The sequence below is a fragment of the Nocardia ninae NBRC 108245 genome, assembly GCF_007990755.1.
Taxonomy (GTDB): domain Bacteria; phylum Actinomycetota; class Actinomycetes; order Mycobacteriales; family Mycobacteriaceae; genus Nocardia; species Nocardia ninae.
Genome location: NZ_BJXA01000014.1, coordinates 1 through 113,116 on the forward strand (window position 1 = coordinate 1; position 113,116 = coordinate 113,116).

Here is a 113,116-nt window from a genome sequence, read left to right on the forward strand (position 1 = left end):
CGATCGCCGCGGCCGCCGCGGCGGACCCACGCGATGTGCCCGTCGGCGCCGTCGTATTCGACTCCACCGGAAGGGAACTCGCGCGCGCGGCAAACGCGCGCGAGGCCCTCGGTGACCCCACCGCCCACGCCGAGATCCTCGCCCTGCGCCGCGCCGCCGAACGCCACGGCGACGGCTGGCGCCTGGAGGGTGCCACCCTCGCCGTCACCCTTGAGCCCTGCACCATGTGCGCAGGCGCCCTAGTCCTGGCCCGCGTCGCCCGCCTCGTCTTCGGCGCCTGGGAACCCAAAACCGGCGCAGTAGGCTCCCTCTGGGACGTAGTCCGCGACCGCCGCCTCAACCACCGCCCCCAAGTCCACGGCGGCATCCTCGAACCCGACTGCGCCGCCCTCCTCAACACCTTCTTCCAAACCCAGCGCTGAGCCCACCTGACGCACCGTCCGCGCTCGTGACGCAGGGTGCAGCTTGCGTCACGAGCGCCTTCCGTGCGTCAAGTCACACCGGCCCGGGTAGGTGTGCTGGCGATTTAGCGATCCGGAGGCATTCCGGTATGGTTGTCGGCGGTGGCGTGTCCGAGCGGCCTAAGGAGCACGCCTCGAAAGCGTGTGAGGGGTAACCCCCCTCCGAGGGTTCAAATCCCTCCGCCACCGCCAAAAGCCCTTCACTTGTGCACACAGGTGAGGGGCTTTTTCTTCCGGCAACGGCCGTATGGCTCCGGTCAGGTTTCCTTCATTGGCTCCTCGAACAGCAGTGTCGGCTCAGCGAGGATGTCTCGCCCTGTTTCGCTCTTGTAGACCTCGTCCACGCTGCCGAACCTGGCTTCGGTGTAGTCCAGACCCAGGCGTGTGGCTGCGAGACGCACGGCAGACTCGCTCGGACCCTCGATCTCCAGGAATGTCGGTAAACCGGGCCAGGTGTCCAGGTCGAACACCATGTCGCCGAGTTGCCACTCCTCGCGGTAGTTCTCCTGGTATCGGACCTGCCGCAGGCCGAGATTGACCAGGATTTCTGCCATGGCGTGCAGGTCTCCCACGGCGGTTTCGATTTCAGTGGTGCCGTCGATGGTGGTGGCGTCGGTGACCTGCTTGAGTGTCAGCGTGGAGCGTGACCCCTCGTCACGCAGGCGGACCCATGCACCACGAGTCAGTGAGTCGTTCTCGAATATCTTGCGGGTCAACAGCGTTCGTGAGAACGACTGGATCGCGCCGAGCCCGGTGAGCTTCGCGCGCAGACCTTCGACGTCTACCGCCAGGAACTTCGCCTCGTACTCATGTTTCATTGCTGCTGTATCCGCCTTCGAGTTGGTCCTCCGGGGTCTCGCCTTGCGATAAGCAATCCCATGCGGTGGGTGTGGTCGTCCAACTGGCCCACATGGGCACGCTCGGTGAACCAGTCGGTGTGCAACGTCAATTGCACCTCCCAATCGTTCGTGAAGTAGCGGGACAGTCGGTCGGGTGCGGTGTAGTGCTCGATCGAGTGGTGACGTGGTTCGACCGGCATCATGAACTCCGCACCGAACAGTCCTCCCCGTCGAACGAGCCGCTGCATCCGGCCGACGAACTCACTCAGAGGTCTTCGGTGGTTCACGCTGTAGTGCCACGAGCAGCTGGTCCATACCGCGTCAACGGTGGTCTCCGCGGATTCGACTTCGAGGAAGTCCGCGCACACGATACGAACTCGATGATGGAGATTGGCCTCTTTCAGCCGCTCCACCAAACCAGGGACGTAGGTAATCCCCGACACCGGAAGCAGCGCTTCGCCGCCGTTCAGCGCAAGCGGGTCCTTCTCGATGGCGACAACGCGGTACCCGGCTGCGGCTAGGGGCAGTACGAACTTGCCGTCGCTGGCACCGATCACGGCTACGGTCGCGCCCGGCCGGCACTCTTCATTGAGAGCGCGCACGAACTGAGGAAAGAAGGTCAGGGTCTGTTCCCACAGGCTATCGGTAGGCACGGTCGCCCCCAATCGCGTTCAGGTCCAGGATCGCTCTGACGACCTGCTCGGGTCGTCGTCCGCTGGTCTCGATCTGGTGGACGGGAAGCTGGAGGTAGGCGTCGGCAAGGCGCTCGGCATTCTGCTCGCCGATGGTGTCCCATCTCGTAGCTGGTTTAGCGCGCGCAGCCATACGCTTCCGCCGTTCGTGTGGCTCGCACACCAACTGGTACATGACTGGTTGGGGCAGGTTGCGCGGGAGGATCACGTCGACGTCAGCTCCATAGACCCGGTGGGTGGTCAGGCAGCGGGCGAAATAGCTTTCGACCACGACGGGAATTCCGGCGTCGAGATACCGGCGGATCTGGTCGACTGCGGTGAAGAGCGCGGATAGGAAGAGGCACATCCGCGCATTCGCGTTCTCGTACATGTCGAGTTCCCGGCGAAGTGGTTGATAGAACGCTGGAACTGTCGGCACCAGGACTGCCTCGCGAGCTTCGGCAAGCAATGGGGCGACAGTCGATTTTCCAGTGCCAGGTAAGCCTTCGATACTCTCGAAGAGGTACCTACGCATGGCTGTACACCACATCCGGGATACCCAGTGTCACTTCGTCTTTAGCCGACGGCCGGTGGACGATGCGATCTGTGTCCTTGTCGTACCAAAAGGCATGCGAGTCCTTGCCCACGGCCTTGCACGACATCGTGAGGGCGCCCCGTGGGTCGGATTCGATTCGGTCGATTTCATCGCGCGGGCCTGGCATGGCGCACGGTAAAGCGCCGTCTTCGGACAGGTCTTCATCCAAGACCACTTCTATTCGTAGCGGTGCGCTCCGCAGCTGGTCGCGCATCACCGAGTAGTCAGCGGGATCGGTGACCAGTAGTTCAGGATGGAGCGCAGCGTTTCCGACAGGGCGCAGCTGATGCAGTTTGAGCTGCGAGACTCCTAGCGCTTGCAGCGTGTAGGCAAGGTCGACTACTTCGCTGATGTTGTGTCGGTTCACAGTCAGTGTCGCCCCGGTTCGCACGCCCAGGCCCCGCGCGAGGGCGATCGAATCGAGTGCCGCCGTGTAGCTTCCATCGCGGCGAATGGCGTCGTTGGTGTTGCCGATGCCTTCTAGCGAGATTCGAAGCAGGTCAATACACGGTGCGATTTCGCGCAAACGTGGACCGATTCGGTAGCCGTTGGTGCAAATCTCCACTACCTGACCGAGGGTGTGCTTCGCGTAGCGAACAACGGGTGCCAGATCCTTGTAGACGAACGGCTCGCCGCCAAGCAACGTCACTGCCTCCGTGCCGTGTTGCTGCTGCATGAGTCGCATCAGATTGCATGCCTGCTCGGCGGTGTAGGCATCTGCGTATTTCAGCCGCTCACCGTGGAAGCAATGACCACAGGCGAAATTGCAGCGGTACAGCAGTTGGAGATACAGCATCCGAATCTTGCGCACACCGGTGACTTCTTCAATCACGTTGTCCCCCTGAGGTTTCGTGGGTGGGAAGTCATCGTGTCCGAGAACAGCAGGACCGCGTAACCGCGTATAGGGCTGGGCGATAGACGTCCTGGGACGTTTTCGGCGTCCCGCCGCGATGTCCTTGCTGATGCCAGGCTCGTCGGCTTCCATAGAGACTGTGAACGTCCGACTACAGAGCGTGCTGCTCCAGCGTGGCGTCAGGCCCGAGTCGCTGGCCGAAGCGTGCCAGGTTGACCCGAAGACAGTCGGACGATGGCTTGGCGGCAGGGTGCCACACCCGAAACATCGTCACCGCGTCGCGCACCACCTTCGTGTTGAAGAAGAGTTTCTGTGGCCGCCCGCGCCGGAGACTCCGCCGGTTCCGAAGAACCTCGAGTTGGTTGCCACCTATCCGAACCGCGCCGAGGTACCACGAGAAGTCTGGTTGTCGCTGCTCCGCGACGCCACCGAACAGGTAGACGTACTGGTCTTCTCCGGGACGTTCTTCGTCCAGACGAACCCCCAAGTCGTGAAGATGCTTGCCGAGCGGGCTGTCCAGGGAGCAAAGGTCCGGCTGTGCTTCGGAAATCCCACTGGCGAAGCCGTTGCCGCTCGCGGTCTAGAGGAAGGCATCGGCGATACCTTGTCGGCGAAAGTCCGTGCGTCACTGACCTATTACCGGACGTTGCTGTCCGAGGATGGGTGCGAGGTCCGCCTACACGACACGACGCTGTACAACTCTCTCTTCCGCTACGACGAAAACCTACTGGTGAACCCACATATCTGGGGACAACCCGCCAGCGCAAACCCGGTTGTCCAACTCAAGCGCGTCGACGACTCCGGATGGTTCGACAACTACACCGAAAGCTTCGATGCCATCTGGGCAGACGCGAAACCTTGGACACCCTGACGAAAGGCTGATCATGGGCAGAATCGAGTACTACTTCGACCCGAAGGCACCCAAGCCCAATTCGCTTGTGGTGGCATGCAATCTGCTCGTCACCGACGAGTCCGGGGCAATTCTGTTGCAGCGGCGTCGTGATACGGGTCAGTGGGCGTTGCCTGGTGGCGCAATGGATATGGGCGAAACGCCCGCCGAGTGTGCCATCAGAGAATGTCAGGAAGAAACCGGTATCACGGCTGAAATAACAGGCTTCCTAGGCGTTTACAGCAACCCGAATCACATCGTCGCCTATACCGATGGCGAAATTCGTCAGCAGTACGAGAACACTTACATCGGCCGACCAGTCGGCGGGGAGCCCACCATCAACGACGAAGCTGACGGCGTAACCTTCGTGCTCCCTACAGATTTGGACCAGTACGATATCCACCCGAGTATGCGCCAACAGATCGGTGACTATCTGTCGGGCAACTACCCCTACCTCGGATGAGTCAATAGCGCTTGCTCGATCCGCGCCACTGTCGCAAAGATATCCGGTGTAGCACGCTGAATGAACCGACCCACCAAGGTATCTGGACCGTAGCGGCTTATGATTTCTGCTACCCGGTCGCCCGCCGTGGTTCGTGTGCCATCCGGTGTTGTTGTTATGTCGCAGTAGGTCAAGGCATCCACCAGCAGTGGATTATCCAGGATAGGAAACTCTGACTCCAGTTCGTCACGCAAACCGCGCTCGTCCGCTTCCAGCAAAGCGAAGGTGTGGTTCGCGACCAGACGGACAAGCCGCTCATCGGCGCGATGCTCGTCCCGCAAGAAGCGGGCACCGTCCAGCGGATGAAACCCGGTCATCGCAAGCCTGGGCGCGTATCCGACGTCATGGAGGATGGCGGACGCTTCGAGCAATTCCTGATCGCAGCTGAGTTGTGCCGCAAGCTCAACCGCGGCTTCCGCCACTCCCTTCGAGTGCTCCCAACGTCGATGTAGCGGTATCTCCAACTCGCTCTGAGCCAGACGCCAAGCCCAAGACGGCTCGTAGACGGTCATCGTCCAACGCTAACTGTTGCTGGGTGCGCTTGGTGGTGATTGTGCGGCACCTGGTGGCCCTCTCACCCCGGCGCCTATCGAAGCGTTCCGTATAGCAGGAACGAGGCTGTACGGGTTGCGCGGGCGGTGGGCTCATTGGCCCGCAAATATCTGTGGCAGGTCATATGCTGGTTCGACTCCATACCACTGTCGGCGGACCGAGGTAGCTATGCCGGAAAACGAGCAATCCGAGGACGTCACGGTTGCAGTTCCAGCCGCCGATGCGATTGCGTTCACGGAACTTGCGAACGTAACAGTCCGTGAGAGCTTGACCGCGCAGCATCTCTGGGCTGCACTGCATTTTGCACGACTGTGCGACGAACGCGAAGCCGAGGTCACGCAGGCGGCATCCGGCAAAGTAGATTTTCCGCATCGTTCGTATGCGATGGCTAGCGTAAAATTCGCAGCCTCATTCCTCGAATCACTCGTGAACGAGCTGTTCAGTGACGCCGCAGACCAGTACATGTCTACGAACACCGCACGCATGAGAGTGTTTACGCCTCAAGTCATCACGACGCTGGCAACCCTATGGGATGAGACCGAGGTTCGGAAGAAGAAGCAATATCTCCAACTGTTCGAAAAGTATCAGCAGGCTCTCGGTATCGCTGGCGTAGCCTTGTTTGCCAAAGCTGATCCAATTTACAGTTCTGCTCAATCCATGATCTACCTGCGGAACCAACTCGTCCACTTCAAGGTTGGTTGGCAGAAGGTGGGCGTGCCGCAGAACCAGGCGAGTGAGATCGAGAGGCGTCTAAAACCCGAGTTCTTGGGCAACCGACAGCCAATCGGCATGCCGTGGTTCCCAAACAAATGTTTGGGCGCAGGGTGCGCGCAATGGGCCTGCACCACGGCCACGGTATTCGCAGACGAGTGGCTCGCCCGGATGGCCCTTCCGCAAGACTACAAACAGACGTTATGCGACTTCGGTGCTCCGTAAGGGATTGTCTTGAGCGTCAGATGTCATGTAAATAAGCCGCTTACGGCGCAGTTAGCGGTAGAGGGTGCTCTGCGGCCAGAACGCCCGCGCAAGTCGAATTCAGGATGATTTCTGGTTGGGTCCTGTTGCTGACCGGCGACAGGGGGCACTCGATGCGGCACCAGGCCCTTGGTTGTCACATCAGCAGGTTTCCCGACGATCTATATATCAACATCAGTTTTCTCGGATGGTTCAGGCCGGGTATCGAGCACAGGAGGAATTGTGTCCGTTCATGAAGTTAGATTGTCGACCGATGGACTTCTGCTAAATCGGGTCGATCTGAGTTTTAACGTGAAGATCGACGGCAAGGTGCTGGGCGACCTGCTGGTGTCCGAAGGCCGCTTGGACTGGCGGCCGAAGTACGGTCGCGCAGTCATCCCGATCAAATGGAGCGAGTTCGCTCGGTGGGCGACAGAACAGCAGGGCTGAGCCCAGACGTCGTTCCGTCGATCCATAAAACCGTGTCTTGCCGTGAAGATCGCGCCAACTGTGGTCGTTCGCCTCATCGCGAGGGCGGCGACCGGAAGCGGTCCCCTCCCCGGTTGCCGTTTTTGAGGAAGAGCAAGGTGGGCGTGACCGGAACGTCCGATGCCGTCTGCTGCGCGGTCGCGAATGTCGGCATCTGCCGCAAGTCATGAGCTGGGGTGGCGGCACCCTCCTTCCCTCCCGGTTCACGGCCCATCCTCAGGCATACGGGCCAAACCTCCACCGACCAGGGGGGAGGGGGGTCGGAGGCAACTATTGGCCTGCCCTCAGGCATACAGGCCGGTATCCCCCCGCGCGGACTTCTGTTGAAGAGAGATGGGCGACTGTGCCGGAGGATGCGTCAGCAATGGCACGGAGGGGTTGTATGCCCGGTGTGTCTTACACCCCTTGGAACCCGTACTTGGAGAAGACAACAGAGCGGTGCGGGGGCGAGTAGGCATGCGGGGGAGGGGTCCCTAGCCTGGGGTGTTTCCAGCAGGCGACGAGGTGTTGGTGACAAGAATCTGACAAAGAATGCCGGTCGAACGCAGTCTTCGGCCGGGAATGCGAGTGAATGAAAGTTCTGTGCTACCAGAGGGTTTGCGCGAAATCGCCTGATCGTGGTAGTGGGGTGACGGAGCGTTCAAATCCCTCCGCCACCGCCAAAAAGCCCTTCATCTGCACGAGCAGGTGAAGGGCTTTTTTTATACCGGTCGACTACGTCTTATGGCGACGATTCCGACTGGAACTGCACTATGGCTTCGGCGTTGACGCTGACCCAGGACAGTAGGCCGTGTAATTGTTCGGCCACTTCCTTGCCCATGGGGGTGAGGGCGTAGGTGACCTGGGGTGGGGCGGTGGGTTCTACGGTGCGGTCGACGAGGCCGTAATGGGTGAAGGTGCGCAGGTTTTGGGAGAGCATCTTTTCGCTGATGCCACCGATGTTGTCGCGCAGGGCATGGAAGCGCATGGGTCCGCAGCGCAGAGCCGAGAGGATGAGGACTCCCCAGCGGCTGGTCAGTTTGTCGAGGACGGTGCGGGCGGGGCAGTCGCTGTCGAATACGTCACGCTGCGGAGCGGGTGGCAGCTTGCTGTTCTGGAAACCTACGTCCACGGTATGAGCTTACTTCTAGGTAGGGCCTTATCTGAAGTTAGCTTCCTTCGTATCGTGAGCGCATGGCTCAACCGAACAGAATTCTGGTGATCGGCGCGACCGGTCACGTTGGCGGACAAGTTGTTTCGCAGCTGGCGAAGACCGGGGTGGCGGTGCGCGCACTGGTTCGCCGACCTGATGCGGCGTCGTTGCCTGCCGATGTCGAGCTCGCGCCCGGCGACCTGGCCGCGCCGGAGACGCTGGCTCGCGCGCTCGACGGCGTGGATGCGGTGTACCTGACTTGGCCCACTTTGCCTGCCGCCGTGGCGAACTCGGTGGTTCGGGTGATCGCCGAGCACGCGGATCGCATTGTCCTGCTGTCCTCCGGCGCGGTCCGTGACGACGTCGACGAGCAGGACAACCCGATCGGCGCGGCGCACGCGGCGGTCGAACGGCCGATCGTCGAGTCCGGACTGGAGTGGACTTTCCTGCGCCCGCACGGTTTCGCGACGAACACCCTGGAATGGGCACCGCAGATCCGCGCGGGCAACGTCGTGCGCGGGGCCTACGGTGCGGCATCGATGACGCTGCTGCACGAGGCGGATATCGCCGCGGTGGCTGTTCGTGCGCTGACCACCGATGGGCACGCGGGTGCGAAATACGAACTGACCGGGCCGATTTCGTTGAGCAGAGTCGAACAGGTAGCCGCTATCGGCGCGGCACTGGGCCGCCCACTGGAATGGGAGGAACTCCCACCGGAGCAGGCCGCACAGCACATGACCTGGCTCCCAGCGGAATACGCCGACTTCGTGCTGGCCGGGCTCGCCGCAATGGTCGACGCACCAGGACAGCCGACATCGACGGTTCAGGAGATCACGGGTTCACCGGCCCGCGGCTACCGGCGGTGGGCCGCCGACCACGCCGCGGACTTCGCCTGACGAACGGCTAACCGATCCGCACGCAGGAACTGCCGGTGTCGAGCCCGCTGCCGACGACCTCGACGGTGATGAACTTCGTCGAGGTGTACTTGCCCGGTTCACTCTGGATGCCGATCAGATTCTGCGAACCGACCCTAGTCGGCGTCCAGGTGGCGGTGACGGTGTTGTTCTCCGGATGGTGCACGACCTCGCCGGGGATCCGTTCACCGTTACCGGGGATCACCCCGCCGGCGAGCATGAAGAACACCGAGCCGGGCGGGATCACCGCATCGGTGACGGCGGCCGTCACGGTGTAGCGGCAGCCGGTCAGCAGCCCCTCGGCCCCGACGGCGGCGCTAACGGAGACCACGTCGGCGTTGGCCGGCGGACCGACGGTGGCGGCGGTGGCGGTGAGGGCGGCGAAGACCGCGGCACTCACGATGGTTCGGGGTAAGGACCTGCTCATCGTGCTACCTCCTGGACAGGTGGGGTATGCCGGGCGAGCTGCAAGGGTCAAGTGCCGCGTGACAAGAGCGTAATCGGTGGCGGCATCCGGTAACCGAAACTCTTGATGAATCGTGCGCCGACCTTGGCTTCTTCGGGCTCCAGCGGGCCGGCGCCGACCATGTTCATCATGCGGGTGGTCACGCCGAAGGTGGTACCCACCCATACGGCCTCCTCGAATGCTTCGGCGGAGACGCCCGCTTGCCGCACCTTGTCCGCGTCGCCGGGGATGAGCCCGTCGGGGTCGCGGGCCAGCTTCTCCAGGAATTCGAGCATCGCCCGTGCCTCGGGGCGCAGCGGCGAGTCGTCGCCGGCGGCCAAGGCGAGGCGCACGACATTGCTGTCCACGTAGGCGCTGGCGATCGCGTGATGGGCCGACGCGCAGAAGGGGCACTCGTTGGTCTGCGCCGTGCCGGTGGCAAAGATCTCGCGTTCGCCCTCGGTCCAGAACGAGGGTCCGCGCATGGCCTGGTGGGTGAGGTCGGACAGGGGTGTCCCGAGAAAGCGATGCCGGTAGCACATCACCTTCAGTACGGCGGGCACGTCCCCTCTGGTGAAACGCCGCATCGTGGCGAACATCAACCGGGTCACCCGATCATGTCCGGATTCGACTGCCGTGAGCCACATTTCAGAGTCCTTCCCAGGCACGGCGGGCAGCCCGCAGGCGCCGGTCGGCCGCCCCGTACGCCGCGAGGGCGGCCGCCTCGAAGATCTCGTCGTCGCTGTGGCCCGCCGCCGTCAGCCCGGCGACGGTCGCCGCGGTAACCCGGGAGGAACGCTGCGCGACCAGATCGATGAAGGCGGCGAGCTCGGCGGGAACGCCGTCCCCCTCCGCCGAATCGGTTGCGCGCCTGCGGATCTGCCGACGCACCTCGCCCGGTAGCCGTCCGGGCACGGACTCGAGATGTTCGCCTAACCGCTGCCACTGCTCGTCCATCGACCGCTCCATCGGCCCATCATCCCTCGCTGGGTGCTCCGACGCGCCACTATCGGAAGGCTGCGCGGGACAAGCTCATTCGCCCTTCGTGACCCTCGGGTCGCAGCACCGCGGTGCACCGGTCCAGGTCGTCGCCGCCGAAGGGGGCACACCTTCCGCGTCGTCGTCGCGCGGCAGCGCCACCGATTCGCGGTCGCGCGCCAGCGACACCGTTCGCGGTGGTCCAGCTCCATTCGTTGGTCGGGTACAAGTGCCGCACCGCTGCCTGCAACCCCCTGACCAGCGACGACACGCCGACACTCACGCCGACGAGCAATAGTTCACCCGCAACGGATATTTCGCGCGAACCGGGGTATACGCCGGATAGCTAAACGCGGGAAGGACGTGGTGGCCCATGCGCCGTCGAACAGTCCGCTCGAGACCGATGAGCGAGAGAAACATGAGAATCGGAAGCATTATTGTCCTGGTCTGGTTGCTGATCGGCGTTATCGCCGCAGCCCAGCGCGACTACTTCGACAGTGGTCCGGTGAACTGTGCCGGTACCGGCACCATCATCGTCACTGTGATCGCCGGCCCGCTCAACTACATGGGTGTGAACCCCAAGGTCGACGATTGCAACGTCCCGCAACCGAGTCCGTAGTCGACAGGCCCGGTGATCGCGGATAGCGCACCGGCCCAACCCATTCGGTGACCTCGCGCCCGGCAGCGGGCGCGAGGCCCGCCGCGTGCGGGCGCGCAGAGGTTTCTGCCGCGTCGGCGGCGCGCAGGTGGTCCTGCGCATCGCGGCGGCGCGCAGGGTCCCTCGCCGGGTTCGGCGCGTCGCGTTCGGCACCACATAATGAGCTTGCTCAAAGGACGCCGACGAACGAGGCAGCGATGCGACTTGGCAGCTTGATTGTCGTGCTCTGGCTGGTGGTCGGCGTGATCGCCGCGGGCCAGCGCGACTACTTCGACAGCGGTCCGATCAATTGCGCCGGATTCGGCAATACCGCCCTCACCGTCCTCGCCGGCCCCCTCAATTACGTGGGCGTGAACCCGAAGGTCGCCGACTGCAACGTGCCGCAGCCGAGCCCGTAGGGGATAAACCGTGCTCAGACGGGTATTCCCAGGTGGGGAGCACGGAAAGGGAGCGACGACATGCGCGACCACGAGATTCGCGACCGCGGTGTGCGCGGTCGAGCAGTGCGCCATACAGGTACCCGGTTCTTCAGCTTTCTGTTGCTGATCTGGTTGGCCGTCGGCTTGCTCGCCGCCGGTCAGCGTCACTATTTCGACAGCAGTCCGACCAATTGCGCGGGCTGGGGCACGATCGCCGTCACGGCGATCGCGGGCCCGCTCAACTACATGGGTGTGAACCCGAAGGTCGACGACTGCACGTTGCCGCAGCCGAGCCAATAAACGACCTCGCCCCCACCGTGCGGTGGGGGCGAGTGTCATCAACCGACGTCAGCGGATTGCCGCGCCTCGCCCGGCGTCGGCTGTCCACGCAATGCGAACAGCTTGGCACCCTCCACGTCGATATCCGGCACGATCTTGTCCAGCCACCGTGGCATCCACCATGCCCACTTGCCCATCAGCGCGAGCAGCGACGGGATCAGCAGCATGCGCACCAGGAAGGCGTCGAACAGCACGCCCGCCGCCAGCGCGAAACCCATCATCTTCGCGGTGACATCGGACTCCAGCAGGAACGAGCCGAACACCGAGATCATGATGATGGCCGCGGAGGTGACCACCCGGGCGCCGTGGTGATAACCGCTGATCATCGCCTCCTTCGGCGGTTTACCGTGCACGTATTCCTCGCGCATGCGGGTCACCAGGAACACCTGGTAGTCCATCGCGAGCCCGAACACCAAGCCGATCAACATGATCGGCAGGAAGCTGACGATGGCCCGCGGATCCTGGATCAACCCGAGCTTGCCCTCCTGGAAGATCAGCACCGTCGCGCCGAAGGTCGCCGCCATGGAGAGCAGAAACCCGAGCGCGCCGGTGAGCGGCACCAGGATGGACCGGAAGACCAGGATCAGCAGGATGAATGCCGCGCCCGCGACGATGGCCATGTACGGCACGATCTTGCTGAGCAGCACATGGTCGATGTCGGCGTAGATCGCGGTGGTGCCGGTGATGCCGTACTCCATCCCGTACTCCGCTTCGAGCCGCCCCTCGGCGTCGCGGGCGTCGCGGACCAGATCCTTGGTGGATTGATCGTTCGGGCCTGATTTCGGCACACCGTTGATGACGGCGCCGAGCCCGTCCTGACTCAGGCGCGGCTCGGTCACGTAGTCCATGTCCGGGTAGGACGCCAGCTCGTCCCGCAGTGAGTTCAGAGCCGCGGTGCGTTTCTCGGCCGGTACGGCGGTGAGATCCACGGCTACTTGCAGGACACCGTTGCTACCCTCCCCGAAACCCGCTGTGCGCAGCTCATAGGCCTTCCGGACGGTGGAGGTCTTGGGCATGCTGTCCTCACCGGGCAGCCCGAGGTTCATATTGACCGCGGGCAGGGCGACCAAGCCGAGCACGACAACGCTGAGGACCAGCGCGACCGCAGGCGCCTTGCCGATGGCCTGGGCGACCCGCATGCCGTTGGTGACCGAGCTGTCGTCCTCCGGATCGTGCTGGGCGATGACCGGCAGTTTCGGCTTGAACAGGAACCGTCCGAACGCACCGAGCAGCGCGGGCATGAGTGTGATCGCGGTGAGCACCGCGAACGCCGCGGCGACCGCGCCACCGAGACCCATGAAGGTGAGGAATCGAACGCCGACGATGCTGAGCCCGACCAGCGCGATGATCACGGTGAGACCGGCGAACACCACTGCGGACCCGGCGGTGCCGAGTGCCGTACCGGCTGCTTCTTCCGGCGAATCCTGTACTGCCAGTTCATGTTTGTAGCGCGAGACGATGAACAGCGCGTAGTCGATGGACAACGCGATGCCGATCATCGAGGCGAGGAAGGTGGTGAAGCTGGGGATGGACAGGAACGAGGTGCCGAGGAAGATCAGCGAGTTGGCCGCACTCAACCCGACGATCGCGGTGATGATCGGCACGAACGCGGCAACGATCGCGCCGAACGCCACGATCATCACGATCAGCGCGACGGCCATGCCGATCAGCTCGGACTTGCCGCTGGGCGCCTGCTGCTCCATCGCGATGGTGCCGCTCAGCTCGACCGACAGTCCCGCGCCGCGCGCCTGGTCGGCCGCGTCGTAGGCGGCCTTGCGATTGTCGGCGGTGACGTCGGTGAAGTTCTTGATGCCGAACGGCACGCTGAAGAACGCGACGGTGTCGCGCTCGGTCTTGTTGAGCACGTTCAACGGTGCGCCGCTGCACTTCGAGGCGTCCGGGTCGGGCACGAGGCAGCCCATCTCCTCGGTCGCGGTGATCGGGTTGGGGATCGGCTTGCTGTGATCGACGATGTCGAGCTGGTTCAGCTTCTCGATCAGCGCATCGATCGCCTGCCGGTTGACCGGATCGGTGAGCTTCTGGCCCGCGGGCGCGCCGAGCACATAGGTGCCAGTCACGGCGTCGAATTTGAACGCCTCCGACATGCCGGGGAAGTGCTTGTCCAGGATCTGCGTCGCGCGCTCCGACGGCAGGTTGGGCATGCTGAAGTCGTCGCTCATCGGCTCTTTCAGCTGGGTTCCCAGCGCACCGAGAACCAGGAAGCCGACGATCCAGATGGGCAGCACTATCCACTTGTGGCGGAAGGCGAATTTTCCCCATCGGTACAGGTACACGGACACAGGGTTCTCCTCGCGGTGATCGAGTCGTGCCGGATCGAGCGACAAAACGCGCGCGGGCCGACTGCACCCGCCGGGGAACTACCGAGCTGGAGGCCGAACTGCTACTGAGTCTGCTGCGGACGGCGCACAAGATCAAGAACCGACCCCGGATACGACTCGGCCCCGCACCCGAGAACGGGTGCGGGGCCGAGAGGCACTACCGGGGATCAGCTGACGCCGACCGGCTCCTTCACCGTGTCCGCCGAGCGCTGCTGCAGTTCACGCAGCTTCGCGCCCTCGACGTCGATGTCGGGCAGGATCCGGTCCAGCCACTGCGGAATCCACCAGGACCACTTGCCCATCAGGATCAGCAGTGACGGGATCAGCACCATCCGGACGATGAACGCGTCGAACAGCACACCGGCCGCCAGCGCGAAGCCGAACGACTTCGCCGTCACGTCGGTCTCCATCAGGAACGAGCCGAACACCGAGATCATGATGATGGCCGCGGAGGTCACCACGCGGGCGCCGTGGTGATAACCGGCGACGACCGCGTCTTTGGGTGATTTGCCGTTGACGAACTCCTCGCGCATCCGGGTCACCAGGAACACCTGGTAGTCCATCGCGAGGCCGAACACCAAGCCGATCAACATGATCGGCAGGAAGCTGACCAGCGGGTGTGGGTCCTCGATCAACCCGAACTTGCCCTCCTGGAAGATCAGCACGGTCGCGCCGAACGTCGCCGCCATGGAGAGCAGGAAGCCCAAGGCCGCGGTCAGCGGCACCAGGATCGAGCGGAACACCAGGATCAGCAGGACGAACGCGGCACCGGCGACGATCGCCAGGTACGGCACGATCTTGCCGAGCAGCACGTTGTCCACGTCGGCGTAGATGGCCGTCGTGCCGGTGATGCCGTATTCCATGCCGAACTCGGCCTTCAGCTGGCCTTCCGCGTCGCGGGCGTCGCTGACCAGGTCCTTGGTGGCCTGGTTGTTCGGGCCGGACTTCGGCACGCCGTCGAGCAGCACGCCCTGCTTGTCCTTGCTCCACTGCGGCTCGGTCACGTAGTCCATGCCGGGGTAGGCGGACAGCTTGTCGCGCAAGGCCTTGACCGCGTTGTCCCGGTTCTCCTCGGGCACCTTCGACAGGTCGGCCACCACGTTCAGCACGCCGTTGCTGCCCTCACCGAACCCCTCGGTGCGCAGCTCGTAGGCCTTGCGAATGGTGGAGGTCTTCGGCTGGCTGTCGTCGCCGGGCAGGCCGAGGTTCAGACCGGCCGCGGGCGCGGCCAGCGCGCCGAGCACCACGACGCTGAGGATCAGCGCGACCCACGGCGCCTTGCCGATCAGCTTGCCGAAGCGCATGCCGTTGGTGACCGAGTTGTCGTCCTCGGGGTCGTGCTTGGCGACCAGCGGCAGTTTCGGCTTGAACAGGAACCGTCCGAACGCGCCGAGCAGCGCGGGCATGAGTGTGATCGCGGTGAGCACCGCGAACCCGGCGGCGATCGCGCCGCCCAGACCCATGAAGGTCATGAACTGCACGCCGACGATGCTGAGCCCGCCGAGCGCGATGATCACGGTGAGACCGGCGAACACCACTGCGGACCCGGCGGTGCCGAGTGCGGTACCGGCTGCTTCCTCCGGCGAATCCTGTACGGCCAGTTCATGTTTGTAGCGCGAGACGATGAACAGTGCGTAGTCGATGGACAGCGCGATGCCGATCATCGAGGCGAGGAAGGTGGTGAAGCTCGGCACCTCGATCACCGAGGTACCCAGCATGATCAGCGAGGTGGCCGCACCGAGGCCGACGATCGCGGTGACGATCGGCACGAAGGCGGCGACGATCGCGCCGAACGCCACGATCATCACGACCAGCGCGACGCCCATACCGATCAGCTCGGACTTGCCGCTCGGCGCCTCCTGCTTCATCGCGATCGAGCCGCTCATCTCGACGGTCAGCCCGGCGTTGCGCGCGTCGGCGGCGACCGCGTAGGCCGCGTCGCGCTGCTCGTCGGTGACGTCGGTGAACTTCTTGATGGCGAACGGCACGTTCAGCACCGCGACCGAGTCGGGCACGGTCTTGCTCAGCACGTTCAGTGGCGCACCACTGCACTGGGCCGGATCAGGGTTGGCCAGACAGCCCATCTTGTCGGCGGCCTCGACCGGGTTAACAATCGGCTTGCTGTGGTCGACGATGTCGAGCGCGCCGAGCTTGGCGATGAAGGCGTCCAGGGCCGTCCGGTTCACCTGGTCGGTGAGCTTCTGGCCGGCCGGCGCGCCGATCACATAGGTGCCGGTGACAGCGTCGAACTTGAACGCCTCGGAGGCGCCGGGAAAGTGCTGGTCGAGAATGTCGTTGGCGCGGGCCGACGGCAGGTCCGGCATGCTGAAGTCGTTGGTCATCGGCTTGCTGAGCTGTGCGCCGAGGCCGCCGAGGAGCAGGAACAGCACGAGCCAGGCGGGCAGTACTATCCACTTTCTTCGGAAAGCGAACTTTCCCCATCTGTACAGATAAACGGACACGAAGGATCTCCTAGCGATAGCTGGGTGCGTGCTGATTAGCCGTAGACAGCACTCGCGGGATGCCCTGCATGCCCCCGCCTCCACTGGCGCTTTCTGCCTACCGTGCGGTAGGTAGACTATCGAGGTCTAAGCGGAGGCACAACCTCAATTTCGCGGGCATCGTTAGCTCGGCGCACGAATGGTGAGAGGATCACTTGATGGCCGCTCGTTCCGTCCCCGCCACCGTTGCCGCTGGTCGGGGCACTAAATCCGCGATACGCGACGCCGCGGTGAAGCTGTTCGGTGACAAAGGATTCGAGCAGACCAGCCTGCGCGAGGTCGCCGATGCGGTGGGAATCACAAAGGCGTCGCTCTACTATCACTACGCCTCGAAGCTCGATCTGCTGCACGCGATCATCGATCCGATCATCGATCATCTGCGTTCGGTGGTCGTCGATCTGGACCGGACGCCGCGCGACGCGGACGGCATTCGCTACGTGCTGCGCAGCTACCTGCGCGGCATGGTGCACCACCGCGACGCGGGGGCGCTGGTGCTGCGCGACACCGTGACGATCGTCAACGCGGTGGCCGACCGACATCCCGATCTCGTCGACGACGACCAGACCTTGCGCGAATGGCTGGCCGGCCCGGACGCCACCGATGAAGCGAAGCTGCGCGCCAGCGCCGCGCTCGCGATGCTCGGCGTCGCGCTGATGTCGAAGGAGTTCGCACCCGGCGCCGACGACGCGCTGGTGGAAGCCACGCTGCTCGATGCGGCGACCTGCGTGCTGACACCGCTGCGTAGCGCGTAGATTGCAGCTACTCGTCGGACCACCGCAAACGCCAGGAGACGCTGTGCACATCACCGCGAAGGTCGACTACGCGGTGCGGACGCTGCTCGAAATCGCCCGCGCACCGCGGTTGAATCAGGTCCCGAGCGGCCCGGTTGTGCAGGCGGCGCCGGTCGTCAAGGCCGACGCCATCGCGACCGCTCAGCGCATCCCGCCGAAGGTGCTCGAGACCGTGCTCGGCGATCTGCGCCGCGCCGAGCTGGTGATCAGCAGGCGTGGCCCCGACGGTGGTTACTGGCTGGCCCGCCCGGCGTCGGAGATCTCCATCGCCGATGTGATCAGGGCGATCGAGGGCCCGCTCGCCTCGGTGCGCGGCGAGCGCCCCGAGGACGTGACGTATTCGGGTGCGGCCGAATCGTTGCAACGGGTCTGGATCGCCTTGCGGGTGAATATCCGTGCGGTACTGGAGAACGTGTCGATCGATGAGGTCGCCGACAATCGGCTGCCCGAGTTCGTCGATGCGCTCACTAACGACCCGGGTGCGTGGGCGCGCAGAGAGCATCCGCTGAATTAGGTTCAACCGCCAGGGCTGCGCGATTGGTGGGTATGCGCCTCGACTGGAGGGTATTGATGCTGGTCAGAAATGTTTACGACGACCGTCACCGGTTGCCGGTAGCCTGCGATCCATCATGCTGATTCGACTACTGCGCACCTATCTGCACCCCTACCGCGCCCAGCTGGCCGGGGTCGTTGTGCTGCAGTTGATCTCGGTGATCGCCATGTTGTATCTGCCGAGTCTCAACGCCGACCTCATCGACAACGGCGTCACCAAGGGCGATATCGGATACATCTGGAGCACCGGCCTGTGGATGCTCGCGGTCACCGGCGTGCAGATCGTCGCCTCGGGCTGCTCGGTGTACCTCGGAGCGCAGGCGGCCATGGGCGCGGGCCGCGATATGCGCGGCGCACTGCTGCACCGGGTCGGCACGTTCTCCGCTCGCGAGGTCGGCATGTTCGGCGCACCCTCGCTGATCACCCGCAACACCAACGACATTCAGCAGGTGCAGCTGCTCATCGCGATGTCGGCGACCATCCTGGTGATGGCGCCGATCATGTGCGTCGGCGGCATCGTCATGGCGTTGCGCGAAGACCTCGGCCTGTCCTGGTTGCTGTTGATCGCGGTGCCCGCGCTCGGCCTGTCGATGGCTTTCATCATCAGCAAGATGGTGCCCGGCTTCCGGGACATGCAGACCAGGATCGACGAGGTGAACCGGGTGCTGCGCGAGCAGATCACCGGTATCCGCGTCGTGCGGGCCTTCGTCCGGGAACGCCAGGAGACCTGGCGCTTCGGCGTCGCTAATACGGAGCTGACCGATACCGCGCTGCGCGTCGGCAGGCTGATGGCGCTGATGTTCCCGCTGGTCATGCTGATCAGCAATGTCACCGCCGTCGCGGTGATCTGGTTCGGCGGGCACGCCGTCGACGCGGGCACCATGCAGATCGGCTCGCTCACCGCGTTGCTCTCCTACATCATGCAGATCTTGATGGCGGTGATGATGGCCTCGTTCCTGGCCATGATGGCGCCGCGCGCCGCGGTCTCCGCCGACCGGATCGGCGAGGTGCTCGAGACCGAGTCCTCGGTCGTCCCGCCGCCGCTGCCGCAACCGTTCCAGGGTGACCCCGCCGACGTCGACTTCCAGTTCGCCGAGTTCGCGTTCCCCGGCGCCGAGAAGCCGGTGCTGAAAGCCATTCGGTTCCGGGTGAAACCGGGCACCACCACCGCGATCGTCGGTGCCACCGGTTCGGGCAAGACCACGCTGCTCAACCTCATTCCGCGGCTGATGGACGTCACCGACGGTGCGGTCTACCTCGGCGGCACCGACGTCCGGCACATCGACCTCGAACTGCTGCGCGCGCAGATCGGGTTGATTCCGCAGAAGGCTTATCTGTTCTCCGGGACGGTGGCCAGCAACCTGCGCTACGGCAATCCGGACGCCACCGACGCGGACCTGTGGCGCTGCCTGGAGATCGCGCAGGCCGCCGACTTCGTGCGAGACATGCCGCAGGGCTTGGACACTCCGGTCGCGCAGGGTGGCACGACGGTCTCGGGTGGTCAGCGCCAGCGGCTCGCCATCGCGCGCGCACTGGTCAAGAAACCCCGGGTCTATCTGTTCGACGACTCCTTCTCCGCGCTCGACGTGGCGACCGACGCCCGATTGCGGGACGCACTGCGGCCGGAAACCAGGGATTGCGCGGTCATCATTGTGGCGCAACGGATTACCACGATTCGCGACGCGGATCAGATCGTGGTGCTCGAGGACGGCGAGATGGCCGGGGTCGGTACGCACGAGCAACTGATGCGCGACTGTAAGGAATACCAAGAGATCGTGTCGTCCCAGCTGAGCGCGGAAGAGGTGCGATGAGGCCAGGAATGCCGGCCCCCGGTGCGCCGGACGCCAAGCCGAAGTCGTTCGTACCGTCGCTGAAGCGACTGCTGCGCAGGCTCGCGCCGGAACGCATGTTCGTCTGGCTCGTCGTGGCGCTCGCCATCGTCTCGGTGGTGCTGAACACGCTCGGTCCGTACCTGCTCGGTAAGGCGACCAACATCGTCTTCGACGGTGTGGTCGGCAAGCAGCTGGATGTGCCTGCGGGGACCACCAAGGAGCAGGCGGTCGAGTACCTGCGGGCCAAGGGCGACAACACCTTTGCCGACATGCTCAGCGCCATGCACGTGGTGCCCGGGGTCGGCGTCGACTTCGACGCGGTCGGCCGGGTGCTGCTGCTGGTGCTCGCCCTCTACCTCGGCGCGTCGGTGTTCGGCTGGTTGCAGGCCTACCTGCTCAACCTGGTGATCAACCGGACGGTCAAGCGGCTGCGCAGCGACATCGAGGACAAGATCCATCGACTTCCGTTGCGCTACTTCGATTCTCAACCGCGCGGCGACGTGCTGAGCCGGGTCACCAACGATGTCGACAACGTCGCGCAGAGCCTGCAGCAGACGATGAGCCAGTTGATCGTCTCGGTGTTCACGGTGCTCGGCATCCTGGTGATGATGTTCTGGATCTCGCCGCTGCTGGCGCTGATCGCCCTGCTCACCGTGCCCGCCGCCGTGTACGTCACCGCGCTGATCGCCAAGCGCTCCAAGCCGCACTTCGTGGCCCAGTGGAAGAACACCGGCCTGGTGAACGCGCAGGTCGAGGAGGCCTACACCGGGCACGAGATCGTCACCGCGTTCGGCCGTAACCGCGAGGTCGGCGCGGAGTTCGACAAGCGCAACGAGGAGCTCTACCAGTCGAGTTTCAAGGCGCAGTTCATCTCCGGGCTGATCATGCCCGCGATCATGTTCCTCGGGAACGTGAACTTCGTGCTGGTGGCGCTGGTCGGCGGCCTGCGGGTCGCGACGGGCCAGCTCTCGCTCGGCGACGTGCAGGCCTTCATCCAGTACTCGCGTCAGTTCAGCCAGCCGCTCACCCAGATCGGCGCGATGGCCAACCTGCTGCAGTCCGGCGTCGCCTCGGCCGAGCGGATCTTCGAGATCCTCGACGCCGAGGAGCAGAGCCCCGACCCGGCGGTGGCCGACACCCGCCCGGTCGACCGCGGGCAGGTCGAGTTCGAAGGCATCTCGTTCCGCTACGAACCGGAGCAGCCGGTGATCGAACGGCTCTCGCTGCTCGCCGAACCCGGCCACGTGGTCGCCATCGTCGGCCCGACCGGCGCCGGCAAGACCACGCTGGTGAATCTGCTGATGCGGTTCTACGAACTGGACTCCGGCGCGATCACCATCGACGGCGTCGACATCACCCGGATCAGCCGTGACCACCTGCGTTCCCGCATCGGCATGGTGCTGCAGGACACCTGGCTGTTCAAGGGGACCATCCGGGAGAACATCGCCTACGGCAACCCGAACGCCAGTGACGAGGACATCCTCGAAGCCGCGCGGGCCGCGTACGTGGACCGTTTCGTGCACGCGCTGCCCGACGGCTACGACACCGTCATCGACGAGGAGGGCTCCGGCGTCAGCGCCGGCGAGAAGCAGCTGATCACCATTGCCAGGGCGTTCCTGGCGAAACCGTCCATCCTGATCCTGGACGAGGCGACCAGTTCGGTGGACACCCGCACCGAACTGCTGGTGCAGCACGCGACCGCAGCCCTGCGCCGCGACCGCACCAGCTTCGTCATCGCGCACCGCCTGTCCACCATCCGCGACGCCGACCTGATCGTCGTCATGGAGGCGGGCCGCATCGTCGAGCACGGCACCCACGAACGCCTGCTGGCGGAACGCGGCGCCTACTACCGCCTCTACAACGCGCAGTTCGCGGCGGCAGCGGCCGAGGTGTAGGTCGATCGAGAACGCCCGGCTCGCGGAGTTGTCGCCCAGGTCGAGAACGCTAGGTTCACCGGCTATCGACCGCCTCGGTGAGGGGCGAGTCGCGGACCTGGGAGGATGGCCGAGTGGTTGGACCCGGATCTTTTTCGTTCGCTGTTCGTAAGCGCCTGGAAGCGCGGCACGGCCGATCGGGCGTGATCAGCACGCCGCACGGCGATATCGCCACCCCCGCGTTCATCCCCGTCGGCACCAAGGCGACGGTGAAGGCGGTGCTGCCGGAGACGATGAAAGAGATCGGCGCGCAGGCTCTGCTGGCCAACGCCTACCACCTCTATCTACAGCCGGGGTCCGACATCGTGGACGAGGCGGGCGGGCTCGGCAAGTTCATGAACTGGCCGGGGCCCACCTTCACCGACAGCGGCGGCTTCCAGGTGATGTCGCTGGGCGTCGGTTTCAAGAAGGTGCTCGCGATGGAAGCGGTGGATGTCCGCAGCGACGATGTGATCGCGAAGGGCAAGGAGCGGCTGGCGACGGTCGATGACGACGGCGTCACCTTCCGCTCGCACCTCGACGGCTCGAAGCATCGGTTCACCCCCGAGGTGTCGATGGGCATCCAGCATCAGCTCGGCGCTGACATCATGTTCGCCTTCGACGAGCTCACCACCCTGCTCAATACCCGTGGTTATCAAGAGAAGTCGTTGCAGCGCACACACGAGTGGGCGCAGCGCTGCCTCGACGAGCACGAGCGACTGACCGCGGCGCGCACCCATCGCCCGTACCAGGCGCTGTTCGGCGTGATCCAGGGTGCGCAGTACGAAGACCTGCGGCGCAAGGCTTGTCGCGGCCTGGAATCATTGCGCGGCAGTGCGGGAACGGGTTTCGACGGTTACGGCATCGGCGGCGCGTTGGAGAAGCACAATCTCGGCACCATCGTCGGCTGGTGCAGCGACGAACTGCCCGAGGACAAGCCGAGGCACATGCTCGGCATCAGCGAGCCCGAGGACATCTTCACCGCTGTCGAGAACGGCGCGGACACCTTCGACTGCGTGAACCCGTCGCGGGTCGCGCGCAATGCCGCCATCTATGTCGCCGAGGGCCGATTCAACATCAACACCAGTCGTTTCCGGCGCGACTTCACGCCCATCGACGAGACGTGCGACTGCTATACCTGCGCCAACTACACCCGCGCCTACCTGCACCATCTCTTCAAGGCCAAGGAGATCCTGGCCGCCACCCTGTGCACCATTCACAACGAGCGCTACACGATCCGGCTGGTCGACCGGATCCGCGAGAGCATCGAGGGCGGCTACTTCGACGAGCACAAGGCCGAGACGCTCGGTCGCTGGAAGGGTCGCGTTCCGGCGCCGTAGACCGGTGGCCCCGGACTCCACGGCGTGCAGTCCGGTGGCCGCCAACGTCTTTCAGCTCTGTAGTGCGGGTATTTTGCGGGGTGCGTAGGTCGGCTCGTTCTTCTTGAGCCAGGCGATCACCCGATAGGTGATCGGCAGCACCAGGATCTCCGCGAGCGTCTTCCACAGGAAGCCGACGATCACGTAGTTCACGAACTGGCTCCACGAGTCGATGCCGATGGCGGTGGCCGCGATCGAACAGAAGATCAGCGTGTCACCGAACTCGCCGACCACAGTGGAGCCGATCAGTCGCGCCCACAGGTGCTTTTCCTTGGTGCGTTCCTTGATCAGTACCAGCGTCGCGGAGTTCAGCATCTCGCCGACGAAGTAGCCGGCCAGACCGGCGGCCACCAGCTGTGGCGTGCTGCCGATGACGGAGCGGAACGCGTCCTGATTCTCGTAGAACCCCGCGGCCGGCAACTCGATCGCGATCTTGAAGCACACCACCGTCAGCAGCAGGACGGCGAAGCCGTAGTAGATGGCCCGGCGCGCGGATCGGAAGCCGTAGATCTCGCTCAGCACGTCGCCGAGGATGTAGGCGAGGGGGAAGAGGAAGAAGGCGCCGTCGGTGCTGATCGGCAGCAGCTCCACCGGTCCGATCTTGACCGACTGATCGGTGAAGAACTGCACGCCCTTGGTCGCGCAGATATTGGAGATGATCAGCGTCGCCGTGAACAACGCCACGATCGGTGTGTAGTACCCCCGCGCCACCTGGGCGAATGCCGCATGTGTCGGCGCGGGGTGCCCAGGTTCCGGGGCTTCGGGTTTATTCGGCTCACTCACCCGCATCATCCAACCAGGTTGTGGAATACCCTGTAGCAATGACGAATCCCGGCGATTCCGACGAATGGTGGAAGCAGTACGGCGGCCAAGGCGTATCGCCGGAATCCGGTGCTCCAAGCTCTGTTCCGCAACACCCGAACGCTGACCAGCCCTCGGGGTACCCGTCGACGCCGCAATACCCGCAACAGCCCGCCCAGCCCATGACGCCCCCGCCGCAACAGCAGTACCCGGGCTACCAGCAGCAACCGTACGGCCAACCGCAGCAGCCCTACGGTCAACAGCCGAACTACGGTTACCAGCCCGCCTACCAGCCCTACGGTATGCCGCCGCAGCAGGGCACCAACGGCATGGCGATCGGCGCGCTGATCTCCTCGCTGGCCGGGTTCGTCACCTGTGGCCTCGGCTCGATCATCGGCATCATTCTCGGCGCCATCGCCTTGAACCAGGTCAAGCAGTCCGGGCAGGAAGGCCGCGGTATGGCGCTCGCGGGCGTCTGGATCGGCGTCGGCTCCGTCGTGCTCGGCATCCTGTGGTTCGTCGTCGCGTTCGTAGCCGGATTCAGCGGCATGTAGCCGGTATGAACGAACAGGGGGCACCCGATCTCGGATGCCCCCTGGTTGCGCAGCGGTTGACCACGTTAGTTCGGATTCGCGCCGAACAGTGGCGACGGTCCTACTGGCACAGCTTGCTAGCTACACGCATTTGAACATGGGATTTCCGATGATTTGCCGGATCTCCAACTCGCCGGGGCACACCCCTCCATTTGCGCTGATCCATGCCGCTGAAGCAGCGAGTGCACCTGCTACCGCAGGGCATGCTAGCCCTACGGTAGCCCCGCAGATGGTTGCGCCGAGAGCCGCGGCACCACCCGCAGCGACCATCTGCTGCTCTGCTGGTGTCAGGTAAAGGTAGCTACCCACTCCCGCGCCGACGCGCCACTGCGGGGCTTTCTGGTTGATCCCCGCGCTGTTCGGCGCAGCAGTAGCCAGGGCGGGTGATAGCGCGGCGCCCGCACCCGCCATCGCTGCGAGCAAGATTCCAGCGGCTGCGATCTGCTTACGGATTTTCATCTTGTTCCAATCATGAGTTGTGTATTGCGGCTAACTACACCGGAGTGCAGTTCCTGGTTTGGTGAGTGGCAGCTCCCCATACCGAGGTTTCTGAGCCCGGGCTATGGCGGGCAGGATCCGACACCGAGCATCGAACGTGTCGGTGATGCGTGGCGTGTCAACGATGCTGTGACGGCGGATAGTTGGCAGAGATGCTGCCACCGGTCTCGCTGATCAGGTCGAATTGGATTTCGGGCCGCGCACGCTCGGGACAAGCGAGGCCGTGGCGGACGACTTGATCATCGGCGAACGCATTGTTGTCGTGAGCTGGTGCCGACTTCGCTGCGGCAGTGGATGAAAGCACCGTGACAGCAATGAACCAGGCAATGAGCCCCCCCGGGTGAGTAGATCGTACAAGCTTCGGGCGACGAGCATGATCTAACTTTCGCAAAACGCTACCTGGTCGATTCCCGAACAGCAAGCGATTCAACAGCTTTGAAGTCAAAATAGCGAAAAGCTATGAAGCTGGGCGACATCGAAGATCGACGTTGTTGATGCAGACCAGTAGAGCTCTATCTCAACGGTCGACGCCTGCGCGGCGGTCCCTGGCTATGTGCGGGAACCGGCCTGACGAAGTGCCGCGCCGGGGTGGCAGGCGGCGCGGCCAGCGGCCTGCTCACCGAGCGCACGAAACGTCAGGGGCGCACCCGAATCGGGTGCGCCCCTGACGTAGCTGTCGGTTCGTACGACGGAGTTCAGGCCTTGACGACCTGGGTTCCGCCGGCGAACTTGTCATGCCAGCCCTGCTTGTTCTGGTCCTGCTCGATGGTGACGGCGATGTAGATCGCCAGACCCAACGAAAGAAGCGAGCCGAGGCAGTAGACGATGTTGAAGGCAACGAACAGGTTGCGCTTGAGCGACGTCTGTACGTCGATCTTCGCCGCGCCACCTGGTGCAAGCACCTTGAGACCGAGGATCTTCTTGCCCAAGGTCGCGCCCTGGGATGTTTCCATCAGCACGTAGTAGGCCGTTACCAGGACGTAGGCAAGCGCGGTAGCGAGAATGGTGCCGGCGATGCCGCCGATGCTGAAGGCGATCAGCCAGTACACGATGCCCGCAGGGATGCCGCTGATGATGCCATCAATGACACGAGCACCGAACCGGGGCAGCAGTTCACCCGGCTGCCCGCCGTAGTTGTTGAAACCGCCCGGCTGCTGCGGGTACTGACCGTAGGCGTCCTGCGGCTGCTGCCCGTACTGCGGCGCCTGGCCGTACTGGGGCTGCTGCCCGTACTGCGGCGGCTGCTGACCGTACTGGGGCTGCTGGCCGTACTGCTGGCCGCCCTGGGGGAACTGTTGGCCGCCCTGCGGATACTGCTGACCGCCTTGCGGAGGTTGCTGGCCGCCTTGCGGGTACGGCTGCCCATACGGCTGCCCGCCCTGCGGATATTGGTTGGGGTCGTACCCACCGCTTGTCATAGTTGTTTGTCCTCGTCGAGTGATCAGTAGTTGGACGAATGCGTACGTTACGGACATCGACTGCGTTGCAACAACCCATTCCCGTCGAGTATCCACGGTTCGCGTGGCAGATGTGCCGGGTCGAAACTGTCGAGGAGCTCCGCCGACGACGTTGCTGCGTAGCCCAATGATCGGGCCATCGCGGCCACTACCTGGTCGGGCGTGTTGCCGAGCGCGAGTTGATCGGACAGCGTGACCGCACCGTCGCGCTTGGCCAAGCGTTGCCCTTCGGTGTTGAGTACCAGTGGAACGTGGGCGTAGTGCGGCACCGGCAGATCGAGCAGAGTCGCGAGATAGGCCTGCCGTGGCGTGGACGGCAACAGATCGTCGCCGCGCACCACCTGGTCGATGCCCTGCGCGGCGTCGTCGACCACCACCGCGAGGTTGTAGGCGGGAAGGCCGTCTCCGCGCCGCAGCACCACGTCGTCCACCGGGGCGCGATAGTGCCCGTGCAGGTCGTCGACGATCTCGAATTCGGTTGCCGCCGCGCGTAAGCGCAGCGCGGCCGGGCGACCTTCGTCGCGAAACTTGGTGCGCGCCTGCTCGGTCAGGGTGCGGCAGGTGCCGGGGTAGGCGCCCAGCGGACCATGCGGTGCCGTCGCCGCCTGTTGGATTTCCCTTCGCGTGCAGAAGCATTCGTAGGTGAGCCCGGCGGCGGTGAGCCGGTCGATGGCGGCTTGGTAATAAGGCAACCGCTCGGACTGCCGGACTACGGGACCATCCCAGTCGAGCCCGATCGCGGCCAGATCGTCGAGCTGGCGCTGCTCGGCGCCCGGGCGGACGCGATCGAGATCCTCGACCCGGATCAGGAAGCGTCGGCCGGTCGAGCGGGCGAACGCCCACGCGAGCAGGGCCGTGCGCAGATTCCCGACGTGCAGGTCCCCGGAGGGGCTCGGCGCGTACCGGCCCGCACCCGGCTCAGGCACGGGCCCGGCTGGTACGGGATGACGTGGACACGATGCCCATCGTAGATATCAGCCGCACAGGCGCGGCGTCAGCTCCGTCGGCGAGATCGGGGTGCCCGCGTCCAAGGCGTCGAGCAGTGCCTGCGCGTGCGCGATCAGGCCCGCGCGATCGATGCCGTAGGGCACGTCCGCGCCGTCCGCCGGGTGAAACTCGGTGAGCCGGGTGATCGCGCGGGTGAGCAGTGTGCGCGCGCCCTTCGCATTACCACGCTGGATGTGTGTGACACCGACAGCGAGCTGGGCCAGCGCCTGCCACAGCATCCGTTCGGCGAACGGGCCGTTCTTCCACGCCGCCTCTAATACCTCGTGCGCGTTGAATGCCAAACCATCGTCCAGCAGTTGCTGAGCGAAGGTCAGGGTTTGCTGCGGCGGCAGGTCCAGATCGTCGGGAATTCGGGCAACTCCGGCACTGCCGGGTGGAAGCGGGCGGCCCAATCGATCACGCGGACGTGAGTTGAGGGCGCGACCTGCGTCGTCGCGATCGCGGTCAACCATGACTTCCATCATGCACTGCCCCGGCGATGGCGTCGATGTGCCAGTGTCCGAAGAAAGAAACAATGACGGATCACGGAGTAATTACATAGCCCCTATAGTTTGCGGATGCTCGATCAGGGGAATGGTGTGTAGCCGCTGGCAATGTTTCCGCAACATTTCATCTTCGCAAGGTTGGCAGTTTCGATATCCTAATAAGCAAGAGGCGGGCAAACTTTCGATAGACCTGCTAGGGTTTATCGCGCGGGGGCAACCTCGCGGGGTGTATTCACCCCGACGTACCGTGCGATAACGACGCACCGTGTAGTTGCGCGCTTTCATTCAGGCGCACAGGGGATTCGGCGTTCCTGGCCGGGTGCCGGTGCTAGTTAGGACGATGTCAGAAGAAATCTCGTTCTCGACGCAGCAAAGGAGCTAGTGCCGTGGAGGTTGATTTGACGGATGCTGTGTGGCGCAAGAGCACATACAGCGGCCCTGATGGGAACTGCGTAGAAGTCGCCTTTCTGGTCGACGGAAAAATCGCGGTCCGTGACACCAAGGACAACGGATTCGGCCCGGTGCTTGCGTTCGGCCCGGGTCAGTGGGATGCATTCCTAACTGGAGTGGCGCAGGGGGAGTTCGGTCGCGCCTGATAACAGCAGGTCGTCTGAACAGGCACTATGGGCCCCGGGTCGGCACGGACTCGGGGTCTTCGCAATATTCGGACACCGGTTTCCGGGTGTCCGAATACTTGCATGTAGAGACAATGCGCGCCGGTCAGCTATCGGCGTTCCACTATCCGGCAGTGCCGTCGCCGTCCGAACCGTTCCCGTTTCGGCTACCGCGCTCCTGATATTTCCGGAGCACCGTCAGCTGCCTGCGCTCCTCCTCGTGGTCGGCCTCGTGATTGCGCTCGGACTCCTGCCACGGATCGGGCCGGAAGAAGCTGCCGGTGCCCGGCTTACCCGCCGCACCTAGCTTGCTCATCTTCTTCGGCACCGGCGCGCCCTGGTACGGCAGCGGGATCGGGTGGCCGTGCTCGTCCACAGGACCGAGCGGCTGGTGGATCTCGATGTACTCGCCGTGCGGCAGTCGTCTGACCACCCCGGTCTCCACGCCGTGTTCGAGCACCTCTCGATCGGAGCGCTGCAGGCCCAGGCAGATCCGGTAGGCCGCGAAGTAGGCCAGCGGCGGCACGAGCAGGATGCCGATCCGGCCGATCCAGGTCGTCGCGTTCAACGAGATGTCGAACTTGTAGGCAACGATGTCGTTCACGCAGGACAGCGTGAGCACGACATAGAACGCGATCGACATCGCGCCGATCGCGGTGCGCACCGGCACGTCTCGCGGCCGTTGCAGCAGGTTGTGCTGAACGATGTCGCCGGTGAGCCGTTTCTCGATCCACGGATAGGCGATCAGCACCGTGAACACCAAGCCCATGATCAGTGCGCCCCACACCGGGGCAGGCACTGTGTAGCGGCCCAGATACAGCTCCCACGGCGGGATGAGGCGCATCATGCCGTCGGTCCACATCATGTAGAAGTCCGGCTGCGAACCCGCGGAGATCTGCGAGGGGTTGTACGGACCCATGTTCCAGATCGGGTTGATCTGCAACAGGCCGCTCATGATCGCGACGATGCCGAGGGTGAACGCGAAGAACGCGCCCTGGTCCAGCGAGAACACCGGCACGATGCGCGCGCCGATCACGTTCTTCTCGGTCCGGCCGGGGCCGGGGAACTGGGTGTGTTTCTGATACCAGACCAGCGCGATGTGGGCCGCGATCAGCGCGAGCATGATGCCGGGGAACAGCAGCACATGCGCGATGAACAGGCGCGGAATGATGATGGTGCCCGGATAGTCGCCGCCGAACATCAGCCAGTGCAGCCAGGTGCCGATGATCGGCATGCCGAGGGTGATGGAGGAGAACGCTGCCCGCAGGCCGGTGCCCGACAGCAGATCGTCGGGCAGCGAGTAGCCGAAGTAGCCCTCGAACATGGCCAGGATCAGCAGCAGCGACCCGATCACCCAGTTCGCCTCGCGCGGCTTGCGGAACGCGCCGGTGAAGAACACCCGGAACAGGTGCACGATGATCGACGCCGCGAAAAGCAGTGCGGCCCAGTGGTGTACCTGCCGCACGAAGAGTCCGCCGCGCACCTCGAACGAGATGTGCAACGCCGTCTCGTAGGCCCGCGACATGGTCACGCCGCGTAACGGCTGATAGGACCCGTTGTAGACGACCTCGGTCATCGACGGGTCGAAGTACAAAGTCAGGTACACACCGGACAGCAGCAGAATGATGAAGCTGTACAGCGCGATCTCGCCGAGCAGAAACGACCAGTGCGTCGGGAAGACCTTGTTGATCGAGCGCTTGAGGAAATTGGCGGCCTGATATCGCTCGTCGGCGGAGTTCGCCTGCGCGCTGACCTTGCGACCGACTCGAGTTGTCATGGTCGACACCCCGCCCCTGGAGAGTGGTATGCGTTCTACTACAGACGGTAGCAGGTAGTCCGGCCGTAATCGATAGATTTTCGCCGATCTACTTGCAGATCAAGATCATTCGCGGTGGGCGGTCGGCGGGACGTGGGTCATGATCTGGCGTCGATACGTCCCGTTCGGCGCCGGGGACAGGGGGCGCTGGCCAGGTTCGATACTGTCGGAGGGTGAGCTCGATGGCGGCACAGGACGCGACGATGTATTGGCTGTCGGGCCGCACCCGCAACGATTTGTTCCTGCTGTATTGCTTCGCGGACAGTGGGCGGCCGTCCGCTGAATTGCGTGCCCTCGTGGCCGAGCGCAGCGCGCGCATCCCCGATCTGCGGGTCCGGGCGCGTGCCGTGCCGGGGGATCTCGACTATCCGTCGTGGGTGCCGTGTGCGTTCGCCGACGATCAGTTCGTCGAACATGTGCTGGCGGAATCGGATTGGGCGCATGTGGAGGCGGCGGTCGGTGCGGTGGTCGGGACCGGTGTGGATGCCGCGGTGCGGCCGTGGCGGTTGCATGTGTTTCGCGGCATCGCCGATGCGCCTGGGAGTCAGTCGGGGCCGGCGCTTGTCGTGGTGTTGCAGATGTCGCACGCGCTGGCCGATGGTCGGCGTGCTGCTCGGATTGCGCGGGCGTTGTTCAGCGAGGACGACGACGCCGCTTCGAAAGCTGTTGGGGGAGCGACTCCAGCGAATCGGCTGTCTGGCGTCGACGTGACAGAGGCGATCGGCGTGAAGTCTGGGTCCGGCCCGTGGGATACGGCGGTGCGCTCCGCCCATGTTACCGCAGCGGTGACGTGGGCACGGTCGGTCGAGGAACGGATTGCCGGCCAGCCGCCGATTGCCGTGGCGCTCGCCTTGCCCCAGCTGCCGATTCGCCTGGCCAGGACGGTAATTCGTGGGTATCGGGCGTTTCGAGCGCAGCGGGAACTCGCCGAGCTCACCACGACCGGGGAGCTGCCACCGCCTGGACCCGACTTCCCATCCAGCCTGATCAACCGGGCCGGACCGACCACGGACGCGGCCCATCAGGTGCGGATGATCGTGTGCGACGCAACGGCATTGCGGGCCCCGAGCCGGACCGTGACGGTTGTCGTGCTGACCGCCGTGTCGCTCGCGCTCGCCCGCTACCTGGAAGAGCAAGACGCGCCGGTCGAGCGGCTCGGCGCGCAGGTGCCGATGGCGCTGGATGACGATGTATCGCACGCGCGCAACAACTATCGCAGCCTCAGTGTCGACCTGTTCATCGATGAACCCGAGCTGCGTCGCCGCGCCGACAAGATCGCTGCCACCTTGGCCGATCGTCGCCGACGGGCACAGCACCCGCTGCTCACAGCTCAGGATCAGGTCACCGCCGTCGTTCCCGCGCCGCTGCTCCGCCGCGACATCGCCCGCTATCCGCTGGATGCGGTGCCCGACTCCATCGCCGGTCACACCGTGGTCTCCAGCCTCCACCGCGGTCCGGCGGACCTCACCTTCGGCGGCGGTCCGGTTCGTTTCACCGGTGGTTTTCCCGCCGTGGGTGCGGTCATGCGGCTGACCCACGGCGTTCACGGACTCGGCGAGACCGTCACGGTGTCGCTCCATGCCGATGCCGAAATTCTGCCGGATATCGACGCTTACGCCGAGCTGCTGCGCGCCGCGTTGGCGGAAACAGCGCATAGCTTGAAGTGATTGCACTACAGCACAATTCGCCCTGTGGATGACTCGAGTGGACAGCCGCTCTAGTTGTCCGGCTTGTGCCACACCAGTGCGTACCGCCAGTAGACGAGCCGCCGAACTCGTGCGCCGGGCAGCAGCGCGGCCGCCTGCTCCCGCACCTGACGAGTTGTCAGCGGCGGATCGAGCACCACCGGCATGTCACCGTGGTTCGGTCCTTTCGCATACCAGTCGCCACGACCGAGTGTGCGGAGCACAGCGAAGCCGATGGCGAACACCCGCTGACCGACCGCCGCCAAGAGTTCGACCGGGAGCTCCCGGGGGAGATCGGCGCGCGGCAGCGTGATGACCGCGAGTACCCCGCCGGGTCGCAGCGCCGCGGCCAACACCGGCAATGCCTCGTCGAGCGGCATATGGTGCAGCGTGCTGATCGACACGATCGCGTCGTAGGCGTTCGCGGGCAGCGGGTGTTCGAGGACGTCACCCAAGAGGCAGGTCACGTTGTCGGGCGTCGCCTGCTTCGCGGCGTCGATCATCACCGGCGACCGGTCGAGGGCAGCCACCTGGTCGGCGTGCCGCGCCAGTTCGACCGCGAACGCGCCCGCTCCGCAACCGACATCCAGCACTCGCGCGCACGGTTTCGGCAACTGCCGCACGAGAAACCGGTGGTAGAAGCTGTTGTGATTCCAATCGAGTCCGGCCATCAATCCCACTCTGCCACAGGATTTCCGCGCATCAGTCGAGCGCCAGCTTCGCCGTGACTGTGCCGCCGTCGACAGTCGATGTCGCCGACCAGAGCAGCTTGCGCGCTGCCGAATTGTCGACGGTGGTGGTGGCCACGACTTGGTGTGCGCCGATCTCCACGGCGACCGCCCGTAGCTGTTCGGCAACGGCGCGGCCCACCCCGCGCCCACGATCCGAGCGGCCGATCCACACCCCCGCCTCGAGTCCGTCCTCGCCGGGCTGCAACCGCGCGGCGCCCACAATCCGGTCACCCACCGCGATCAGGTACGTGTACTCCACGGGGTGTTCCGCCCGCAGCGCCCGCCCGCGATGAAAATCGAGAAATGCGTCCCGGCGGGCCGCATTCCAGCCCGGCGCGCCGTCCACCGGCGGCATCACTTCCAGCGGATCCGCATCGGCCACCGCCGCGTCGAGCAGCAACGTGAGGTTGCCTTCCGTCAGCGGCTCGAGCCTGACCGGTTCCGTATTTCTGTGCACAGCGTCGAGCCTGGTCGACGGGCCAGGCGCAGGTCAACGGAATTCCGCTGTCGCAGCAGGAACTCACCGTGCCGGGTGGCATGACCGACCGCTTCCAGTGCGTTCGAGCCAGCGCATTCTGGCCACTCTTCATGGCAAATGCGCAGGTTACGATGGCCGCACGACCGGCACGGTCGAACCGGGCTGGTCACCCTGACCGCGCAGGTACGCGATTCAGCTCGACAGCGCATCGATCGAGCGGAATATGGTCGGTGACTCGACGTCTGAGAGGACGGGATGCTGCGCGCTGGTGAGGTTTTCGCCGGATACGTGATCGAGCGCCAGCTGGGTCGCGGCGGGATGGGGTCGGTGTACCTGGCGCGGCACCCGCGTTTGCCTCGGCGGATCGCGTTGAAGCTGCTCAGCACGGAACTGCACACCAATGACGAGATGCGAGCCCGGTTCGAACGGGAGGCGGAGTTGGTCGCGCAATTGGATCACCCGAACATCGTTGCGGTGTACGACCGCGGGGTCGACGACGGTATCCGGTGGATCTCGATGCAATACGTCGACGGCATCGACGCCGGAGCCCTCGACCCGCCCTCGGTGGATCCGCAACGGGCGGTGGACATCATCGCCGAGACGGCCAAAGCCCTCGACTACGCGCACGCAGTCGGTGTCCTGCACCGCGACGTGAAACCGGCCAACATCCTGCTGGCCCACCCGACCGCAGGCCAGGACGAGCGAGTCCTGTTGACAGACTTCGGCATCGCCCGCCTCCGCGACGACGCACACCAGCTGACCCGAACCGGAATGTTCGCGGCCACCTTGGCCTACGCCTCGCCCGAACAGTTGTCCGCAACGCCCGTCGACCACCGCTCCGACCAGTACGCCCTGGCCTGCACCCTCTTCTGGCTGCTGTCCGGCACCGCACCCTTCACCGCCGACAACCCGGCCGCAATAATCGCCGGCCACCTCCACCAACCCCCACCCTCGATACAAACCCGCAACCCTGGCGTGCCGCCCGCCATGGACGCGGTACTGACAAAGGCCCTGGCCAAGCAACCCGCAGACCGATTCGACTCCTGTTCGGAACTCGCCACCGCAGCGCGCCGAGCGTTGACCGGCGCAACCGGGGTGGACGGCACGAAACCCAGCCCGGAGAGCCGACCGTCGACCGGCCACGCACCACCTACCGTGCCGCAGCCGTGGGTACCTCCGGGCGGGCGGCACGTGAAACCGAGCGAGGGCACGCAGGAACCGGTGCCGGGCGAGCACGCGCGGCGGGGCGAATCAGCGGAACCGCTCACTCCGAGCATGCGGACTCGGCAGGTCGAGTTGGGTGCCTCCACCGAAGGTTCGGCCGCGACTGAGCGAGCCGCGCAGTCGGCATTCGGCGAATCCGCACAACGCCTGGCACCTGGCGAGCGCACGCGGCAGGTCGAGTCGAGCGACTTGGGCACAGGCGCGGCGCCGGGCGAGCTCACCCAGCGAGAACAGTCGGGCGGTCTTGCCTCAGGTCTCGCTGAGGGCGAGCGGACTCGGCAGCAGGAGCGAACCGGTACCCGCCGGGGATCGGCGTTCAGTGAGCGCATCTCACCGGCGGCGGACCAGCGCGAGCGGCGGGTTGGGGTGGGGGAGGGTGCGTCCGGGACTGATCTGGCACGGCGTCCCGGTCGGACCGCGCGCAATGCCGGGCTCGCGGGGACGGCGGTGGTTACCGTGGCAGCGGTTGTGGCGGGGATCCTTTGGGCGAATGCGGGATCGTCTTCGAATGGTCCGGCCTCGTCCGGTCCTGGTGCTACGCAGACGATCGGTTGGTCGGGTGCCATTGCTCCCGGGACCGCTGGTGCACCTCGAGGCGTCGAGCCGCTGACTCAGATCGATGCGCTGGGTGCGGAAGTCGGCAAGCCCGGTGCCGCCAGTACTCCGGCCGGGGATCGCAAGGCCAGGTGCGTGCCCGTAACCATCGCCACGACAGCCGTTTTCACCGGTCCGAACACGGGCGCGGGTCGCAGTGCTGACGGTGGGGCGAAGCTGGCCATCGATCAGTTCACGAAGGCGAACCCGGGATGTCCTGTCACACTGCGTGAATTCGATATCGCGGGCGGCACGCAGGCGGCTGCGGGGGTGGCCGCGCAAATCGTGAACGATCCGTCGATCGTCGCGTTGATCGGCCCGGTGTTCTCCGCCGAAACCCAGGCCGCTGGACAGATTTTCGATAAAGCTGGCCTGCCGTTCCTGACCCCGTCGGCCACCGATCCCGCACTATCCACCAACGGATGGCGCACATTCTTCCGTGGTTTGGCCGCCGACGATGCTCAAGGCACCGCCCTGGCGAAGTATCTGGTCAACACGGCTCGCTTTCGCAAGATCTGTGTCATTCAGGACAAGAACGGTTACGGCAGAAGCCTGGCGGGCAGCGCCGTATCCAGCCTCGGTTCCGCGGCCTCGCCGAACTGCGCCGCGGAGATCGCACAGGGAGACCGTGACTTCACCACGGTGGCAGCCGATGTCGTCGCCGCTGAACCGGACGCGATCTTCTATTCCGGCTTCTCCGAAGAGGCGGCCGCGCTTCTCCAGCAGCTGAGGCGAACAGGTGTTACGGCCCCGTTCGTCTCCGCGGAAAGCACGGTCACCCCGGATTTCGTTGCCCAGGCGGGGGATTCGGCTGCAGGCGCGATTCTGTCCTGCTCGTGCGGCCCTGTCGTCGCCCAGTTCGCCAGTGACTACCAGGCTCTCAACGGCCACACTCCAGGACCGAGCTCCGCCGAAGCCTACGACCTGACGACAATCGTCTTGAAAGGCATCGCCGTCGGTCGCACGAGCCGTGCCGACCTGGTCGACTACCTGCGCGGTTACGACGGCACCGGCCTCGCCCGCACCTACCGCTGGTCCACTAACGGCGAACTCGCCGCTCCCCATACCTGGCTCTACAAGGTCAATTGACCAGGGTGACTACTGCTTGATGAACTCGAGCAGATCGCCGGTGAGCTGCTCGCGATGCGTCAGGTGCAGCCCGTGCGGACCGTTGTCGTACACCTTCAAACGACTGTCCGGAATGAGCGCCGCCGTCTGCCGCCCACACAACTCCACCGGGTTGAACGCATCCGCTTCGCCATGGATCACCAACGCCGGCACATCGATTCGCCGCAGATCGTCGCGATGATCGGTCTCGGTCACCGGGTGCGCCAGGCTCATCATGGCGCGCACCGACACCGAATGAGTGTCTGCCACGCTCCATTCGAGCAGGTCACGGGAGATCTCGTTGCCCGGCAGCCCCACTCCGAAGAACGGCTCGGACACCTCACGCACCCACCGCGGAAAGTCGATGGGCCACAACGCGTGCATCTGCTCGAGCTCGGCGGCCTCGAAACCGTCCGGGTTGTCCGGCGTCTTCAACATCAATGGGAGCGCCGAAGAAACGAGCACGATCTTGGCGATCCGCTCGGAACCGTGCCGCGCCAGGTAACGCACGATCTCCGGCGTCCCGGTGGAATGCCCGACCAGGGTGACACCGTGCAGGTCGAGCCGTTCCAGCACGGCCGCGAGGTCATCGGCGAGGGTGTCGAAATCGTATCCGTCCCAAGGCTGATCGGACCGCCCGTGTCCCCGCCGGTCGTATGCCACGCACCGCAACCCCTGCTCGGCGAGCGGGATCATCTGGTACTGCCACATCGCGGAACTCAACGACCAGCTGTGCGTGAACACCACCGGTGCCCCCGAACCCCAATCCTTGTAGAACAGCTGCACATCGTCGTCGGTGGTGATGTAGGGCATGTCGGTAAGCCTCCTGGTCCGCACCGAGTCGATCTCAGTCCGTCAAGTATCGAAACTGCGCCGGCCAGAAGCGATTACCTACGAGGTAATGATTTCCACGCGCCGATGAATTCGGGTCCGCTTCCCCGTCTCGACAAGAGAGGCGCACGACGCGTGCGCGACCAGAGGAGACCATCATGATCGACCTGAAGCCGGCCTGCGACACCATGATCGAGCTGCTGCTCGGCACCTCCGATGATCAACTCACCCGCCCCACCCCGTGCAGCGAGTACAACGTCGCCCAACTCATCGACCACATCGACGAGGTAGCGCAGGCGTTCGCCGCCATCGCACGGAAGGACACCGGTGAAGCCGCCGCGCCGGATGGCGGTGACGACCACCGCCGCACCGGTGCCGACTCGGTCCGCCTTCTCGGCCGAGCGTGGGACGACCCGGCGGCCTGGCAAGGTGCCACCGAACTCAGGGCGGGACTGGAACTGCCGAACCAGCTGTGGGGCAAGATCGCGCTGACCGAGATGGTGGTGCACGGCTGGGATCTCGCCGTGGCCACCGGCCGCCCCTTCGCCCTGCCCACAGCGACACTGCAGGCTTGTTTCGACCACGTCGCCGACTTCATCCCGAACGCTCCCGTCCCCGAACTGTGGGGTCCCGCCGTCGAGACATCCGACAATGCCCCGTTGATCGATCGGACAGTCGCCATCACCGGCCGCAACCCCCGGTGGGCGGAGACAGCCCTGCGCGGGTAACCGGAGCCCTGCGCAAACACCGGACAACGCCGGTCTATTCCCTGATAGCCCAGCATATTTGCGCGCCGTAGCGTGTTGCCACATCGAGAGAGACTTTGTCGCAATGCTGCTACCGTGAGTGCGCCGTCATGTTCCGGACGGCTGCCAGGACAGCCCGGATTCGCTCGCCGTAATCACGTGTCCTGCAGGGACTGTGAGGGGGGCCCGGTGAATCTACGGTCGCCGCAGAGCGTTCCGGTCCTCGACGTGCATCTCGTCACCGTGGTCACCTATGGTCGGTTGGCACCCGATACACCTCCGACCTTTCCTGATGCACGTGACCGAGGCACGTGCCCGCGCTCACATCGTCTGGAGTCCTGTCTTTGACCACGCCACCCTTCACCGGTTCCGATACCGCCACACCCGGGGTCTGCCCGGTTCAGCACGCCGCACCGATCGATACCGATGGCCCCCGCGTGCGGCTGCACACCGCGGAGTTCGCCGCCGATCCGCATCGCGCCTACGCCGACATGCGCCGGAAGTACGGCTCGCTGGTGCCGATCGAGCTGGCCCCCGGCGTGCCCGCCACCCTGGTGGTCGGCTACCAGGCGGCACTGCGAATCCTCAACGATCCCGAGCACTTTCCGGCCGATCCGCGGACCTGGCAGCAGCACATCCCCGACGACTCACCCGTCAAGCCGATGATGGAGTGGTACCCGAACGCCTTGCGCAACAGCGGAGCCGCACACGCGCGCTATCGGCAGGCCTACACCGCCGCCATCGACGGAATCGACCTGCACGCCCTGCATTCCACCGTCGAGAAGATCGCCGTCCCGCTGATCAACAGTTTCTGCGAAGAAGGCTCCGCCGACCTGGTGACCCAGTACGCGTTCCCGCTGGTGTTCGAGGTGCTGAACCAAATGGTCGGCTGCTCGGCCGAACTGGGTCAGCGGGTCGCCACCGGCATGGCCGCGCTGTTCGACACAGTCAATGCCGCCCAGGGCATGCAGATGCTCAGCGAGGCCCTGCTGGAGCTGATCGGCCTGCGGCGCGCGGACCCCGGCGACGACGTCACCTCCCGACTAGCGCACCACCCGGCCGGCCTGGACGACACCGAAATGCTCTGCCAGCTGATCAGCTTCTACGGCGCGGGCATCGAACCGCAGCAGAACCTGATCATCAACACCCTGCTGCTGATGGTCACCGACGACCGGTTCGGCGGCGACGTCCTCGGCGGCAGCATGTCCACCCGCGACGCACTCGACGAGGTCCTGTTCAACGACCCGCCGATGGCGAACTTCTGCACCTCCTACCCGCGCCAGCCGATCCTGATCGACAACAACTGGCTGCCCGCACATCAGCCGGTGCTCATCAGCCTCGCGGGCTGCAACAACGATCCCGAGATCCGCGGCGGGGATCGCACCGGAAACCGTTCGCACCTGGCGTGGGCCGCCGGGCCGCATGCCTGCCCGGCCAAGTCCGTCGCCTACATGGTCGTGCAGGACGCCATCGATCAGCTGCTCGACGCACTCCCCGAAATGGAACTGGCCGTGGGCGTGGACGAATTGACCTGGCGGCCAGGGCCGTTCCACCGCGCGGTCGCGGCATTGCCGGTCGTCTTCCCCAAGTCCCCTCCGTTGAACATGGTGTAAAAGGAGCGTCCGATGGAGCATCAACCGATAGTGCTGGACACGACCGGTGCCGACATCCAAGGCGAGTCCGCGCGCATCCGCGCGCGCGGGCCCGTCGCCCTGGTGGAGTTACCCGGCGGCGTGCCCGCGTGGTCGGCCACCGATGCCGCAGTGCTCAAGAGCCTCCTTGCCGACCCGCGCGTGTCCAAAGACCCACGGCAGCACTGGTCCGCGTTCATCAACGGTGAGATCACCGAAGCCTGGCCGTTGCTGCCCTGGGTCGCGGTGGACAACATGTTCACCGCCTACGGTGCCGACCATCGACGACTCCGCAAGCTGGTCTCGCCCGCCTTCACGCACCGCCGCACCACGGCGCTGCGACCGCGGATCGAGGCGATCACCGAGAATCTGCTGAACGCGCTGGCGGCCACGCTGCCGGGCGAATCGGTAGACCTGCGTGCGGGTTTCGCCTACCCGGTGCCGATCCAGGTGATCACCGAGATGATGGGTGTGCCGGAACATCTGGGCGCCGCCATCCACAAGTGTGTCGACGGATTCTTCGATACCTCGTTCACGCCCGAGCAGGCGCAAGCCAACTATCTCGAGATGTACCGGCTGATCAGCGAACTCGTCGCCTACCGCACCGAAGCGCCCGGTGACGACGTCGCCAGCGTGCTGATCGCCACCCGGGACGAGGACGGCGCGCAGCTGGCCGAGAAGGAACTCGTCGATACCTTGATGCTGGTCATCAACGCGGGCCACGAGACCACCGTCAACCTGCTCGACCAGGCGATCTTCGCGCTGTTGACCCACCCTGAACAACGCGCCGATGTGGTCGAGGGCCGGGTGCCCTGGTCGGAGGTGGTGGAGGAGACGCTGCGCTACGAGGCGCCGGTCGCGCACCTGCCGTTGCGCTACGCCGTCGACGACATCGAGGTCGGCGATATCCGAATTCCGAAGGGGGCGGCCATTCTTGCCTCCTACGCCGGTGCCGGTAGGGATCCGAACCTGCACGGTCCGACCGCCGACCAGTTCGACGTGCACCGCACCAACAAGGACCATCTCTCCTTCGGCCACGGTGCGCACCACTGCATCGGCGCCCCGCTGGCCCGGCTCGAAGCGGCGATCGCGCTGCCCGCCCTGTTCGCGCGTTTTCCGGATCTCAGGTTGGCAGTGGATCCGGCAGAGTTGCCGCCGGTCGGCAGCTTCGTCTCGAACGGGCACCGCCGGCTGCCGGTGTATTTGACGAAGTAGGTCGCTGCGCGTGGGGTGCCGTCCGGCACCCCACGTTCACTCAGGATCAGGAGAAGGTAGCGAGCAACTGCGCGTCCAGCGTGCGCAGATAGTCGCGGCCGAAGGGGCCGTTCTCGAGACCGATCACCAATTCATTCGGTAGATCCTGTTCGATCTGCGGCGAACAGGATCCGGCGGCCAGGGCGATGGTCGCGACGGTGTCCACGTCGCCGGTGAAAGCCACTGCGGTGCGCAGGATTTGGCTGAGACTGCGACTCGAGGTGAGTGCGGTGAGCGCGGCACGCACGCTCATCCAGCCCTTGGATCCGACTTTGCCGTGCCACGGTTGGGTCCAGCTCGGATCGAGGCGATCGCCGATCCAGCGGGGAAGTTCGGCCACCGGCCCGAGCTGCCGGTGGCAGTAGTGCACGGCGAGCGCGGCCGCCTGGGCCGCTGCTACTCCAGCGGCAGTGTCGTGGGTGACGCGCGCCTGCACGTCCGCGTACTGCATCACCTCGCGAACGGTCGGCAGCAGTCCGATCGGCCCGGCCCGCATCGCGGAGCCACTCTTGTCGCTGGCCGGGTCGATGCGGCGCAGCAAATCGGCGCCGGTGTGCACGGTGTCGAGGAACTGCTGGAACCGGGTGGCGTACCCGTCGCGCGGATCGCGGTGATACGCCTGCACGAAATGCTCGGCCAGTCGTGCCGGTTCCCACGGCTCGTCCGACACCAGCAGTTCCGTTACCGCCAAGGTCATTTGGGTGTCATCGGTGTAAGCACCTGGGCGGACGCCGAGATGTGTCGGATGTTGGATGTACCCGGCCAACGTGTTGTGTTCGGTGACGAGCGCCGGATCCGCGTACTCGAACCCGGCGCCGTACGCGTCCCCCACGGCCAACTCGACCAGCATGCGATCCCCTCCCATGGATCCGCCGGCCCTGCGGTCAGGGCGGCCCGAAGGTCCCGGATCACCTGCGATGATCGCGGTCTCGTCGATGATGGAAGACCGCGACCCGAACATGTGGCCGAACGCCGCTGTTCGGCGAGTTCGCTTGCACTTCAGGCTGTTTCGGAACTTGTCGGTCGCATACCTTACACCAGAGCCACAGTCGATTCCCCAGTCCGGCAGATGATCTCGCAGCTAGTATTGGTGCGACGGGCGACGACGCATCCGTACCGATACGGCGGTCGGCCGCCCGTCGGTGCGACCCGCGGTCGGCATCGAACTCGGTCGAGCGGTACGGCGGACTCGAAGGCTGAGGGGGCTGGATGCTGCGCGCTGGTGAGGTCTTCGCCGGGTATGTGATCAAGCGTCGGCTGGGTCGCGGCGGCATGGGCGCGGTGTACCTGGCGCAGCACCCGCGACTGCCGCGGCTGACCGCGTTGAAACTTCTCGACCCGGAGTTGTATGCCGACAACGAGATTCGGGCCCGGTTCGAGCGTGAAGCCGCGCTGGTGGCGCGGTTGGACCACCCGAACATCGTGCAGGTCTACGACCGCGGCTTCGACGAGGGCCTGCTGTGGATCTCCATGCAATACGTCAACGGTGTCGACGCCGCCGACATCGACCCGCGCGCGGTGCCGCCGGAGCGGGCGGCGGAGATCATCATCGAGACGGCGAAGGCACTCGACTACGCCCACGCCATCGGAGTGCTGCACCGTGACGTGAAGCCTGCCAACATCCTGCTGGCCCGGACCACCGCCGGACAGGGTGCTCGGGTGCTGCTGACCGACTTCGGTATTGCCCGTCTGCGTGACGAGTCCCGGCAGCTGACCGAAACCGGAGCGCTCGCCGCGACGCTGGCGTACGCGTCGCCGGAGCAGTTGTCGTTCACCCCGGTCGACCACCGCTCCGATCAATACTCGTTGGCGTGCAGCCTGTTCTGGCTGTTGACGGGCTCGTCACCGTTCGCGGCGGGTAGTCCCGCCGCGATCATCGCGGGTCATCTTCAGCACGCGCCACCGTCGGCGCGCAGCCTGCGGGAGGAACTGCCGTCCGAGGTGGACGCCGTGCTGACGAAGGCGCTGGCCAAGCAACCCGACGAAAGATTCGCGTCCTGTACGGAATTCGCGGTCGCGGCGCAGCAAGCTTTGACGGCACCGCAGATACCGACTCTGCCGCAAGCGATTTCACAGGAGCAGGACGCGCGGGCTGCCACGAAGCGGTCACTTCGTATCGGTGGGTTGGTGCTCGGGGTGGTGATCGCGCTGGTGGCCGGGTTCCTGTGGGTGAAGGCCGACCGTGCCACGACCAAGACCGCCGTCCGTACCGGACCTATTGCGCAGCAGCCGATCGACTGGTCCGGTGCCGTCGCGCCAGGGACGACCACCGGGCCCGCACCCTTCCAGGCGATGAGGCAGATCGATGCCGAAGGCCGGGAGGTGGCTCGGCCGAGTGCCGCGGCCAGTCCGGCCGGCGACGGCAAGGCCACCTGCGAACCGATGACCATCGCGTCCACCGCGCCGCTCACCGGGAACAACGCCGGAACCGCCCGCGGCCTGCTCGGTGGGGTGAAGCTGGCCGTCGATCAGTTCACCAGGGCGAACCCCGGCTGCCGGGTCGCTGTGCGTGAGTTCGATACCGGCGGGTTCCCGCAGACTGCGGCCGATGTCGCACGGCAGATCGTGGACGACTCGTCGATCATCGCCTTGGTCGGCCCGTTGTCGTCCGAAGCCCGTTCCACCGGTGGGATTTTCAGCGACGCGGGGTTACCGTTCCTCTTTCCGGGTGTCACTCCCGTCGACCCGACCAGCACCGCCTGGCGCACCTTCTTCCGCGGTGTGGCCACCGACGACGTCTACCGCCGTGCGGTGGCCAAGTACCTGCTCGACACGGCCCACTTCCGCAAGATCTGCGTCGTCCGCGATGACAGCGGGTTCGGCAAGGGCATGGCGCACGACGTCGTCGCCATCCTCGGGGCCGCGGCCGACCCCGGTTGCCGGGTGGAGGTCAAGCAGGGTGAGCGTGACTTCGCCGCGGTGGTGGGCAAAGTCGCCGCTGCCGCGCCGGACGCGGTGCTCTACTCCGGTTACAGCGCCGAAGCGGCCGCCTTCACCCGGCAATTGAAACAGGGCGGCGTCAACGCCGCTTTCGTCGCCACCGAAGGCGCGCTCAGCGTGGATTTCGTTGCCCAGCCGGGAAATTCGGCGCAAGGCGCGGTGCTGACGTGCACGTGCGGTCCGGTCACCGGAAAGTTCTACTTCGACTTTCGCGCCTTGAACGGCCAAGGGGCTGGCTGGAACGCGGTGGAAGCCTACGATCTGACCACCATCGCGTTGAACGGCATCGCCGCAGGTCACCGCACCCGCGCCGACCTGCTGACCTACTTGCGCGGCTACGAGGGCACCGGCCTCGCCCGCACCTACCGCTGGTCGGACAACGGTCAACTGACCACCCCCGGAATCTGGATCTACACCATCAGCTGACCCCGAACATCAACTCCTGGAACGGATTTAGTCATGAACCGAGTCATCACCACCGGGTGCTTGCTGATCACCGTTGCCGCGCTGGCTGCCACCGGATGCGCGGGCGACGACGGCACGGCGGCCCACACCGGCGACCATCATGATCATCACCACGACGCCGCAGGCGGATACCAGCCACCCGCCGCCTTCGAAGGCCTCGACCCCTGTTCGATCACCACCCCCGCCGAAGCCGCCGCCCTGTCCGGCAAACCCGACCCGCGCCCCACCCGCAACGGGGGAATGCACCCGGACATGTCGGCCGCCGCGACCATCGACACCTGCAGCTGGCTGGTCGACGGCTTCGATCCGCTGGCCGTGTCGTTCCAGCTCCGGGACCAACTGGGCGGAGTCGAGCAGGGGCAGGACGCCACCTCGAAGTGGATGGCCGAACAACTCGGTCACCCAGCCCACCTGAGCTTCGGCAAGAATCCCGTCGAAGCGGGCGTGGAAGACTGCGCCGCCTTCGTCGGCTACAGCGGCAACCGGGCCGTCACCGTGCTGCTGCGGTTGCGCGCCACCGCCGCCACCCCCACACCTACGGACACCGACAACCTCTGCTCCCGCAACCAGACCACGCTGCGGGACATCTTCGCCCGCACCCGCTGGCAGTGACGCAGGCCTCGAGCGCCCCGCGGCTAGGATCCGCGGAATGCCCGTACCGAAAGCCGAACTACATCTGCATATCGAAGGCACGCTGGAACCCGAACTGGCGTTCGCGCTGGCCGAACGCAACGGCGCCCAACTGCCGTTCGCCTCGGTGGACGAGCTGCACCACGCCTACCGATTCGAGGATCTGCAGTCGTTCCTCGACCTGTACTACCGGCTCACCGATGTGCTGCGGGTCGAGCAGGACTTCACCGACCTGGCCGAGGCCTACCTGGCCCGCGCCGCCGCGGCCGGAGTCCGGCACGCGGAGATCTTCTTCGACCCCCAAGCCCACACCGCCCGCGGCGTGCCCTTCGCCACCGTCATCGACGGCCTGTGGAAGGCGCTGCACGACAGCGAGCGGCGCTACGGCATCACCACCAAGCTCATCCTGTGCTTCCTGCGCGACCTCTCGGTCGAATCCGCCCTCGACACCCTCACCGCCGCCGAGCCGTACCTGGACCGAATCGTCGCGGTCGGACTCGATTCGGCCGAGGTCGGTCACCCGCCCGCCAAGTTCGCCGCCGTGTACCAGCGCGCTCGCGAGCTCGGGCTGCGCGCCGTGGCACACGCCGGTGAAGAAGGACCCGCCGCATATGTGGCCGAGGCCCTCGACGTGCTGCACGTCGAACGCATCGACCACGGCATCCGCGTGCTCGACGATCCCGCGCTGGTGCAACGCCTTGTGCGAGAGCGAATCCCGCTGACCGTCTGCCCGTTCTCCAACGTGCGCTTGCGCGTAATCGACAAACTGACCGACCACCCCCTGCGTCAGATGCTCGAACTCGGCCTGGTCGCCACCGTGAACTCCGACGATCCAGCCTATTTCGGTGGCTACGTCCAAGAGAACTTCGACGGCATCCGAGACGCTCTGAACCTCACCACCGACCACCTCCGCACCCTGGCCCGCAACTCCTTCGAAGCCTCGTTCATCGACGAGTACACCCGTGCCCGCTACCTGGGTGAGGTCGACGCTTACACCTTCTGAACACGGGGATGCATGCGGCGGCCGTGCTGAACGCCGGCATCGACCAGCTGTAAGACGTCTCGGCGAGCTGATGTTCGCCGTCGTTCAGCCCGGTTTGTGCCCGTGTTCCTGCGCCGTTTCCTGCTCAGGCGAGCCAGGATTTGTGACCGGGGTACTCGTCGAAGTCGTCGGGCCAGTCGCTCGGACCGACTGTATTGTCGCCGGGCCTCGTCCGCAGCGGCGGTGGCGGCTGAGGCGGCGGTGGTGGCTCTGGAGACCACTCCCAGATGAATTGCGGCGAGTTCTTCAGGTCGATTACTTCCGGCGGCAGCGGGTGGGCAAGCAGTTCGATTGCGGACCAGGAGCATTCGCCGCCGCGGACGCGCGCGGCGTACGCCTGGAGTTCGGGCGACGCAGCCGGTACCGCAGCCAGTTCGAACATGAACTCGGTCGTGACGACAGTGGGCTGGCTCAGGATCGCGGAGACGTCCATGCGTTCGACCTCGAGCCGAACGGTTCTCAACTCGTCGACACCGTTCATGACCCGACGAGCGACCGCCTCGATCTCGGGGTCGAGGTGCGGTTCGTGAATCATCCGTTCTCCCAGGGTTGTCCGCCGCTGCCGACCTCGTAGCCTTCCCTCGGTCGTTCGAGTGTGTGGTTGACCTGCACGAGCTCTGACAGGTCTACCGCGACACCGGCGCGTTTCACCACGGGCTCCAGGCGCTGCTTCACCTTCTCCGTCGCCGTCCCCACCGGATTCGAGATTGCCGCCAGTAGTTCCTTCAGCTTGTTCTTCAGTTCCTCGATCTTGTCTACGATCTCCTTCACCTTGGTGACGATCGTGTAGATTTTGTTGGCGAGATCGGCAGCTTCGATACACCAGCCCACTCCGGGGACTTTCTTGATCGCCTGCTTGAAAATCCCTTTGGCGCTCTTGACGTCTATGTAGTCGAGGAGCATGTCTTTGAGCTTGGTGAGGGCGTCCTTGATGCCTTGCCGGATCTCATCGGCCACGATCCCCATGACGTCGGCAACGACGCGACCGACGGGTCCCTCCCATTTCATCGCCGCGATCTGCCGACGCGCCCAGTTCTCTTCGAAAGCGATGGCGGCCTTACCGTCCCAGTGTCCGCCGACCAGCTTGACGCCGTTCTCCAGATTCTTCCCGGACGCCTCCATCGCATTACCGGCGACTTTGTATGACTCGCCGATCCGCCGCACTTCGTTCCAGTTGCCCTCGATCGGCTGCAGCACCAACACGAGCGGGTCCACTTCCTTACCGATTGCCCGGGTAACGCTCTTGATGGATTCATTGACGTCGCGCAGCGACGGTACAACCTCCCCTATGAGCCCAGCGGTGTCTTCCTGGTTCACCGTCGGCGGATCGAGCTTGAACGACTCCGGTTTCGGATAGGGGACTGCATTGCCGTACGCCTCAGTTTGCCCGGGCTGCTCGGTATCTGCGCCGTATTGAGCCGGGGCGGCGCTCGGCACGTCAGTGGTATGGGCGTTGAGCGCCGAATAGTTTTTCTGGTCCTGGTTGTGATACATCCAGGCGGCCTTGTTCAACTCGATGCCGGTGCTGCTCGTGCGGTCCGCCATGTCCTGCATCCGCCCGCGAGTCATGTCGGCGGCGGTGCGGACGGGCTGCAATAGATCCCTGATGATCGGGCCCGTGAACAGCTCGCCCTTCGGTTGACCGTGTTCGCCGATGAACTTTGCGATATTTGTGCTGTCGACACCGATATCGTCAACTAGCTTGCCAAGACCCGCGATCTGGTCGGAGCGTGCCAGGAATACCTCGCCCAATGTTCTCCCCGTTATCTACTGATCGGTTTTTCGCAGCGACCTGATGATGGTGTCGACATCATTGTCGGACAAGGATTTCGGCAGCCCTACGTGGTGTTCGACCATGAGGAGCATTACTTCTGCGGTCGCATAGGCAGGGGTAGCAACGATGTCGAATTGGGCGCGCGGCGGGTCACAGCGGTCGTCCGCAGGGATATCGGTGACGACTGCGGTGTAACGGACCGCCGGTCGGCCGGACACATCGAGTGCGAACGGCCCGCGGATTTCTACCTTCGGCTTACGTCCCGCCTTGTCTGCGAAGATCTGTTCCGCCAGGCCTACTTCGGTACGGGCGGCCGTATCGAAGTCCACACCGTTGATGCTGGTAACGCCGACGACGGCGAGTCTCGAGCTCTTGTCCTCGTCGCAATAGCGGTACCCGTACACGCTGCCTGCGCCGTAGCTGGCCTCGGTCCACCCCAGGGCAGTGCTGTTACTCGGCTGCCAGTTGGTGTCGGATGGCACGGAATAACTGAGCCCGAATCTGGTGGGTACGGGCTGAGGTTGACCTCTGCGCACTTCAGGCAGTGGTGGCGGGAACTCCATCGACGGAAATCCTGGTGGCGGCGGCACAAACGTAGTGCTCGGCAGGACCGGTGCCTGGGCTGTCCAGGACGGTGCGGCACTGTTCGGGGATTTCTTATCGTCGAGATACGGATTACCGATCCAGACGATCACCCAAAAGAAAATGATGAGCGCAGTCAGCAGTGCCACGATCTTGCCCAATTGGGTCAAGACACCATGCTGGTAGAAGAGCCTGAGAAATCTCATCGGGACGGCGAACCGGAAGCCTGGTCCTGCGCCCCCCACGCATCGACGCTCACGAGCAACGACCGTAGGGCGGGCGTCCTGGTCTGTCAAAGTATCTGACCGGCGGCGCGAGGTTTCGGTATCGGCCGTCTCGCCAATTGCCGATCATCGGTGGGCTGAGCGAATGCCTTCGCGAACCCGTTCGGCTAGTGTTCAGACGAGGGGATATTTCTGCCGAACTCTGTGATCGGCTCTCTCGTCTCACGACTACGAGGAGTGATATCAGTTGACGCGCAATATGTTTCGACCACAATCTCGAGTTTCGGTGTCGGTGGTGATGCTCACCGCCCTGGCTGGTGCGGCAGCTACCGGGTGCTCCGGCGACAACCACTCAGTTCCGCCGGCCGACTTCACCTCCACCGCTGCTTCTGCGGCAAGCAGTACGACTGCGGCTGACTGGTACAAGCCACCCGCCGCCTTCGAAGGTCTCGACCCTTGCTCGATCATCACTCCCGCCGAAGCGTCCGCATTGGCTGGCCGCCCGGACCTGCGTGCGGCACGCAACGAAGGTCTGCGGCCAGACATGTCGATAGTCGGCAAGTACGACATCTGCAGCTGGATGGTTGGTGAAACCTCCCCGGTGGGCGTGTCTTTGCAGATCAGAGACGAAGTCCTCGGCGAAGTTGAGCAGGGTCAGGACGCTGCGTCGTTGTGGATGGCTGAACAGCTCGGCCGCCCGGCGAACCTCAGCCACGGCAAGAATCCGGCCGATCTGGGCGTAGAGGACTGCGCCGCATATGTCGGCTACAGCGAAAGGCGTGCCGCCGGCGTCCTACTCACCTTGCCGACCACTCCCGCTACCCAGATTCCCACCGACACGGACAACCTCTGCTCGCGTAACCAGACGATCCTGCGTGACATCCTCGCCCGCGTCCCGTGGAAGTGACTCACCGTCGCTGACTGCACCTGAATCACGATGAGCTCCGAATGGCAGGTGACATGAATCTGCGGCGGCTCACGGTTCTCTCGATGATGGCGTTGATGCTGTCGAGCTGCGATCTAAGTCCACACGATCCAGACGAGCAGAAGATACGGTCGAGCGACCATACGCTCCAGCAGCTGTGTGATATTCCGAGAAAATTCTTCGCTACCCGGTATGCCGATGCGGCTTTGGAAGTCGAACCCGGGCTGAAGAAGCCGCTGACCGACAAGATCGGCACCGGCAACGACTGCTCGTACTTCGTGCGTGAACGAGATCGGCCGGACCGGCGGTACATCGGTTCGGCGTTGCTATTTCGCATCATCGACGGTGATCACACCCTGTCCAAACCTTCGCCGACGAACGAGAACTACCCGACCAGGGTTCTGACCGTTGATGGCGTGAGCGTCAAGGTGGTCACCGAGCCATTGCCCAAGGAGGCAGATCCCGCTACTACGCGGCTGAGCGTCGACCTCGCCGCCACTATCGATGGTTGGGACGGCGAACTCCACTTCAGAACGACCGAAGGCCAAACGACGCCGGATGCCCAGGCGGGCGCACAAGTGCTGGTGGACCTGGTTCGCGAATTGAAGGGCTGATCGCTCGCGCAGCGATGGAATGCACCTGTCCAGGAGATCAGGACCTTTCCGTAGCGGAAAACCTTCTTGGCGCTGGCGGCGACAGCTACTGTGCGTGCCGTTGTCTACCAAGAGGTTTGGTCGATGCTGTGGTGTGACGTGCTGGGAGGGTCCCGGAAGCGTCGACTTCGACCGGGAGAGGGAAGATCATGGGATTGCCGAGTAGGCTCAGGGACGCTTTCGCCGTGGGTGCGGGAACGCTTGTGTTGATGGGGTTGACGCCCGCCAGTGCGGATGCGGCGGCCGGTCGATTTTCGTACATCACCGCTGCCGGAGAGCTTGTGCACGTCGACCGCCCGGCGAGCGATACCTGTCTGCAGCTTCCCGGTGGCGCGGTGCGGTTCGAAAACGGTACCTCCGACTCGGCATTCCTGTTCAGTGACTCACTGTGCAATGACGGATCCGACCTCGAGCAAGTCGAGCTGATCTGGAATGCGCCGGTCGGCGTGCAGGCACTCTCCGTGCGCTTCGGGAAGTCCGCCTAGGCACCTACTGTCCTGATCCTGACACTGGCTAGGGCAACTGACCGTCGATCCGAATCGAGCGCGGCAGTGCCCCTGCACGTGATCTGGGACTCCGCCGAGTTCCGTAGGTCACGTTCTCACTGCTGTTCGGGCGATTGATACCACCGAATGCCCTTGATACGCAGGACATCTCGTCGCATCAGTAGCGTTCGGCGGCTCCTGTCCATTGTTGCGCGCCGAGCCACCACCCGGACAATCGGAAGTGATCGAAGAAGGTTGGGCAACGGCTGCCGGGGTACGGCCGTTGAATGCGGGCCCGTTCCGATTAGCCGGAGCCCGAACCCGATCGAGCAGTGGATTCCTCAGGGGAAAGGATCGAACGCGATGACAGATACCCTTGTCGACCTAACGGTCGACAGCAGGCAGGTTGCGCGCCCGGATGTCCGCCCGCAGAGGTGGAGTGGTGGACGCTCGGACAACGCGAAGGTCTGGCGGGACGCCAAAACGGTGCTGGTGACCCGGGTTACCGGTCCGCGGCAGTTGATGACTGTGCCGCGACTGGTGATCCCGATCGGCGAGACTCAGCTCGCGTTCCGCGTGTCGTCCCAGTCGGAGGAGGCCGAGCAGTTGGCGCGCGATGGGCGGGTGCTCGTTCAGCCGGGCGACCGGCGGGGCACCCCAGCGCTGGGCTCCCACCAGCGGCAAGGCCAAGCCCAGTTGGTGACCGCGGGCACGCTGCTGCCCTATGTGGAGTCGGAGATCGCCGCCAAGTACAAGTGGCGAATTCCGGTGGCGCGGTTCGCTCATCGCCTGGGCCACGGCGACACACCCTACGCCGATGTCGTCGTTCTGGTGACCGTGGCCGAGCCGAGCCCGATCCCCATCCTGCCGCGGTGATACCGAACCTCGCTGCCTAGGTGGGGTCGCGGTCCGGTCGCGACGTCGCTCCTGCTGCGAGGTTGCGCAGACTTCCACCCGACAGAGGAAGCCTGCGGCAAGGTCGAATTCATCGCGCTCATCAAGTTGATGGGCTCCCTCAGAGGAAATTCTCGTCTGGCGTCAGCAGTGCTCGGCCAGGCATGGTGTCCAACCTGGGCCACTGAGGGAGGGGTTGAAGTATTTCGTGCCAGCGGCAGCGCGGGATGTTGAAAACGGTGCCCCGTTGTCATCGATAACAGTGTCGCCAGAATCAATACCGTCGCTCCATTCGACATGAAGCCGCCACTCAACGTAGTTGGCTGTATTTGTGATGATGTAAAACGTGTCGGTGTCGGTATCGGTAACTCGGTATGGGAAGGTCATTGGTTTGAGCGCGCTGATATTGACTGCTTTGGCGCTATTATCAATAGTCGAGGGTGGAACAGTATCAAGGTTCACCTCTACGTAGCGGCCCTCAACCGGGCCACCACACTGCGCTCTGACGAAAGTTCCGACGATCCCACCGGCCTTGCGGTTCACCGCTTCGACACGCAAGCCAGTTAGTGTCACTGGGCGTGCCTCACGTCCGCTGATAGTGACCAGAAGTTGGCTTGACACGACACCATTGGCGTCCGGACTGCCGGTTTCGATGCCATGATGGGCGCGAATCCATTCGGGCCACGCTTTTTCGTTATCGGGCGGCGGGCCTAGCGCAGCGACGCTCTCCTGAAACAGATGCGGCCGACCACATCGATACAGCAGTCGGTTGACCGACGATGTAAACGGCAGCGGCTTTGGAGATGATGGTTGAGACGTTTGTGTCACGTCGGCAACGTATGTCGTGGTGACCAATGGAGGCTGGCTCCCTGCAGGGGTCGAAGCTCGATTCCATGGCGACCATGCCAGGAACGCCACAACTACGCCGACTATCGCGACAAAGACGCCGAGAATGCCGGCAATTGTTCCAGTCCAAGTTGCCGTCGTTGCTGAATCTTGCGGTTGCGGCATCGATTGTCGGGCGCTGGGACTATAATTCGTGAAATTGATGCCATGGCCACTGAGATTAAAGACCGCCGAGGCTGGAGCCGAGGTTGACTGGTCTTGTTCACCATTTAGATCTTGAGGTGATCGAGCTACTGACTCACCTGCAGGAGTGAGGCGATACCGCTGAGGCCGACCTGGCCCCATCCTTGCCGCGTAGCCCTTGTCGATCAACCAAGTTGCGGCAGCCTCAAGCTCAGATCTTGTGGGATACGGATCGGGCCATCCGGCAGTGCCAGTGCCAGGCAGGATGGTCCCGTGTCGGCCAGCAAGCGCTTCGTCGTAAAACCACTGCAGGAGCGCTGCCCGGACGTTGAACAGGCGATCAGCGGCTTCGGACACGTTCTGCTCCCATTCAAGAGCTCAAGTGCGCTGTTTCAAGGCGCTACACGCGGCGCGGTTGCGGGCCGTCTCAATATGTATCGAGGTTCATGGCGGTTTTGTTGCGAAGTCGCAGTCAGGCACCACTGTACGAGGCCGTTAGCTGCGCGGTCTCGATGCAGGCGAGTGGTCAGAAACGATGTCTCCGGGGTGTAAATGTGGGTGTAGTTGAGACCGTTCGTAGTACGCCGATCCACAAGATCGAAGGAAACCAGAGATCATCTGGTTTTGCGTCGGAAGGCGCCTGCGGTTCGCTCAGCGGAACGAGCAGCTGCGAGACGCGGCGTCGATCTGCCACGCTGGTCGGCAACAGGGGATGAGATCGCGGTTCGCATCGGAAATGCAGGCGGCAAGGGTAATTCTCTGCCTCCGCGGTGCGGCCGGACAATAGGCCGGTTCCGTTTGCGACTTGGAGTGAGGGTAATCGTGGCCGTTTACAGCGTCACCTTGGAGCAATTCCATATCGACACCACCCGCTCCCGCAACGACGACACCAACACGGTGGCCTTCGGACTCAGGGCCGGAAAACGGTCCTTCCCTACGCAGTCGCATTACGCGGGCGACGTCGATGATGGCGACCACGGAGTCAACCTGACCTTCCCCTCCGTGGTCGTCGCCGACGGCGCGACACCGCTCGTGTTCAACTACACGATTTACAACGGGAACACCGGAAAGCTCGCGGGCGGGCTGGCCGCGGCCAACGAGATCCTCGGCGAGAAGGCGCTGGACTTCGTCCAGCAGGCCGGACAGCCGAGCAGCGAAGTCAGCTACCCCGATTCCGGCGGCGTCGACCTGAACGGTGCAGGCATCGAATGGAAAGACGGATCGTGGTTGCAGTTCATTCCGCTGGTCCGCCTCGGGTCGTTCTTGTTCCCCGACTGTGACGGGTTCGTCGCGATCGGCAGCGTCGGTAAGACGAAGGCCGGCTGGGACAAGGCCATCGACACGGCAGGCGGAACCACCTATCGCCAGACGATCCGTTACCCGGGCTCCGACTCACCCGCAGGATGCGGCAGCAACTCCGATTACACCGTGACCTGGTCGATCACCCGGCATCGCGCCGCGGGCCGCAGCGTCCGCCAATTCCTGCGCGACCACAACCTCGCACTAGCACCGGGGCTTCGATCGTTGACTCCCGGCGAACGACTCAGCGTCCGTGAGTTGCTGAACTAGCTGGCAGACCCGATGCCGAGGCGCACTGCGGCAGGCATCGAACTCAACGACCGCTTGACACAGAAAAGGCCCTGATCACAAGATCAGGGCCTTTTCGTGGCGGAGGATAGGGGATTTGAACCCATCCATTTCCGCAGGAAAGTCGTGCGACCAGCGAAACTCGTTGCAATTCAGCCTGATTCAGCGCTACTGACAACCCAAACGTTAGGCTCAGGTGTTGACGCGGTCAACGCCCCGTGCGAGTCATTCGGCGCCTCGGCCGCGGAGTGCTCTGCGCTGAAATTGTGGAGTTCGTCACTGAGCTGATCCTGCTGGCAGCACGCCTTCGCTGAGCGCCACTGGGTAGCCGCATGGGACCGGCCCGTTATCCGTCGAGAGAGCCGTGCGCCACGCGGTTCCGGAAGTCAACATACAGGCGATCGGTGGGTGTGCTTCACTCTCGTGGTTGTGGTCGCCATAGCGTCTCCACGGTGGGTAGTTCGGGGTGTCGAGCCAGTTCGATCAACGCCCAGACCTGTGCGAAGGTGAATGTCGAATGTTCGACGACGAACTCGCGGTTACCACCGCTGTAGCTGGCGCCGGCCAACTGGAGGAGGTCGAAGATACTGTCGAAATCCTCCACGTGTGCGGCTCGGATATCGAATCGCTGCGCCGACTGGGTCGAAGCCCTTCTGGGCGAGCTCTTTTCGGCTGGCGGCTGGAGCGGTGCCGCGGTCTCCCAGCGGATCTCGTATTCACGCCCCAGCACCTCTCGGACGGCCGCATGTAGCGCCTCCACGTGCGTCGGCTTCATGAGGCGCTGCCTCAACGGGGCGTGTTGATGGGCCAGTACGACGGTTTTCTCTTCCAACCGAGCTATCCATACCCCCGCTAGCAGCGCATAGACGGTGCCGCCGCCGAGTTGACGCGCCTTCTCCCGGATCGCTGGCCACAGCCCCTCGATCTCACCAGCGGTATTGCCGGATGGGTTCAGTGCGGTCGGTAGTCGTGCTGGTGCGTTGGGTTGCGGGCTTTGTTTGCGTGCGTTCTCGACCGCTTGGAGGCGTCGACGTTCCTGCTCCTGCTGTTCGGCTAGTTGCTTACTCAGTTCCGCAGGGATTTCGATCCCGTGGGGCGTCAAAGTCATGTCGGACAGCGAGAATTCGTAGGGGGCGAGTTCGTCTCCGGTACATGGCGGCAGGTGCTGAATGCGATGGTTGATGTCGTGGGCGGCGATGGGCTGGTGCTGATGCGGCGCGCCGACCATCAGCGTGATACTGCCCTTCCAGGGATCGAGCATCCATAACTGCTGTGGGTGCTTGGTGTCGCTGAGGATCACCCACGGGACTGGGCTGTCCGGGTGCCAGAGCCATACATCAATTACGCCGCTGAGCTGGTAGTCATGGTGCCGACTGGTCCAGGCGGTGTCGGTTAGGGGAGAGCACTGTGCCTCGAGTGCAACTTCGTCGCCGTTGGCGAACGTGACCCGGACATCGGATCGGCGCTCGCGGTTCGGTAGCCACACCTCGTTGCGGACGTCGATGACGTCGGGTTGGGTGCGAGCCCATGCCGCGAGACACTCTTTGCTGGCCAGGTGCCACTCCGACTCCGGTTCATGCTGTCCACCGGTCGGTCCGTGGCCCGCTGGGTGCGCGAAGTGCGGCCGTCGGACGCCGCCAATACGGCCCTTCACTATCACGGGCACTTCGCTGCCTGGCGCTGTACCGATGCCCGCGTAGCACAGAGCGCACAGCAGCGTCTGGTCCCCGCGATAGCTCTTGTGCCGCAACTCGTTCATGCGCGGATCTGCGGCATCGGTTGGAGCGCAGAGGTATTGGTGTCGCACCACGTCTAGCGCGACTGTGAGGTTGTTGGAGGAACGCACCTCAGAACACCCTTCTCGGAATAGGCGGAGGCTCTCCCCGACAGCATCAAGTGTGTGGGAAAGCCCTTGCGAGACCGCGCTATTCGACTTAAGGAGGAGGTGTCTAGGTCCGGCTGAGGTGAGTTACGGGAGAGCTCGTTCGCTCAGGAAATATGTCAGTTGTATCGAGCGCCGGGAAGATCAAGGTTCACGAGGTCAGTTGCTACTACGTGCGGCCTGTGCTGATGCTACGACGACTCCGCCTCGATGTCGACTGCCCATTCCTTCAGCAATACGGGGCGCGGCTGGGACGGGCTGGAATCCGGTAGGGCTGATTTGGAGTTGAACATGCGAAGCAGCGGACAACCACATAGCCGTGGGATCCAGGAAGGGCACTGTGGCGTCGGAGAATACATGGACTCAGATGAGTGGGAGGCGCTGCGCGAGATCGGCGTGGATCCGGATGATCCGGAGGTGCAGGCCGGGCAGCAATGGGTAGCGGACATCCTCAAGTGCTGGGGGCTATGGCTTCGCAACTGGACATAGGGCACCGGGTAGTGGCGGTGCAGCTGATTGCCGCAAACGCGGCGCAGCCGTCGCTGGTGCGCGACGGCTGGGTCGGTTCGGGTGGCGAGGTGTGTATCAGGGGCGGTTCGGCAGCTGTTAGCGGTGCTTGCTGTCCGTCACCGGCCTTACTGTTCGCAATTTCTCGCTGCAATGATGAGCTCGTCTGTCAGTGCAGCGATGGCGCGCAGGTGTTCGGCGAACTTCTGCAGCTCCTGCTCGCACGTCTCCGGGGAGTATCCCAGCGCGTTCCACGCGGCGATCCCGCGGGCTTTGAGGTCGGCGGCGCCTCCTCGCGATGAGCCGAGTACATGGTCGTGGAACTTGTTGGAGATGGCGAGGTAGGTCTTCTCGGCGTCGGTCATGGCGCTCATGGAGGCTCCTGTCGGGCGTCTGCAGTTTGGGCGGCTTGTATATACACAATAGCTCTGGATTGCTACATGAATTCAACGGTCAGTAGGCGGTGAAATGCACAGTTAGACAAGGCGATTCATAATCAGCTCGGGCCACTTCTGGAGGTGAGTTCGAGCTAGTGTCTGTATATACGGACCTGGTTAGGGCTCGTGAACTGGATGGAGGAACCGTGACCGCATTGGATATCGCGACGTTGGAGCGGATCGTGAAAGACGTTGAGGGCGTGAGCCTTCACTCGAACTATCGAGGTCGCGGTATGTACGACCGCGCGTGCGTGGGCGTCGAGGTGCTGCAGCGGGGAATGGCGATGGTCGCGGCGTTCGATATCGCCTGCGCGCTGGCCGAGAGGGACGGCGACGGTGTCGACTTGGAGGCGATTCGGGATCACCTGGTCGAGCTTGCGGGGCACGAGTGCCAGGACGGTATGGGGCTCAACATCATTGTCTACTGGTCGAACTTGGTAGCTATCGTCGACTGATGCCGAGAGCCCGCGCCAGCGAGCCTGTATATACGGGCTCGTTGGCGACGGGCGGTACCGTGATCCGGTCCGCTGGCGACCTACTCGGCGGGTTCTGGGTTCGGAAGGAGCGGTCGATGGTGTCGACGATGCACAGTGTTCGGGTGCCCGATGAAATCTGGCAGTCGGCCATGAGCCGTGCCAACACCGAGGGTCGTACGCTGACTCACGTCATCGTCGCGGCGCTCGATGACTACGCCCAGGCTGGGGACGGTAAGGAACGAGCGGCAGCGCAAGTGCGTGCGGCGATGGAGCTGTTGTCGGTGGCCGCCGAGGCTTTGGAGCCTCGCCGGCCACGGTGATGTTCCCTCGCGTTCAACGCGGCATGCAATCCCAGCGCCCGTCCTCGGGGGCGACGGACAAGAGGCGGTAGCTCGCCTGTATCTGCCCCTCAGCGGTGCGATACATCGAAGAGCCGATGAGTGCTGTGACCTTTCGCCCGAGCAATGGAGGGATGCACGGAAGCGCGGACTCGACTACCGATCCGTAGATGTCGCTGTCTCCGGGGTCGTCAGGACTGACGAGATAGAACGTCCGGCGGCTCGTCCTGCTGGCGTCGAGAATGCCTGTGCTCGTGATGGTTTCCTTGGCCAGAGAATCGTCCAGCAGGGGCGAGTTGAGCAGTGCGAGTGCATGCTCGCAGGTCACCAACGAACGGTCTTCACCTATTGACGACTGGATCTCGATCCCCAGCGATCGGTTCGTCTCGGCTATCACCGAGATCACCAACCCGATGGCCGTTCGCAAGGTGCTCGGTAGCGACTGCAACGTTTCCACCGTGAGCCAGTCGTCAGCTTTGGACGGAAGCGTCTGGCATAGCTCCAACGCCGCGCGCACGCTCGACGCGGCAATGGTGTCGGGAGGAAGGTCCGCCGTACGGGGCTCAGGGGGGAGCCCGAAAACCATCATGTGGGGAGTCATCACCAGCCGAGTGAGCTCGGGAACGAGCGACGGGTCGAGGTCGTGGGTCGTGCGGGTGATATGTGGGGAGAGGCGGTGGTGGGCGAACAGCCCGGTGGCATTCGTCAGCGCGAGGGCAATCTTGCGTGCATCGCGAGCAGACACACCGTCGTCGGAATCCACGATCAGCCGGGGGTGAGCCTCCGGGAAGTATTGAGCGTCGGCGGCCCAGAGTGAAGATCTGAGCAATTCCTCGACCAGGCTGCTGCCACGGTGGCGCGCCATGGCTTTGCGAAAGGGGGTGCTATCTACCACGGCACCTCCACAAACCCTCGGTCGGCGAGCACGGCCTCCTCCGCGTCGAGTCCGGTAGCCCACCCACGTAGCCAGTGCTCTTTGTCGGTGTCGGTGCCCAGGTACGCGGCGATGTGAAAGCCGACAGGATGGATTGCCCCAAGGTATGAACTCGTGCGGCCGTCCCCGCCGATGACCACATCGCTCATCGTGAACAGTCGTCTCAACCGGCTACGCCTTTCCCCCGTCAGCAACTCCAACTCGGCCAAGTTCGCGGGAAACACCGCCAGCGTTAACGCCGGATCCCGCCCTACGCCCGGCTGGCTGTCGCGGGTGACGAAGCTTCCGTCGAGCCAAAGATGTCCCCTGGTCATGAATTCCCGCAATTGACCCAGGTATGCCTGCAACCCATAAAAGACCACCTGACGAGTGTCGGAGTGCTGTGCGTCGATCACGAGCCTCTCGTGGACCTCCGCCAAAGTTGCTGGCCAGCACCCCGCCGGTAGTAGGCCGTCAGCGGTCCATCTCGGCAGACCCATGCTTCCCCTCCCTACTCGTTTCAGCCCTCGCGAGCGTGCTCCCCCTCGCTCTCCGGCTCGATCACCTTGCGCCCGTTGTCCAGCAGATCTTCAATCCATGGGCTGGGCCGGTAGGCGCCAGAGTCCGCTGCCTGAGTGTGCGGAAATGTTGCACCCCTTGCAATATGGTCTGGATCACTGAGGGTTCGCTGTTGTTTGAGTTCAGCGTAGTCGGCCAGATCGCCTGCCTCACGGGCAATTTCACGGCAATCATCTGGTGTGAGCATGCGGAGCCGTTGGCGGATCTCGACCACGTCGGGATATGCGCTGCGATAGCCCGCATCGATCAACGCAGCGTCCATCACGAGCCAGTCCGGGTACCGCGCCTCGCGGGCGATCCCGTCGAGGATGTGTTTGTCGGGAAGTTGCCGCAGGGGTCGGCTTGCCCAGGTATAGAGGGTTTGCGGGGTGGTGCCCGCTCGCCGGGCGAACTCCGCTTTCTTCACCCCCCAGCGGTCGAGGTGGTTCTGCACGAGCCGTAGCAACTCGCTCATGTTCGCCCTCCGTTCCGGTGCAGTCGGTTGCCCGACGCCCGATTCCACTGGCCTGCAAACCATTTCGCTCAACCAGAAAGCAAACTTTTTATCCACCGGTTGATGCGACGTCGAGCCGGAGAATACGCAGGCTGTGAGGTATATGCCAACAGCAAGCATAAGCTTTCGTCCACCTGCTGCGCGCGGTAACCTCACAGACTCTTTGAAATCAGCGCGTCTACCTGGCACGATCGGTTCCATTCGAAAATAGGTTCGCCGGGGCGGGAAGGATCGCGATGCGATTGACATCAGGGGAGACACTTCGGGCGCTGATGCGCCAAAGAGGCGATACCATGGACTCATTGGCGAGGAAAGCTGGATGTTCGCGGAGCTTCATCGGGCAGCTCTGCAAGGAAGACAAACGCAGCTGCACGTCGGAGCTGGCCACGCGCATCGCGGAGGCTCTCGCGGTCCCAGCAGGTCTTCTTTTTGTGTCCAAAGAGCACACAGCAAGCGATATATGCACACGCAAACTGAGTGGTGCGGCGTGAGCGATCTCGCCTACACCGATGACGAGAGCCGCCCAGCGGCCCAGGTCGAGCCGACGTTCACCGTCGCCGAGGGTGCAGCAATCCTCAAGCAGACCGAGGGCTGGTATTTGGGCAAGTTGCGCAGCGGTGCACTGCCCGGTCACAAGGCTGGCCGTCAGTGGTACCTGACCGAATCCGACATCCAGCAAGCACAGTTGCTGACTGCCCGGCCAGCCGGTGCGCCCGCGCCGTTCCCGGCCGGATTGCCGCCCGCTTTTCGTCGCCGAAAGCGACCACCTCGCCGCACATGAGCGGCAGATCAGGCTCCCTCGGCTCGGGCGCGCCGAACCGCGCCGAGGGCGTGCGTCCTGGGAGAGGCCACGCGAGTCCCTCAGAGCTTGCGCTCCCAGGACGCACAACACGTCGAACCATCTTGTGGGAGAACAGATGTCGAACAAAGACCGAGCTGGTCGCCATCGCAGCGACCGCCCGCACGCCATTGCGGTGAGTGACCTGCAGGCGCGGTTGCGCCGCAGGGATCACGACACAGATCCAGAGCCACCGACCCAGCCGTCGGAGGACAACGACTACGACTACGGGGGGTCGGCGGCATGAACGCGAACGAGGATCTTCGTCAAGTCGCCGATCTGTTGGAAGCGGCGACAATCGGCTCGGTGCGACTGGCTCTGGCGCAGTCCCCGCAAGGGCCACAACGGAACCGGAGCCTGCCAGAGAATCTCGATGCCGCGGCCGGAGTCCTCGATCGGCACCGGCACCTGCAGGAAGCCTCGATGGCCATCACCTTGGCGCACGCGATCTACCAATCCGAGGCGGCGAAGCTCGCCTTGAACTCTGCGAGGCCGGCCGCTGGCGAAGAACCTGCTGCCGGCACTTCGGTTGTCGAGCAGGTCAACGATATCGCGCGGCGACTGCTGGGCAGTCCCGTCGGAAGCGACCTGTATCGGCTCGGCCGAGATCTCGCTGCGATCGCCGAGGGGCGGCGGTGAGCGCCTTCGACTGGCAGGAGGACGCCGCGTGCCGCAGCGTCCATCCCGAGATCTTCTTTCCCCTCTCGCACACCATGGCTGGTACGCGTCCGATCCCGGCCGATCGAGACACCCCGCGCCGCATCTGTGATGGCTGCCCGGTGCGACTCGACTGCGCCCGTCTCGGTCTGGGCACCCTGCAACGCAAATGGCGACATGGCTTCTACGCGGGCATCGACCTCCAAGACGACGATGCGCGCACCAGGTTGCTCGAGGTGATCGACACGCTGACAGGTCGTCCGATGTCCCGCACGAAGACCGGCGATGCCTGCCCGTATCCGAGCCGGGGAAGCGCGAGGCGATGAGTACCGCAGAGCCGATGGTTTCCGCGTCGGCGGCGCGCGAGCTGACAGACCGCATCTGTGCGGGTGTGGAGGCAGTGTGGGAGCTGGTCATGCGCGCCTTCACCACCCGCGCCTGGACCGCCCTGGGCTACTCGTCCTGGGACGAGTACTGCGCCAGCGAGTTCGATACCACTCGGCTGCGCCTACCTCGCGAGCAGCGCCGCGAGGTTGTGGCCTCGATGCACGAAATCGGTATGTCCACCCGTGCTATCGCCTCCGCCATCGGATCCAGCACTCGCACTGTCGGTGCCGACCTCGGCCAGGTGTCTTCCAAGAACACACCTGGCGCCACGGTGACCGGCCTCGACGGCAAGTCCTACCCAGCAGTGGTCACCCCACCAGCACACCGTGACGCCCCCGACCCTCCTGGGCCTGAAATCGCTTCATTCCCAACACTCTTGAGCTCTGATTCCGGCAGTTCGGAGCCAGAAACCGACGCCTCTTCGCCTCCTCGTCCTCGCCGCACCCCACTGCCGGACTCGTTCTGGGCCGCCGTGCGCGAGCTGCGCAAGAGCGTCGAACGGCTCCAACGCCTGTCCGGCGACGACCGCTTCGCCAGCTACGCCGAGCAGCTCGCCAAACCGCACCACAGCGATCTCATCCGAGCCCGCGACACCGTCCAAACCGTCATTGATCTTCTGCCGCAACCCGATACAGAAGGAACGCCGTGAGCATGCACCTGGTGGCCGTGTCACCCGATTCCAGTGAGAACGTCTTGCCCGAGCTGGTGATGGTCGATGCCGACCTTGCCGTTCGATGGTTGGCACGCAACCACAAGAACCGTCCCATCCGGGCGGCGCGGGTCGAACAGTACTTCGACGACATGGTGGGCGGCCGTTGGCGATTCAACGGCGACACGATCAAGTTCGGTGTCGATGGCCAGCTCCTCGATGGCCAACATCGACTGAAAGCCCTGGAGCGTACGAAGGGCAGCGGGCTGGTGTTGCCGATGCTGGTCGTGCGGGGCTTGCCCGCGGAATCGCAGATCACCATGGACCAAGGTGCTAAACGCACTCCGGGTGACCAGCTGGCCTTGTCGGGGCTTTCGCGGCGCAACACCACGCTGGTCGCCGCCGCGCTGCGCGTCTACATCGTGTGGATGGAGGACGGGCTCTTCGGTGACCGGGTGCGTACCGCAGTATCGGCGACCAGGGTGGTCGAGTTCGCCGACGCCTATCCCGAAATCGTCGGCAGCGCGGAGGATCTCGCCGCTGTCGCGCTGCGCATCAAGTGCCGTCCCGCTGTGGCCTGCGCGCTGGCGGTCCGTCTGAACGAGATCGACCCTGCGGCGGCCTCGGAGTTCTTGATAATGCTGGACTCCGGTGCGGGACTGAGCACCGGGTCGCCGATCCTGGCCCTGCGCGAGCGTCTCGACAACATTCGTGCCACCAAGGTCCGGACCTCCGATCGTGACGTCCTTGGCTTGGGAGTGACCGCCTGGAACCTGTGGCGTGACAACCGGTCTGTCTCCAAACTCCAACGCCCCAAGGGCGGTTGGACTCGGGAGAACTTCCCCCAACCTCGCTGAGCCAGCTCACCACCGGATCGGAGACCCGCTGTGACCATGACCGCTATCGCGCCGCATCAGCCGACGGGCAACCCCGTCGGCCCCCAGACAATCGCCGTCGAGATGACCGCAACCCCCATCGTCCTGGTAATCAATCTGCCCCATAACCCTTCCGCGCGGGCACACGCACCCACCCGAGCAACTCCGCAGCCGGAGAACCGCACCGGGGCCTGGCCGGTACACCAGAAGCCGACGCTGGTCCCGGATGGCCGTCACCTCACCAGCTCCGACCGCAGGCATCCCTGCCTGGCTCACCAGCTCGGACGGCGACACATCAGTCCCAAAGAGCCGACGCGCCTCAAAGCCCACCTGGTGCTCGGTTCGCCGCAACCAGCCGCCGGGCCATCCGTCAGCGCGAGCACCGAACCAGCGCCGCCCGACACAGACGAAGGCATCGACAGTCATGAATGAGATCAAGATCGGGTCACTATTTTCTGGCGCTGGAACACTCGATCTCGCAGCGCTGCAACTCTTTCCAGGATCGCGCCTTGTATGGCACTGCGAAAACGACCCCGCCGCCAGCCGGGTACTCGCACACCACTGGCCCCAGGTGCCCAACCTGGGTGACATCACCGAAATCCGCTGGCGCGAAGTAGAACCCGTCGACGTTCTCGTCGGCGGGTTTCCCTGCCAGGACGTCTCTCTCGCCGGACATCTCGCCGGCCTCGGCGAGGGAACACGCTCCGGGCTCTGGTCATACATGGCCGAGGCAATCGTGGCACTCGAACCTCGACATGTGCTCATCGAGAATGTCGAAGGAATTTTGAGTGCCTACGCCCTACGCGCAATGGAATCCCCGCCGAATGCTGTGGGAGAGCGCCGAGATCGATCTAGTGTCCGGGCTGCCGGTGCCGTTCTCGGCGCGCTGGCCACGCTCGGGCTCGATGCGGAATGGACGAGCTTACGTGCGTCTGCCATCGGAGCCTGCCACCGACGAAGCCGAATCTTCATCCTCGCCCACACTGCTGCCCACTCCGATGTCGCGAGACCACAAGGGCAAGGCCAATCCGCCCGGACGGACCCGAAAGAGCCGACCACGCACCCGAGGCGACGACACGCTGCCCGACGCAGTGGACCGGATCTGAGGCTGCTGCCGACGCCCTCGGTCGCCGACGGCACCGGCGGACACGTCTCGCGCTCCGGCGCCCGGATCGGGGAGCTGCTGCTCGGCGGCATCGCCCGCGCGCACGCGGCGGGCACTCTTTTGCCCACGCCCCGAGCCAGCGACGGAGCGAAAGGCTCACCCCGCCAACGTGGATCCGGTGGCGACTTCATGCTGCCCTCAGCGATCTACGCACTTACCCACGCCCCTCACCGCGGGCAGGTCCTCGACAACACCGACACCGAGCACACACATGGATCCGACGCCAGCATATGGGGCGTCTACGCGGACGCGATCGCCCGCCAGGAGGCACTGACCCGCCCGGCCCCGCCGCCAGCTGAGCCGAATCGTGACGGAAACCCCCGCCTGTCACCAAGTTTCGCGGAATGGATGATGATGATGCCCCCATCATGGGTCACCGAGCCCGAGATCGGACTCTCCCGAGTACAGCAGCTGCGCATCATCGGCAACAGCGTCGTCGTTCCGTGCGCGCTCACCGCGTTCCGGCATCTGCGCCACCGCCAGCCATTGGACGAGGTGGCATGAGGGTCCTGCGCTACGTCGACGGCACCGTCGTGTCCGAAAGCGACCTCGAAGCAATCGCGCGAGCCCTCGGCTTCTCCTCCGCCCAGCGCTGGAACGACTACCACGCCGCCGCAGAACGGCGACGACTTTCTCGGGAGAGGAACGCGGCATGAACACCTTCCGCGTCCGCGCGATGCGACCACCGCGATTTCCGCTTCCTCCACGACGCCGAAAGGAGGAGCCGTGGCTCGCGAGTTCGCGAAACTCTTTCTCAGCATCAACGGCGACGTCGACTTCGAATCGCTGACGGCGGACGCGCAAATGTTCTACACCCGAGTGCTTTTGGCCGAACCCACCCTGTCCTACTGCGGGATCGCCGACTGGCGCCCGAACAGGCTCGTGGGCCGCGCCAGCGACCTCACCCTGCCCAGGATCCTCACCGCCGCCAGCGAACTCGAACGCCGCCGCTACATCCTTGTCGACATCGCGACCGAGGAAGTGCTGGTCCGCTCACTCATTCGCCGCGACAACCTGCTGCGCAACCCGAAGATGGCCGCTGCGGTCACCACCGCCTACTACGGTGCCGCGTCGCGGACCCTGCGTGCGGCCATCGTCACCGAAATCCAACGGGTGCGCCGCGAACACCCCGAGTACAGCTCGTGGACCCACAAGGACTCCGCCGAGCGGCTCGGGCAACTACTGAGGATGCCCAACCTCGATACGGTCGGCTACACCAACACGATTCAGGTTCCCGACACCAATACCGAACCGGTTTCGAATACCAATCCGATCACCAATACCGGTCCGGTCCACAACGCCGATCCTGAACCGGTCACCGATACCGTTCCCGGCCCGAGCGAAGAACATCAATCGAATAACCAATCGAAATCGGTCCCGATTCCCAGCACCCACACCCCACACCCCACACCTTCTAGTGGTGGTGACGTAACTACGGAAGCTCACGTCGCACCCGCGGGCAGCGAACCGCCACCACGGCGCTGCCCCTCGCACCGCGACGAACCCTCACCCCCTCCCTGCCGCTCTTGCGGCGAGGCACGCAAAGCCCGTGACGCGTGGGAACGCGCTCACACCAACGAGATCCGCTCCACCGTGCGGGCCGACCGCGACGCGAGCCACGGATGCCGAATGTGCGACGGCCGCTGGCGCAACCCGCCCGCCGAACTGCTGGCCCGGCACCCCGACCCGCCCGTCGTGCGATGCGACCACCGCACCCCGACCAGCCTCGATCACTGGCACACCTCCGAGGAGGCATCCTGATGGCACCCACCGCCCGACGACCGCTTCTAGCCCTCAATCATGACGGCCCGGCAGTGCATGTGATCACCAGCGGCACCGGGGCCGACTACCAGATCGTGCGCGTCTTCACCGACCCCATCGAGGCCGGAGTGTTCCTTGTCGGGCACAACGCACGCCCGGACAACGACCAGGCACGCATCGAGGAATGGGCGATCACCCAGACCGCGCCCGAGCAAATCATGTGGTGGCGAGTCCGCTGGGATCGCGACACCGAAACCATTGAGACGCCTGAACAATTCGCGCAATGGGCCGACGAGCTATCGCTATTCAACGCCGAACCCTGCATCTGGCACACCAAGACCGGAGACATCGTCGCGCTGTCTACCGACCGCGCCCGCGCCGTCGCCGCACTCACCGCGGAGCTCACTCGCGCTACGCAGCCGGAACCGAGTCCATCGTGAGCGTCTATCACCGCGACGAGGTGACCACCTTGCACCTCGGCGACGCGCTCGAGGTGCTGCGTGAGCTGCCTGCCAGCAGCGTCGACTGTGTGGTGACCTCGCCACCGTACTGGGGGCTGCGCGACTATGGCGTGCGCGGCCAGTACGGACAGGAGGTGACACCCGAGCAATATGTCAAGACACTACGAGCGGTGTTCGCCGAGGTCCGGCGCGTCCTCACCATCGACGGCACCTGCTGGCTCAACCTCGGCGACACCTACCTCGACAAGAGCCTCGTCGGCGTGCCATGGATGGTGGCCCTCGCGCTCGGGCGCGACGGCTGGATCCGCCGAAACGCCGTGGTCTGGTACAAAACCAACGCCATGCCCTCCAGCGCGGCCGACCGCCTGTCCTCACGCTACGAGCTGATCTTCCTGCTCACCCGCTCCAAGCGGTACTGGTTCGACCTCGACGCCATCCGCAAGCCCTACACCGGAGATCGTTCAGCGTCGCGGCGCTCGCGCAGCGGGTACACCACCAAACCGAACTCGATCGCCTCCCCATGGAACGCCCAGACCAACCTCGCCGCCGACGGAACCCGCCACACCGCCGCACATCCGGCCGGCGGCAACCCCGGCGATCTCTGGGAGCAAGCCAATCAGCCCTTCGCCCAAGCCCACTTCGCAGTCATGGCCACCGCGATCGCTGAACGCTGCATCCGGGCGGGCTGCCCGCCTCGCCGCTGCCGGACCTGTGGTGCAGCGCCGACCAGAACGAGAGGTGTTCCTCTACTCGATCTTTCCCGCACGCAGGCCCGCCGCGCCCAAGCCCTCGCCGAGGCTGCCGGACTCACCGACCAGCACATCCACGCGATCCGTGCGGTCGGGATCACCGACAGCGGCAAAGCGGCCGAGTCTCAGACCGGCACCGGCAAGAACGCCGACGAGGTCCAGCGCCTGGCCGCCGAAGCTAAGCAGGCACTCGGCGGCTACTTCCGCGAATACCTGCTCGCCCGCCCGAGTACGACCGGCTGGACAGACTGCGGCCATAACGACTACCGGCGCGGCATCGTGCTGGATCCCTTTTCCGGTAGCGGCACCACCGGCCTGGCCGCCCACCGCCACGGCCGCGCCTACGTCGGCGTCGACCTCAACAGCGCCTATCTCGACCTTTCTCTTCGCACCCGGCTCCGCCAGGGCGAACTCGACCTCGGGGCCGCCTCATGACCAGCGACGAGCCAATTCACGAATGCCGCCAAGGCGTCCGTTGCAAGTCCCGCATTCGTGACGACGAGGGCTGCTGGCACGGCAGTGGGGTCGAGCGCCCCGATGCGCTGTGTCGATCCTGCGAGGAGGCCGCGTTCGCCTCGATTCGCCAGCTCTACGACGACTGGCTGCTGCTCGAAGCTGCGAAACTTCAGCCACCACCAAAGGATCGAGCACCCAAGGTCACCCACTCGACGCCGTACTCGATCCCGATCCGTCTCGATATCGACACCATCCAATCCGGTATCGAAGACGAAACCCTCACCTGGGCCAGGATCCTCACCCGCGGCGATCCCGTGCCGACGCAACGTCAGAAGTGCGTCCAGAAGTGCGTGACGATCGTGGCAGCTAACCTCGGCACCCTCGTCGACCAGCCATGGCGACGACGATGGCGAATGGCGCCACGCGCCGACGGTGGCGACGAACTCATCCACGTCGGCGTCGATGGCGTCGACGCGGTCCTGAGTCTCTCTGACTTGCATCGCCGCGCCCGAGAAGTACTCGGCCTCAACGAGACCCGCATTTGGCTGCCGGACCCCTGTCACCTCTGCGGTGTAAAAGCGCTGACCTCCTCCCCAGACCAGCAGACTGTCACCTGCCAAGCGTGCCGCGCTTCGTGGGCCAAGGAAGAATTCGCCCGGCTCAACGGCGTCGGTGTTCTCGACATGAAACGAGCATCGTGACCAGCGACCCATGGCCGTTCCCCGGCGACACCGCGCTGCAACGCGCTCGCAAGGTCGCTAGTTCCTACCGCGCCGCCCTCCATACGATCGACCCACAGCGGTGCGCTGAACTTGACGAGCGCGCCGTTGAACTCGGGCAAGGATGGGTCGCGCCTGTCGAGCTACCGGCTCACTTAGCCGAGTACGCGCTCGATGCCGAGCTGTCAGCTGCCGACATCGAGCATTTTTGGCGCATCCCCGCTTCGACCATTCGTACCTGGGCTCATCGGGGATTGATCGCATCGCGACCGGCTCTGGATGGATCACCCCGGTACGTGGTCGGTGAAGTGCTGCGCAGGAACTCCCGCCTCAGCGGGCCATAACGGCCACCCGTCTGAAACGGCCCGACTCGTAACCAATATGCGCGGGACGTCCGCGAGTAGCAGTAGGGTTTTGAGTACTTTTGGTGCAAGGTTCTCGGCGCGTGATGGCGCGTGCCTCTGGCTGTGATTGGGGAGCGAAGCTAAGTGGCCACCACGACGGTGCACGACGTTCTGAAGGCGATCCGCAAGGGTGCCACCTCAAATCGCGATCGCGGTACACGCTTCGAGGAACTGATGCTCCAGTACCTCAGCACCGACCCCGAGTGGACCGAACAGTTCAGCCGAGTGTGGATGTGGGCCGACTGGCCAGGAGCAGACGCCGACAAGCGCGACACCGGCATAGATCTCGTAGCTCAGGACCGGGAAACCGGCGGGTTCTGCGCGATCCAGTGCAAGTTCTACGAGCCTCACCACACCGTCAGTAAAGAAGACATCGACTCCTTCTTCACCGCGTCGGGCAAGGGCGGCTTCACCCGCCGCATGATTATTTCGACGACAGACAAGTGGGGCGTGCACGCCGAGGCAGCCCTGAACGACCAGCAGATCCCCGTCACGCGCCTTGGGCTGTCACAGATCGCCAGCAGTCCGGTGGAGTGGCACCTCCCGACTGTCGGTGCCCCCATCGAGCTGAGCCTGCAACAGAAGAAGGAACCACGCCCGCACCAACGCGAAGCGATCGACGATGTCTTCGCGGGCTTCGCCGACCACAACCGCGGCAAGTTGATCATGGCCTGTGGCACAGGCAAGACCTTCACCGGCCTAAAGATCGTCGAACGGCTGCAGCAGGAGCGCGCCGCCGCTGGGATGGGGGACCACACCACTGTTCTGTTTCTTGTTCCGTCCATCGCGCTGCTCTCGCAGACGCTGCGTGAATGGTCGTTCGAGACCGAAGTGCCGATGCGCGGTTTCGCGGTGTGCTCCGACCGCAAAGTCGGCAAGCAGCATACCGTGGGCGATGACAACGACATGGCCACCTACGACCTGGCCCTGCCACCGACCACGGACTCCGACCGCCTGATCCAACAGATGGCCTCGGTGGAGTCGACCGCCGGACTGACCGTGGTGTTCTCCACCTACCAATCCATCGCTACCGTCGCCGAAGCCCAGCAAAAGGGGCTGGCACGCTTCGATCTCATCCTGTGCGACGAGGCGCACCGTACGACCGGTGTCACCTTGGCCGGCCACGACGAGTCAGCATTCGTCCGGGTCCACGACGACACTTACATCGGCGCAGACCGGCGCCTCTACATGACGGCAACCCCGCGCATCTACAACGAGGACACCAAGACCGATGCGAAGAACGCCGCCGCGCTTCTGGCCTCGATGGACAACGAGGAGATGTTCGGGCCGGAGTTCCACCGCCTGGGCTTTGGCAAGGCGGTAGCACAGGGCCTGCTAACGGACTACAAGGTTTTGATCCTGACCATCGACGAGGGTGTGGTCGCAAAGACCCTCCAGAAGGGCCTCGCCAGCGGATCGGAGCTGAATCTCGACGACGCAGCCAAGATCATCGGCTGCTGGAACGCGATGGCCAAGCGCACCGGTACCTTCGCCGACGGCTCAGGCTTCACACAGGGCGAGACGCCAATGAAGCGCGCAGTCGCCTTCGCACGATCTATCGCTGATTCCAAGGAGATCGCCGCACGCTTCAACGAGGTTGTCGACGCCTACGACGACGCGGACGACACCTTGTTGCATTGCGAGGTCGACCATGTCGATGGCACATTCAATACTCTGGAACGCAACCGGCTTCTCGACTGGCTCAAGCAAGATCCGGGCCAAAACCAAGCCCGCATTCTCTCCAATGCCCGATGCCTGTCCGAGGGCGTCGATGTTCCCAGCCTGGACGCGGTTCTCTTCCTGCACCCCCGCAACTCCGTGGTAGACGTTGTCCAGTCCGTCGGCCGCGTGATGCGCCTGGCCACAGGCAAGAACTATGGCTACATCATCCTGCCCGTCGCCATCCCTGCCGGTATGCCAGCCGAGAAAGCGCTCGCTGACAACCAGCGGTTCAAGACCGTTTGGCAGGTCCTTCAAGCTCTGCGCGCCCACGACGACCGCTTCAACGCGACCGTCAACCAGATTGAGCTGAACAAGAACAAGCCCGACAACAAGATCGGCATCGGCCATGTCGGCCCCAACGACGAGGCCATCGGTGACCAGGACGGCTCCAGCACCTCCGACAGCGGCCAAGCCGCCCAGAGTAAGCACGCCCAGAGTGCTCAGGGCATCCAGGACGCACTCTTCTCCATCAGTGACTGGCGCGACGCCATCTACGCCCGCATCGTCGACAAGGTCGGCGAGCGTCATTACTGGGAGGACTGGGCCAAGGACATCGCCCAGATTGCCGACCGACACGTCACCCGTATCAAGGCTGCTCTGGCGATTCCGGAGAAGCAGGCTGCGTTCGAGGAGTTCGTCGGGGAGCTGCGCGAGACCATCAACCCCGGTGTCACCAATTCTGACGCCATCGACATGCTTGCCCAGCACATCGTCACCAAGCCAGTCTTCGACGCCCTGTTTAAGGACTACGGCTTCGCCGAACACAACCCGGTATCCAAGGCTATGCAGCGGATGCTCGATATTCTCGACGACCAGGGCCTCGACGCAGAAGCCAAGACCTTGGAGGGTTTCTACACCTCGGTGAGGGATCGCGCCGAGGGCATTGACAACCACGAGGGGCGCCAGCGCGTCATCGTCGAGTTGTACGACAAATTCTTCAAGACCGCTTTGCCGAAGACCGCCGACTCTCTGGGCATCGTCTACACGCCGATCGAGGTCGTCGACTTCATCATCCGCGCCACCGAACAGGCTCTGGCCAAACATCTCGGCCGCTCCCTGTCCGACGAGGGCGTCCAGATCATCGATCCGTTCGTTGGCACCGGCACCTTTCCTGTGCGACTGCTGCAGTCCGGGATCATCAAGCCCGGGGACCTGCTCCGCAAATACACAAGCGAACTGCACGCCAACGAAATTGTGCTGCTGGCCTACTACATCGCCGCCATTAACATCGAGGCCGCATTCCACGACCTCGTCGGCGGTGACTACCAACCCTTCGAAGGCATCGTCCTTACCGACACCTTCCAGCTGGCCGAAGGTACAGCGAAACTCGAGGGTATGGATGTCCTGGAAGGCAACAGTGCACGGGCGAAGAAGCAGCAAAAACAGGGCATCACCGTGGTCGTTGGCAACCCCCCGTACTCAGTCGGACAGGACAATCAGAACGACGATAACCAGAACCTAAAGTATGAAGTACTGGATGAGCGAATTAAGCAAACATACGCTTCCTTGTCAACCGCCACGAACAAGAATTCGCTATATGACTCTTACTATCGAGCTATCCGCTGGGCTTCAGATCGCATAAAGAACGAAGGAATCGTCGCCTTCGTATCAAATGGTGGATACATCGATGGCAACACCGCAGATGGCATGCGCAGGTCGTTGACGGACGAATTCGACGCGATCTATTGCTACAATCTGCGGGGTAACCAGCGCACGCACGATTGGAAACGAGAAGGCGGCAAGGTATTCGGGTCTGGAAGTCAGAACACTGTCGCCATCCTGATACTTGTCAAAGGTGGTAAAACTGCCCCTGGCGCAGGTTGTATGCTGAATTATCGGGATGTTGGCGACTATCTTAGCCGCGAAGACAAACTCCGCATAGTAGGATCACAGGACCTCCACGCGGTGGAGTGGGAGTCGCTCACCCCAAATGCGAATGGGGACTGGATAAATCAACGAGACGAGCGCTTCGCGGAATTCCAGGCTATTGCAACTAAAGATAAGGGCGAATCGAACAAGCCAATCTTCGAACTGTTCTCCCGAGGGCTGGAGACTGGTCGTGACTACTGGGTATACAGCTTCTCGAAAGACCGCTTGGCGGGAAATGTTCAGGCCTCGATTGACTTCTATAACGAGCAAGCGGCCAGTTTTAGGGAGCACTGCAAGGCCAAGAGGATTACGGCTCCCAAGGTCACTGACGTCGACGAGTTCATAGATCGCGATCCCAAAAAAATTAGCTGGAATCGCATCGACAAAATCCGGGCGGCCAAGGGGTCCGTATACAGTTATGACTCTGAGCGAGTTTCTGTCGCCAGCTATCGCCCTTTCTCCAAGCAGTGGGTTTACTTCGATACGCAAATGAATAGTTATGTGAATCAGTTGCCGCGGATGTTCCCTGCGCCGGAATATGCCAACTTGGGCTTTTATATTACCGGAACTGGATCTGACGAGCCCTTTTCGGTCCTGATGACGGACGTTGTCCCTGATTTGCATGCAGTTGGCACGAAGAGTGTTGGCCCATACTTCCCTCGGTTTGCATATCGTGAATTGAAAATTGAGGGAGGCTTCGATTTCGGTGAAAGCGGCAAATCTTACGAACGCTGCGACAATATTACAGACGCTGCTCTCCGTGAATTCCAGAATGCCTACAATGACCCCCTTCTCTCCAAGGATGACTGCTTCTACTACACCTATGCGCTGCTGCATTCCCCGGAATATCGCGATCGTTTCGCCGCCGACCTGAAGAGGTCAGTACCACGCATCCCGAAGACACGTGACTTCCACGGCTTCGCCCAGGCTGGCCGCACCCTAGCGGACCTTCACGTCAATTATGAGCAAGCGGAACCGTACAAGGGCATCGTCGAGAAGGTCTCCGGCGACGCTCCCGACGCGTCACCCTCGCTGTTGTATCGCGTCGCCAAGATGAAAATTCCCAAATTGAAGGGGCAGCAAGACCGGTCGACGATCGTCTACAACAACCGTGTCACCCTCTCCAATATCCCGGAGGAGGCGTACCGCTATCAGCTCGGCGCCCGATCCGCCATCGAATGGCTTATCGACCGGTATCAGGTCAAAGTTGACAAGGCATCGGGGATCACCAACGATCCCAACGATTGGTCCGACGATCCGCGCTACATCATCGACCTCGTCAAACGGATCGTGACGGTTAGCCTCGCGACGATGAGGATCGTGGATGCTTTGCCGCCGCTGGAGATCCTCGACTAGCTACTTGCTGAAGTCTTGATTCAGACGCTGCCGAATACGCGTCTCTAGAAACACAGCACACTGGTGTACCTGTGATAGGGCCAGATTAAACGGTCCGGACGGGTAAGCCATCGGCGAAAATCTCCAGCGGCTTGACATCCACCGCACGTCTCAGGGACGCTGGAGGCGCGAGTGGTACACCTGTACCTGTAGGGCCTCGATCCGTCTCTTCGGATCGGGGCCTGACTCATTTGAGCAGGGCTTCGCCGTGCTTGAGCGCACTCGCAATCCCACTGCGCCACAAGACATTGGCGCCCCTCGTCGACGTGCGGCGACACATCCCATCAGTTCTGAAAGGACTCGACATGCCTTTGTTCATTCAGTGGATCCTTTGGTTGGTCGCCCTAACCCAGCTGGGCAGCGGCTCGGCCAGCGGTTCTGCTGGTCTCCCGACCGGCAGCTGATCAACCGACGACGGTGACGACGGACCCGCGCCAGACCCACCGGTGGCGGGCCATCGTCGCTGACCTTCGTGCCCGGAGGCTGCCGTGCTGGCGCTGCGGGCAGCCGATCGACTATGACGCTGCCCGGTTCGCATCGGATGGCTTCGAGGCTGATCACGTCTATCCGGTCAGCACCCACCCAAACCTGGCTCTGGACCCGGCCAACGCGCGAGCAAGTCACTTGCGCTGCAACCGGTCTCGCGGCAACGACGCCCCGAAGGCAGGGGCATGGGTGCGCTCGGACTTCTGATACCTCGCAGGCGACTGCGGTCGTATTTGTAAGCTCTGGTCGATGAGTACGCTGAGCTGGTCCCGGAACAGACATCGTCGGCTCAAGCCCGCCATTCCATCACCTCGAGCGAACCAACGCCGCTCAGCAACCTGAGGTCCAGCCGATGCCGCAATACCGTGAAATCATCCACGTCGCCGCAGTAGGGGACGACCGAATCTCGACGCACCTTGGTCCTCTGCTGATGCGAATGAGCAAGGCGCTGTCAGTGGCTGGGACTCGGCGACGGTTCGGTCCGCTCGACCGAGAGCCCGACAGTACATACATCCACGACGTCCAGACCGTCGAGGACCTCGTTGCTGCACTACAACATTCATCCACGATCACGCTCGTCACGGGCCACGGCGGATGGGGTACTGGTAGTGACTGGAAAATCGGTCACGGCGAGTACAGCCCCCTGATATCGATCGGTGATCTTGCGCCGCTGGTCGGGCAGATTCCGACCAAGATGCTCATAGTCTCGGCATGCCACGCGACTAACGCTGCGTCACAGTGGAGGTCGCTCCTCGCGAACGATGGGGTCCTCGTGGCCGTCGAAGGCCCGATACAGGTCGTCGACGCTGCGCGCTGGCTGACGACACTGCTGAGTGCGCTGGCGGCATACGGCGGCAAGAGAGAAGAGCCGCTGACGGCGGCCCAGCTGTCCGCAGCATTCGACACCGCCCGTGGTTGCTTGCAGCTTCAGCAAGGAGCCTCGGGAATCAAGAATAGGCGGCCCGCCTTCGAACCGGTATCACTGGTGTTCAGAAAGTTCTGAGTCCGCTTCATCGGGCTTGGCCCACCACGCCAGACTTAGTTCCCGTAAAAAGCCAATCGATATTCGGCACTTGAGCGAGTTGGCGGGTCTAACGGGGGAGGGGCGGGTGGAAAGTTGAAGGCGATCGGCTCCTCGAATCCTCGGGCACTGGGCAATCTCCCCCCGCGGGCATACCCCCATCGCGCGAGGCACGCGGAACTTCCAGTGGCCGGCGAGGTGTGCACGTGAGTCGCCCGGTCGCCTCGATCCGATTCGACACCCTCGCCGTGGATCGACTGCACACCTTCGAGGGCAACCCACGCCGAGGCAACGTCGACGCAATCGCGCAATCCCTCGACGCCACCGGCCAGTACCGGCCCGTCGTGGTCAACGAAGGCACCCTCACCGGTAGAGCCTTCGAAGTGCTCGCGGGCAACCACACCCTGCTCGCCGCGCGGCAACTCGGCTGGGCGGAGTTGGCCGTCGGGATCATCGACGTCGACGAGCAGACCGCGCGACGCATCGTCGCCGCCGACAACCGCACCGCCGATCTTGGCGATTACGACCACACCGCGCTGTTCGAACTTCTCGACGGCCTCGACGATCTGGCCGGAACTGGTTACAGCACCGAGGATTTCGACAAGCTCGTCGCCGAGATCATCTCGCGCGAGACCCGCACCGACCCCGACGACGCCCCGGAGCTGCCCGACGATCCGATCAGCGTGACCGGCGACATCTGGCAGCTGGGGCCGCACAGGCTCGCGGTTGGCGACGCCACCGACTTCGCCGCGCTCGAAGCGCTCATGGACGGCGAGCAGGCCGACTGCGTGTGGACCGACCCACCCTACGGAGTCGACTACGTCGGCAAGACCAAGGACGCCCTGCGGATCCAAGGGGACGCCGCCGGTGATCTCGACGACCTGCTCGGCGGGGCGTTCGCCTCGATGGTCGCGGTCGCCCGGCCCGGCGCACCGGTCTATGTCGCCCACGCTGACTCCGAGCGCCTGCGGTTCGAGACCGCGCTGCGCCAAGCCGGAGTGCTTGTCCGCCAAAACCTGGTGTGGGTGAAGAACACGATCGTCATGGGTCGCAGCGACTACCACTACAAGCACGAGCCGATCCTGTACGGGTTTGTCCCCGGCGGGGAGGGGCGGCTGGGCAGAGGTGGGGACCGCTGGCACGGAGACAACGCCCAGTCCACAACGTTCGAGTTCGACAAGCCCTTGGCCAACCGTGACCACCCGACCATGAAGCCGGTCGCGCTCATCGAAGCGATGCTGGCCAACTCGCTGCGGCCCGGTGGCCGGGTCCTCGATCTGTTCGGTGGCAGCGGCTCTACTCTCATCGCCGCCCACCAGCACGGCTCTGTCGCCCGACTGGTCGAGCTGGACCCGCGCTACGCCGACGTCATTTGCCGCCGCTCTCAGGAGCACACCGGGGTTGTTCCGATCCGAAATGACGGCGAGGCCGTGGATTTCACGGCCTCGCGTGGGTGAGCGGTGTCGATGTCAGAATTCGGCGACCACGGCGATCTGCTCGGGTGTCGGATTCGGGATCTCCTCGATCTCGTCGAGGGTGCACAGGTCGAATGCGCCATCCGCCCAGCGGATCTCGGCGAGCCCGTGGTGGGCGAACCCGTCCGGGTCGATCGCTGGGCAGGCGATGACCTTGCCGACGGTTGTGTCGACGCCGGTCGCTCCGAGCCAGTAGACCAGCGTGCCGGGAATCATGCCCGCCTCTGATTCTCGATGGCCGACGCGACGGCGGAGTCGATCCACTCGGCGAACTCCGTCGCCTGCTCGGGCAGCAACGTCAAGATCACGTCGTTGCCGTTGATGGCGTCGTAGACGGCGATCCGTACGGTGCCGCCCCGGACGTCGACCAGAGCGTGTCCCCAGTCGTCAACCGTGACGCCCTCCCAGTCCATCCAGTCGCCCGCGTCGGGGTCCGGCTCGTCGTTCCACTCGACCTCCAGCTCCTCTTTGCGTCGGTCCTCGGTCATCGTGGTGCCCCCTCCTGGTGTCGGTACACCACCATGAACGCTCTGACCGCGAACGAAGTCAAGCGCCGGATCACGACGAAATATGTTGCTGCACAACGTATTACGGAGCTATGGTGTGATCGCTTCCGGATCGCGACCGGAAGATGGACCCGCCGCCGACGGGCGGCGGGGTGGAGCCTCGGTAGGCCCAGCCAGAGGGCTGGTGTCCGAGTTCGACTCTCGGACTCCACGCGGACGGGGCATCCGCTCGCTACGGACCCCCGACCCCGGCGGGGACGCACGCCCCGCCGGAGCTGGCGGCGGACTGCGCTGCTCGGCCTGGACCGGACGGTAGCTCCGGATGGAAAGGGCAGGGGAGCGCAGTCCGCCGCACGCTGATCGTGTCGCCGGGTCAGCGATCGGACGATTGGTTCGTTCGGCTGTCGCCTAGCTCTGATCGGCGATCCAGCACAGGAAGCAGTCCGCCTCCCTATGGGCGGCGATGTCGTCACCTACTCGTTCGAGCAGGATGCGGTGGCGGGCCTGGTGCCAGTCCTGAGTTTCGAACAGGACCTCGAAGCGGCACAGCCGATCGTCATCAGGGCGATACGTCGACGCCGCGACGTACCCATCGAGGTGAGGCTCGGTCGAGCTCCTGCGCCACACCACGTAGGTGTTCGGTTCGTGCTGGTACATCGTGTTGTCCCTCCCTGAGCCTGTGGGCTGCCCGGCCATCGCAGGCGGCCATGACCATGAACGCTCTGTCATTGCTGGAAGTCAAGCCGACGCCGATGAGTCGGAAAGCGTTGCACCACAAGGGTTGTGAGGAGTCTGACGATGCCGAAAAATGCTGTCGCGCAACAGGCTCTGCAGTTGCGGAAGGCTGGTGTGGCGTACGCGAAGATCGCCGAGCAGCTCGGTGTCAGCGAAGCTGAGACCTACGACTTGGTGACCGCCGCGCTGCAGGCGCGCGAGGAAGCACCCGAGACCCGTGTCCGCCTGGACCTCGAACGGTTGGACTCGATGCTGCTCGGTCTGTGGAAGCGCATCGGCCAGGGCGATCCGAAAGCTGTGGAACAGGGCCTGGAGGTGATGCGGTTGCGCGCGGACATGCTCGCCGGTCGCGCCGCCCCTGGTGACGGCGGCGAGGTCGGGGACTACCTGGAATCGGTGAAAGCCGCTGCGCGGGAGAACAAGCAGAGCGCTGGGACGCGGCTGCGGGCGGTGGAGTCCTGATGGCGCGCTCGTTGCCGGAGTCGGTCGCGGCCGCGGTCGAGGAGATGACGTGGCTGACTCCGGCCGATCAGGCGGCGGTCGATCTGGCGCTGCGTTACGCGGTGCAGATCGAAGCCGGTATCAGTCGCGGCGGATCCGATGCGACCAAGGCTCTGTATCTCGGTCCGCATCTGCTGCGGGCGCTGGCCGAGCTGGGCGGCACTCCGGGAGGCCGGCGAGCCTTCGGTGATGGCGGCGGCGAGGGCGTCGAATCCACCTTGACCAGGCTGCGGCGCGAGTTTGGACACTCCGCGTAGAGGCTGTGAACAGCCCAGGATCTTCACTCCGCCGCTGCGGGAGCTGACGCGGGAGACCACTCACGGCTTCTCGGTAATCGACTTCGCCGAGACAACGTTGGGGATCGTGCTGTTGCCATGGCAGAAGTGGCTGTTCATCCACGCCCTCGAACTGCGCCCCGACGGGCTCTACCGGTTCCGCACAGTGCTGGTCCTCATAGCCCGTCAGAACGGCAAGACGCTGTGCATGCTGATCCTCGCGCTGTGGCACATCTACGTCCGCGGCTCGCGCACCGTGATCGGCACCGCCCAGGACCTGGCCAACGCGGAGAAGGCGTGGGGCGAGGCGGTCGACATCGCCGAAGCCGTCCCAGATCTCGCGATCGGGATCCGGCATGTGGTCAAGACCAACGGCAAGAAGTCGCTGAAACTGCAAGCGGGCGAGCAATACCGGGTCGCCGCCGCGTCCCGACGAGGCGCCCGCGGCTTCTCCGGCGACCTCGTGCTCCTTGATGAGCTTCGTGAGCACCAGTCCTGGGACGCATGGGGAGCCTCGACCAAAACCACGCTCGCTAGGCCGCACGCCCAGGTGTGGGGCTTCTCCAACGCGGGCGACTCGCTGTCGGTGGTGCTGCGCTACCTGCGCGCCCTGGCCCACCAGGTGCTCGGCTGGCCCGACGGAGACGCCGACGCCACCGCGCTCGAACTCGTCGCCGACGATCTCGTCGACGAACCCGACGAAGACGACTCGCTGGCACTGTTCGAATGGTCCGCGCCGCCGAGCGCGGATCGCCGCGACCGCGACGCCTGGGCGCAGGCCAACCCCAGCCTGGGCTACACGATCACTGAACGCGCGATCGCCGCCGCCCTGCGCACCGACCCACCAGCGGTGTTCTCCGTCGAGGTGCTGTGCCGATGGCTCGAATCAGCCGCCGCCGGACCCTTCGGCGACGGGACCTGGGCAGCGAGCCTGGACGCTGGCTCGCGCATCGCCGAGGGATCGCGCCGCGTGGTGGGCGTGGACGTGTCGTGGAACCGCTCGAGCACTTACATCGCGTTGGCAGGGTTGCGCGCCGACGGGCGCGCGCACGTGGAGATCACCGCCGACCGCGCGGGAACCGACTGGGTCCTCGACTGGCTGCTGCAACGCCGCGACCGGATCGAAGCCGTGGTGCTGCAGGCCAACGGCGCACCGGTATCGAGCCTGCTCGACGCACTGACCGCTGCAGGGCTTCCGGTGCTGGCCTGGGCCGGTCCCGATCTCGGGCGCGCGACCGGGCAAGCATTCGACCTGGTCGACAACAAACGCCTGCGCCACCTCCCACACCCCGGACTCGACCTGGCCGCGACCACGGCGACGGTGCGGCCGGTCGGGGATGCGTGGGTGATCGACCGCAAACGCTCACCGAGCGACGCCGCGCCGCTGGTGGCCGCGATCGCGGCGTTGTGGGCGCTGCTGTCACCGGACGACCCGGCCCCACAGATCCATGACTGGCCCGAGGAATTGTGGGAGGAAACCAGCGTATGAGAGCCAAAACTATACTGTTGCTCGATATTTCGGGCACAGCGGCGATATTGGGCGGGCTGTGGCTGTTGGGGTCAGCGTTCCTTCTCATCGGTGCTGGGGCGATCTCTCTGATCGCGGCGGCACTGGTCGACCGACGACGGATCGATCGCTCGTGAGTTTGCTGTCGCGGCTATTCGGTGACGGAGGCGAGGCGCGAGCGCTCACCGAGCTGTCGTCGATCCCCTCGAACTGGTCGGATACCTCCGAATCCGGGATCGCGGTCTCCGAACGCACTGCCCTGCAGCACGTCACCGTCTACGCCTGCGTGCGCCTGCTGGCCGATGCGGTCGCGTCGTTGCCGGTCGACGCTTACCGCCGACGTGGAGAGGTCCGTGAGGAGATCTCGCCCGCTCCGTTGTGGGTGCGGCGTCCGGACCCGAGATGGACCCGCTTCGAGTGGCTGTTCCAGGTGGTGTGCTCACTGGCGTTGCGCGGCAACGCCTATCTGCACATCACCGCCCGCGATCTGAGCCAGTTCCCGACTGTGCTCGAACCGCTGCACCCCGACGAGGTGATCCTGCATGGGGTCGACTCCCGAGGTGTCCCCACCGGCGGCAAGGTCTTCTATTCCGTGCTCGGCCAACAGGTCCCGGCTGCCGACATCGTGCACCTGCGCCGCTTCGTGCTCCCCGGCAGCTTGATCGGGCTCAGCCCCATCACCCAGGCCCGCCAGAGCATCGGACTCGGGCTGGCCGCCGAACGGTTCGGGGCACGCTGGTTCGGCCAATCGGCCAACCCTTCCAGCGTGCTGGAGACCGACCAGCCACTCTCGGCCGAGGCCGTGACTCACCTGCAGCGCCAGTGGATCTCCTCCCACGGCGGACGCCGCCACCCAGCGGTGCTCTCCGGTGGAGTGAAGTGGCGCCCGATCTCCATCACCCCAGAAGAGTCGCAGTTCCTGGCCACCCGCGAGTTCCAGCGTGCCGAGATCGCGATGCTCTACGGCATCCCGCCGCACATGATCGGCGACACCCAGAAATCGACCAGCTGGGGCGCGGGCATCGAAGCCCAAGGCATCGGGTTCACCACCTTCACCCTGCGCCCATGGCTGGCCTGCATCGAAGACGCCCTCTCTGACCTGCTGCCCCGCGGGCAGTTCGCCAAATTCAACGTCGGCGGCCTGCTGCGCGGAGACCAGCGCGCCCGTTACGACGCCTACGCCTCCGCGCGCAACGCCGGATGGATGTCGGTCAACGAGATCCGCGCGCTGGAAGACCTGCCGCCGATCCCCGGCGGCGACTCCTACATCCAGCCCCTTAACTACGGCCCGCTTGGCGCGGACCCCACCACCCCCGACCAGCCCGCACCCGAGGAGGACCCGAGTGGACCGCTCGACGAAGCTGCGTGACTCACGCGAGATCCGTTCCTACGCAGCTCATCACGTACAGCTTCGCAGCCGCGACGACGAACTGACCTTGCGCGGATACGCCTCGATCTTCGATGCCCCATATGAGATGTATGGCGGATCCGACGCTGGCGGATGGGACGAGACCGTCGACCCCGGCGCCTTCGACATCACCCTGCGCGAACGCCCCGACCTGCACCTGCTCATCAATCACGACGGAATGCCCCTGGCGAGAACGAAATCCGGCACTCTGCGGCTCTCGGCAGACCGGCAGGGCCTGGCCGTCGAAGCCGACCTCGACCGCCGCGACCCCGATGTCGCACGCCTGGAAACGAAGATGAGCCGAGGCGACATGGACGAGATGAGCTTCGCGTTCCGCGTCAAGAACGACTCCTGGAACCGCGAACAGACCACCCGCCGCATCACCGAAATCAGCCTGCACAAAGGCGACGTCTCGGTGGTGAACTTCGGCGCGAACCCCGCCACCTCGGCCAGCTTGCGCGGGTTGCTTGACGCGCTGGCCGAGGCCGAGGTCGATGATGCCCTGCTGGCCGAGGCCCGATCCGTTGGCGCGGACCGCCTCGGCTCGGCCCACGAACTGCTGGGCCGCCTGCGTGGCGCACTACGACCGAAGCGTTCCGACACCCTGCGCGTCGCGCAGCTCATCGCACTCGGTGAGGGCACCGACCTGAAGTAGTCCACAGCCACTCACAGCTTTATCCCCAACTTCCACAACCTGTTTCCCGAGTCCTGGCACTGGATCGGGGGCTTCACAGCCCTGGCACTGGGCGGAAATGGCCTGGCACTGGCCGCCATTCACCCATTCCCGAATCCAGTAAAGGACACCTCATCATGGATGAGCGGCTCAACAGGCTCATCGCACTGCGCGAGCAAGCCACCGAAACCCGCACGACACTGCTCGGGGCGCGCACCACGATCCTCGCCACCGCCGCCGACGACGGCCGCGAAGACCTCTCCGAGGACGAAGACCGCACCTTCCGCGAACTCACCGACCAGATCCGCACCGCCGACACCGAGATCACCGGCTGCGACGAACGCATCACCGAGCTCAACGAGGAGATCGAACGCGCCCGCGCGATCGATGAAGGCACGGTCGCACTGCGTCGCGCCCAGACACGTGTACAGGTCACCGAGCAGCCAGCGACGTACGTCCGCGGCAACGGGCACTCCTACCTGCAGGACCTGATCCGGTTCTCGTTCCGTATGGACGCCGACGGCACCGCCGAGGACCGCCTGCGTAACCACGGCGAGGACGTGACCCGCTCCCCGGAGTACCGCGACCTCGACCGCGTCGACGGCACCGGCGGGTTCTTCGTGCCACCGATCTGGCTGATGAACCAATTCATCGAACTCGCGCGCGCCGGACGCGCAGTCGCCAACCTCGCCGAATCCGACGTGCTGCCACCGGGCACCGACTCGATCAACATCCCCAAGGTCGCCACCGGCACGGCCACCGAACCCCAGATCGCCGACAACACCCAGATCGCCGACACCGACCTGACCGACACCTACGTCTCCGCACCGGTGCGCACGGTCGCCGGTCAGCAGGACATCGCCGTCCAGCTCCTGGACCAGTCACCGATCAACTTCGACCAGGTGATCTTCTCCGATCTGATCGCTGACTACGCGGCCAAGCTCGACATTCAGGTGATCGGCGGGTCCGGCACCGCCGGGCAGGTCCTGGGCGTCCGGCGCACCGCAGGCATCGCGACCATCACCGCGACCCCGACGGTTCGCTCGGTCTACGGGGCGATCGCTGACGCGGTCCAGCGCGTGCACACCAAGAGGCTGCAGCCGCCGACCGTGATCGCAATGCACCCGCGCCGCTGGGGCTGGCTGCTCGCACAACTCGACGACACCCAGCGGCCGTTGGTTCTTCCGCAACAGAACTCGCCGCAGAACGCACTGGCCACCCTGGGTGCGGTCGCCGCCGAACAGATCGTCGGCAACCTGCACGGGCTGCCGGTCATCACCGACCCGAACCTGCCCATCACCCTCGGCGCGGGCAACAACGAAGACGTCATCCTCGTGATGCGCGCCTCGGATCTGCGCCTCTACGAATCCGGCATCCGCACAAGGGTTTTCCCCTCGCCGCGCTCGGCGACGCTGACCACCCGACTGCAGGTCTACGGATATCTGGCCTTCACAGCGGCGCGCTACCCGCAGTCGATCGTCGAGATCGGCGGGCTCACCCCGCCCGACTTCGGCGGCTGACATCTCTTGCGGGGACCTGGTCCCCGAACGGCGGCACGCCGTTCGGGGACAACAGGTTTCAGCGCGTGAGACCTCAGCAAGGCCCCTCAGACCCCCCTACCGAAAGGGAGGAGTGCCGATGTGGCACATCACGATCACGACCAGTGATCCATTCACCGAGATCAGGAGCATGTTCATGGCTAATCAGGACAAGATCGACCGCCTCGCCGCGCAGCTGACCAAGGCCAAGGCCGAGATCGTCGCCGAGATCGCCCGCCTCAAGGACCAGATCGACAACGGCACCGGCGAACTCGACTTCACCGCCCTCGATGGTCTGGTCGCAGACCTCGACGGCCTCAACCCCGACGTCCCCAGTGGCGAGCCGGGCGAGGAAGAGCCGGGCACCGGCGAGCCCGCCTGACCCATCACAGTCCCTCGCTCCGGCCCGACAAACCGGGCCGGAGCGAGCGGCACCTACTCATCCTTTGAGCCATCCTTTGAGGAGGACAAACGCCGTGAGCAGCCGAGATGTCGAAGCCGACTACCTGCACGCGTACCTCGAGCAGTACACCCGCGCCCGCCAGGCGGGCCGGACCGAGGAAGCGTCGCGGATCGCGCAGGTACTGCGCAGCCGCTTCGGCCACGAAGTAGAGGCCACGTCCTCGCAGCCCGAAGCCGCAACAGACTCCACCGCGTCTCCTCGCCGGCCTCGCCCACCGAAGGCGAAGACAACTCCCGCCCCGGCTCCCGAGACAGCCGTCCACGATTGAGATGACCGACGCGAGCTCACCTACCCCGGCTGCGGTCCCGGTCGCGCCGATCCCGCCGCTGGCCGATGAGACAGCGCTCGCCGACTACGAAAATGGCAGTCCCGCACTGGCCTTGGCGATCGCGAACGCTCTGGTGCGTGACTGGTGCGGCTGGCACATCGCCCCGACCCTCACCGAGACACTCTTCTTGGACGGGTCCGGCGATCGGGTGCAGATGGTGCCGACGCTGCGCCTGCTCGATCTGCACTCGGTCACCGAGAACGACCGCCCGATCGACCTCGCCAAGGTCCGGTGGTCACCGACCGGATACCTGCGTCGCGCGGTCGCCTGGACGACCCGCGAGCGCGGCGTCCGGATCGAGATCACCCACGGATGGGCTACGCCTCCACCGCTGCTGGTCGGCGTCGTGCTCGGAATCGCCAAGCGCGCCAAGGACACTCCAGCCTCTGCGGTGCGCGCCCGCACTGCAGGACCGTTCAGCGAGCAACTCACCGTCAGCGCGGACGGCTCGATCGGCGGGGTGGCGCTGACCCAGGTCGAACGCGACCTGCTCGCCGACTATCGCATCGTCCCGATCGCATGAACCTGCCGCTACGCCACACCCTGAACCATTACCGCCACCGCGACGGTGGCACCGACTCCCACGGCAACCCCGTCCCGCTCTACACCCCGCCCCTGGACGAACCCGGTATCGCGGTGCGCGTCTACGGGTGGGGACCTGCCCGTTCCAACGAACCCGACCTCGACGGACACAACCGGGTCACTACCGAGGTCGAGGTATACACGCCCACCCAATTCCAGCCCGCACCAGCAGATCTCATCGATCTGCCGTCCGGACCGGCAGGTCGTTTCGAGGTGGTCGGCGTCGCCGCCGACGCCAACCACGGCCCGTTCGGCTGGACGCCGGGCAACGTCATCACGCTGCGAAAGGTGGACGGATAATGCCCAAACCGAAGATCCACTGGGAACCCAACGGCCAGTACAACTTACGCCGCGCGCCCGGCGTGGTCCGCGACGGCGAAGCGCGCGGCCGACGTGTGAAAGCAGCCGCGGGCGAGGGCTTCGAGATGACCTCCCGCCAAGGCGCACGCCATCCGCAAGGCCGTTGGCGGGTCACCATCTTCGCCCGCACGATCAAAGCGGCCCGCCGCAACGCCAAAGACAACACCCTGGTCAAAGCACTCAACGCGGGACGCGGCCGGTGAGCGAACTGGTCGTCTTCCCGGCGATCGAGGCCCTCGCCGTCGCCTACCTGAGTACGCGGCTGGCCGTGCGAGGCGATCGGGCGGTGGTAGCGACGAAAGTCCCCAACCCGCGCCCGGACCGGCTGGTACGCGTGAGCGCCGCCGGTGGCGGCAACGACCGGCGGATCCTCGCCTCCCGCATGGTGATCATTGAATGCTGGGATCTACGCGAACCCGACGCCGCACAACTGGCCGAGCTGTGCCACGCACTGCTACTGAGCGCACCCCGCGACCCCCAGGAACCACGGATCCGTGCCGCCGCCACAGTCGGCGCCCCGGTCAACCATCCCGATCCTGACACCGGCCACCCGCGCTACCAGGCGACCCTCGATCTCGACGTGCGCGGCCATCTCGCCTGACCGCTTCACCGATTGCGTCGAACGGCCGAGTCCGTCACCGCCGCGACGGCCGCCACCACCTGATATCCACTGCGCTGACGCCAGCGCCCTCCATTCCTATTGCCGCACATCCCTTTCGAGCAGGCCCGGTCCGCCTTGCGCCTGAAAGGGGCAACCGATCATGGCAAGTACGGTCGCCAACATCTACGCGGCAATGCCGCGTGCCACCGGTTCGCTGCTGCGCGCACCGTTGGGCACACCCGGTCCGAGCAGCGCCACCAGCGATCTGGATCCCGCGTTCCTCGATCACGGCTACATCGGCGAAGACGGCTATACCCTCGCCGAATCGCGCGACATCGACAAGAAGAAAGCCTTCGGCGGCTCCACGGTCAAGATCCTGCAGACCGACTACACCCTCACCGCCCAGTTCGCGTTCCTCGAGTCCATCAACGCGCTCGTCCTGCGTGCTGTGTACGGCGACGACAACGTCACCGTGACGGGCAACTCGATCGCGGTGCGGCACAACAAGCGTCAGCTGCCGCACTCGAGCTGGATCATCGACACCCTCGACTCCGATGTCGCGCTGCGCCGGATCTGGATCCCCGACGGGCAGATCAGCACCGTCGACGACGTACAGATCGTGCACACCGAGACCATCGCCTACACCGTCACCGTCGAATGCTTCGAAGACGCCGACGGCACCCCGCTGTATGAGTGGGTGCACAAGGGCCGCCCGCCGACCCAATGGACTCTCACGCTGTCGGCGACCGCTGGCACGTTCCTGCTCTCGGTCGATGGAAAGCCCACAACCGCAATCGCTTTCGACGCCACTAACGCTGCGGTGCGCTCGGCGCTCGCGGCGCTGGCCGGGGTCGGCAATGACGGCGTCACCGTGACCGGTCCGGCGGGTGGCCCGTACAAGATCACCCTCTCCAGTGGCGGCACTTTGAGCGGCAACGGCGCCGGACTCACCGGCACCGGCACCAAACTCACCGTCGCCCCCGCCTGATCGACAGCTCAAAGTCCGGCCGGCGGGGAATGCGTCGTGCGCGTGAGCGGAGACAGCTTCTACAGAAACGGAAGAGTCAGTGACCGATTCTGATCGCGCCCGGCTGAGCCGGGCTCAGTTCCTCCGCCTGACAGGTGCAGCTGTCAGCGTCGCTGCGGTGAGCGGGCTGGTGGCGGCGTGCTCGACGTCTCCTCGACCACACCCAGGGCCCGAACGCATCCTGCTCGATGGGGTCCGCGGCTACACCTGCACCGCCAGCGGACTGCACCGGTTCTCCAGCTTGCTGATCGACGCGCACGGAAGAGTAGAAGCGCTCGATCCCGCCGGGACGGCAGGCGCGCGACGCATCGACGGACGTGGCAGGGTGTGTCTGCCCGGCTTCCACGACGCCCACGGTCATATCTGGAGTTTCGGCGCCGCCGCGACCCAGATCGACCTCGCTGGTGTGCGGTCGGTCGATGACGCGCTGCGGGTCATCGCAACCTACGCGCGCGAGCACCGGGATCGGCCGTGGCTGCTCGGGCGAGGATGGAACGACGTCGGCTGGGGCCGGTTACCGAGTGCAGCCGACCTCGACCGAGTGGTCGAGGACCGCCCGCTGTGGCTGCTGCGCGTGGACAGCCATGCAGGTGTGGCCAATACGGCTGCGTTGCGCCTCGCCGGGATCACCGCATCGACGCCTGACCCCGCGGGCGGGCAGATCATCCGCGACCACGACGGCCGACCCACCGGCGTGCTGGTCGACGCCGCAAAAAAGCTGATCGAACAACACATCCCGGCTCCGACACTGCTCGACTACGAAGACCGGCTCCTCGCCGCTCAGCACAGGCTCAACGCTGCCGGGCTCACCTCGATCAGCGAGGCGTCCACCGCCCCCGATCAAATCGCCGCGCTCTTCGACCTCACCAACACCCGCCGAATGACATTGCGTATCAACGCATTCCTCAACTGGGATGCTTTCGTCAGATTCGGCAAACACGCGCGAACAGACTCAGGAGCAGACGACATGCTGCGAGTCCGCACGGTCAAGCTGATCGCAGACGGCGCACTCGGCTCGTACGGGGCAGCACTGCTCGACCCGTACACCGACCGGCCCACCAGCCGGGGACTGCCACAGCTACAGCCCGCCGAACTGACCTCCCGCGTTCGCCAGATCGTGGACGCTGGCTACCAGAGCGCGATCCACGCCATCGGTGACTACGCCAACCGGATAGCCCTCGACGCCTACACCGACGTGCTGGGCTCGGTGCGAGGACCACGACTGCGCCACCGTATCGAGCATGCCCAGGTCCTCGCACCGCCGGACCTGCCGCGCTTGCAACAGCTCGGTCTGATCGCCTCGATGCAGCCCAGCCACGCCACCGACGACATGAACATGGCCGAGGCCCGCCTCGGCGCAGCGCGGCTCTCCGGCGCTTACGCCTGGCGGTCGCTGCTCGATCAGGGAACGATCATCGCGGCGGGCAGCGACTTTCCCGTGTCCTCACATCGCCCCTTCGATGGCATCCACGCCGCTGTCACCCGGACCGACCGCGACGGGCAGCCCGTCGGCGGCTGGCATCGCGAGCAAGCGATGACCGTCGCCGAAGCGCTGCGCGCCTACACACTCGACGCCGCCTACGCCGCGCATCAAGAGCGCGTCCTGGGATCCCTCACCCCCGGCAAGCACGCCGACTTCGTGCTCCTCGATCAGGACCTGTTCTGGCCGCAGAAGCCGCTGTGGCAGACCGAGGTACTCCAGACCTGGGTCGGCGGCCGACGCATCGGCGAATACGGCCAACTCTGAGATCAGCGACGCCTCACCCAAGTCACATCAACGGAACTCGCTCCGAGCGGGTGCCGAACAAGTCGTCCTGTGACTCCGCGATCCCGTCCGGCGAGGTTCATTCATCCCTTGGACCGGGCCTGCCCTCGCCGGGCGGGCACTGAAAGGCCCAGTCCGCCAATTGAAACCGAAGAAAGGTCGGGCCCATGGTGATGGAGAAGTTCACGCACACGACCGCGGGTGGCAAGACGATCTCGCTACCGAGGATGGAGAACATCCCGTTCGGGATCATCCGCAAGCTGCGTAAGGAGAACGACACCGAGCAGTTCTTCGCACTCATCGAGGGTGTTGCCGCCGCAAAGGATCTCGCGGTGATCGACGCGATGACCCAGGCGCAGGTGCGCGAGCTGATGAACGCCTGGCAGAAAGACAGCGGTATCGAGCTGGGGGAATCTTCGGACTCCTGAGCTTGGTCGATGCGCACCGCGACGCGGTGGAAGCCGACCTCATCCGCGCTGGTGTCCGGTTGCGCGATGTCGGCTCGGAGTCCTTCAACTGGCACGACCTGCTCGTCCTGGTCCGCCAATCCCCGCGCGAGTCCGCGCTTATGTCCGTGATGCACCCCGAGGTGACCCGCTGGGGGCAAGGGGAGTTCCTGCTCGCCGAGCTGATCGACCTCGCGAGCTTGCTGCTGTGGGCCAAGACCAAAGACGGCGCGAAGAACCGCAACCGCCCGCGCCCCTATCCGCGCCCCGGCGTCGACGATCCGGGCTCACGCCGTGTCAGTGGTCACGCGGTCCCGATGAACGAGGTCCGAGACCGGTTGCGCGCCTTGCGAACCCAGAACCAGGGGAGGTGACCAGGTCATGACCAGCGGCGGAGTGAACCTTGCCACCGGCTACGTATCACTGGTCCCGGAGACCTCCAAGGTCGCCCCCGGTGTCGAGGGCGCATTCGTGCAGGCCCAAGGCAGCGCCGACAAGGCCGGACGCTCCCTGGGTTCCCGCTTTGCCTCGGGCTTCGGTGCCGTGTTCAAGACCGCCGTCACCGCCGGAGGGATCGGTGCGGCTCTGTTCGGTGGCACCGCACTCAAGTCCGGGTTGGACCGGCTGACCACGATCCAGAACGCCACCACCTCGCTGACCACGATCATGGGCTCGGCCACCGAGGCCGGCCGCCTGATGGACGACATCAAGAAGACCGTCAACGGCACCCCGTTCAATCTGGATCAGTTCGCCACCGTGGGCAAGAACCTGGTCGCGATGAATGTGCCCGCGGCGAAGGTGCCGGGATATCTGACCGCGATCGGTGAGGCCGCTGCCGCGTCGGGCAAGGGTGCGGACGGTGTCGAGCAGGTGTCGGCGGCGTTCGGGAAGATGGCCGCCACTGGCAAGGTGTCGCTGGATCAGGTGTGGTCGGTCGCCGAAGCCGGTGTCCCCGCGCTGGCGATCCTGGCGAACGGGTTTGGTGTCACCACCGCCGAGATGCAGAAGATGATCTCCAAGGGGGCGGTGCCCGCCGAGCGGGCGATGGACATCCTCGCCAAGGGGATTATGGAGGGCTCCGACGGAGCCGCCGGGGCGACCAAAGCCTATGCGGGCACCATGGCCGGACTCCGCCAAACGTTGTCCGGCGCCAGCGGCGGTTTCAAAGCCGCGATGGCTCGCTTCGGCGCGGGAATCCTGGCCCCTTGGTTGCCGGTCGCCACGACGACTCTGACCGGGCTCGCCGGGGGACTCGACACGCTCACCCCGAAGATCCAGACGTTCTCCCAGCGGTTGGCCGACTCCCACGCGGTCGAGACGTTCACCGGCTGGATTTCCAGGCTGCCCGCCACGATCGAGCGGGTTACCAATTCCCTTGGCGAGTTCGACTTTTCGAAGCTCACCTCCGGATTCACCACCGTCACCGACCAGCTGATCAAGATCGGCGAGGCCGGTGCTGGAGGCGAGGACAGCGGATTCCTATCCACCCTGACCTCCGGGCTGGCCGGGCTCGGCGGCGCGCTGGGCAACCTCGGCGTCGACACCATCACCGTGCTCACCGCCGCGCTGGGCTCGATGAGCGACATCCTCGGCGTCCTGGCCGAGCACACCGGTCTCGTCACCCCGCTGCTGCTCGGGCTGGCCGCCGCGTATGCGACCAGCCAAGCAGCGCAGACCGGCTTTCACATCGCCCGGATCGTGCAGACCCCAGCGATGTTCGCCCAGCTGGTGGTGCAGCGCCAGCTCACTGCCGCGATGACCGCCCACACCGCCGCACTGACCGCCAACACCGTCGCGACCGGAGTGAATACCGGGACACAGAACACTCAGACCGCCACCACTCTGCGGGCCAAGGTCGCCGCGCTCGCCTCTGCGGCGGCCTCTCGGGTCGCTACCGCCGCGACGTGGTTGTGGAACGCCGCGCTCACTGCCAATCCCATCGGCATCGTGATCGCCGCGATCGCGGCACTGGTCGCCGGGCTCGTCTGGTTCTTCACTCAAACCGACACCGGACGCGCGATCTGGGAAACCGTTTGGGGCGCAATCCAATCCGCGCTCGCGGCTGCCTGGTCCTATATCCAGCCGATTTGGGACGGCTTCCTCGACGCGCTGGGCTGGGTCGGAGACAAAGTGCTCTGGCTGGGGTCGGTCGTCTCTCCGGTCTTCGGGTTCATCGGCTCGCTGATCTCGGGTTGGTGGTCCGGTGTGCAGGGCTACTTCGCTGCCTGGAAGAGCGCGCTCGGCGAAGCCGGAGACATCGTGTCCTGGTGGTGGACCAGCGTGGTCCAACCGGTCTTCGGATTCGTGTCCGATCTGATCAGTGGCTGGTGGGCGGGGGTGCAGGTCTACCTCGCTGCCTGGCGAGCCGGGATCGGTGAGGCCGGAGACAAGGTGTCCTGGTTCGCCGACGGCCTGCGCGCAGGCTGGGCGATCATCGGTGCCGCGATCGAGACCGGCAAGGGCTGGTTCACCTCGCTACGCGATGTGGTGGTCTCCGCGATCGAGAAGATCCTCGAATACTGGGACCGGGTCAAAGGCGTCATCGGCACGGTCACCGATGTTGCGGGCCGGATCGGGTCCAGCGTCCTGAGCATTTTGCCGGGTCACGCAGACGGCGGGGCCATCGCCGGTCCCGGTGGCCCGACCTCCGACAGTGTCGTGGCACGGCTGTCGGCAGGCGAGCACGTCGTCACCGCCCGCGAAGTCGCCTCCGTCGGCGGCCAGGGCGCGATGTATCGGCTGCGCGCCGCGATGCGCTCGGGCGCACTACGTTTCGCCGCCGGAGGTGCGGTCCCGCGCGGCATCAAAGATGCCCTGGCCGCCGCGCGGGCGGTCACCGGCAATCCCTACGAGTGGGGTGGTGTCGGCCCGGATCGGTTCGACTGCAGCGGGTTCATCTCCTTCCTGCAGCGGGTGGCGATGGGCATGGCGAACCCGGCGGTGCGCCTCTACACCACCCTGGACCTGCTGGCCGGTCGGCTCGCGGGCTTGCAAGCCGGGCTCGGTCCGGCCGGCACTTTGTTCCAGGTTGGTGCGAACGCCGACCACATGGCCGCGTCGATCAACGGCCAACCCGCCGAATCCGGTGGCTCCCATGGCACCTCACGTCTGGGATCACCAGCGGTCGGAGCGACCGACGCCCAGTTCACCAATGCCTTTCACTTACCCAACGAGCTGATCGCGGGCTGGGCGGAAGGAGCCAGCGACACCGGCACCGCGGGCAAGCCGGGCAAAGAGAAGAAGGAGTGGACCGACGCTGATCAGACCAACCTGGAATCGGCGCAGGTCTCGGTCGAGCAGGCCAAGCAGCGCCGCGACAAGGTCTACGCCGACACCGACAAGTCCGACGCCGACCGCCGCCAGGCCGACCTCGCCGTGGAGAAGGCCGAGCAGAAGGTCCTCGGCCTGCAACAGCGCAAGGACGACGCGGCCTCGGGCACCGCGAATGGACCCGCACCCCAAGCACCCGCGCTGGAACGCAAATTCAGCGACGACGAGGTGGCCCGCATCGACGCGCAAGCCTCGGTCGATTCGGCCAATACTCGCCGCAACGAGGTCTACGCCGATCCCGAGGCCAGTGCCAACGATCGGCTCAAGGCCGATGCCGAGCTCTCGCGGGCGCAGACCAAGCTCGACGAGCTGGGTAAATCCGGCAGCAAGATCCAGGGCCGGGTCCGGAACTTCGTGACCGACGCCGCTGAAATCGCGTTCGACGCGCTGCTCGAACAGCTGCCGTTCGGGCTCGGTGAAACCCGCTGGTGGACCATCGACTACACGCCGCTGATCGCGGCCGGGCAGAGCGCCGCGCAGAAAGCGAGCGCGGCGATCGGGCCGTTGCCGTCGTTCTCTGCGGAGTCGATCGCCGCCCAGCTCGGCTACACCCCGGTCGCGGGGCAACCGCCACCGGAATGGTGGGACAAGCTGCGGCCCAAGGTCTTCGACCGTGGTGGCTGGTTGATGCCCGGTGAGACCGCGATCAACCTGTCTCGCCGTCCGGAGCCGGTGCTGTCGAGTCCAGGGCAGATGCAGGCGTTCATGGGCGGGTTCGCCGCCGAGCCCGCGCTGGATGCCAGCGTCCGTATCGAGAACCTCACCACCGGGATGAGCGCTTCGGAGTTCCGCCGTGAATGGGCGCTGATGACTCTGGATCAGCGTCAGCGGGCCAAGACCTGGCAGGGCCGATGATCACCCCACCGCCCGACACCCGCATCGTGATCGAGGGTCCGGGCGCGGAGAAGTTCACCGTCGCCGGTCCGGGTATGGGCGATCGCGGAGTCGTGCTCGCCGATGAGGACTCGGGCACCGACTTCGACGCGATGTATGAGACCGCGACCACCACGATCTGGAACGCCACGGCCTATCAGATCGGCGCGGACTTCGGCGGGCTGCGTGAGGAGAAGTTCGACTTCTCCCTCGCCTTCCATGTTCTGGGCACCCCGCAGCTGCCGTGGCGGCACGCCGATTCGGCCTTCCGACAAGGCTTTTCGTTCCGCCGCGACTCACTGGTCCGGGTCCAGATCGATGACACTGAGCGTCGACTGCCGGTACGCCTGGGTGCCAAACCGCGCGTCAAGATCGTCGGCGACCCGAATATCCACGACTACGGCCTGGTCGTCGTGCCACTGATCGGTGCGTACCCGCGCTGGCTCGAAGACGACGCCACCTCCAGCTTCATCACGACCACCGACACCACCGGAGGCGGTGTCGAGACCGGGTTCGTCACCGTCGCCAACCCGCTGCCGATCGACTACGAGATCTGGCCGCGCTGGGTGTTCCAAGGCACCGCCGGAATCGTGTGGACGATCCCCGACTTTTCCTGGGGCAGCGATGAATTCGATCGTGCTGAGATCGACGCCGACCGCAAGATCGTGATGCCGCCGTTGCTGGCCGGTGAGCACATCGTCATCGACACCGACCGGATGGCGCGCAACGGCCAAGCGAACTCGAGCCTGGATACCGAGTTCTACGCGCGCATGGGCGGCAAGCGGTTCGTGTATGCGCTGCCCGGGCGTACTCCCGAAACACGGATTCCGGTGTCGGTGACCGGTGCGCCGATCGGTGCCGGAATCCAAGTGCGCTGCCCGCGGCCGTGGCCGCGTCCCTGGGGTGGCTTGGATTGAGTACCAGCGTCGAAACCATCGATTTCGATCGGGTTTTCGACGACATCGTCGCGCGCCTCAAGCGCGACACCGATCGCCGGATCCTGCCTCCGTTGATGCGGATCTGGGACGGCAACTGGGTGCTGCGCGGGGAGATCCACAACGAGATCTCGGCGAAGTTCTCCGCGATCGAAAACGACACCGGCATAGGCACTGTCGAGCTGCCCGCGACCTACTACCTCGCGCGGTGGATGACCAACCACGACGCCCGAACGACCAAGAACATTTTCATCACCGTCGACCGCGACGGGGCGAGATGGTCCGGGATGCTCGACGACCTCGAGCAGGACCGCGACGCGCACGGTCAGCGCATCATCCGGGCGACGTTCAAGCACGACACGGAGCATTTACGCCATATAACCGCATACTGTAACCCGTTCACCCCGCCGGAATTTCAGTTCCCGAAGACGTGGGCGTGTGTATCGGGACAGACCCTCGTGCAGGTCTGCGAGGGCGAGCAGATCGTCCTCCGCCCGATCCGGGAGTTGGCCGGGCGCCCGTGTCAGGTTGTGGTCGACGGGCGCATACACCACTCGCCGACCGGGTCGTGGAGCAACGGCATCAAGCCGGTCTACCGGCTCACCACCGCCACCGGCAAGTCCATCGAGCTCACCGGCGACCACAAGGTCCTCACCCCCGACGGGTTCATGCCCGCCCAAGACATCGGTGTCGGCGGCTGGGTCATGGCCGAACACCAGGTCCCCGAACAGGTCACCGCGTTCGAATTCAGCGGTGAGACCGAGGTTTTCGACATCGCGGTCTCCGATGTGCACCGCTTCGTCGCCAATGGGGTTGTCGTGCACAACTGCTTCGGGCCCGCCCGCTGGAGTTTGCTGCTGACCCTGTTTTTGAATCTTCTTCGCCTCGAGGGACGCCTGTGGACGCTGCCGGTCGGGGATCCGCTGGATCCGCGTTCGTGGCTGAACTTGGATACCTCGACCTGGTCGCAGGTGGTCAAGCCGCTCTCGATCCTCGATGACCATTCCCAGTTCGCGGTGGTGCACAGCCGCTTCAAGTCGATGTATGAGGTCAGTCAGCGCATCGTCGCCGACGCGCAACTGACTTGGGAGCCGCGCCGCTGGCTCACCGGCGACCCGCCGCCGTGGCCCGGAGCACGGCTGCGCCACGGCGCACTCGTATGGGACCTGGTCGATTCCAGCGGCTGGGACACCGAAACCTCCTTCGCGGGCAACCTTTTCGATGGCTTGGTGCGCGCGGTCACCCGCATCGGGGCTGACGGCATGGTCGAAACCGTCGAGGAGATCAAGGATCCGACCTTCCCCGAGGAGTACAGCCGCCCCGGCTGGAAGGGGACCATCCCGCGAGCGCCGGGCATCATCCTGCGCGACGGCGACCGAACCGGCGTGCTGTCCACCAACTTTCACTGGAGACCCGCGACCGACGTCGGCTTCATAACGGGAGGCCACAGCGCCCCTGGAATCAACGAAATGCTCGGCGCGGCGGTCAACCTCCTGGGCGATCTCGTGTCGCTCAGTTTGGCGATCCCGCCCCTGGGGGGTGTGGCCTCAGAAATCCTGAAACCGCTGTTCACTGACGTTTTCGGGGCCTTCCAGAAGCGCGGTGACCCGGCGCGCGAACGCAGCCTCGGATGGTCGCACTATCACGAAACCTTCTGTGCCGGAGCCGATCGCGCCTACACCCTCAACGCTCTGATCGCCCTGCGCACCGGCAGGTGGCGAACCCGTGAGCAGACCACGCATTCGGTCAAAGTCGTCGATGGCTACGACAACCTGCGCATCGGCCAACACGGACACGGAAACGCCTGGCTGGGCACCCGCATCGGCACCACGGTGCGCGACTGGGGGATGCCGGGACGGGTCTATGTCGACCGGATCACCGAAATCGTCCTGGCCTGGGACCGCACCACCACCCCGACCTGGGACATCACCGTCGGCGCGCGAGAGCCCGACGACCCACTGCTGAAGGGACTGGAAATGCTCGATGAACTCGCCGGCCTCGCCCGGGACCTGGGGGTCTTGTGAACACGCTCTGGCGTATCGAAGACATCGATCCCGACGACCCAGAGCAGAGGTTTCTGCCTGCGCTGCAGTGCATTCCGATCATCGGCCGCACTCCGATTGTGTTCGTCGAACCGCTGGCCCGTGCCATCTCCAAACATCTCACCGAGGCCGGATGTCCGCCGATGGATCCGGCGTTGGCGACCAAGAAGTTTCAGCGCCCGTATCGCGGTGAGCAGCACTCGCTCAACGGGGCGGGCCAGTGGGTCGACCTCGACGTCTCCGATCCCGAGCCGGTCGTTATCCAGGATCCGGCGACGATGACCGTGCGCGAGCGCGAAGCCCAGGTAGAGCGGCTGCGCTATCTCGGTTACCGGATCGACGAGCCCGAGCCCGCGACACCGACCGCCCAGGTCATCGACACCCTCGACACCCCGCCCCGCTTCGACCCGAGCGCGCATTCGGTCACCGAGGTGAACGCCTACTTGCGCGCGCTCGACGACCCGATCGAACATCGCCGCGTCATCCACGCCGAACGAAATGACAAGGTCCGCAACGGAATTCTACGGAGGTTCGGATGAACCGAGTTTGGCCGATGGAACGCGGGCACCGTGTCACCTCTCATTTCGGTCCCCGTGAGGGTGGCTGGCATTGGGGTGTGGATCTCGGCTGGCCCGGCGGCAGCGGCGGACGCGCCGTTTACGCGATGGCGGGTGGTCGAGTCGACCGCGCCGGGCCCGCGAGGGGGTTCGGGCGTTGGGTGTGTCTGGACCACGACACCGCTGATGGCGGCGGATACACCGTGTATGGGCACGTCGTGCCCGAAGTCGAAGTCGGCGAGCGAGTCGAGGCAGGTCAACGCATCGCCCACGTCGATCCCGATCCCGACACCAACGCAGGCGTCGACCCGCACGTACACGTCGAAGTGCACGAATCCGTTTGGGTGCCACCAGGTCCGGGCCATCTGGAGCCGCTGCTGTGGCTCGGTGCAGCCAACTATCCGAACGAAAGGCCAACCATGTCAACGATGTTCGGCATCGATGTCTCCAATCACCAGCGGGACTTCGATTTCGGCGCGGCGCGGCGCGAAGGGTTCAGCTTCGCCACGCACAAGGTCTCCGAGGGCACCTGGCGCGATCCGTGCTGGCCCCTTGCCCGAGACGAGATGGCGATCCATTTCCCCGACACCTGGGGTGGCTACGTGTTCTGCAAGGTCGGCACCGATCCCGACCGGGAAGCCGACACCGCGCTGGCCCACTCCGGTGGCGCCTGCCGCCTGCAGATCGATTACGAGGACCTCGACGCCGACGGCAGCATCGAGGACTTGTGGGCGCGGATCACCGCTCTCACTGCGCGCGGCTTCGAGTTGCTGCCGATTTATCTGCCGCGCTGGTACTGGTCCTCGCGCATGGGCTCGCCGTCGCTGAGCGGGCTGCCGGTCGGGATCTGGAACAGCCACTACGTGACCGGCGACGGCTTCGCCAGCGAGCTCTACCCCGGCGACAGCCATCCCGGCTGGGAGCCGATGGGCGGACAGCGCATCGACATCCTCCAGTTCTCCTCCACCGCCCGGGTCGCCGGGCAACTCATCGACGTCAACGCCGTGCGCGGGGGCGAACCCGCCCTCGCCGCTCTTTTCGGAAAGGAACTAGATATGACCCCCGACCAGGAACGCAAGCTCGACGAGATCCACCGCGAACTCACCCAGCTCTACCCATCGCGCTCGCACTACCGCGACTCCGACGATCCCACCGACACCATGGCCGGATACCTGCTCAACGTCGACGGCCGCGTCCACGAGTCCTCGATCGACCTGCCCGCCACCCTCGAACGGCTGCAGCAGAGCATCGACGAGCTGCCCGCCAAGCTCGCCGCCGCACTACGCGAGGCCAAGCCGTGACCACGCCCACGCCGAAGCTCCCCGAGCCCGCGCTGGTGCGCTCGGTGCTGGTCACGCTCACCGCTGTCGCGGCGTACCTGCTCAACCGGCAAGTCGACACCAGCTGGGTGGAACCGCTGCTGACCCTCTACACCCTGGTCGCACCCTTGATCGCCGGGCTGCTCATCCGCCACGCCGTCCGGCCGGTCAAGCCAACCAAGCGGCCGAGACCCGCACAGGACAATTGAGGTGGTCTGGCTTGCCGCCGGAACTCAATCAGGCTGTGATCAGCGGTTATTCGTCCAGCCGTGGTTCATCCGTTCGAAGTATTCATCGTCTGCGCGCTGAATCTCTTCTTCCGTCGGCTGAGACCGACCGGCGGGAGCGGGCTCGCTGTGTGGCTTGGGGAGCTGCTTGCCGAGCCGCGGGTCGGCCTTGGTGAGTAGGCGTTCGACCCTGGCTTTGGCATCGGCTCGGGCTTTGCGGTGGCAGTCGAGCAGAGTCGCGGTGAGCTGGCTGCCACTCCATCGCATTGCAGCGGGAGCGATCTGCAGGTTGGTGATGTCACCATCTGCGTCGACCTCGATGATGACCCCGCGCACTTCGCCGCGACCCCGCACGACGGCAATGGCACTGGCGAGCTGTGCACTGCTGCGGCGGATGTCGGCGAGGTCTTGCATGAGCTGCCGCTCCCACTCCTGTATATCGGTCATCGCAACCAGGCGCTTTCCTCGGCCGAAACCGAATAGATCACATTTATGCGAAACTGGCCGACCATGTCATCCCCGGCGGTTGATCACTGTTCCAGCGGTGACGACAGGGCGCAGCTCCGCATCCAACATGATCGTCGTTTTCCCAGGCCGACCATGGAGTTCGATCGATTTGATCGTCGCACTCGTTGTCTGGTCGCCGTGCTGGATGGTCACCGCATCACCGATGCCAACCGGCTCGCCAGAGAGCACACCGGTAACGAATATCCAGTCGGCACGGCTTGGGAGAAAGTCAACTCGTTCGACAATCATTCGTGACGTTCCGTCGCTCATCGAATGTTCCTCCGCCAGGTATCGACGAAGGCGTCTTCGGCCGCATAGGCTTCGTCTTCCAGTGCGCGTGTCATCGAATTGATTTGGCCTTCCGCGTATTGGCGGACATGCACATTTTCATGCGCCAGCGTCCGCACGAGTGTTTCCGCATCCTGAAAGGATGCCGGTCCGAGCTGGACTCCCAGGGAGTCGGTTCTGGCTATCGCACCCTGGAAATCCAGGTAGGAAATCGTGTCGGCATCGTCGAGGATCTCGATCTTGGCACCGCGAAGGTCGATGCCGGCCAGCCGGGCGTACTCCTCGATGGTGTCCATGTCCCGGGGCAGGCCGATATTGCCTTCCAGGACTTCACGATTGGTCAGGGCGCCACCGCGTGAGTACAGGGCGGTGGGTCCGCTACGACCGAGGAACTTGGTCCGGGCTGCCTGCACCCACGTGCGAACCTTCTCGACCAGCGGTTTCAATCGCTCGGCGAGTGGTCTGATGACGTCGGCGACGATTTTCGCTGCCCTCGCCGCGAGCTCGCTGATGATCGTGGCGATACGTCGGGCCTTGGCAGTGAGGCGGGCGGCCAGGGCCGCGTTGCCCACCCATTCCGACAGCGTGGCAGTGAACGGTGCCAGGACCGCGAAAGCTGCTTCGGCGGCGACGGTTTCGATGGCCATGTCCTTGAGCTCGTCGAGGATCTGGCTGTGCGCCTCGTCGAGGTGATGGGCGTATTCCCCACAGGCATCACCGAGTGACTGGCAGGCATCAGCCAACGCGTTGAGGTCGGCCTGGCGGGTCTGGCAGGTTTGCACCCCGATCTCGATCTCGGGTGACTGCTGGTTGGTGAGCAGACCAACTGCCTGCGGAACCGCACCGGCCACCGTACGGAAATCCGATGAGGCTGTGTGCCATGCGGTTTTGGCGGCGTTCAGTTGGTCCTGATGTCCGCTGGGCCACGCCCACCCGACCATGTCTTTGATGAACGACCACCCGAACGGCTCCGGTATCCCGTCCCCGGCGGCGGAGGGCGCGGTTTCGGGCAGACACGGATCAGACGACAGTGACGGTGTTGGCGGCTCGGGCAGCTGCCGCAGGTTGGCGGCAGCTTCCGCGACTTGGTGGTTGTATGCGCTGACAACGATCAGATCGCGGGTCTGCCCGCACGCGGTCGCCAGTTTGGATGAGGTCGATATCGCCAGCTGGGCGGCCTCGTCGTAGCCCGCGGCCCACTGAGTACCGACGCTGTCGCTACCAGCCATCCCCTTGTACGCGGTCAGCACCGTGACCAATGCGGAGTGCGTGGTGACCGAATCGGTGGACATCTGGCCGAAAACCTCACCGGCAGAGGTGTACTCCTGCCCCCGGTGAACAATGAGCGGCACCGTCGGTGTCGGCGTCACCGTGGCCACATCCCCACATTGGTGTGGACTGCGGTGGTGTAACTCGTGTGTGCTCGCCGAGCCACTTCACGCAACTCGCCAAGGTTCTCCTGCATCTCCGCCGCACCGGCCATCCACCGGTCGTGCGCGGCGCGCTGGGCCTGCGCGGCCTCGCTCGCCCACGCCAGGTGTAACTCAGCGACCTTGGTATCGACTTCCCGCAGCAAGCCCTCGACCTCGGCACCGAACGTGGCCATCGTCGCGATCGTGTCGTCGAGCTGCCCGAGATTGACCCGGTAGTCCTCCGCCATGGCTATACCTGCCCACCGGCTCGGTTGATCGCGTCCCGGAAAGAGCCATCGCGCAGCTCGTATTGATTGGCCGCCGTCAGCAGGTTCGCCGCCGAATCCTGGAGCGCGGCGACGATCTGCTCGGCACCGAGCTTCCACTCGACCCAGGACTCGTCATAGGCGGACGCCGCCGTGCCTTGCCATCCATCGACCAGCAATTCCCGACCGACCGTGCCGTCGAGCTTGTCGACACCGTCCTTGATGCGCTGGGCTCGATCCGAGATGAACCGTGCAGTCTCACGGAGTCGATCCACCTCGACCTGCAGCTCGGACACCCCGCCTCCCCTCTGACAGCCGCCTTTCAGAACATCTTCGCACTATAAGGCAGCTCTCACTCGGCCGTGGCCGTGCCTGACCTACCTGCTGAGAGTCACGCGCTCGTCGTGGCCCACCGCCCTCGCTGATGGCCGAGACCCAACGGTCCATCAACTGAGGCGCTGCTGCGCCCCGGCGTCGTGCGCCCATTCCGCTGGTGCCTCTGACCTTTCCCATGCTCTGCCACCGAACCGGGGCCGGGCCGGATGTGGCATGCCGCCACCTACCTCGTACCCGGAGGTGAGATGACCACTCCAGGACAACCAGCGCCCGACGGCTCCTTCGTTCTGGGCTCCGTCTTCGGCCAGAACATCAACGAAGACTCCGCCAAAGCGGTGCTCAAAGAGGCGACGCTGGCGGTGTTCACCCGCTACCAGCAGCGGCTGCACAGCCAGGTCGTCAACGTCATCAACGATCACTCCCAGTCGATCACCGAGCTGCGCCAAGCCTACGAACAACTCACCCTGCACGGCCGCACGATCGTGTTCCCCGGCAACGCCACCTACACGCCCACCAAGGGCATCGTCTTCGTCGACGTCATCATCCTCGGCGGCGGAGCCGGAGGCGCGGCCGGCCGCTGGGACATCCTCGGAGCGAACCGAAAGACCGGTGGCGGCGGCGGTGGCGGCGGGGAAGTCCACTACAGCATCCCTGCCTCCCTCCTCCCAGCCGACCGCGACGGAAACTTCCTGCCCATCGCCATCGTCATCGGACGAGGAGGTGGCGGCGGCACCGGAGATGCCCAACCCGGAAACGGTGGCGGCGACACCAAATTCGGTGACTTCCTCACCGCAGGCGGCGGCGTCGGTGGCCTAGCCGAGGCCGAAATCGGCGGCACCGGAGGCCCCGGCGGGGTCGGCATGGTGCGCGGCGGCGACGGAGGCAAAGGCTCGTCTTCGGGCAGCACATACCCGGCCGCCGCGGGCGGCAACTCGTACTCGCCGTACTCACTCAACGGCGGCGGAGGAGGCGGCGGCGGAGGCGCGGGCATCGGCGGTCCGGGAATGGCGGGCGGACAAGGCGGAATCTCCCTCGGCGGACTCCCCGGACAAGACGGCCAACCGCCGTCGAGCGTGGTCACCACCGGCGGCGGCGGTGGTGGAGGTTCCCCCAGCACAACCACTAGCGGCGGCCACGGCGCGGCCCCTTCCGGTGGTGGCGGTGGAGGTGGCGCCGGGATGACCCCACCGCGAGGCAACGGCGGCAACGGCGGGTCCGGGGTGCTCTACGTCATCGAGCGATTCACCTGATGCGCGCCGTGCTTCGGCTCTACTCCACCAACGACACCTGGCACAAACCGCCCGAGCTGGAATCGATCGAAGTCATCGACCGGGCAGGGGGTGGTGGCGGCAACGCCACCAACGGCGGAGGCGGCGGCGCCGCCGTGCAGCCACGCCGCATCCGCGCCAGCCAACTACCCGACACCATCGCCATCATCGTCGGCCCCGGCGGCGAGGTCGGACTCGACGGTGGACTTACCGCATTCGGTGACCTCATCACCGCTCCACCAGGACTCGGTGCGGACCACGGCGGTACCGGCGGACGCTCCAACATGCGTGGCGGAAACGGCGGCGGCCCAAACCAATCCGGCGAATCGGTGAGTTCCGGCGTCGTCGCCTTGCTCGCCGGAGGCGGCGGTGGCGCGGGATCCGGATCGACCGGCGGCGCATCCGGATTCGTGCCCGCGGGCACGAGTTATCCGGTGCTGTGGCAGGCCGGTCAATCCGGCGGTGGCGGCCACGCCGGGCAACCCGGCGGTTTCCCCGCCGGTGGCGGCGGTGCGGGCGCACCCGGCGCGGCAGGGCTACTCACCCTCATCGAATACCTCTTCGAACCGACGCCAACCACGCCCTGACTCAAACCCCGTGCGTACCTGCCTATCTCAGGACGCGAGACTCAAGGAGAGGTAATTCATGGCGTATGCCGTGCTTCACGCCGACGACCTCGGCGGGTACATCGGACCTGCCCGCTGCTACCGACTAGACCCGCCCGTGCGCCTCGGCGGCACCGACCACGAATACGTCACCGTGTGGGTCCAACCCGGCTTACCGCACCAGCAGGCCGAAGTCGGCGTCGTCGCCGCGACCTCTACCGGCGCGTGCGCCACCTGGTCGATGCTGCGCCAGCCCGGAAGCTTTGTCCTGCACGGCGATCCGGACACCGACGACTACCTCGACGGCTGCTACACCATGGCCCTCGGCCTGCTCGGCTACCAACTCGGCGACGCACCCACCAACTGACACAACCCGGCACGCGATCGAGCCCCGGCCTCACGGCCGGGGCTCCATTCGCATATTCGGGTCAGGATGAAACCTGGCCCCCGCCGGTCGCACGTCGCCGCGCCTCCAGCCAATCCTCTCGTTTGAATTCGCCCAACCCGTCCAGCCCTCGTTCGTCCACGATCGACATCGCGGCCACGATCACCTCCGGCGAGGGCACCAACTCGAACTCAGGTTCCGGAGGAGCTGGCGCTGTGGTGCGGTCGATCCGTAGATCCGCCGCCTCCTCCACCCAGGTGTGGTCGGTGAACAACACCAGCACCGGCCCCGGTCGTTGCGGATCTGGAAACACCCGTTTGACCCGGCGGTCGCCCTCGTGCCACCGATCGAACGGAAGCAGATCACCCACTGCCACCGTGGTGTCCCACGGCAGCCGCCCGGTGATCGTGTAATCGATCGCCCAACTATCGGTGCACTCCGCGCAAATGGTGATGCCATGATCGCACGCATCGGTACTGGATGCGATCGGGATTACGACTTCATCGACGAGATAGGTCATGGTATTCGAACCGGCTGGGACATAGCTGTTGTCGATGGTTGCGGTCACCGTCCGTACGGCAGCGTCGGTCATTGTTTCGTTCCTCCCGAACTACGTGATCTGTATATACGGAACGTAGCTATGGACGACGGAAACCGGAACCCAGCTATCGAGTCATTTGAAAGTGAAAAACATTGGGGGACAACCATTTATGGTATTAAATTCATCGTTCGGCCGTTGATATCGCTACACCACTCAGTCTGTTGCCGGTTCGCCGATGGCGTCGGCCTCGGGATGGGTTGCCAAGTACGCATCTCGGACGGCCGGGGTGCTTAGCACGAGAGCGCCTGCAAGCCAGGCGCGGTCGCCTCGCTGGGGATGGCGCTCACTCAGCGGTCGGGCTAGGTGGCGGGTCGCTGTTCCTGCCGGATCGCTGTCGTAAGGGTAGGCGCCCCACACTGTTGCTTCATCGACGGTGGGATTGCACCAGAATTCGTGCATCACTTCGTGGATCAATGGCCGCGCTTCCTCGGTTTCTAGGTTTTCGAGGGCGGCGGCGAACTCGTAGAGCGTGGAACGATATATGTCGAGCCCCCAGGTGTCGGCACCCAAGTTCGTCTTCGATTGAAGGATGGGCGCAACTTCTCCCGAGGGTTCTCGGTGATAGCCGGAAACGATGCCGTGGTCACCCATGCAGAAGGTTTCGACCAGGAAGGGTGCGTCGGGAACCCGCCAGTTCAACCCCTGTCCCACTGCCGTGTTGTAGATGAAGGCGGCGACTTTCTCGGGATCGGTCCAGCCAGTTGGGCGTGGCTCGTGACCCCACAGCAGGACGTGGGGGCGTTGCAATCCGGCTGTCTCGCAGACCTGAACGAGGGATCCGATCATTCGACCAGTCCAACCGGCATCGACCAGTCCTGTAGTTGGATCGGCGAGCGTATGTTGCACGGCGTACTCGGTCAGCAGCTCTCGGGTCCGACTGATTCGCGGCGCTGTCGCGGCGGTGACCTCGGGCGTCCGCACGAACCGACGCATGGCGGTGGCCTGCTGGTCTTGGTCCGCGCGGACGTCAGGATCCAAGGAGACGTGTGACGCGACAAGTAGCGGCTCGAATTCGCTGATCGCGAGTCCCAGGCGCGAACACAGGTCTGCCGCGTTGGATTTCATGAAGCTGTTGAACAACCAGGCTGCCTTGTCTAGGTTGTCGGGGTCAGTTGCTGCCAGGCTCCAGGTGAGTCGACTGCTGTAGACGTACTGCAGATCCAGGTCTACACCGATCACTGGTGCAAGTCGTCGTGCCAGCTCGTAAAACACCTGCCCGTCACGGGATAAGAACCTGAGGCGGTGGAGTCCTCGGCGCTGTGCTTCCCGCAGCATCCAGACAACACACCCTGCGAGAGCGGGAGCTGCCACGCCAGCAGCCACGTCCCGGATAACTGCCTCTCGTTCCGTCCCGGCCGCGGTCTTGGTTCGGGCTTGCTTGCTTGCATAGAGGAACTGCGCTGCTGGGTCACCGAACCGACTGGAGTGGTTCAGCATGATCCGTTCGTAACGGGACGTTGCAATGGTTGTGTCGCGCATCGGTCACCATTCTTTCAGCACCGCGCCGACTCTATCCGGGGTGGCGATGTCGTGGCGATGACAGATCGTTATGGCCGCGCCCATCAGCGGAGCGGAGTCCTCGCCCCGTTGTTCGGCCAGCCTGGCCAGGCTGGCCTGAACACGCGCAACCCACAATTCATCGCCAAGCTCTGTGAAGATCGAGCGGGCGCAGGCTAGGGCGGCTTCCGCTGCATCGAAATTGCCTGTGTCTCTGCGTAACACACCGAGTTCCCGCAACGCCCTCGCTTCGGCTGGGCGGTCGCCGATGGATCGGAAAACCGCGAGCGCTGCCTCGACTTGATAGTCTGCGACCTCCCACTGCTCATCGCATCGGTTCAGGTCTGCCATGCTCAGTTGTGTACGCGCAGACCAACGTTCATCGCCGATACCCTCGAATATCTGCAATGCGTTCTGAAGGTCGGCTGCGGCAGCAGCCCGGTTCTCGGCGAGGCGATACGCGTCACCTCGGTTGCGAAGCGTGACACCCATGCCGCGACGGTCGGCGAGCAACTCGAATCGCGACAGGCATTCGTCGAAGACAGCCAACGCTCCCTTGATGTCTCCTTCGTTGCGGCGCACGACTGCTATGTGCCGGAGCGCTCGGGCCTCCCAGCGTTGATCTTCGAGTCGCCGGAAAGTCGTGAGCGCCTGGGTGAACAGGCGGGCCGCCTCCTCGTTGCGCCACTGATCGCGATGGACCAGCCCATAGCGGATCAGTGTTCGTGCTTCTTCGAGCTGGTCGTTGAGACTGCGGTAGATGGTCAGGCTCGCTTCGAAATGCTCGCGGGCGTCATCCCATCGGGACAATCCACGGCTCGCGTCGGCGATGCCGTTGAGAACACCAGCGACGGATCGTGTGTCGCCTTCGGTTTGGACGATGTCGAGCGCAGCGGAGAAGGCTCTGATGGCGTCGTCGAGTCGTCCCTGGTATCGCCGGGTGTCACCGAGGTTTCTCATTGCGGCTGCCCACTGGCGCCGGTCGCCGATGCGCAAGAAGATCTCGGTTGCCTGGGTGAGCATGTCGACGGCTTCACCGAAGCGCCCTAGCTCGCGGTAGAGCGCGCCCATGTTCCGGAGGATCACTGCTTCGGCGTGATGATTCGCCATCTTTCGTGCTGCATCACGGGCGAGCCGATGGGTATGGGCCCATGCTTGCCAATCGGCACGCCAGTCGAACATCGTGGGCAGTGTTTCTACGAGTTGCCAAGTGCGATCCCATAATTCAGCGTCATACGCAAGATCCACCGCAGCAATCAAGTTGGCACGTTCAGCTGTGAACCATCCGCGTGGATCGTCTCGACAGAGTTTGTCGACTGCCGCAGTTGTGGACGTTGCGGCTGTCGCAGTTGCGGACGTGGCCGCGTGGTCGTCGTACAAGCCGGGATGCAGTGCGGCGGACGCCGCACGGACGCCGTCGGTGTACCGGCCGACGAGTCGATGGACGGCTGCGCAACGTAGGTCGGGTGCATCGAGGGTCGTGGAGCACTCGCGGGCGAAGTCTCGGATCAGATCGTGCAGCCTGTATCGGATCAGCCCAACTGCATCGGTGCCCGCGACTTCGACGAGCTGTGCGTCGACGAGACACTCCAATAGCTGCTCGGCCTCATCAACATCGACGTCGAGCAGCGCGGCGACATTCCACGCGGGAAAGCTCGCCGCAGTCAACGCCAGCATCCGGAAAGTTGTTTGCTCCTGGTTACTGCGGCTCTGGTAGCTCAAAGCGAAGGAGGCCCGGACCTCGAGGTCGCCGGCCTTCAGCAGGTCCAAACGGCGGCTTTCGTCAGCGAGCCGGTCGGCGAACCATGAGATCTTCCACGTCGGCCTGGACATCAGGCGCGCCCCCGCGATGCGCAGCGCGAGGGGTAGATAGCCACACAGCCGGGCCACTTCGAGAACTGAATCCGGTTCTGTTGCCGCGCGCTGAGATCCGACCAGCGCCATGAGCAGCGTGGCCGCTTGCTCTGCCGGAAGAACGTCCAGATGGATCGTGTTCGAACCAGACAGGGCTGCCATATGGGATCGGCTGGTGACAAGGACCGCGCTGGTCGCAGCACCTGGCAAGAGCGGGCGGATTTGCGTTTCGTCGGCGGCGTTGTCGAGGACGACGAGGATGCGGCGCCGGGCCAGGTGTGTGCGATACATCCGCGCCCGTTCGTCTGTGCCCTCCGGAATGTCGGTGCCAGCAACGCCGAGCTCACGCAGGAAGCCCGCCACGACTTCGCCAGCTGCTAGTGGATGAGGTTCGACGCCACGAAGGTTGGCGTAAAGCTGACCGTCAGGAAATGCGTGGGCAACCATGTGCGCGACATGGATCGCGAGGGCTGTCTTGCCAACACCGGCCTGACCGGAAACCGTCGCGATCGGTACCGCGGTCCTCGTGGTGGAGGCCAGGACGTTGATCAGCTGCGCGATCTGGTCGTTGCGGCCGGTGAAGTCGTCGGTGTCGGGAGGCAGATGTCTCAGCGCTCTGGAGCCGCTGTCACTGTCCGACGACCTTCCGTGCCCGGTGTCGCTGCCCTGCGCCGATCGTTCCAGCGCCATCCGTACAGACGGCGCATAGTCCGAAGCCCAACCCAGCTGGACCGGATTCGTCCGAAACAGGCGACACAGCAGGTCCTGATAGTCCCAACTCGGGCGCGATCCGGCTTCCCACTCCATCCAGGACCGGGCGACAAGCCCTCGTTGCTTGAGCTTCTCGCGTCGACACATCAGATGGAACTGATCGACGGCCTCGGCGACTGTCCATCCCCAGGCGAGCCTGTGTGACTTGAACAGGTTGTGCCCGCATTGTTCAGCGATCTCGTGGGCCATGGCGTGCAGGAGTTCGATCCGCAGATCATCGCCGCGCCGTAGGTCGTGGAGATATCGGCTACGGATTCGGTCGGCGCAGCTGTCCTCACGACGCCCAGATCCGTTCTCGCCCATATTCTTTACGCCCCCCACATTGCGTTCCCGCGACACGTGATGGCCTGTACGGTAACCCGCCCTACCCGACTGCCGCATGGCATCGGGCTCGACGAGCACGCAAGAGTGCCGCGCAGGTGAGGTGGCGTCTCGGTCTGGCTGAGGTCACCGCCGATGCGGTGGCTGTCAGCAGCGAAAAGGTCCTGCGGTGTCACCTCTCGCGTGTGAGGCGCGCTCTCGTCTATCCGTGGAGCCCGGTGCCCGGCGACCCTGGACTGTGCGCTTTGACCGGCACGCAACCACTTTGAAGGGAGGACCAATGACCAAGCGACCCTGGCGTCGACCACTGTGGCGTGCTCGAAATGTCCGGACCCACTGCTGATACCCCTCGCCCATCGCGGTGTGCGGATCGCCGACGCCGACCATTCGCACACCGCAACCAGCGCTACCAACCGGATAGGCAAGGAAGCACATTGACTCCCAAGCAGCTTGCAGACATCAGTGTGGCGCTACAACCACATGCGGTGTGTCGGAGGACAACCTCCGGCTTGACGATGCTCTTCGATCGTGCCAAGGGGGTGATGTACGAGCTCAACGAATCCGCTTCAGCCATAGTCGAACTGCTCAGCACCGATCCCATGCCAGTCGGCCAGATCGTCGACACCTTATGCGCACAGTTCGAGGCGCCGAGCGAGGAGATCGCCGCCGATGTGCAAGTGTTCGTCGACGATTTCCTCGAAGCTGGCATGTTGAAGACGAGCTGATCATCGTGCAGCACAACATGCTTCTAGCGTGGCCGGATGATTTTCAGCTGACCGAAAACCCTATACCGATCCTCGTCCAGCTCGGTCTGACCTATCGCTGCAACCTCAAGTGCACCCACTGCTACGCCCTGTATCGGCGCTCCAGAGACGAATTCACCCTCACTGAGATTGAAAGCCTTGCCGATCAACTTTATGACGCGGGTAGCGCGAGCCTGGTCTACTCGCACGGGGAGAACATGATTCGGCGCGACTTCCACGATGCTGCCACGATCTTCCGTGACCGCGACTTCTATCAGACGCTGATGCTCAACGGGTTCTATGTGCGCACGCCCGATGATGCGGCGCGACTTGTCCAATCCGGCATCAACCGAACAATGGTGTCCATCGATAGCATCGACCCGACAGTGCACGACAAGGTCCGGGGCAAGTCCGGCGCGTTCGACGTCGCCGTCCGGGCACTGCGTCTGCTGAAGGACGCCGGGATACCCACCGTCGGCTTCTCTACGACGATCGACACTCACAACTACGGGCAGGTCGAGCGAATCGCGGAATTCGCCCGCGACCTTGGTATTGACGCGGTCAGCTTCATGCAGAACCGCTACAACCTCACCAATGTCTTCGATCGCGCTCTCTGGCCTACCTACCAGGCCGTATGCCGCACGCTGTATCAACTGATTCTCGACAATCAGGGAGTGCTGGACGTCTACACCCACGACCCCTTTATGCTCACCGTGCTCGATGACCGGCTGACCGATCGTCGTGCCCGCGAAACCTTCATCGGCTCGAACCTGTGCAACGTCGCAACCAGCATGGTCTCGATCGACCCGATCGGAAACGTCTCCGGGTGCAACTTCATCGAGGAAAGCATCGGCAATGTCCGGGACGAGCCCTTCCAGCAGATCTGGGACCGGCTGGTCAACCGGTATTCCGACCGAATCGAATCTCCGTCAGGCCCGTGCGGGTCATGTTCGGCACTTGGTCCGTGCATGGGTGGTTGCAAAGCTTTTCACTACAACGGCAAGTATGACGAGCGCTGCGGTGAGCAGCGGTTTGTCGACCAGGAGTCGCATCAGATCGGCACCAGCGACAAACCGATTCCGGTGAGCGCACCGGGTCGAGCGCCCGGCGTCTTCGTCGGACTGCCCCGTGTCCGGGTGAGCGAGGAGACACGATGAGGGTCCTGTTCGTGAATCCTCACTACACCCACGACCCTCGCACGCTGTTGCTGCACCCGCCACTGGGCTACGCCTATATGGCCCGCGCGCTGAAGATGGCCGGCCACGACGTCGTCCATGTGGACCTGCCATTTGAGGGCAACAGCCCAGAGGCGTTGATCCCACGTTTGGATGATCTGCGGCCGGACCTCATCGGAGTCACCTCTGTTGCTCAAAGCTACTTCCATGCGGTCGAATTGGCCCGCATCGCTCGATGCTGGAACCCGACTGTCCCGGTCGTGTTCGGCGGACCGCACGTGTCCTTCATCGCCACCGAGTGTCTCCAGCGGCATCCCAGCGTCGACTACGTGCTGCTGTTCGACGCCGAGGAAAGCATCGTGTGCCTAGCCGATGCTCTCGCCGCGGGCGCTGCCTCGCACGATCTCGAGAAAGTCCCGGGCCTCGTCTTCCGCGACGGCTCCGGTATACGTGCGACAGCGCCAGCGCCCCCCGAAATGCAGCTGGACCGATACGGACAACCGGACCGCTCAATCTTCGACCTGCGCAACTACCTGGACTACGACTACGAAACCGTGGTGATGACCGCTCGGGGATGTCCCAGCCGTTGCACCTTCTGCTCCACCACCATTGCCGGGCGCACCGCTCGCTGGAATAGCCCCGCTCACGTGGCCGACGAGATGGAAGCCGTTGCTGAGATGGGGTTCTCGTCGATCTTCTTCGGAGATGACACCTTCTCCGGCGACCCCCGACGTGCCGTGGCAATCTGCGAAGAAATCAGTCGACGCAGGCTGGCGATCCCCTGGACAAGCAACATGCGCGCCCAAGACGCACGCCCCCACGTCCTCGATGCCATCCGTGAGGCGGGCGCATATCGGGTGTTCGTCGGCTTCGAATCGATCCAGGAGCATACCCTTCGATTGGTCAAGAAGGGAACTTCGCCCGCGCGGCTGTATAAAACCGCCCAGCGGATCATGGATGCCGGGCTGGAACTACACGCCTCCTTCATCGTCGGGGCACCCGGCGACACCCCGGAAACACTTTCGGCCACCATGGATTTCATCAGGTTGGTCAACCCGACAGTCGCCACATTCAACGTGATGGAGCCGCGCCCCGGGACCGACCTGTTCGCCAACCCGGCCAAGTACGGGATCACCATTCCTGACCGCTACTGGTATGAAACAACCGACTGGCTGCACCTGCCGGTATGTCACAACGATTCGATGTCCGCGACCGACATTCGCGACTGGGTCAGCCGCTGCTACGACGAGTTCTGCGACCCCGACTTCCGATCAACCGATCACCTCCAACGCCTCACCCCCGTTCGTAAGCATTGGGACGAAGCCGCAGAAAAGGTTCAGCGCCATCTCCCCCTGACAACGGCACGCCGATGACTATCCGGATCGCGCTCGTCGGCGCTGGCCTTGCCGCTCGCTCACACGCCTTGGACATAATCACCGATCCGACAATGGAACTCACCGGAGTCACTGCGAGGAGCGCTGCCTCAGCCCGAGCGTTCACCGCCATATTCGGCGGGACCATCTACCCTGACGTCGAGGCAATTGTCGATGACGATCGCGTCAACGCTGTCGTTGTCGCAGTACCGCCCTCCGCGGTCCTCGGAGTCACCGAGCAACTAGATATCAACAAGCCCTGCCTCGTCGAGAAGCCAATCGTGACAACCGACAGCGAACGCGACCGCCTGTCGAACCTTGCCCAGCGATTCACTCACCTCATTGCGCCCTTCAATCGCCGCTATCAGCCCCACATCCGTCAAGCCGCCAACATGATCGAGTCTGGCCTGATCGGAAACGTGGTCGATGTCAATGCCCAGTGGCGGGGTCCGTACCGTTCACGCTTCGCCAACGACGGCGGAACCTATCGCGGCTCTGCCGGGCCCCGACACGGGGTACTCGTCGACACCGGTAGTCATGCACTCGATCTGATCTCGATGCTGGTCGGCTACACCCATCCGATCCACGTGCTAGGCGGGCTCACCTGTAACGACCGCGGAGCCGACATAGCAGCCGAGCTCGAGATCGCCGCCGGAACCACAATCCGTCTGACGGTGACCGATGACCCGAACGCTCCCGAATGCGGCGGCTGGGCCGTCGTGGTGAACGGTGCCGCCGGATCGCTAACCGTGGACAGCCGTGGCAGCCAGGTCCGCACGACGAGCTCTGGCACGCTGCAAGGCTTTCGCGCTGAACCGATGCACCGACCTGTCAGCGATCTTGCCCGGATGGCGGACGGTATTGCCCCGCTCGGGTCGCCGATGGCCGAGGTCTTGACCGTCAGCGACGTCATCATCGCCGCCCACGACCACAACCAACAGCGCCGAGCCCGATGGAAACGTCCCCGCGGCAAAGCACTGGGCCGACTCAACGGCGCCTGCTGACTCGAAGGGGAGCCCTCTGTGCAACAACCGCAGTTCGATTTCACACATAAGCCGCCGGAAGTGGGTGCATGTCGAACTACGTCCGTGGTGCCGCTCGGTGACCGCGTTGGCGCCGTCCGCGTCGAGCAGTTCTTCAATGACCAAGCCACAGCATTGCTTACACCGTTTCTGCACGGCGACCTTGTCTATGAGCGGGATGAGATCGGCGATCAGAAGCT

At 64.6% G+C, this 113,116-nt stretch carries 120 protein-coding genes, 1 tRNA gene and 1 pseudogene (1 of these 122 cut by a window edge); 82 read left to right on the forward strand and 40 right to left on the reverse strand.

Annotated features, from left to right (window positions below; genetic code table 11):
• Window positions 1–2 precede the first annotated feature (2 nt).
• Together NN4_RS12880 and NN4_RS12885 are read left to right on the forward strand one after the other, a co-directional pair.
• On the forward strand, window positions 3–422 hold the full coding sequence (locus NN4_RS12880; RefSeq protein WP_246180847.1) for a nucleoside deaminase: 420 nt from the start codon (window positions 3–5) through the stop codon (window positions 420–422).
• Window positions 423–562: 140 nt separating this feature from the next.
• Window positions 563–653 (forward strand) — tRNA-Ser (locus tag NN4_RS12885).
• Window positions 654–718: 65 nt separating this feature from the next.
• On the opposite strand, the gene NN4_RS12890 is transcribed toward NN4_RS12885, so the two are convergent.
• The 4 genes from NN4_RS12890 to NN4_RS12905 are packed head-to-tail and all read right to left on the reverse strand — an operon-like array spanning window position 719 to window position 3,398.
• Window positions 719–1,279, reverse strand: coding sequence for a class IV adenylate cyclase (locus NN4_RS12890; RefSeq protein WP_147130167.1), 561 nt, complete (start codon window positions 1,277–1,279; stop codon window positions 719–721).
• Entirely contained in the window at window positions 1,276–1,965 is a 690-nt protein-coding gene (locus tag NN4_RS12895; RefSeq protein WP_222595047.1) for a class I SAM-dependent methyltransferase, read from the reverse strand. Before NN4_RS12895 ends, NN4_RS12890 begins: the two co-directional genes overlap by 4 nt.
• On the reverse strand, window positions 1,940–2,506 hold the full coding sequence (locus NN4_RS12900; protein ID WP_147130168.1) for a P-loop nucleotide/nucleoside kinase family protein: 567 nt from the start codon (window positions 2,504–2,506) through the stop codon (window positions 1,940–1,942). The genes NN4_RS12895 and NN4_RS12900 overlap by 26 nt, the downstream gene beginning before the upstream one ends.
• On the reverse strand, window positions 2,499–3,398 hold the full coding sequence (locus NN4_RS12905) for a radical SAM protein (RefSeq protein ID WP_147130169.1): 900 nt from the start codon (window positions 3,396–3,398) through the stop codon (window positions 2,499–2,501). The genes NN4_RS12900 and NN4_RS12905 overlap by 8 nt, the downstream gene beginning before the upstream one ends.
• A 160-nt stretch (window positions 3,399–3,558) precedes the next feature.
• Between NN4_RS12905 and NN4_RS12910 the strand changes: the two genes are divergently transcribed.
• Window positions 3,559–4,290 (forward strand): DUF5919 domain-containing protein, encoded by a 732-nt coding sequence (locus NN4_RS12910; protein ID WP_186818384.1) that lies wholly within the window; start codon window positions 3,559–3,561, stop codon window positions 4,288–4,290.
• Between the two features lie 13 nt (window positions 4,291–4,303).
• Window positions 4,304–4,771 (forward strand): NUDIX hydrolase, encoded by a 468-nt coding sequence (locus tag NN4_RS12915; protein ID WP_147130170.1) that lies wholly within the window; start codon window positions 4,304–4,306, stop codon window positions 4,769–4,771.
• Here the strand turns inward: NN4_RS12915 and NN4_RS12920 are convergent.
• On the reverse strand, window positions 4,759–5,322 hold the full coding sequence (locus NN4_RS12920; protein ID WP_147130171.1) for an HD domain-containing protein: 564 nt from the start codon (window positions 5,320–5,322) through the stop codon (window positions 4,759–4,761). The two genes, NN4_RS12915 and NN4_RS12920, sit on opposite strands and share 13 nt — an antisense overlap.
• 208 nt (window positions 5,323–5,530) lie before the next feature.
• Here NN4_RS12920 and NN4_RS12925 point away from each other — a divergent pair, with 208 nt between their 5' ends.
• The gene (locus NN4_RS12925; protein WP_147130172.1) at window positions 5,531–6,298 is read left to right on the forward strand and encodes a hypothetical protein; all 768 of its coding nucleotides are present in this window, start codon (window positions 5,531–5,533) and stop codon (window positions 6,296–6,298) included.
• 261 nt (window positions 6,299–6,559) lie between these two features.
• A complete protein-coding gene (locus tag NN4_RS12930) occupies window positions 6,560–6,766 on the forward strand; it encodes a hypothetical protein (RefSeq protein WP_147130173.1) in 207 nt (68 codons plus the stop codon).
• A gap of 760 nt (window positions 6,767–7,526) precedes the next feature.
• On the opposite strand, the gene NN4_RS12935 is transcribed toward NN4_RS12930, so the two are convergent.
• Window positions 7,527–7,916, reverse strand: a complete 390-nt coding sequence (locus NN4_RS12935; RefSeq protein ID WP_147130174.1) for a winged helix-turn-helix transcriptional regulator — start codon at window positions 7,914–7,916, stop codon at window positions 7,527–7,529.
• A gap of 62 nt (window positions 7,917–7,978) precedes the next feature.
• Here NN4_RS12935 and NN4_RS12940 point away from each other — a divergent pair, with 62 nt between their 5' ends.
• Window positions 7,979–8,833, forward strand: a complete 855-nt coding sequence (locus NN4_RS12940; protein ID WP_147130175.1) for an NAD(P)H-binding protein — start codon at window positions 7,979–7,981, stop codon at window positions 8,831–8,833.
• 7 nt (window positions 8,834–8,840) lie between these two features.
• On the opposite strand, the gene NN4_RS12945 is transcribed toward NN4_RS12940, so the two are convergent.
• The 3 genes from NN4_RS12945 to NN4_RS12955 are packed head-to-tail and all read right to left on the reverse strand — an operon-like array spanning window position 8,841 to window position 10,265.
• On the reverse strand, window positions 8,841–9,278 hold the full coding sequence (locus tag NN4_RS12945) for a hypothetical protein (RefSeq protein ID WP_147130176.1): 438 nt from the start codon (window positions 9,276–9,278) through the stop codon (window positions 8,841–8,843).
• Window positions 9,279–9,325: 47 nt separating this feature from the next.
• Window positions 9,326–9,943 (reverse strand): carboxymuconolactone decarboxylase family protein, encoded by a 618-nt coding sequence (locus tag NN4_RS12950; RefSeq protein WP_147130177.1) that lies wholly within the window; start codon window positions 9,941–9,943, stop codon window positions 9,326–9,328.
• Window position 9,944: 1 nt separating this feature from the next.
• The gene (locus NN4_RS12955) at window positions 9,945–10,265 is read right to left on the reverse strand and encodes a hypothetical protein (RefSeq protein ID WP_147130178.1); all 321 of its coding nucleotides are present in this window, start codon (window positions 10,263–10,265) and stop codon (window positions 9,945–9,947) included.
• 427 nt (window positions 10,266–10,692) lie between these two features.
• Here NN4_RS12955 and NN4_RS12960 point away from each other — a divergent pair, with 427 nt between their 5' ends.
• The 3 genes from NN4_RS12960 (at window position 10,693) to NN4_RS12970 (ending at window position 11,651) form a co-directional block, all read left to right on the forward strand.
• On the forward strand, window positions 10,693–10,893 hold the full coding sequence (locus NN4_RS12960; protein ID WP_147130179.1) for a hypothetical protein: 201 nt from the start codon (window positions 10,693–10,695) through the stop codon (window positions 10,891–10,893).
• 236 nt (window positions 10,894–11,129) lie between these two features.
• Complete coding sequence (locus NN4_RS12965; RefSeq protein ID WP_107653672.1) at window positions 11,130–11,330, forward strand: hypothetical protein; 201 nt, start codon at window positions 11,130–11,132, stop codon at window positions 11,328–11,330.
• 60 nt (window positions 11,331–11,390) lie between these two features.
• The gene (locus NN4_RS12970; RefSeq protein WP_186818404.1) at window positions 11,391–11,651 is read left to right on the forward strand and encodes a hypothetical protein; all 261 of its coding nucleotides are present in this window, start codon (window positions 11,391–11,393) and stop codon (window positions 11,649–11,651) included.
• Window positions 11,652–11,689: 38 nt separating this feature from the next.
• On the opposite strand, the gene NN4_RS12975 is transcribed toward NN4_RS12970, so the two are convergent.
• Both NN4_RS12975 and NN4_RS12980 read right to left on the reverse strand, forming a co-directional pair.
• The gene (locus NN4_RS12975) at window positions 11,690–13,990 is read right to left on the reverse strand and encodes an MMPL family transporter (protein WP_147130180.1); all 2,301 of its coding nucleotides are present in this window, start codon (window positions 13,988–13,990) and stop codon (window positions 11,690–11,692) included.
• A gap of 206 nt (window positions 13,991–14,196) precedes the next feature.
• Window positions 14,197–16,491: an MMPL family transporter gene (locus NN4_RS12980; RefSeq protein ID WP_147130394.1), complete on the reverse strand. Its 2,295-nt coding sequence runs from the start codon at window positions 16,489–16,491 to the stop codon at window positions 14,197–14,199.
• A gap of 197 nt (window positions 16,492–16,688) precedes the next feature.
• On the opposite strand from NN4_RS12980, the gene NN4_RS12985 reads away from it, so the two are divergent.
• From NN4_RS12985 to tgt, 5 genes are all read left to right on the forward strand, one after another.
• Window positions 16,689–17,282 carry a TetR/AcrR family transcriptional regulator gene (locus NN4_RS12985; RefSeq protein WP_107653674.1) on the forward strand — a complete coding sequence of 198 codons (594 nt, stop codon included), beginning with the start codon at window positions 16,689–16,691 and terminating at the stop codon, window positions 17,280–17,282.
• A 43-nt stretch (window positions 17,283–17,325) separates the two neighbouring features.
• Window positions 17,326–17,835 carry an RrF2 family transcriptional regulator gene (locus NN4_RS12990; RefSeq protein WP_147130181.1) on the forward strand — a complete coding sequence of 170 codons (510 nt, stop codon included), beginning with the start codon at window positions 17,326–17,328 and terminating at the stop codon, window positions 17,833–17,835.
• A gap of 115 nt (window positions 17,836–17,950) precedes the next feature.
• The gene (locus tag NN4_RS12995) at window positions 17,951–19,684 is read left to right on the forward strand and encodes an ABC transporter ATP-binding protein (RefSeq protein ID WP_147130182.1); all 1,734 of its coding nucleotides are present in this window, start codon (window positions 17,951–17,953) and stop codon (window positions 19,682–19,684) included.
• The gene (locus NN4_RS13000; RefSeq protein WP_147130183.1) at window positions 19,681–21,600 is read left to right on the forward strand and encodes an ABC transporter ATP-binding protein; all 1,920 of its coding nucleotides are present in this window, start codon (window positions 19,681–19,683) and stop codon (window positions 21,598–21,600) included. The genes NN4_RS12995 and NN4_RS13000 overlap by 4 nt, the downstream gene beginning before the upstream one ends.
• Window positions 21,601–21,713: 113 nt before the next feature.
• Window positions 21,714–22,958 carry a tRNA guanosine(34) transglycosylase Tgt gene (gene tgt, locus NN4_RS13005; RefSeq protein WP_147130184.1) on the forward strand — a complete coding sequence of 415 codons (1,245 nt, stop codon included), beginning with the start codon at window positions 21,714–21,716 and terminating at the stop codon, window positions 22,956–22,958.
• Between the two features lie 51 nt (window positions 22,959–23,009).
• On the opposite strand, the gene NN4_RS13010 is transcribed toward tgt, so the two are convergent.
• Window positions 23,010–23,786 carry a queuosine precursor transporter gene (locus NN4_RS13010; RefSeq protein WP_147130397.1) on the reverse strand — a complete coding sequence of 259 codons (777 nt, stop codon included), beginning with the start codon at window positions 23,784–23,786 and terminating at the stop codon, window positions 23,010–23,012.
• Between the two features lie 32 nt (window positions 23,787–23,818).
• Here NN4_RS13010 and NN4_RS13015 point away from each other — a divergent pair, with 32 nt between their 5' ends.
• Window positions 23,819–24,352: a DUF4190 domain-containing protein gene (locus tag NN4_RS13015; RefSeq protein ID WP_147130185.1), complete on the forward strand. Its 534-nt coding sequence runs from the start codon at window positions 23,819–23,821 to the stop codon at window positions 24,350–24,352.
• Between the two features lie 1,232 nt (window positions 24,353–25,584).
• Here NN4_RS13015 and NN4_RS13020 read toward each other — a convergent pair.
• From NN4_RS13020 to NN4_RS13030, 3 genes are read right to left on the reverse strand one after another with little or no spacing between them, the layout of a single operon-like run.
• Entirely contained in the window at window positions 25,585–26,307 is a 723-nt protein-coding gene (locus NN4_RS13020) for an RDD family protein (protein ID WP_147130186.1), read from the reverse strand.
• Window positions 26,308–26,354: 47 nt separating this feature from the next.
• On the reverse strand, window positions 26,355–27,272 hold the full coding sequence (gene gluQRS, locus NN4_RS13025) for a tRNA glutamyl-Q(34) synthetase GluQRS (protein ID WP_147130187.1): 918 nt from the start codon (window positions 27,270–27,272) through the stop codon (window positions 26,355–26,357).
• A 48-nt stretch (window positions 27,273–27,320) separates the two neighbouring features.
• A complete protein-coding gene (locus NN4_RS13030) occupies window positions 27,321–27,806 on the reverse strand; it encodes a DUF309 domain-containing protein (protein WP_147130188.1) in 486 nt (161 codons plus the stop codon).
• Between the two features lie 419 nt (window positions 27,807–28,225).
• Between NN4_RS13030 and NN4_RS13035 the strand changes: the two genes are divergently transcribed.
• Window positions 28,226–28,435 (forward strand): DUF397 domain-containing protein, encoded by a 210-nt coding sequence (locus tag NN4_RS13035; RefSeq protein WP_107653681.1) that lies wholly within the window; start codon window positions 28,226–28,228, stop codon window positions 28,433–28,435.
• A 142-nt stretch (window positions 28,436–28,577) separates the two neighbouring features.
• Here NN4_RS13035 and qcrB read toward each other — a convergent pair whose 3' ends face one another.
• Complete coding sequence (gene qcrB / locus NN4_RS13040; RefSeq protein WP_147130189.1) at window positions 28,578–30,230, reverse strand: cytochrome bc1 complex cytochrome b subunit; 1,653 nt, start codon at window positions 30,228–30,230, stop codon at window positions 28,578–28,580.
• Between the two features lie 221 nt (window positions 30,231–30,451).
• On the opposite strand from qcrB, the gene NN4_RS13045 reads away from it, so the two are divergent.
• On the forward strand, window positions 30,452–31,936 hold the full coding sequence (locus tag NN4_RS13045) for a wax ester/triacylglycerol synthase domain-containing protein (RefSeq protein ID WP_246180857.1): 1,485 nt from the start codon (window positions 30,452–30,454) through the stop codon (window positions 31,934–31,936).
• A 50-nt stretch (window positions 31,937–31,986) separates the two neighbouring features.
• Here the strand turns inward: NN4_RS13045 and NN4_RS13050 are convergent, their stop codons facing one another.
• Window positions 31,987–32,625: a class I SAM-dependent methyltransferase gene (locus NN4_RS13050; protein ID WP_147130191.1), complete on the reverse strand. Its 639-nt coding sequence runs from the start codon at window positions 32,623–32,625 to the stop codon at window positions 31,987–31,989.
• Between the two features lie 31 nt (window positions 32,626–32,656).
• On the reverse strand, window positions 32,657–33,142 hold the full coding sequence (locus NN4_RS13055; protein WP_246180848.1) for a GNAT family N-acetyltransferase: 486 nt from the start codon (window positions 33,140–33,142) through the stop codon (window positions 32,657–32,659).
• 276 nt (window positions 33,143–33,418) lie between these two features.
• Here NN4_RS13055 and NN4_RS46765 point away from each other — a divergent pair, with 276 nt between their 5' ends.
• Window positions 33,419–36,070 (forward strand): protein kinase domain-containing protein, encoded by a 2,652-nt coding sequence (locus tag NN4_RS46765; RefSeq protein WP_308633314.1) that lies wholly within the window; start codon window positions 33,419–33,421, stop codon window positions 36,068–36,070.
• 9 nt (window positions 36,071–36,079) lie between these two features.
• On the opposite strand, the gene NN4_RS13070 is transcribed toward NN4_RS46765, so the two are convergent.
• Window positions 36,080–36,901: an alpha/beta fold hydrolase gene (locus NN4_RS13070; protein WP_147130192.1), complete on the reverse strand. Its 822-nt coding sequence runs from the start codon at window positions 36,899–36,901 to the stop codon at window positions 36,080–36,082.
• A 176-nt stretch (window positions 36,902–37,077) separates the two neighbouring features.
• On the opposite strand from NN4_RS13070, the gene NN4_RS13075 reads away from it, so the two are divergent.
• The 3 genes from NN4_RS13075 (at window position 37,078) to NN4_RS13085 (ending at window position 40,511) form a co-directional block, all read left to right on the forward strand.
• The gene (locus NN4_RS13075) at window positions 37,078–37,647 is read left to right on the forward strand and encodes a TIGR03086 family metal-binding protein (protein ID WP_147130193.1); all 570 of its coding nucleotides are present in this window, start codon (window positions 37,078–37,080) and stop codon (window positions 37,645–37,647) included.
• A gap of 362 nt (window positions 37,648–38,009) precedes the next feature.
• Window positions 38,010–39,278, forward strand: a complete 1,269-nt coding sequence (locus NN4_RS13080) for a cytochrome P450 (protein WP_147130194.1) — start codon at window positions 38,010–38,012, stop codon at window positions 39,276–39,278.
• A 12-nt stretch (window positions 39,279–39,290) separates the two neighbouring features.
• Window positions 39,291–40,511, forward strand: a complete 1,221-nt coding sequence (locus NN4_RS13085) for a cytochrome P450 family protein (RefSeq protein ID WP_147130195.1) — start codon at window positions 39,291–39,293, stop codon at window positions 40,509–40,511.
• 46 nt (window positions 40,512–40,557) lie between these two features.
• Here NN4_RS13085 and NN4_RS13090 read toward each other — a convergent pair whose 3' ends face one another.
• Window positions 40,558–41,400 carry an ADP-ribosylglycohydrolase family protein gene (locus tag NN4_RS13090; RefSeq protein WP_147130196.1) on the reverse strand — a complete coding sequence of 281 codons (843 nt, stop codon included), beginning with the start codon at window positions 41,398–41,400 and terminating at the stop codon, window positions 40,558–40,560.
• 359 nt (window positions 41,401–41,759) lie between these two features.
• On the opposite strand from NN4_RS13090, the gene NN4_RS46055 reads away from it, so the two are divergent.
• From NN4_RS46055 to NN4_RS13110, 3 genes are read left to right on the forward strand one after another with little or no spacing between them, the layout of a single operon-like run.
• The gene (locus NN4_RS46055; protein ID WP_246180849.1) at window positions 41,760–43,916 is read left to right on the forward strand and encodes a bifunctional serine/threonine-protein kinase/ABC transporter substrate-binding protein; all 2,157 of its coding nucleotides are present in this window, start codon (window positions 41,760–41,762) and stop codon (window positions 43,914–43,916) included.
• A 33-nt stretch (window positions 43,917–43,949) separates the two neighbouring features.
• On the forward strand, window positions 43,950–44,567 hold the full coding sequence (locus NN4_RS13105; protein ID WP_147130197.1) for a hypothetical protein: 618 nt from the start codon (window positions 43,950–43,952) through the stop codon (window positions 44,565–44,567).
• A gap of 37 nt (window positions 44,568–44,604) precedes the next feature.
• The gene (locus tag NN4_RS13110; RefSeq protein WP_147130198.1) at window positions 44,605–45,588 is read left to right on the forward strand and encodes an adenosine deaminase; all 984 of its coding nucleotides are present in this window, start codon (window positions 44,605–44,607) and stop codon (window positions 45,586–45,588) included.
• A 124-nt stretch (window positions 45,589–45,712) separates the two neighbouring features.
• On the opposite strand, the gene NN4_RS13115 is transcribed toward NN4_RS13110, so the two are convergent.
• Genes NN4_RS13115 through NN4_RS13125 form a run of 3 tightly spaced genes read right to left on the reverse strand, consistent with a single transcriptional unit; the run spans window position 45,713 to window position 48,153 of the window.
• A complete protein-coding gene (locus NN4_RS13115; RefSeq protein ID WP_147130199.1) occupies window positions 45,713–46,162 on the reverse strand; it encodes a hypothetical protein in 450 nt (149 codons plus the stop codon).
• The gene (locus NN4_RS13120) at window positions 46,159–47,379 is read right to left on the reverse strand and encodes a hypothetical protein (RefSeq protein WP_147130200.1); all 1,221 of its coding nucleotides are present in this window, start codon (window positions 47,377–47,379) and stop codon (window positions 46,159–46,161) included. Before NN4_RS13120 ends, NN4_RS13115 begins: the two co-directional genes overlap by 4 nt.
• 15 nt (window positions 47,380–47,394) lie before the next feature.
• Entirely contained in the window at window positions 47,395–48,153 is a 759-nt protein-coding gene (locus NN4_RS13125; protein ID WP_147130201.1) for a DUF8017 domain-containing protein, read from the reverse strand.
• A gap of 301 nt (window positions 48,154–48,454) precedes the next feature.
• Here NN4_RS13125 and NN4_RS13130 point away from each other — a divergent pair, with 301 nt between their 5' ends.
• The 4 genes from NN4_RS13130 to NN4_RS13145 all read left to right on the forward strand — a co-directional run bounded on the left by NN4_RS13130 (window position 48,455) and on the right by NN4_RS13145 (window position 51,146).
• Window positions 48,455–49,114: a DUF3558 family protein gene (locus NN4_RS13130; RefSeq protein ID WP_147130202.1), complete on the forward strand. Its 660-nt coding sequence runs from the start codon at window positions 48,455–48,457 to the stop codon at window positions 49,112–49,114.
• Window positions 49,115–49,155: 41 nt separating this feature from the next.
• Window positions 49,156–49,746, forward strand: coding sequence for a hypothetical protein (locus NN4_RS13135; RefSeq protein WP_147130203.1), 591 nt, complete (start codon window positions 49,156–49,158; stop codon window positions 49,744–49,746).
• Between the two features lie 248 nt (window positions 49,747–49,994).
• Window positions 49,995–50,270 carry a hypothetical protein gene (locus NN4_RS13140; RefSeq protein WP_147130204.1) on the forward strand — a complete coding sequence of 92 codons (276 nt, stop codon included), beginning with the start codon at window positions 49,995–49,997 and terminating at the stop codon, window positions 50,268–50,270.
• A gap of 363 nt (window positions 50,271–50,633) precedes the next feature.
• Window positions 50,634–51,146 (forward strand): hypothetical protein, encoded by a 513-nt coding sequence (locus tag NN4_RS13145; protein ID WP_147130205.1) that lies wholly within the window; start codon window positions 50,634–50,636, stop codon window positions 51,144–51,146.
• A gap of 162 nt (window positions 51,147–51,308) precedes the next feature.
• On the opposite strand, the gene NN4_RS13150 is transcribed toward NN4_RS13145, so the two are convergent.
• Entirely contained in the window at window positions 51,309–52,550 is a 1,242-nt protein-coding gene (locus NN4_RS13150) for a hypothetical protein (RefSeq protein ID WP_147130206.1), read from the reverse strand.
• A gap of 465 nt (window positions 52,551–53,015) precedes the next feature.
• On the opposite strand from NN4_RS13150, the gene NN4_RS13155 reads away from it, so the two are divergent.
• Window positions 53,016–53,762, forward strand: a complete 747-nt coding sequence (locus NN4_RS13155) for a hypothetical protein (RefSeq protein WP_147130207.1) — start codon at window positions 53,016–53,018, stop codon at window positions 53,760–53,762.
• Between the two features lie 433 nt (window positions 53,763–54,195).
• On the opposite strand, the gene NN4_RS13160 is transcribed toward NN4_RS13155, so the two are convergent.
• On the reverse strand, window positions 54,196–55,539 hold the full coding sequence (locus NN4_RS13160) for a competence protein CoiA family protein (RefSeq protein WP_147130208.1): 1,344 nt from the start codon (window positions 55,537–55,539) through the stop codon (window positions 54,196–54,198).
• A 480-nt stretch (window positions 55,540–56,019) separates the two neighbouring features.
• Between NN4_RS13160 and NN4_RS46585 the strand changes: the two genes are divergently transcribed.
• Complete coding sequence (locus NN4_RS46585) at window positions 56,020–56,151, forward strand: hypothetical protein (RefSeq protein ID WP_281289345.1); 132 nt, start codon at window positions 56,020–56,022, stop codon at window positions 56,149–56,151.
• Between the two features lie 146 nt (window positions 56,152–56,297).
• On the opposite strand, the gene NN4_RS13165 is transcribed toward NN4_RS46585, so the two are convergent.
• Window positions 56,298–56,543, reverse strand: coding sequence for a hypothetical protein (locus tag NN4_RS13165; RefSeq protein ID WP_147130209.1), 246 nt, complete (start codon window positions 56,541–56,543; stop codon window positions 56,298–56,300).
• 209 nt (window positions 56,544–56,752) lie between these two features.
• On the opposite strand from NN4_RS13165, the gene NN4_RS13170 reads away from it, so the two are divergent.
• Together NN4_RS13170 and NN4_RS13175 are read left to right on the forward strand one after the other, a co-directional pair.
• On the forward strand, window positions 56,753–57,061 hold the full coding sequence (locus NN4_RS13170) for a hypothetical protein (protein WP_147130210.1): 309 nt from the start codon (window positions 56,753–56,755) through the stop codon (window positions 57,059–57,061).
• Between the two features lie 116 nt (window positions 57,062–57,177).
• Entirely contained in the window at window positions 57,178–57,402 is a 225-nt protein-coding gene (locus NN4_RS13175) for a hypothetical protein (RefSeq protein WP_147130211.1), read from the forward strand.
• A 13-nt stretch (window positions 57,403–57,415) separates the two neighbouring features.
• On the opposite strand, the gene NN4_RS13180 is transcribed toward NN4_RS13175, so the two are convergent.
• The 3 genes from NN4_RS13180 to NN4_RS44905 are packed head-to-tail and all read right to left on the reverse strand — an operon-like array spanning window position 57,416 to window position 59,366.
• The gene (locus NN4_RS13180; RefSeq protein WP_147130212.1) at window positions 57,416–58,315 is read right to left on the reverse strand and encodes a hypothetical protein; all 900 of its coding nucleotides are present in this window, start codon (window positions 58,313–58,315) and stop codon (window positions 57,416–57,418) included.
• Window positions 58,309–58,833: a DUF6932 family protein gene (locus NN4_RS13185; RefSeq protein WP_371865649.1), complete on the reverse strand. Its 525-nt coding sequence runs from the start codon at window positions 58,831–58,833 to the stop codon at window positions 58,309–58,311. Before NN4_RS13185 ends, NN4_RS13180 begins: the two co-directional genes overlap by 7 nt.
• Before the next feature lie 20 nt (window positions 58,834–58,853).
• Window positions 58,854–59,366: a hypothetical protein gene (locus tag NN4_RS44905; RefSeq protein ID WP_186818385.1), complete on the reverse strand. Its 513-nt coding sequence runs from the start codon at window positions 59,364–59,366 to the stop codon at window positions 58,854–58,856.
• A 311-nt stretch (window positions 59,367–59,677) separates the two neighbouring features.
• Between NN4_RS44905 and NN4_RS13195 the strand changes: the two genes are divergently transcribed.
• From NN4_RS13195 to NN4_RS13260, 19 genes and pseudogenes are all read left to right on the forward strand, one after another.
• Window positions 59,678–59,896 carry a helix-turn-helix domain-containing protein gene (locus NN4_RS13195; protein WP_281289347.1) on the forward strand — a complete coding sequence of 73 codons (219 nt, stop codon included), beginning with the start codon at window positions 59,678–59,680 and terminating at the stop codon, window positions 59,894–59,896.
• Window positions 59,866–60,186 (forward strand): helix-turn-helix domain-containing protein, encoded by a 321-nt coding sequence (locus tag NN4_RS13200; RefSeq protein ID WP_186818405.1) that lies wholly within the window; start codon window positions 59,866–59,868, stop codon window positions 60,184–60,186. Before NN4_RS13195 ends, NN4_RS13200 begins: the two co-directional genes overlap by 31 nt.
• A gap of 136 nt (window positions 60,187–60,322) precedes the next feature.
• Window positions 60,323–60,490: a hypothetical protein gene (locus NN4_RS44910; RefSeq protein ID WP_186818386.1), complete on the forward strand. Its 168-nt coding sequence runs from the start codon at window positions 60,323–60,325 to the stop codon at window positions 60,488–60,490.
• Entirely contained in the window at window positions 60,487–60,882 is a 396-nt protein-coding gene (locus NN4_RS44915; RefSeq protein WP_186818387.1) for a hypothetical protein, read from the forward strand. Before NN4_RS44910 ends, NN4_RS44915 begins: the two co-directional genes overlap by 4 nt.
• Entirely contained in the window at window positions 60,879–61,226 is a 348-nt protein-coding gene (locus tag NN4_RS44920) for a WhiB family transcriptional regulator (RefSeq protein ID WP_186818388.1), read from the forward strand. The genes NN4_RS44915 and NN4_RS44920 overlap by 4 nt, the downstream gene beginning before the upstream one ends.
• Window positions 61,223–61,936 (forward strand): hypothetical protein, encoded by a 714-nt coding sequence (locus tag NN4_RS13210; protein ID WP_147130217.1) that lies wholly within the window; start codon window positions 61,223–61,225, stop codon window positions 61,934–61,936. The genes NN4_RS44920 and NN4_RS13210 overlap by 4 nt, the downstream gene beginning before the upstream one ends.
• On the forward strand, window positions 61,933–62,793 hold the full coding sequence (locus NN4_RS13215; RefSeq protein WP_147130218.1) for a hypothetical protein: 861 nt from the start codon (window positions 61,933–61,935) through the stop codon (window positions 62,791–62,793). The genes NN4_RS13210 and NN4_RS13215 overlap by 4 nt, the downstream gene beginning before the upstream one ends.
• A gap of 30 nt (window positions 62,794–62,823) precedes the next feature.
• The gene (locus NN4_RS44925) at window positions 62,824–63,243 is read left to right on the forward strand and encodes a hypothetical protein (protein ID WP_186818406.1); all 420 of its coding nucleotides are present in this window, start codon (window positions 62,824–62,826) and stop codon (window positions 63,241–63,243) included.
• Window positions 63,236–63,745, forward strand: a pseudogene (locus NN4_RS46060) (DNA cytosine methyltransferase); the annotation flags it as partial. The gene NN4_RS44925 and the pseudogene NN4_RS46060, both read left to right, overlap by 8 nt.
• A gap of 360 nt (window positions 63,746–64,105) precedes the next feature.
• Window positions 64,106–64,480: a hypothetical protein gene (locus tag NN4_RS46065; protein WP_246180861.1), complete on the forward strand. Its 375-nt coding sequence runs from the start codon at window positions 64,106–64,108 to the stop codon at window positions 64,478–64,480.
• On the forward strand, window positions 64,477–64,632 hold the full coding sequence (locus NN4_RS44930) for a hypothetical protein (RefSeq protein WP_186818389.1): 156 nt from the start codon (window positions 64,477–64,479) through the stop codon (window positions 64,630–64,632). Before NN4_RS46065 ends, NN4_RS44930 begins: the two co-directional genes overlap by 4 nt.
• A 70-nt stretch (window positions 64,633–64,702) precedes the next feature.
• Window positions 64,703–65,737 (forward strand): hypothetical protein, encoded by a 1,035-nt coding sequence (locus NN4_RS13225; protein ID WP_147130219.1) that lies wholly within the window; start codon window positions 64,703–64,705, stop codon window positions 65,735–65,737.
• Window positions 65,737–66,177, forward strand: a complete 441-nt coding sequence (locus tag NN4_RS45695; RefSeq protein WP_222595048.1) for a hypothetical protein — start codon at window positions 65,737–65,739, stop codon at window positions 66,175–66,177. The genes NN4_RS13225 and NN4_RS45695 overlap by 1 nt, the downstream gene beginning before the upstream one ends.
• Complete coding sequence (locus NN4_RS46070) at window positions 66,174–67,382, forward strand: DNA-methyltransferase (RefSeq protein WP_246180850.1); 1,209 nt, start codon at window positions 66,174–66,176, stop codon at window positions 67,380–67,382. Before NN4_RS45695 ends, NN4_RS46070 begins: the two co-directional genes overlap by 4 nt.
• Entirely contained in the window at window positions 67,379–68,104 is a 726-nt protein-coding gene (locus tag NN4_RS13235) for a hypothetical protein (protein WP_147130221.1), read from the forward strand. The genes NN4_RS46070 and NN4_RS13235 overlap by 4 nt, the downstream gene beginning before the upstream one ends.
• Window positions 68,105–68,610: 506 nt before the next feature.
• Window positions 68,611–73,473 (forward strand): DEAD/DEAH box helicase, encoded by a 4,863-nt coding sequence (locus NN4_RS13245; RefSeq protein ID WP_246180851.1) that lies wholly within the window; start codon window positions 68,611–68,613, stop codon window positions 73,471–73,473.
• A gap of 456 nt (window positions 73,474–73,929) precedes the next feature.
• Window positions 73,930–74,205: an HNH endonuclease gene (locus NN4_RS13250; protein ID WP_186818390.1), complete on the forward strand. Its 276-nt coding sequence runs from the start codon at window positions 73,930–73,932 to the stop codon at window positions 74,203–74,205.
• A gap of 229 nt (window positions 74,206–74,434) precedes the next feature.
• Complete coding sequence (locus NN4_RS13255) at window positions 74,435–75,001, forward strand: hypothetical protein (RefSeq protein ID WP_147130223.1); 567 nt, start codon at window positions 74,435–74,437, stop codon at window positions 74,999–75,001.
• 224 nt (window positions 75,002–75,225) lie between these two features.
• Window positions 75,226–76,476 (forward strand): DNA modification methylase, encoded by a 1,251-nt coding sequence (locus NN4_RS13260; RefSeq protein ID WP_246180852.1) that lies wholly within the window; start codon window positions 75,226–75,228, stop codon window positions 76,474–76,476.
• A gap of 12 nt (window positions 76,477–76,488) precedes the next feature.
• On the opposite strand, the gene NN4_RS13265 is transcribed toward NN4_RS13260, so the two are convergent.
• The 3 genes from NN4_RS13265 to NN4_RS13275 all read right to left on the reverse strand — a co-directional run bounded on the left by NN4_RS13265 (window position 76,489) and on the right by NN4_RS13275 (window position 77,657).
• The gene (locus tag NN4_RS13265; protein ID WP_147130224.1) at window positions 76,489–76,710 is read right to left on the reverse strand and encodes a hypothetical protein; all 222 of its coding nucleotides are present in this window, start codon (window positions 76,708–76,710) and stop codon (window positions 76,489–76,491) included.
• Window positions 76,707–76,982: a hypothetical protein gene (locus NN4_RS13270; protein WP_147130225.1), complete on the reverse strand. Its 276-nt coding sequence runs from the start codon at window positions 76,980–76,982 to the stop codon at window positions 76,707–76,709. Before NN4_RS13270 ends, NN4_RS13265 begins: the two co-directional genes overlap by 4 nt.
• 426 nt (window positions 76,983–77,408) lie before the next feature.
• Window positions 77,409–77,657 (reverse strand): hypothetical protein, encoded by a 249-nt coding sequence (locus NN4_RS13275; protein WP_147130226.1) that lies wholly within the window; start codon window positions 77,655–77,657, stop codon window positions 77,409–77,411.
• A gap of 141 nt (window positions 77,658–77,798) precedes the next feature.
• On the opposite strand from NN4_RS13275, the gene NN4_RS13280 reads away from it, so the two are divergent.
• The 22 genes from NN4_RS13280 to NN4_RS13385 all read left to right on the forward strand — a co-directional run bounded on the left by NN4_RS13280 (window position 77,799) and on the right by NN4_RS13385 (window position 98,474).
• Entirely contained in the window at window positions 77,799–78,197 is a 399-nt protein-coding gene (locus NN4_RS13280; protein WP_147130227.1) for a hypothetical protein, read from the forward strand.
• On the forward strand, window positions 78,197–78,493 hold the full coding sequence (locus NN4_RS13285) for a terminase small subunit (RefSeq protein ID WP_147130228.1): 297 nt from the start codon (window positions 78,197–78,199) through the stop codon (window positions 78,491–78,493). Before NN4_RS13280 ends, NN4_RS13285 begins: the two co-directional genes overlap by 1 nt.
• Complete coding sequence (locus NN4_RS13290; protein WP_147130229.1) at window positions 78,477–80,000, forward strand: terminase large subunit domain-containing protein; 1,524 nt, start codon at window positions 78,477–78,479, stop codon at window positions 79,998–80,000. The genes NN4_RS13285 and NN4_RS13290 overlap by 17 nt, the downstream gene beginning before the upstream one ends.
• A gap of 151 nt (window positions 80,001–80,151) precedes the next feature.
• Entirely contained in the window at window positions 80,152–81,387 is a 1,236-nt protein-coding gene (locus NN4_RS13295) for a phage portal protein (RefSeq protein ID WP_147130230.1), read from the forward strand.
• Complete coding sequence (locus NN4_RS13300; protein WP_147130231.1) at window positions 81,362–82,081, forward strand: HK97 family phage prohead protease; 720 nt, start codon at window positions 81,362–81,364, stop codon at window positions 82,079–82,081. The genes NN4_RS13295 and NN4_RS13300 overlap by 26 nt, the downstream gene beginning before the upstream one ends.
• A 155-nt stretch (window positions 82,082–82,236) precedes the next feature.
• Complete coding sequence (locus tag NN4_RS13305) at window positions 82,237–83,619, forward strand: phage major capsid protein (protein ID WP_147130232.1); 1,383 nt, start codon at window positions 82,237–82,239, stop codon at window positions 83,617–83,619.
• 175 nt (window positions 83,620–83,794) lie between these two features.
• Window positions 83,795–84,019, forward strand: coding sequence for a hypothetical protein (locus NN4_RS13310; RefSeq protein ID WP_147130233.1), 225 nt, complete (start codon window positions 83,795–83,797; stop codon window positions 84,017–84,019).
• A 94-nt stretch (window positions 84,020–84,113) separates the two neighbouring features.
• Window positions 84,114–84,368: a hypothetical protein gene (locus tag NN4_RS13315; RefSeq protein ID WP_147130235.1), complete on the forward strand. Its 255-nt coding sequence runs from the start codon at window positions 84,114–84,116 to the stop codon at window positions 84,366–84,368.
• A gap of 1 nt (window position 84,369) precedes the next feature.
• Window positions 84,370–84,951 carry a hypothetical protein gene (locus tag NN4_RS13320; protein ID WP_147130237.1) on the forward strand — a complete coding sequence of 194 codons (582 nt, stop codon included), beginning with the start codon at window positions 84,370–84,372 and terminating at the stop codon, window positions 84,949–84,951.
• Entirely contained in the window at window positions 84,948–85,310 is a 363-nt protein-coding gene (locus NN4_RS13325) for a hypothetical protein (RefSeq protein WP_147130239.1), read from the forward strand. The genes NN4_RS13320 and NN4_RS13325 overlap by 4 nt, the downstream gene beginning before the upstream one ends.
• On the forward strand, window positions 85,310–85,573 hold the full coding sequence (locus tag NN4_RS13330; protein ID WP_147130241.1) for a hypothetical protein: 264 nt from the start codon (window positions 85,310–85,312) through the stop codon (window positions 85,571–85,573). The genes NN4_RS13325 and NN4_RS13330 overlap by 1 nt, the downstream gene beginning before the upstream one ends.
• Entirely contained in the window at window positions 85,570–85,971 is a 402-nt protein-coding gene (locus tag NN4_RS13335) for a hypothetical protein (RefSeq protein WP_147130243.1), read from the forward strand. The genes NN4_RS13330 and NN4_RS13335 overlap by 4 nt, the downstream gene beginning before the upstream one ends.
• Before the next feature lie 160 nt (window positions 85,972–86,131).
• A complete protein-coding gene (locus NN4_RS13340; RefSeq protein ID WP_147130246.1) occupies window positions 86,132–86,959 on the forward strand; it encodes a phage tail tube protein in 828 nt (275 codons plus the stop codon).
• A 79-nt stretch (window positions 86,960–87,038) separates the two neighbouring features.
• Complete coding sequence (locus NN4_RS13345; RefSeq protein ID WP_186818391.1) at window positions 87,039–88,745, forward strand: amidohydrolase; 1,707 nt, start codon at window positions 87,039–87,041, stop codon at window positions 88,743–88,745.
• 185 nt (window positions 88,746–88,930) lie between these two features.
• A complete protein-coding gene (locus tag NN4_RS13350) occupies window positions 88,931–89,191 on the forward strand; it encodes a hypothetical protein (protein WP_147130248.1) in 261 nt (86 codons plus the stop codon).
• A gap of 2 nt (window positions 89,192–89,193) precedes the next feature.
• Window positions 89,194–89,583 carry a DUF5361 domain-containing protein gene (locus tag NN4_RS13355; protein WP_147130252.1) on the forward strand — a complete coding sequence of 130 codons (390 nt, stop codon included), beginning with the start codon at window positions 89,194–89,196 and terminating at the stop codon, window positions 89,581–89,583.
• A gap of 7 nt (window positions 89,584–89,590) precedes the next feature.
• Complete coding sequence (locus NN4_RS13360) at window positions 89,591–93,394, forward strand: tape measure protein (RefSeq protein WP_147130255.1); 3,804 nt, start codon at window positions 89,591–89,593, stop codon at window positions 93,392–93,394.
• Window positions 93,391–94,329 carry a phage tail protein gene (locus NN4_RS13365; protein ID WP_147130257.1) on the forward strand — a complete coding sequence of 313 codons (939 nt, stop codon included), beginning with the start codon at window positions 93,391–93,393 and terminating at the stop codon, window positions 94,327–94,329. Before NN4_RS13360 ends, NN4_RS13365 begins: the two co-directional genes overlap by 4 nt.
• Window positions 94,326–96,371, forward strand: a complete 2,046-nt coding sequence (locus NN4_RS13370; RefSeq protein ID WP_147130259.1) for a Gp37-like protein — start codon at window positions 94,326–94,328, stop codon at window positions 96,369–96,371. The genes NN4_RS13365 and NN4_RS13370 overlap by 4 nt, the downstream gene beginning before the upstream one ends.
• Complete coding sequence (locus tag NN4_RS13375; RefSeq protein WP_147130261.1) at window positions 96,368–96,928, forward strand: phage gene 29 protein family protein; 561 nt, start codon at window positions 96,368–96,370, stop codon at window positions 96,926–96,928. Before NN4_RS13370 ends, NN4_RS13375 begins: the two co-directional genes overlap by 4 nt.
• Window positions 96,925–98,247, forward strand: coding sequence for a peptidoglycan DD-metalloendopeptidase family protein (locus tag NN4_RS13380; protein WP_147130263.1), 1,323 nt, complete (start codon window positions 96,925–96,927; stop codon window positions 98,245–98,247). Before NN4_RS13375 ends, NN4_RS13380 begins: the two co-directional genes overlap by 4 nt.
• Window positions 98,244–98,474: a hypothetical protein gene (locus tag NN4_RS13385; RefSeq protein WP_147130265.1), complete on the forward strand. Its 231-nt coding sequence runs from the start codon at window positions 98,244–98,246 to the stop codon at window positions 98,472–98,474. The genes NN4_RS13380 and NN4_RS13385 overlap by 4 nt, the downstream gene beginning before the upstream one ends.
• A gap of 39 nt (window positions 98,475–98,513) precedes the next feature.
• Here NN4_RS13385 and NN4_RS13390 read toward each other — a convergent pair whose 3' ends face one another.
• The 5 genes from NN4_RS13390 to NN4_RS13410 form a co-directional block, all read right to left on the reverse strand.
• Window positions 98,514–98,939 (reverse strand): hypothetical protein, encoded by a 426-nt coding sequence (locus NN4_RS13390; RefSeq protein WP_147130268.1) that lies wholly within the window; start codon window positions 98,937–98,939, stop codon window positions 98,514–98,516.
• A 66-nt stretch (window positions 98,940–99,005) separates the two neighbouring features.
• Window positions 99,006–99,269, reverse strand: a complete 264-nt coding sequence (locus tag NN4_RS13395; protein WP_147130270.1) for a hypothetical protein — start codon at window positions 99,267–99,269, stop codon at window positions 99,006–99,008.
• Complete coding sequence (locus tag NN4_RS13400; protein WP_246180859.1) at window positions 99,266–100,537, reverse strand: WXG100-like domain-containing protein; 1,272 nt, start codon at window positions 100,535–100,537, stop codon at window positions 99,266–99,268. The genes NN4_RS13395 and NN4_RS13400 overlap by 4 nt, the downstream gene beginning before the upstream one ends.
• Before the next feature lie 116 nt (window positions 100,538–100,653).
• Window positions 100,654–100,947, reverse strand: coding sequence for a WXG100 family type VII secretion target (locus tag NN4_RS13405; RefSeq protein ID WP_147130272.1), 294 nt, complete (start codon window positions 100,945–100,947; stop codon window positions 100,654–100,656).
• 2 nt (window positions 100,948–100,949) lie between these two features.
• Window positions 100,950–101,261 (reverse strand): WXG100 family type VII secretion target, encoded by a 312-nt coding sequence (locus NN4_RS13410; protein WP_147130274.1) that lies wholly within the window; start codon window positions 101,259–101,261, stop codon window positions 100,950–100,952.
• A gap of 285 nt (window positions 101,262–101,546) precedes the next feature.
• Here NN4_RS13410 and NN4_RS13415 point away from each other — a divergent pair, with 285 nt between their 5' ends.
• From NN4_RS13415 to NN4_RS13420, 3 genes are read left to right on the forward strand one after another with little or no spacing between them, the layout of a single operon-like run.
• Window positions 101,547–102,551 carry a glycine-rich domain-containing protein gene (locus tag NN4_RS13415; RefSeq protein ID WP_147130277.1) on the forward strand — a complete coding sequence of 335 codons (1,005 nt, stop codon included), beginning with the start codon at window positions 101,547–101,549 and terminating at the stop codon, window positions 102,549–102,551.
• A complete protein-coding gene (locus NN4_RS44935) occupies window positions 102,551–103,156 on the forward strand; it encodes a hypothetical protein (protein ID WP_186818392.1) in 606 nt (201 codons plus the stop codon). Before NN4_RS13415 ends, NN4_RS44935 begins: the two co-directional genes overlap by 1 nt.
• Window positions 103,157–103,214: 58 nt before the next feature.
• Window positions 103,215–103,541, forward strand: coding sequence for a hypothetical protein (locus NN4_RS13420; RefSeq protein ID WP_147130280.1), 327 nt, complete (start codon window positions 103,215–103,217; stop codon window positions 103,539–103,541).
• A 61-nt stretch (window positions 103,542–103,602) separates the two neighbouring features.
• Here the strand turns inward: NN4_RS13420 and NN4_RS13425 are convergent, their stop codons facing one another.
• The 3 genes from NN4_RS13425 to NN4_RS13435 form a co-directional block, all read right to left on the reverse strand.
• Window positions 103,603–104,151: a hypothetical protein gene (locus tag NN4_RS13425; protein ID WP_147130282.1), complete on the reverse strand. Its 549-nt coding sequence runs from the start codon at window positions 104,149–104,151 to the stop codon at window positions 103,603–103,605.
• Between the two features lie 162 nt (window positions 104,152–104,313).
• Window positions 104,314–105,639 (reverse strand): hypothetical protein, encoded by a 1,326-nt coding sequence (locus tag NN4_RS13430; RefSeq protein WP_147130284.1) that lies wholly within the window; start codon window positions 105,637–105,639, stop codon window positions 104,314–104,316.
• Between the two features lie 3 nt (window positions 105,640–105,642).
• A complete protein-coding gene (locus tag NN4_RS13435) occupies window positions 105,643–108,585 on the reverse strand; it encodes an ATP-binding protein (RefSeq protein ID WP_186818393.1) in 2,943 nt (980 codons plus the stop codon).
• Window positions 108,586–109,037: 452 nt separating this feature from the next.
• Here NN4_RS13435 and NN4_RS13440 point away from each other — a divergent pair, with 452 nt between their 5' ends.
• The 5 genes in view from NN4_RS13440 to NN4_RS13460 are tightly spaced (at most 18 nt apart) and all read left to right on the forward strand, a layout consistent with a single transcriptional unit that may run on beyond the window.
• Window positions 109,038–109,328, forward strand: coding sequence for a PqqD family protein (locus tag NN4_RS13440; RefSeq protein ID WP_186818394.1), 291 nt, complete (start codon window positions 109,038–109,040; stop codon window positions 109,326–109,328).
• On the forward strand, window positions 109,232–110,503 hold the full coding sequence (locus tag NN4_RS13445) for a radical SAM/SPASM domain-containing protein (RefSeq protein WP_147130292.1): 1,272 nt from the start codon (window positions 109,232–109,234) through the stop codon (window positions 110,501–110,503). Before NN4_RS13440 ends, NN4_RS13445 begins: the two co-directional genes overlap by 97 nt.
• A complete protein-coding gene (locus tag NN4_RS13450; RefSeq protein ID WP_147130294.1) occupies window positions 110,500–111,894 on the forward strand; it encodes a B12-binding domain-containing radical SAM protein in 1,395 nt (464 codons plus the stop codon). Before NN4_RS13445 ends, NN4_RS13450 begins: the two co-directional genes overlap by 4 nt.
• The gene (locus NN4_RS13455; protein WP_147130297.1) at window positions 111,891–112,898 is read left to right on the forward strand and encodes a Gfo/Idh/MocA family protein; all 1,008 of its coding nucleotides are present in this window, start codon (window positions 111,891–111,893) and stop codon (window positions 112,896–112,898) included. Before NN4_RS13450 ends, NN4_RS13455 begins: the two co-directional genes overlap by 4 nt.
• 18 nt (window positions 112,899–112,916) lie before the next feature.
• On the forward strand, window positions 112,917–113,116 hold the 5' portion of the coding sequence (locus NN4_RS13460; RefSeq protein ID WP_147130299.1) for a 2OG-Fe(II) oxygenase. It continues 520 nt past the right edge of the window; 200 of the gene's 720 nt are visible here — the first part of the coding sequence; its start codon is at window positions 112,917–112,919; the stop codon falls past the right edge of the window.

Bases quoted from the DNA above. Each gene is read 5' to 3' on its own strand.
- NN4_RS13445 (WP_147130292.1), top strand. From the start codon at position 109,232: ATGCGCACAGTTCGAGGCGCCGAGCGAGGAGATCGCCGCCGATGTGCA.
- NN4_RS44935 (WP_186818392.1), top strand. From the start codon at position 102,551: ATGCGCGCCGTGCTTCGGCTCTACTCCACCAACGACACCTGGCACAAA.
- NN4_RS13010 (WP_147130397.1), bottom strand. From the start codon at position 23,786: ATGCGGGTGAGTGAGCCGAATAAACCCGAAGCCCCGGAACCTGGGCAC.
- NN4_RS13305 (WP_147130232.1), top strand. From the start codon at position 82,237: ATGGATGAGCGGCTCAACAGGCTCATCGCACTGCGCGAGCAAGCCACC.
- NN4_RS44915 (WP_186818387.1), top strand. From the start codon at position 60,487: ATGAACGCGAACGAGGATCTTCGTCAAGTCGCCGATCTGTTGGAAGCG.
- NN4_RS13000 (WP_147130183.1), top strand. From the start codon at position 19,681: ATGAGGCCAGGAATGCCGGCCCCCGGTGCGCCGGACGCCAAGCCGAAG.
- NN4_RS13390 (WP_147130268.1), bottom strand. From the start codon at position 98,939: ATGACCGATATACAGGAGTGGGAGCGGCAGCTCATGCAAGACCTCGCC.
- NN4_RS12970 (WP_186818404.1), top strand. From the start codon at position 11,391: ATGCGCGACCACGAGATTCGCGACCGCGGTGTGCGCGGTCGAGCAGTG.
- NN4_RS13415 (WP_147130277.1), top strand. From the start codon at position 101,547: ATGACCACTCCAGGACAACCAGCGCCCGACGGCTCCTTCGTTCTGGGC.
- NN4_RS12955 (WP_147130178.1), bottom strand. From the start codon at position 10,265: ATGGAGCGGTCGATGGACGAGCAGTGGCAGCGGTTAGGCGAACATCTC.
- NN4_RS46055 (WP_246180849.1), top strand. From the start codon at position 41,760: ATGCTGCGCGCTGGTGAGGTCTTCGCCGGGTATGTGATCAAGCGTCGG.
- NN4_RS13235 (WP_147130221.1), top strand. From the start codon at position 67,379: ATGACCAGCGACGAGCCAATTCACGAATGCCGCCAAGGCGTCCGTTGC.
- NN4_RS12960 (WP_147130179.1), top strand. From the start codon at position 10,693: ATGAGAATCGGAAGCATTATTGTCCTGGTCTGGTTGCTGATCGGCGTT.
- NN4_RS13020 (WP_147130186.1), bottom strand. From the start codon at position 26,307: ATGACAAGCGGTGGGTACGACCCCAACCAATATCCGCAGGGCGGGCAG.
- NN4_RS13165 (WP_147130209.1), bottom strand. From the start codon at position 56,543: ATGAGCGCCATGACCGACGCCGAGAAGACCTACCTCGCCATCTCCAAC.
- NN4_RS13325 (WP_147130239.1), top strand. From the start codon at position 84,948: ATGAACCTGCCGCTACGCCACACCCTGAACCATTACCGCCACCGCGAC.
- NN4_RS12920 (WP_147130171.1), bottom strand. From the start codon at position 5,322: ATGACCGTCTACGAGCCGTCTTGGGCTTGGCGTCTGGCTCAGAGCGAG.
- qcrB (WP_147130189.1), bottom strand. From the start codon at position 30,230: ATGACAACTCGAGTCGGTCGCAAGGTCAGCGCGCAGGCGAACTCCGCC.
- NN4_RS13160 (WP_147130208.1), bottom strand. From the start codon at position 55,539: ATGAACGAGTTGCGGCACAAGAGCTATCGCGGGGACCAGACGCTGCTG.
- NN4_RS12900 (WP_147130168.1), bottom strand. From the start codon at position 2,506: ATGCGTAGGTACCTCTTCGAGAGTATCGAAGGCTTACCTGGCACTGGA.
- NN4_RS12915 (WP_147130170.1), top strand. From the start codon at position 4,304: ATGGGCAGAATCGAGTACTACTTCGACCCGAAGGCACCCAAGCCCAAT.
- NN4_RS12950 (WP_147130177.1), bottom strand. From the start codon at position 9,943: ATGTGGCTCACGGCAGTCGAATCCGGACATGATCGGGTGACCCGGTTG.
- NN4_RS13015 (WP_147130185.1), top strand. From the start codon at position 23,819: ATGACGAATCCCGGCGATTCCGACGAATGGTGGAAGCAGTACGGCGGC.
- NN4_RS12965 (WP_107653672.1), top strand. From the start codon at position 11,130: ATGCGACTTGGCAGCTTGATTGTCGTGCTCTGGCTGGTGGTCGGCGTG.
- NN4_RS12890 (WP_147130167.1), bottom strand. From the start codon at position 1,279: ATGAAACATGAGTACGAGGCGAAGTTCCTGGCGGTAGACGTCGAAGGT.
- NN4_RS13255 (WP_147130223.1), top strand. From the start codon at position 74,435: ATGAGCAAGGCGCTGTCAGTGGCTGGGACTCGGCGACGGTTCGGTCCG.
- NN4_RS12985 (WP_107653674.1), top strand. From the start codon at position 16,689: ATGGCCGCTCGTTCCGTCCCCGCCACCGTTGCCGCTGGTCGGGGCACT.
- NN4_RS13365 (WP_147130257.1), top strand. From the start codon at position 93,391: ATGATCACCCCACCGCCCGACACCCGCATCGTGATCGAGGGTCCGGGC.
- NN4_RS13265 (WP_147130224.1), bottom strand. From the start codon at position 76,710: ATGATTCCCGGCACGCTGGTCTACTGGCTCGGAGCGACCGGCGTCGAC.
- NN4_RS13145 (WP_147130205.1), top strand. From the start codon at position 50,634: ATGACAGATACCCTTGTCGACCTAACGGTCGACAGCAGGCAGGTTGCG.
- NN4_RS13270 (WP_147130225.1), bottom strand. From the start codon at position 76,982: ATGACCGAGGACCGACGCAAAGAGGAGCTGGAGGTCGAGTGGAACGAC.
- NN4_RS44930 (WP_186818389.1), top strand. From the start codon at position 64,477: ATGAGGGTCCTGCGCTACGTCGACGGCACCGTCGTGTCCGAAAGCGAC.
- NN4_RS12945 (WP_147130176.1), bottom strand. From the start codon at position 9,278: ATGAGCAGGTCCTTACCCCGAACCATCGTGAGTGCCGCGGTCTTCGCC.
- NN4_RS46065 (WP_246180861.1), top strand. From the start codon at position 64,106: ATGCTGCCCTCAGCGATCTACGCACTTACCCACGCCCCTCACCGCGGG.
- NN4_RS13340 (WP_147130246.1), top strand. From the start codon at position 86,132: ATGGCAAGTACGGTCGCCAACATCTACGCGGCAATGCCGCGTGCCACC.
- NN4_RS13280 (WP_147130227.1), top strand. From the start codon at position 77,799: ATGCCGAAAAATGCTGTCGCGCAACAGGCTCTGCAGTTGCGGAAGGCT.
- NN4_RS46585 (WP_281289345.1), top strand. From the start codon at position 56,020: ATGGACTCAGATGAGTGGGAGGCGCTGCGCGAGATCGGCGTGGATCCG.
- NN4_RS13275 (WP_147130226.1), bottom strand. From the start codon at position 77,657: ATGTACCAGCACGAACCGAACACCTACGTGGTGTGGCGCAGGAGCTCG.
- NN4_RS13140 (WP_147130204.1), top strand. From the start codon at position 49,995: ATGGGGTTGACGCCCGCCAGTGCGGATGCGGCGGCCGGTCGATTTTCG.
- NN4_RS13105 (WP_147130197.1), top strand. From the start codon at position 43,950: ATGAACCGAGTCATCACCACCGGGTGCTTGCTGATCACCGTTGCCGCG.
- NN4_RS13135 (WP_147130203.1), top strand. From the start codon at position 49,156: ATGGCAGGTGACATGAATCTGCGGCGGCTCACGGTTCTCTCGATGATG.
- NN4_RS13425 (WP_147130282.1), bottom strand. From the start codon at position 104,151: ATGACCGACGCTGCCGTACGGACGGTGACCGCAACCATCGACAACAGC.
- NN4_RS44905 (WP_186818385.1), bottom strand. From the start codon at position 59,366: ATGAGCGAGTTGCTACGGCTCGTGCAGAACCACCTCGACCGCTGGGGG.
- NN4_RS13070 (WP_147130192.1), bottom strand. From the start codon at position 36,901: ATGCCCTACATCACCACCGACGACGATGTGCAGCTGTTCTACAAGGAT.
- NN4_RS46765 (WP_308633314.1), top strand. From the start codon at position 33,419: ATGCTGCGCGCTGGTGAGGTTTTCGCCGGATACGTGATCGAGCGCCAG.
- NN4_RS13175 (WP_147130211.1), top strand. From the start codon at position 57,178: ATGGTGTCGACGATGCACAGTGTTCGGGTGCCCGATGAAATCTGGCAG.
- NN4_RS12995 (WP_147130182.1), top strand. From the start codon at position 17,951: ATGCTGATTCGACTACTGCGCACCTATCTGCACCCCTACCGCGCCCAG.
- NN4_RS13380 (WP_147130263.1), top strand. From the start codon at position 96,925: ATGAACCGAGTTTGGCCGATGGAACGCGGGCACCGTGTCACCTCTCAT.
- NN4_RS13185 (WP_371865649.1), bottom strand. From the start codon at position 58,833: ATGGGTCTGCCGAGATGGACCGCTGACGGCCTACTACCGGCGGGGTGC.
- NN4_RS45695 (WP_222595048.1), top strand. From the start codon at position 65,737: ATGGCACCCACCGCCCGACGACCGCTTCTAGCCCTCAATCATGACGGC.
- NN4_RS12925 (WP_147130172.1), top strand. From the start codon at position 5,531: ATGCCGGAAAACGAGCAATCCGAGGACGTCACGGTTGCAGTTCCAGCC.
- NN4_RS13195 (WP_281289347.1), top strand. From the start codon at position 59,678: ATGCGCCAAAGAGGCGATACCATGGACTCATTGGCGAGGAAAGCTGGA.
- NN4_RS13395 (WP_147130270.1), bottom strand. From the start codon at position 99,269: ATGAGCGACGGAACGTCACGAATGATTGTCGAACGAGTTGACTTTCTC.
- NN4_RS13045 (WP_246180857.1), top strand. From the start codon at position 30,452: ATGGCGGCACAGGACGCGACGATGTATTGGCTGTCGGGCCGCACCCGC.
- NN4_RS13210 (WP_147130217.1), top strand. From the start codon at position 61,223: ATGAGTACCGCAGAGCCGATGGTTTCCGCGTCGGCGGCGCGCGAGCTG.
- NN4_RS13360 (WP_147130255.1), top strand. From the start codon at position 89,591: ATGACCAGCGGCGGAGTGAACCTTGCCACCGGCTACGTATCACTGGTC.
- NN4_RS13310 (WP_147130233.1), top strand. From the start codon at position 83,795: ATGGCTAATCAGGACAAGATCGACCGCCTCGCCGCGCAGCTGACCAAG.
- NN4_RS13330 (WP_147130241.1), top strand. From the start codon at position 85,310: ATGCCCAAACCGAAGATCCACTGGGAACCCAACGGCCAGTACAACTTA.
- NN4_RS13075 (WP_147130193.1), top strand. From the start codon at position 37,078: ATGATCGACCTGAAGCCGGCCTGCGACACCATGATCGAGCTGCTGCTC.
- NN4_RS13090 (WP_147130196.1), bottom strand. From the start codon at position 41,400: ATGCTGGTCGAGTTGGCCGTGGGGGACGCGTACGGCGCCGGGTTCGAG.
- NN4_RS13030 (WP_147130188.1), bottom strand. From the start codon at position 27,806: ATGGTTGACCGCGATCGCGACGACGCAGGTCGCGCCCTCAACTCACGT.
- NN4_RS44910 (WP_186818386.1), top strand. From the start codon at position 60,323: ATGTCGAACAAAGACCGAGCTGGTCGCCATCGCAGCGACCGCCCGCAC.
- NN4_RS13320 (WP_147130237.1), top strand. From the start codon at position 84,370: ATGACCGACGCGAGCTCACCTACCCCGGCTGCGGTCCCGGTCGCGCCG.
- NN4_RS12940 (WP_147130175.1), top strand. From the start codon at position 7,979: ATGGCTCAACCGAACAGAATTCTGGTGATCGGCGCGACCGGTCACGTT.
- NN4_RS13455 (WP_147130297.1), top strand. From the start codon at position 111,891: ATGACTATCCGGATCGCGCTCGTCGGCGCTGGCCTTGCCGCTCGCTCA.
- NN4_RS13420 (WP_147130280.1), top strand. From the start codon at position 103,215: ATGGCGTATGCCGTGCTTCACGCCGACGACCTCGGCGGGTACATCGGA.
- NN4_RS13430 (WP_147130284.1), bottom strand. From the start codon at position 105,639: ATGCGCGACACAACCATTGCAACGTCCCGTTACGAACGGATCATGCTG.
- NN4_RS13405 (WP_147130272.1), bottom strand. From the start codon at position 100,947: ATGGCGGAGGACTACCGGGTCAATCTCGGGCAGCTCGACGACACGATC.
- NN4_RS13350 (WP_147130248.1), top strand. From the start codon at position 88,931: ATGGTGATGGAGAAGTTCACGCACACGACCGCGGGTGGCAAGACGATC.
- NN4_RS13200 (WP_186818405.1), top strand. From the start codon at position 59,866: ATGCACACGCAAACTGAGTGGTGCGGCGTGAGCGATCTCGCCTACACC.
- NN4_RS13285 (WP_147130228.1), top strand. From the start codon at position 78,197: ATGGCGCGCTCGTTGCCGGAGTCGGTCGCGGCCGCGGTCGAGGAGATG.
- NN4_RS13115 (WP_147130199.1), bottom strand. From the start codon at position 46,162: ATGATTCACGAACCGCACCTCGACCCCGAGATCGAGGCGGTCGCTCGT.
- NN4_RS13435 (WP_186818393.1), bottom strand. From the start codon at position 108,585: ATGGGCGAGAACGGATCTGGGCGTCGTGAGGACAGCTGCGCCGACCGA.
- NN4_RS13450 (WP_147130294.1), top strand. From the start codon at position 110,500: ATGAGGGTCCTGTTCGTGAATCCTCACTACACCCACGACCCTCGCACG.
- NN4_RS13085 (WP_147130195.1), top strand. From the start codon at position 39,291: ATGGAGCATCAACCGATAGTGCTGGACACGACCGGTGCCGACATCCAA.
- NN4_RS13110 (WP_147130198.1), top strand. From the start codon at position 44,605: ATGCCCGTACCGAAAGCCGAACTACATCTGCATATCGAAGGCACGCTG.
- NN4_RS13050 (WP_147130191.1), bottom strand. From the start codon at position 32,625: ATGGCCGGACTCGATTGGAATCACAACAGCTTCTACCACCGGTTTCTC.